We start from the raw sequence: 113,164 nt of genomic DNA, 5'->3' as shown, positions 1-113,164 counted from the left end.
CAGCAGTTCCTCGCGGATCTTCGAGTGGATGCCGTCGGCACCGATGACGATATCGGCCACGGTATGGGTGCCGTCGGCGAAGTCCAGGCGCACCTGGTCACCCTCGTCGACGATCTTTTCCAGGCGCTTGCCGAAATGCACGGTGCCCGGCTTGATCGCTTCGATCTGCAGGGCGTGCAGGTCGCCACGGTGGATGGTGATGTACGAGGCGCCGTACTCGCGGCGAGCGAACTCGCCCAGCGGGATGCGCGACAGGTAGTCGCCGGTCTTGCCGTCGCGGCTGAACCAGAAGTCCGGGTGCGAGCTCATCAGCTCCAGCTTCTGCTCGAGGCCCATGCGACGGAAGATCTTCATCACGTTGGGGCCGATGTGGATGCCCGCACCGAGGCGGGTGAACTCCGGCGCCTGCTCGAACACCTCGACGTCGAACCCGGCCTGCTGCAGCAACGTGGCGGCGGCCGCCCCACCCAGACCCGCACCGACGATTGCGATTTTCTGCCTACCCCGCATGGGTATGTCTCCTCTTGTTCTGATGTGTTGCCAGCGGTTCGGCCGCTCGACGATTTAGAGTGTATACGCTCTATTTTTTTAATTGGAAGAGGCAGCGAAAAATATTTTATCGGCCCCGGATCAATGGCGATAACGCGGCCATTGTTACCGCAAACATTGGAATATGTGTGGATAGGTAACGTTTGATCGCACCGCTTGCGCTTATCGACGGGATGCGCTTTCATCTGAGCAAATATGGCGTACACACTATTTTTTTGCACCGAGATGACGCGCCCGGCACCGCCGTGGTGCAGCCGCTCGACCCTTGAGTCCTGACCAGGAGAACCCCCATGCCGGTGAGCAATGCAGAGCTGACCCAGATGTTCGAACACGTGCTGAAACTGTCCCGGGTAGACGAAACCCAGAGCGTCGCCGTGCTCAAGAGCCACTATTCCGATCCGCGTACGGTCAACGCCGCGATGGAGGCGGCGCAGCGCCTGAAAGCCAAGGTCTATGCGGTGGAGCTGCCGTCGTTCAACCATCCCACCGCCATGGGCAACGACATGACCGCCTACTGCGGCGACACCGCGCTGACCGGCAACATCGCCGCCCAGCGGGCGCTGGAGGCGGCCGACCTGATCGTCGACACCATGATGCTGCTGCACTCCCCCGAGCAGGAGCAGATCCTCAAGACCGGCACGCGCATCCTGCTGGCGGTCGAACCCCCGGAAGTACTGGCGCGCATGCTGCCCACCGAGGACGACAAACGTCGCGTGCTGGCCGCCGAGACCCTGCTCAAGCAAGCGCGCAGCATGCACGTGCGCTCCAAGGCCGGCAGCGACTTCCACGCCCCGCTCGGCCAGTATCCGGCGGTCACCGAATACGGCTACGCCGACGAGCCAGGGCGCTGGGACCACTGGCCCAGTGGCTTCCTGTTCACCTGGCCGAACGAGGACAGCGCCGAAGGCACGCTGGTGCTGGATGTCGGCGATATCATCCTGCCGTTCAAGAACTACTGCCGCGAGCGCATCACCCTGGAGATCGAGAAAGGCTTCATCACCGGTATCCACGGCGGCTTCGAGGCCGAGTACCTGCGCGACTACATGAAGTACTTCAACGACCCCGAGGTGTACGGCATCTCCCACATCGGCTGGGGCCTGCAACCCCGCGCACAGTGGACCGCCATGGGCCTGCACGACCGCAACGACGGCATGTGCATGGACGCCCGCGCCTTCTACGGCAACTTCCTGTTCTCCACCGGCCCCAACACCGAGGTCGGCGGCAAGCGCAAGACTCCGTGCCACCTGGATATACCGCTGCGCAACTGCGATATCTACCTGGACGACCAGCCCGTGGTGCTGGCCGGCGAGGTGGTCGCGCCCGAGGAGTCCAAGGCCCGATAGCGGGTATACTGGCCCGGCGCTCCGCTTTCGGGGGCCGGCCAGCCAACCCACACAGCCCAAGCCATCACATGCCGAAGAAAACCACCCCCGTTGCCACCCCGCTCGACACCACGCCGTATGACGTCACCGAACAGATCGGCCACCTGCTGCGCAAGGCGTACCAGCGGCATACGGCGATCTTCCAGCAGCAAGCGTGCGATCCGCAGCTCACCTCGATCCAGTTCGTCACCCTGTGCGCCCTGCGCGACCACGGGCCCAGCTCCCAGGCCGAGCTGATCAAGGCCACCGCCGTGGACCAGGCGACCATCCGTGGCATCGTCGAGCGCCTCAAGGCGCGCGAACTGGTGCAACTGTCGCCAGACCCGGACGACCGGCGCAAGGTCATCGTCGAGCTCACCGAAAGCGGCTCGGCGCTGCTCGATGCGATGATTCCCTGCGCACGGCAGATCAGCGAGCTGAGCATGGGCAGCCTCAATGCCGGGGAGCGGGTGGCGATCCTGTTCCTGCTGCGCAAGATGATCGACAGCGACGAGGCGGCGGGCTGATCGCGCCCTTCAACAAAACCCTCACCGTCGTTACCGGCCCTATCGCGGGGCAAGCCCGCTCCCACAGGTTAATCACTGCCCTCGAGAACGGTGGGGGACCTGTGGGAGCGGGCTTGCCCCGCGATTGCGTCTGACCTGCCCACCACCGTCGCTGACGCCCCCCTGCAACCCGCCTGGCCTGCTTCTTGCCTACTCATTTCATGTAGTGAGCACTTACCGAAAAAGCGCACCGTTTGAGTCCTTTGGTAGCGCCCCAGAGATGAGCGAGCCATGCAAGAAGACATCGCCCTGCGGATAAACGGCCAGACCGTCACGGTCGCCGCTGAACCCGACACCCCCCTGTTGTTGGTGCTGCGCAACGACCTGTGCCTGAACGGCCCCAAGTACGGCTGCGGCCTGGGCGAGTGCGGCGCCTGTACGGTGATCATCGACGGGGTGGCCGCGCGCTCCTGCGTGATCCCGCTGGCCGGCGCTGAAAACCGCGAGGTCACCACACTCGAAGGCCTCGGCAACAAAGCCGCGCCGCACCCGGTGCAGCAGGCGTTCATCGACGAGCAGGCAGCCCAGTGCGGCTACTGCATGAACGGCATGATCATGACCGCCAAGGCCCTGCTCGACCGCATCCCCAATCCCACCGACGAACAGATCCGCAACGAACTGTCCGGCAACCTCTGCCGCTGCGGCACCCACGTCGAAATCCTGCGCGCGGTGCGCCGCGCCGCCGGCCGCCAGGCCTGAGATCCGGAGAACCCCATGAACCACTCGCAACAGGTGCCTTCACGCGAGCAATTGCTGGCCAGCAACGGTGTGCTGCTGATCGTCGACGAAATCACCCCGCCCTCGGGGCCGGTTGCCAAGGGTGTGACACCCCAGGTCAAGGACCGCGAACTGGCACTGTTCATCGCCGTGAGCGACGACGGCCTGGTGTATGCCTTCAATGGCCACGTCGACCTGGGCACCGGCATCCGCACCTCGCTGGCACAGATCGTCGCCGAGGAACTGGACCTGCGCATGGACCAGGTGCACATGGTGCTCGGCGACACCGAGCGTGCGCCGAACCAGGGCGCGACCATCGCCAGCGCCACACTGCAGATCTCCGCCGTGCCGCTGCGCAAGGCAGCAGCCACCGCGCGACGCTTCCTGCTGCAGCAGGCCGCCCTTGAGCTGGACTGCACAGCCGATGCGTTGCGAATCGAAGAAGGCGCGGTGATCGCCGAAGACGGCCGTCGCCTACCCTTCGCCGACCTGGTGCGCGGGCACAACCAGCAGTTGCGCATCGCCGAAGACGCGCCGCTCAAGGCCGTCGAGGACTACCGCCTGGTCGGACGCAGTACCGCGCGGGTGGACATCCCCGGCAAGGCCACCGGCGAGCTGACCTACGTGCACGACATGCGCCTGCCCGACATGCTCCATGGCCGGGTGATCCGCCCACCTTATGCCGGCCACGATAGCGGCGACTTCGTCGGCAACAGCCTGCTGGCGGTGGATGAAAGCTCCATCGCCCATGTGCCTGGCGTGGTCGCCGTGGTGGTGATACGCGACTTCGTCGGCGTGGTGGCCGAACGTGAGGAACAGGCGATCCGCGCCGCCCACGACCTCAAGCTGAGCTGGAAACCGTTCACCGGCAAGCTGCCCGATCTCAGCGACGTCGCCCAGGCCATCCGCGACAACCCCAGGGTGCAGCGCACCGTGCTGGACAAGGGCGAGGTCGACGCGGGCATCGCCAACGCCAGCCAGCGTCTGAGCCGCAGCTACCTGTGGCCCTACCAGTTGCATGGCTCGATCGGCCCATCCTGCGCCCTGGCCGACTTCACCGAAGGCCAGATCCGCGTCTGGTCCGGCACCCAGAATCCGCACCTGCTGCGCGCCGACCTCGCCTGGTTGCTGGAATGCTCCGAAGCACGCATCGAGATCATCCGCATGGAGGCGGCGGGCTGCTACGGCCGCAACTGCGCCGACGACGTGTGCGCCGATGCGGTGCTGCTGTCGCGCGCGGTCGGACGCCCGGTGCGGGTACAGCTGACCCGCGAGCAGGAGCATGTCTGGGAGCCCAAAGGCACCGCGCAACTGATGGAGATCGACGGCGGCCTGAACGCCGACGGGACGGTCGCCGCCTATGACTTCCAGACCAGCTACCCCTCCAACGGCGCCCCCACCCTCGCCCTGCTGCTGACCGGCGCGGTGGAGCCGGTGCCGGCGCTATTCGAAATGGGCGACCGCACCTCGATTCCGCCCTACGACTACGAACACATGCGCGTCACCATCAATGACATGACGCCGCTGGTGCGTGCGTCGTGGATGCGCGGCGTGTCGGCGATGCCCAACAGCTTTGCCCACGAGTCATATATCGACGAGCTGGCCTTCGCGGCGGGGGTCGACCCGGTCGAGTACCGCCTGCGCCACCTGTCCGATCCGCGCGCCATCGACCTGGTCAAGGCCACCGCCGAGCGCGCCCAGTGGCAGGCGCACACCCAGCCCATGCAGACGCCCGCCGAAGGCGATGTGTTGCGCGGTCGCGGTTTTGCCTATGCGCGCTACATCCACAGCAAGTTCCCGGGTTTCGGCGCGGCCTGGGCGGCCTGGGTCGCCGATGTGGCGGTGGACCGACGTACCGGCGAGGTGGCCGTCACGCGGGTGGTGATCGGCCATGACGCGGGCATGATGGTCAACCCTGAGGGCGTGCGCCACCAGATCCACGGCAACGTGATCCAGTCCACCAGCCGCGTGCTCAAGGAACAGGTGCACTTCGAGGAATCGACGGTGGCCAGCAAGGAATGGGGCGGCTACCCGATCCTCACCTTCCCGGAGCTGCCAGCCATCGACGTGATGATGCTGCCGCGCCAGCACGAACCACCGATGGGCAGCGGCGAATCGGCCTCGGTGCCGAGCGCGGCGGCCATCGCCAACGCGATCTTCGACGCCACCGGCATACGCTTTCGCGAGCTGCCGATCACTGCCGAACGGGTGCGCGCCGCGCTTGGCGGCAACGGCGAGGATTCGTCTGCGCCAGCACAGCCCGCGTCGAAACGCTCGAAGTGGTGGTTCGGCTCGATCGCCGGCGTGTTCGGTGCCGCCCTGGGCATGCTCGCGACCGCCCTGCCCTTTCGCGCGGAAATCGCGCCGGTGACGCCTCCGGCGGCCGGCAGCTGGTCAGCGGCAATGCTCGAACGTGGGCGCCAGGTGGCGGCGGCCGGCGATTGCGCGGTGTGCCACACGGTCAGCGGCGGCAAGGTCAATGCCGGCGGCCTGGCGATGGAAACGCCGTTCGGCACGCTGTACAGCACCAACATCACGCCCGATCCGGAAACCGGCATCGGCCGTTGGTCGTTCGCCGCCTTCGAGCGCGCCATGCGCGAGGGCATCAGCCGCGACGGCCGACATCTGTACCCGGCCTTTCCCTACACCTCGTTTCGCAACATCACCGACGGTGACATGCAGGCGCTGTACGCCTACCTGATGTCGCAGACACCGGTGCGCCAGGAGGCGCCCGCCAACGACATGCGTTTCCCGTTCAACCAGCGCCCGCTGATGGCCGGCTGGAACGCACTGTTCCTCAAGCGCGGCGAGTACCAGCCCGACCCGCAGCGCAGTGCGCAGTGGAACCGCGGCGCCTACCTGGTCGATGGCCTCGGGCACTGCACCGCCTGTCACTCGCCGCGCAACCTGATGGGCGCGGAAAAAGCCGGCAAAAGCTACCTGGCCGGGGGCATGGTCGATGGCTGGGAAGCGCCAGCGCTCAACGCCCTGGGCAAGTCGTCCACGCCCTGGAGCGAGAGCGAGCTGTTCACTTATCTGCGCACCGGCTTCTCCGACAAGCACGGTGTCGCCGCCGGGCCCATGGGGCCGGTGGTCAGCGAGCTGGCCACCTTGCCGGAGAGCGACGTGCGGGCCATTGCCCACTACCTGACTTCACTGGACGGCGCGCCGCAGCCAGTCGCGACCCCGGCTGCGCCCCAGGTCGATACGCAACTGTCCATCAGCAATGGCGAGCGGGTGTTCAAGGGTGCGTGCATGGCCTGCCACAGCGATGGCCTGGGCCCGAAGCTGTTCGGTGTCAGCCCGTCGATGGCGGTCAACAGCAACGTGCACAGCGATGTGCCGGACAACCTGCTGCGCGTGATCCTGCACGGGATTCCGACGCCTGCGACCCGCGACCTGGGCTATATGCCCGGCTTCAGGGATAGCCTCTCGGACCGCCAGGTGGCGGATCTGGCCGCCTACCTGCGCCAGCGTTTCGCCGCAGACAAACCGGCCTGGCAAGGGCTGACGGCGAAGAGCGCGCAAGTGCGTGCCAACCCCGGCAGCCACTGAGGCTAGCGGCGCAGACCGCGCAGGGCGAGATCGCTGATGAAGTCCAGCCAGTCGGCCTTGGCCTGCTTGTCGGCAAGGTCCACGGCGAGGAACGAGCTGAGCGTATGGCGGTTGGAGTTATAGAAATAGCAGAGCGAGGCAATCATCAGGTAGGCGTGGGTGATGTCGATATCGTCGCGGAACAGGCCCTTGGCCTGCCCAGCCTCGATGATCGGCCGCAGCACGCCGACCGCCTCGCCGGACAGCGCCTGCAGGTTCTGCGACTTGCGCGCGTGCTGGCCCTGGTGAAGGTTTTCGGTGGCCAGGATGGTGACGAACTCGGGATGGCGCACGTAGTAATCCCAGATGAACGCCACCAGTTGGCGCAGCGCGAGCTCGGGGTCGGACAGGTCCAGGCGCAGCTTGGCTTCGGCCTGGTTGAAGCTGGCGTAGATATGCTCCAGCACGCTGATGAACAGCTTTTCCTTGTTGCCGAAGTAGTAATAGATCATCCGGTCGTTGGACTTGGCCAGCGTGGAGATCTGCTCGACGCGCCCGCCGGTGAAGCCCTCCTTGCTGAAGACCTTCACCGCGGCCTTGAGGATGTTGTCCTTGGTGCGGTCGGCCTGCTGGGCGCGAACACCGGTTTTGCGAGTCTGCATGTCGGTCCCTGTGGGGCTGGCCAGATAGCCAACACTGCCACAGACATGGGGTGTGGCGCCAACGATTGGAACGGGGTAACCAAACATGCAGCATCTCGACCGGCAAGTGATCGACAAGGCGCTGGCATGGGCTTGTGCCGGCGACACGGTATGGCTGTGCACGGTGCTCTCCACCTACGGCTCGGCACCCCGTGCACCGGGAGCGATGCTGGTCTGCCGTGGCGGGCTGGAGTATGTCGGATCATTGTCGGGAGGCTGCGTGGAGGAGGAGTTTCTCGACAGCCTCGCACAGGGTGCATTCCACTGTGCTGCGCAGGTGGTGCGCTATGGCGATGGACAGGCGCAAAGTCGGCGCTTGCGCCTGCCGTGCGGGGGGGTGTTGGTGGTGCTGGTCGAGCGGCGCGAGGCCAGTGCGGCCTGGCTGGAGCACTTGCAGGCGTTGCGCGGCGCATTGCTTGGCCAGCGCCGGGTGACGCGCAGGGTGGGGCTGATGGATGGCACCTTTGGCCTGGAAAGCGATAGCAGCGTTGCCGTGCGCCTGAGCGAGGATGCCGTACATATCGCCATCGGCCCGGCCCTGCGCCTACTGCTGGCGGGGTTGTCACCGGTGGCTGAAGCCTGCGCCGATATCGCCCGTACGCTGGGCTGCGAAGTGATCGCCTGCGATCCGCGCGAGGAGATGGCCCATGTGCATCTGGAGGGTGCTCAACTGCACCGCGTGCTGCCCTCGGAGTTCATTGCCGAAGGTGGCTGCCATGCCGCCACCGCGGTGGTGGCGCTGACCCACGATCCGAAGATCGATGACCTGGCGCTGATGGAGGCCGTGCACACCCCGGCGTTCTACATCGGCGCCATGGGCTCGGTGACCACCTCCGCACGCCGCGCCGAACGCCTGCAGCGCATCGGCGGCTTGTCAGCCCAGCAGATCGAGCGCCTGCACATGCCGATCGGCCTGGACCTGGGCAGCAAGTCGCCAGCGGAAATCGCCCTGGCGGTGATGGCGGATGTGCTGCGGGTGTATCGCGGCAAGGCGCGGGATGCGTTGTAGCCGCGATGGCCGGTTCAATAGGCGATAGCCAACTCGCGTAGCGCCGCTGAAGCCAGAAAACCGGAGCGCGAGGCATATCGGCTATCGCGCTTCACCTTCTCGTCGATGCGCTGCAACAGGTTCTCTGGCAGCGTCGCATTGAAACGCACCGCCTTGCCCAGGTAGGGCGTTACATCAAAATCCACTACCGCCCAGATACCACCGGCGAAATCCGGATTGACCACGTGCACGTCGATCTCCTGCGCTTGGGGTAAAGGCTCGCCATCAGCGACAAGGCCTTCAAAATGCAGCGCCAGTGCCTCTTGGACATTATCCAGCGCCTGGGCAGCGGTGACGCCGGCGGAAAAACACCCAGGGACATCGGGTACGGTCACGCCGTAGTCGGAATCTTTGTCCTTGTGCAAAACAACTGGAAATTTCATCGACTCACTCCATGGGTCTGCAAGATGTGCAGCGAAGCTGTCTACTCACTTGAGACCTGTCTGTTTCAAAATGCTGCGCACGGTTCCCTTTGGAAGATTGGCATTGGGATGGGGAACGGTGACCCGTCCTCGCTTCCAGGGATGCCGAAACTGATGATGGCTTCCCTTGACTTGCTCTTCATACCAACCATCTGCCTCGAGGATCTGGATTACATCCCGACTGCGCATCCATTCTTCCTGTGGCAGCTGATGTGTATGATACACATCTATTTAACTTCAATCAGTCTGTAATACACACTACCCACACAACCCCTGACGAGCGGTGGCAAGCTCTCTGAGGTGAAGGCTTTATCTGGTTCACATGTAGGACAGATGCACCTTGCCGCCCGCCAATCTCTTTCCCCACAATCCCCTCCACGCCGCACCACGACAGGGAACTCACCGTGCCATCCATCTATCAGCTCAAACCCCGCTTCCAGGCTCTGCTGCGCCCATCGGTTCAGCGTCTCTACGATCGCGGCGTCACTGCCAACCAGGTCACCGTCGCCGCAGCGTTGGTGTCGGTGCTGCTGGGGCTGCTGCTCACCTGGCTGCCCCACGTCACCTGGCTGTTCATCCTCATCCCGGTGTGGATGCTGCTGCGCATGGCGCTCAATGCCGTCGATGGCATGCTGGCCCGCGAGTTCGGCCAGCAATCGACCCTCGGCGCCTACCTCAACGAGCTGTGCGACGTGATCGCCGACGCGGCGCTGTACCTGCCCTTCGCGTTGCTGGTCGGGGTGTCGCCGACACTGGTGGTGCTGGTGGTGTTGCTTGCCGTCATCAGTGAATACGCCGGGGTGATGGGCCCGCTGGCCGGTGCTTCGCGGCGTTACGATGGTCCGATGGGCAAGAGCGACCGGGCTTTTGCCTTCGGCGTACTGGGGACCGGCGTGGCCTTCGGCGTGCTGAATCCGACGTGGATCAACGGCCTGCTGCTGGTCATCCTGCTGCTCTCGCTCTATACCCTCTACAACCGGGTACGCCACGGGCTGGCCGAAACCCGCTGACCCCACCGCCGCAGGACAAGGACTTTCACCATGCGCCAAGCGCAATCGCTGCACTTCTCGACCCACGACGGCGTCGAGCTGCACTACCGGCACTGGCCGGCCACCCGCAACGAGCACCAGCCACGCCGGGCGCTGGTGATGTTCCATCGCGGGCACGAGCACGGCGGGCGCATGGCGCACCTGGCCGACGAACTGGACCTGCCCGGTTACGACATCTTCGCCTGGGACGCCCGAGGCCATGGCCTCTCGCCAGGGGCCCGGGGCGATAGCCCGAGCTTCGCCACCAGCGTGCGCGACGTGCAGACCTTCATCGAACATATCCAGGCCCGGCACGGCATCGCCGAGCCCGATATGGCAGTGCTGGCGCAGAGCGTCGGCGCAGTGCTGATCGCCACCTGGGCCCACGACTACGCGCCCAAGGTGCGCTGCCTGCTGCTGGCCTCGCCGGCGTTCAAGGTCAAGCTCTACGTGCCCTTCGCCCGCCCCGGCCTGAAACTGCTCAAGGCCCTGCGCGGCAACTTCTTCGTCAACAGCTATGTCAAGCCGCGCCTGCTCACCCATGACCCGGAACGGGTGATGTCGTACACCGCAGACCCGCTGATCAGCCGACCGATCTCGGTGACCGTGCTGCTGGGCCTGTACGAGGCTGCCGACCGTGTGGTGGCCGATGCCCAGGCCATCCAGGTGCCGACTCAGTTGCTGGTGTCCGGCGCAGACTTCGTGGTGGAACGCGGCCCGCAGGAGCGCTTCTTCGAGCGCCTGGGCAGCCCGCGCAAGGAGATGCACATCCTGCCCGGTTTCTTCCACGACACCCTCGGCGAACGCGACCGCGCCCACGCCCTGGCGCGGATCGAGCGCTTCATCGCCCACTGTTTCGACGCACCGCTGCCTGCACCGTCGCTGCTCGATGCAGACAAGGTCGGCGCCAGCTGCGCCGAGGCCGAGTGCCTGGCCGCACCGCTGCCACGCAACTCGCCGCGCGACCTCTACTGGCGCAGCTACCGCGCCAGCCTGCGCCTGGGCAAGGGGCTGTCCGAAGGGGTGAAGCTGGGTTTCGACACTGGCTTCGACTCCGGCAGCACCCTGGACTACGTGTACCGCAACCAGGCCACCGGCAAGGGCAAACTGGGCGAGCTGATCGATCGCAACTACCTCGACGCCATTGGCTGGCGTGGCATCCGCCAACGCAAGGTGCATGTCGAGGAACTGCTGCGCCTGGCCATCGCTCGCCTGCGCGAACAGGCACGACCTGTGCACATCGTCGATATCGCCGCCGGCCACGGCCGCTACATCCTCGAAGCGCTGCAGGAGCAATTGCCGGACTCGATCCTGCTGCGCGACTACAGCGAGCTGAACGTGCAACAGGGCAGCGCGCTGATCAACGAAAAGGGCCTGGGCGAGATTGCCCGTTTCGTCCAGGGCGATGCCTTCGACCGCCAGAGCCTGGCCAGCCTCGACCCGCGCCCCACCCTGGCGGTGGTGTCCGGGCTCTATGAACTGTTCGCCAGCAACCAACTGGTGGGCGACTCCCTGGCCGGGCTGGCCGATGCCGTGGAAGACGGCGGCTACCTGGTCTACACCGGCCAGCCCTGGCACCCACAGCTGGAGATGATCGCCCGCGCCCTGACCAGCCACCGCGGCGGCGACGCCTGGGTGATGCGTCGGCGCAGCCAGGCCGAGATGGACCAACTGGTGGAAGCGGCCGGTTTTCGCAAGATCGCCCAGCGCATCGACGAATGGGGCATCTTCAGCGTCAGCCTGGCCCAGCGGGTACGCTGATGACACGCGAAGCCGGGCTGATCCGGCGCGGCGTGCTGTGGCTGTTGCTGCTCGGGCCGTTCTTCTTCCTCAGCTACGGCCTGGCCAACAGCTACACCGCCGGGCGCGACGATGTCGGCAGCCTGGTATTCGGCTGGGAGCAGCATATGCCGCTGTGGCCGTGGACGATCATCCCGTACTGGTCGATCGACCTGCTGTACGGTTTGTCATTCCTGCTGCCGCTCACTCGCCGCGAGATGGACCGCCATGCCCTGGCGCTGCTGACCGCACAGGTGGTCAGCGTGACCTGCTTCCTGCTCTGGCCGCTGCGCTTCACCTTCGAGCGACCGGAACTGGCAGGTGTGTTCGGCTGGCTGTTCGATGTGCTGATGGGCTTCGACAAGCCGTACAACCAGGCCCCGTCGCTGCATATCGCGCTGCTGGTGATCATCTGGACGATGTTCGCCCGGCATACCCACAAGCCGCTCTGGCGCTGGGCTGTGCACGGCTGGATGGCGTTGATCGGGCTGTCGGTGCTGACCACCTGGCAGCACCACTTCATCGACCTGCCCAGCGGCGCGCTGGTGGGGTTGTTGTGCCTGTGGCTATGGCCGCACCAGGGCGCATTGCCGCTGCGCGAGGCGCGCCTGACGCGTGAGCCGAAACGCTGGCGGCTTGGCTTGCGCTATGGCATCGGCGCGCTGTTGTGTGCAGGGCTGGCCTTCAAGCTCGGTGGTGTATGGCTGTGCTTGTTATGGCCGGCAGTGGCGTTGCTGGTGGTAGCGCTGAACTATGTGCTGTTCGGTGCCGGCGGATTCCAGAAGGGAGCGGATGGACGACTGTCGAATGCCGCGGCCTGGCTGCTGGCGCCCTATCTGGTTGGCGCCTGGATCAACTCACGGGCCTGGACCTGGCGACATCCGCAGGCAGATGAAATATGCGACGGGGTGTATCTGGGGCGGATTCCCGGATTGGGAGAGGCAGGTGATTTTGCGGCGGTGGTGGATTTGTGTGCTGAGCTACCTTGCCCATGGCCAGCCACAGCGCCTAATACCCCTGTAGGAGCGGGCTTGCCCGCGAATGGGCCAGAACAGGCAACCTACCTCAGCCTGCCCACCCTGGACCTCATCCCCCCGAGCCCCGCCCTGCTGCTCCAAGCCGCCGAAGCCATCGACCGCCTGCGCCAGCAAGGCCCGCTGCTGGTCTGCTGCGCCCTGGGCTATTCACGCAGCGCCAGCGCCGTAGCCGCCTGGCTGATCCACACCGGCCGCTGCGCCGACATCGACGCCGCCGAAGCCCTCATCCGCCAGGCCCGCCCGGGCGTGGTACTGCACGCCGGCCACCGCCAGGCCCTGCTGCAACTCGGAGTCCAGCCATGAACCTGTACCTGGTCGCGACCCTGCTAGCTCGTGGTCGGCAACTCGAACGCCTGTCCGATGCATTGACCCTGCTGGCCATCGCCTACGGCCTGGCACCGCTGCTCGGCCTGCACCTGCACCCGCTGGCCAGCGTCCTGTGCATCCTGCTGCTGATCCTCGGCCTCGCCCACAAATACTGGGCCATTCGCGTGGCCCTGGACGCCGAGCTCTTCGCACGCCTGGCCGCCAGCCCGCAACGTGCCGACGATACTCGCGCCCTGGACCGCGCCCTGTTCGACCTCAACCTCAAGGCCAAGGCCGACGATCCACGCGACTGGCCAACCCGCAGCCAGGCCGCCCTCGCCCTGCTGCGCCGCCAGAGCCTGTGCCTGGGCCTGCAGCTACTGCTGACCTTGGCTACCCTGCTGACACTGCCCTTCACCGGATGACCCTGCACCATGCTCGCCGCCTTGACCGCCTTCGCCATCACCTCCGCCGCGCGCCTGATCACCGGCGCTCGGGCCCTCTGGCTCGGCTGCACGCCACAACCGGTGCAGCGCCTGTACTTCGCCAACCACAGCAGCCACGGCGATTTCGTCCTGCTCTGGGCCTCGCTGCCCGAACCCTTGCGGCGCCGCACGCGGCCCGTGGCCGGCGCCGACTACTGGAACACGCCAGGCCTGCGCAACTTCGTCATCCACAATGTCTTCAATGGCATCCTGATCAACCGTCAGCGCAGCGAAGGCCAGGACAATCCGCTGCAACCGGTACTCGATGCGCTGGCCCAGGGTGACTCGCTGATCTTCTTCCCCGAAGGCACACGCAATCTTGGCGACGATCCACTGCTGCCCTTCAAGAGCGGCCTGTTCCACCTCGCATCCGCCCAGCCAGACATCGAAGTGGTGCCGGTGTGGATCGCCAACCTCAACCGGGTGATGCCCAAGGGCCGCGCCCTGCCGTTGCCGCTGCTGTGCACGCTGAGTTTCGGCGAGCCATTGCAGGTGCTGCCTGACGAAAGCAAGCAGGCGTTTCTCGAGCGGGCCCGTCAGGCCCTGCTGAACCTGGCCCCGAAGGAAGCCTGAGATGGATCACAACACCCTGTCCCTGTTCGCCGGCATCGGCGCCCTGCTGCTCCTGGCCAGTGTCATCGGCCGCCTGCTCAAGTGGCGCGCAGGTTCCGCGCCGCACGCGGTGATCGACAACCTCAACGCACGCATCAACGCCTGGTGGGTGATGGTGCTGGTGATTGGCCTTGCCTTCGTGTTCGGCAAGTACGGCGTGATCGTGCTGTTCTATTGCGTGTCGTTCTATGCCCTGCGCGAGTTCATGACCCTCACCCCGACCCGGCGCAGCGACTACCCGGCGCTGGTGGCGGCGTTCTACGTAGCGTTGCCGGTGCAGTACCTGCTGATCGCCATGGACTGGTACGGGATGTTCAGCATCTTCATTCCGGTGTACCTGTTTTTGCTGCTGCCGATCCTGGCCAGCTTCGGCGGGGATACGACGCGCTTCCTCGAGCGCGCCTCGAAGGTACAGTGGGGCCTGATGATCGCGGTGTACTGCGTGTCGGCGGTGCCCGCGCTGATGACCCTGGACATCCCCGGCTACGAGGGCCGCAACCTGCTGCTGATCGCCTGGCTGATCCTGGTGGTGCAGATCAGCGACGTGCTGCAGTACGTGTGCGGCAAGCTGTTCGGCAAGCGCAAGGTGGCGCCCAACCTGTCGCCGTCCAAAACCGTCGAAGGCCTGGCCGGCGGGGTGGCGTTGGCCACGCTGGTCGGCGCGCTGCTGTGCTGGATCACCCCGTTCAACTTCTGGCAGGCGGCGCTGATGGCATTGACGGTCAACGCCATGGGGTTCTTTGGCGGGCTGGTGATGTCGGCCATCAAGCGCGATCGCGGGGTGAAGGACTGGGGGCACATGATCGAAGGACATGGCGGCATGCTCGACCGCATGGATTCGGTGTGCTTCGCCGCGCCGGTGTTCTTCCACTTCGTGCGCTATTGGTGGGCGTGACCGCCATAGCGCGACCAGGCAGATAGGCGTCGAATCCAGGCAACTACATGTCACGCCAACGCCCTAAGGTGACGGGTCACTCAGCCCGTCATCAGGAGCCTTGCCATGTCCGACTTCATCACCGTCCTGCGCGAAACCTGTCCGACCCCGGTGGTCGATGCGACCAAGTGGAAACGCATCGGCGGCGACCCGCACACCGTCAACCTCAACGCTTACCTGTCGGCCGATGGCAGCAAGATCATGGGCACCTGGATCTGCACGCCAGGCAAGTTCGAGGTCAACTACGAGAAGTGGGAGTTCTGCCACTTCCTCGAGGGCTACTGCATCATCACCCCCGAAGGCGAAGAGCCCAAGCACCTCAAGGGCGGCGATGTGTTCGTCATCGAGCCCGGCATGAAAGGCACCTGGGAGGTGGTCGAGACCGTACGCAAGTACTTCGTCTTCGCCTGACTGCATCTGATGGAGCGGGCGTGCAGCCGGGCCGGCAGGCTCAGCGCAGCGCCCGGTCCACCAGCACCTGCAGGCGGCCGCGGGAGCACTGTTCGACCCGCGCCTCGACGCCGTACACCTGCGCCAGCAACTGCGGTTCGAGCACCTCGGCCGGGGTGCCGCAGGCCACCACCCGGCCCTTCTCCAGCATCACCAGGCAATCGGCATGGCTGGCCGCCAGGTTGATGTCGTGCAGCACCGCGACCGCCAACAGCCGATGGCGAACCACCCGCTCACGCACTGCATCCATCACCCGCAGTTGGTAGTGCAGGTCCAGGGCGCTGGTTGGCTCGTCGAGCAACAGCACCTGTGGATTGCGCGCCAGCAACTGGGCCAGGGCCACAAGTTGGCGCTGGCCGCCGGACAGGCTGTCCAAGCCTTGCTCGGCCAGGTGCTCGATGCCCAACTGGCGCAGCGCATCGAAGGCCGTCGCCAACAGGTCATCGGCAGCCCCCACGCGCAGCGCAGCGACGATGCTCTCCAGCACCCCGAGCGCCAGCCCCGGCGGCAGTTGCTGTGGCATGTAGGCCAGGCGCCGGGCGCGCTCGGCGAAACTCAGGCGGGTAACGTCCTCATCGCCCAGGTGCACAGCGCCCTGCATCCGCTCCAGTCCGGCCAGGGCGCGCAGCAGGGTGGACTTGCCCGCCCCGTTGGGCCCGACCAGCGCCACCAGGCTGCCCGCCGGCAACGGCGGCAGGCTCAGTTGCTGGATGATCCGACGCGCGCCATAGGTGACCGACAGCCCTTCGATACGCAAGCTCACAACCTTCTCCCCCGCCGGAACACCAGCACCACGAACACCGGGACGCCCACCAGGGCAGTGACGATCCCCACCGGCACGATCACCCCCGGCAGGATCAGCTTGCTGGCGATCGACGACAGCGACAGCAGCAACGCCCCGACCAGTGCACTCGCCGGCAGCAGGAAGCGCTGGTCCTCGCCCACCAGCAGGCGGGCGATGTGCGGGCCGACCAGGCCGATAAACCCGATGGTGCCGACAAAGGCCACGGCGGTCGCCGACAGCAGGCTGATGCGCAGCAGCGAGGCGACGCGCAGGCGCCGGGTGTCCACGCCGAAGCTGCGGGCGCGGTCTTCGCCCATGCGCAGCAGAGTCATGGCCGGGGCGGCGCGCAGCGAGAACGGCAGCACCAGCGCCAGCACCGCAGCAAGAATGCCCAGCTTCTGCCAGTTGGCCCGCGCCAGGCTGCCGAGGGTCCAGAACACCAGTTGCTGCAGCACATCCTCGGTGGCCAGCAACTGCAGCAACGACACCAATGCGTTGCAACTGAACACCAGGGCGATACCGAACAGCACCAGGCTCTCGACCCCGGCACCGCGCAGCCGCGACATGGCCTGCAGCAACAGCACCGACAGGCAGGCGAAGACGAACGCCATCACCGTCACCTGGGCGCTCGGCGCCAGCCAGGCCACCGACAGCGGATAGGCGATGGCCAGCGACGCGCCCAGGGCAGCGGCAGAGGACACCCCCAGGGTGAAAGGGCTGGCCAGCGGGTTGTCGAGGATCGCCTGCATCTCCGCGCCAGCCAGCGCCAACGCGGCCCCGACCAGCACCGCCATCAGCGCGTAGGGCAGGCGCACGTTCCAAATGATCACCCGTTCGGTGGCGCTCAGTGCGTTCGGATCGAACACCCCATGCAGCAGCTGTCCGAGCCCCATGCCAGAGGCGCCGCTGGCCAGGTCGCCGAGCACCGCCAGCGCCAGCAGCACGGCCAGCCCGCCGACCAGCCCGGCACGCCGCCAGAGCAGGCGCCGATACCGCCAGGCCGCCAGCGCGGCGCCGTCCAGAGCCTGGGCGGTCACTTGGCGTCGATCCAGTAGTGGCCGTCCAGGCCGACCTTCAGCAGGTGGTTGATGTCGGCCATGGTCGCTTGCGGATCCAGATCCTTGAAGCGCTCGGGATGAATCCAGCGGGCCATGGCTTCGATGGCGAGGATGTTGAACGGTGAGTTGTAGAAGTCATGCCACAGGCCGTGGGCCTGGCCATCGCGGATCGGGCGCAGCGGCGCGAATTCGGGGCGCGCGATGATCCTGGCCAGGCTCTGGCGCGCGGTATCGGCACTCACGCCGGCGCCGAGCAGCACGCCGGGGGCACGGTTACCGGTGGCGATGTAGACGTCCGGATCGGCCTTGAGCACGTATTCGACGCTGACGTCACCCAGCGCGCCAGGCACCACGTCGGCAGCGATATTGTGCCCACCGACCGCCTCGACCACGCTGCCCAGGCCACTCTTGCCGGTGGTATGCCCCGGCGCCTGCCAGACGCCCGCCAGCAGTTCGAGGAAGACCTTCGGCCGCTCGCTGTCCTTGAGCCCCGCCACCTGATCGGTGACGTGCTTGAGGTGGCTGTCGTAGAGGTCCAGGTATTCCTTCGCCTGCTGCTCGCGCCCCAGCAAGGTGCCCAGGGCTTCGAGGCTGACGCGGGTGTTCTTGATCGGGTGCACACGGAAGTCGATGAACAGTACCGGGATGCCGGCCTGTTCCAGCAGGTCGGCGACCGGGCTGTGCTGGGTTGGGCCTTCGCCGGCGATGCTGAAGATCGCCAGGTCCGGTTTCAGTGCTAGGATCTGCTCGGCGCTGACGCTCTGCTCCGAGGCCTGGCCGATCAGCGGCAGCTTGGCCACCTGGGGATAAAGCTTGGCGTAGACGTCGTAGGTATGCGGGTCGAGCAGGCGCATGTCGTTCTGCCAACCGACCACGCGCTGGAACGGGTTGTCGCGATCCAGCAGGGCCAGGGCGAAGAACAGCCGGCCCTCGCCGAGGACGATGCGCTGGGGCGCGTGATCGACTTCCACCTTGCGCCCGAGCACGTCGGTGACCTGGGCGGCGCTGGCGGTCTGGAGAGTGCCGAGGCCTGCGACCAGCAGCATGAGCAGCGGCAGCAGCCGCCGCGCGGAACGGAGAATGGAGGGCATCGGAGGGCTCCTGGCAACAGCGGATGCGTGACAGAGAATCGGTCTCATTCAAGACCGGGCATTCTAGTCAGGGGGCTGCCCTTGCCAGTGTCCGGGAATGTAGTGGGATGTCAGTGAATCGTCATGGGTTACTGTTCATTACATGGGATAGCGGTGAGTTCTTCGCGGGCAAGCCCGCTCCCACAGTTCAACCAAGCATCGCCCTGAGCACCCGGCAATCCGCCGCATGCCAGTCCGCCAGCTCCGGCCAGGGGTTGTCGGGCAGGTTTACCAGGACCGTCCTGGCCCCCGCCGCACGTCCGCAATCCAGGTCGAAGCGGTAGTCGCCCACCATCACCAGTTCTGACGGATTCACACCCCAGGCCCGGGCGATCTGCAACAGGCCATCCGGGTCGGGCTTGGGCGCCGCCTCGTCACGTCCCAGAATGTGTTCGACCGGGAAGCAGTCGGCCAGACCAATGGCCTCCAGCGTGACATGCGCCAGCTCCCGCGCGTTGCGGGTGAGGATCGCCAGCCGGCAGCCACGCGCCGACAGCTCGCGTACCAGCTCGACTGCACCGGTCGCGGCCTTCGAGGCGATCGCCAAGTCGCGCTCGTGCTCCAGCAGCCAGGCGTGCTTGGCCGTGGCCTCCTCGTGAGGCAGCGCGGCGAGGTGGGTGAGGATGTCATCCTCGGGCGGAATCTCCAGCGCCTCGCGGATCGCGGCAAAGTCGTGCACCGCCACGGTGAGGGTGCCGTCCATGTCGAACACCCAGTTGCGTACTTCGTGCAGGCTCATGCCCAGTCCTTGCGATGGCGGATCAGGCCTTCCTGGGTGGACGAGGCCACCAGTTGCCCGGCGCGGTTGAAGATGCTGCCGCGGGTGAACCCGCGGGCGTTGCCGGCCCACGGGCTGTCGGTGGCGTACAGCAGCCAGTCGTCGGCACGCAGGTCGCGGTGGAACCACAGCGCATGGTCGAGGCTGGCGATCTGCATATCCTTCTGCCACACCGATTTACCGTGGGGCAGCAGCGAGGTGGTCAGCAGGCCGAAATCCGAGGCGTAGGCCAACAGGTACTTGTGCAGCGCCGGGATGTCCGGAAGGTTGCCGTCGGCGCGGAACCAGGCGTACTTCACCGGGTCGCCCGGCTTGGGGTCGAACGGATCACGCTCGGTCACCGGGCGGATCTCGATGGGCTTGGCGCACAGCACCTTGTCGCGGATACGCTCGGGCAGCTTGTCAGCCATCACGCGGGCCAGTTCGACTTCGCTGGGCAGGTTCTCGGGGCCGACCACATCGGGCATCTGCACCTGGTGCTCGAAACCGCCCTCGTCGTACTGGAACGACGCGCTGCAGGTGAAGATCGGGTTGCCCTTCTGGATCGCCGTGACCCGGCGGGTGCTGAAACTGCCGCCGTCGCGCACCCGATCGACCGAATAGACGACTGGCATGCTGGCATCGCCAGGGCGCAGGAAATAGCCGTGCAGGGAATGGACATGGCGCGCGTCCTCGACCGTCTGGCTGGCCGCCGATAACGACTGGCCCAGCACCTGGCCGCCATACAACTGACGAAAGCCCAGGTCCTGGCTACGGCCACGGAACAGGTTCTCTTCGATGGATTCGAGGCTCAACAGGTCGACCAGGTCGTCCAACACATGGCTCATCGGGGGCTACTCCTGACAGGTGTCACGGCAATTCGGGCATTGGCGCAAATCATACAGAATTTGTCATCGCCTCCGTGCATGGCGCCCCATTCAGGCGTGCAGGGTTCGCTCCCAGCGCGGCCGGTCGATGCGATACAGCACGTGCGGACGCAGCGGGTGCCCCTCGGGCAGCCGCGGGTGTTCGAAGCTGCCTGCCTCGTCCTGAACCATGCCGATCGCCTGCATCACCTTCTGCGAGGGTACGTTGTCCTGAGTGGTGAACGACACCACCTCATCCAGGCGCAACTGTGCGAATGCGCAGCGCAGGCAGGTCCAGGCCGCCTCGCTGGCAAAGCCCTGGCCCCAGTGACGACGGGCCAGACGCCAACTGATCTCCACCGCCGGCGCGAAGGGTGCGTCGAAATTGACGTTGAGCAACCCGGTCAATCCAATGAAGGCGCCACTGTCCATGCGCTCCAATGCCCAGAGACCGTAGCCGTATTCGTTGAAATGGCCACGGATGCGTCCGATCAGCGCGGCGGCCTCCAGGCGCGTCAATGGCGCCGGGAAATAGCGCATCACCTGCGGATCGGCGCACATCTCGGCAAACGCCTGCAAATCGTCGTCCCGCCATTGGCGCAACACCAGGCGGGCGCTTTCGAGCTTGAGGATCGGGGTCATCGGGGCGGGCTCCAGGTTTTCAGTCCTGCAGTCTACAGATTAGGCGCCGGGGGCGCTTTTCACCTGCACCCCAGGCCCAATGCAATTTTCACAACGGCTTCACTCGGCGCAGACAGGCCACTTCACAGAATGCCACCACCTGCCGCCGCCCTGCGCGCGGCCCCCTCTTGCCGGAGCCCGAGCATGCTGTCGAGCGACATCCTGGAAAACCTGGCCATCCCAACACGCCGCAAGCGACACCGACGTTTGCGCAAGGCTTGGGCAGTCGGCCTCGCCTTGGTGCTGGTCGCGGCGGGATTGATGCTGTGGTCGTCAACGAGGACGCACATCGTGAACCTTGGCAATGAACGGCAGTTGAACGCCAGCGGCCTGCTGCAGAAGTGGGCCGAAGGCAGCGTGATCGTGATGATTCGCCACGCCGAGCGCTGCGACAGCGCGCCCGGCCCTTGCCTGGACGATCCAACCGGCATCACCGTGTCCGGCAGCCAGGCCGCCCAGCGTGTCGGAGAAGGCTTGCAGCGCCTGGGGCTGAACGGTGCCGACCTGCTCAGCAGCCCGAAGCTGCGCACCCGACAGACCGCGCACTTCATCGTCGGCGACACGGTGACCAGCGAGGACTGGCTCGAAGGCTGCGAGAGCGGCTTCGCAGGCCAGGCCATGGCGCACAAGCGTGCAGGGCACAATCTTGTGCTGGTGACCCACAACGGCTGCGTCGATCACTTCCAGCGCACCCTCAAGGTTGCGCCGGGCGAGCGCGAAAGTGGCTACGCCAGCGCGCTGTTCGTGTCGGTCGATGGCAGCGGCAAGGCCCGTATCCTTGGGCGCATGAACGAGCCGGACTGGCGACGGGTGCTGGCGTCGGCACAACGCTGATGAGTGTTTGAGTTGCGTGGCATTCCGGCCCACTGGCAAGATCAACGCTGCCTCCAGCCGCGATCCTGCCCATGCCCCTGCCGCTGATCTACCACGAAGACTACAGCCCCGAGTTCCCGCCGGAACATCGTTTCCCCATGGACAAGTTCCGCCTGCTGCACGATCACCTGATCGACAGCGGGCTGACCACCGACCAGGCCTTGCTGCGCCCCGAACTCTGCCCCAACGACATCCTCGCCCTGGCCCATGACCGCGCCTACATCGAGCGCTACATGAACGGCGAACTCTCACGCGAAGACCAGCGCCGCCTGGGGCTGCCCTGGAGCGAGGCCCTGGCACGGCGCACCGTGCGCGCCGTCGGCGGTTCGCTGCTGACCGCCGAGATGGCCCTGCGTCACGGTATCGCCTGCCACCTGGCCGGCGGCACCCACCATGCCCACTACGACCACCCCGCCGGGTTCTGCATCTTCAACGACCTGGCGGTGATCAGCCGCTACCTGCTCGCAGCCGGACGCGTGCACCGCGTGCTGATCTTCGACTGCGACGTGCACCAGGGCGACGGCACCGCACGCATCCTTCACGACACACCAGAGGCGATCACCGTGTCCTTGCACTGCGAGCAGAATTTCCCCGCACGCAAGGCCCAGAGCGATTGGGACATCCCCCTGCCGCGCGGCATGGACGACGCGGCGTACCTGAAGGTGGTGAACGATGCACTGAACTACCTGCTGCCGCTCTACCAGCCCGACCTCGTGCTGTACGACGCCGGCGTCGATGTGCACAAGGACGACGCCCTGGGTTATCTGCAACTGACCGATGCAGGCGTCGCCGCCCGTGACGAAGCGGTCCTGCGCCACTGTCTTGGCCGTGATATTCCGGTGGTCGGGGTGATCGGCGGCGGTTACAGCAAGGACCGGGCGGCGCTGGCGCGGCGGCACGGCATCCTTCACCACAGCGCGGCGCGGGTGCTGGGTTACACACAATGACTGTGGAACCGCTTGTGGATAACCTGCGGGAAAGCCCCTGGAGCCCTTTAACTGCCTGACCTGCAAAGATTTGTTCATTTTTTGAACAGTACCTGTACAGGCACCTCTGGGGTAGAATGCCGACTCTTTTCCACAGCCTGCCGCCACCATGACCGATTCCCACCCCACCTCCCCTCCCCTCGTCGCCGTGATCGGCGGTGGCCCCGCCGGCCTGATGGCTGCCGACGCCCTGGCCCAGGCCGGCGTGGCGGTCGAGGTGTTCGATGCGATGCCGTCGGTGGGTCGCAAGTTCCTGCTGGCAGGCGTTGGCGGCATGAACATCACCCACTCCGAGCCCTACCCGGCCTTCATCGGCCGCTATGGCGAACGCCGCGAGGCCATCGACACGCTGCTGCGTGATTTCGATGCCGACGCCCTGCGCCAGTGGATCCACGGCCTGGGCATCGAGACCTTCGTCGGCACCTCGGGGCGGGTCTTCCCCACTGACATGAAAGCGGCACCGCTGCTGCGCGCCTGGCTCAAGCGCCTGCGCGATTCCGGCGTGGTTATCCACACCCGGCACCGCTGGCTCGGCTGGGACACGGAAGGCGCACTGCGGATCGCTTATCCACAGGGCGAACGCCTGGTGCGCGCCACTGCCGTGATCCTGGCCTTGGGTGGCGGTAGTTGGGCGCGCCTGGGCTCGGATGGCAGTTGGGTGCCACTGCTGGCCGAGCGCGCTGTGGATATCTCGCCATTACGCCCGAGCAACTGTGGTTTCGAGGTGCAGGGCTGGAGCGATCTGCTCAAGAACAAGTTCGCCGGCGCGCCGCTGAAGAACATCGCCCTGAGCGTGCCTGGCAGCACCCCGCGCAAGGGCGAGTTCATCCTCACCGCCCAAGGCGTGGAAGGCAGTCTGGTGTACGCCTGGTCGGCGGCGGTACGCGCCAGCATCGAGCGCGACGGACACGCCACCTTGCTGCTCGACCTGCTACCGGATCGTCCTGTGGATAAAATCGCTCAGGCCCTGGCCAAGCCCCGTGGCTCCCGCTCGATGGCCAAGCACCTGCACGGGCAGCTCGGGATCGACGGGGTGAAGGCCGCGCTGCTACGCGAGCTGACCGACCAGGACACCTTCACCGACACCATGCGCTTGGCCCAGGCGATCAAGGCGCTGCCGATCGAACTGATGCGTACGCGGCCGCTGGATGAAGCGATCAGCAGTGCCGGTGGCGTACGTTTCGAGGCACTGGACGAGGGCTTGATGCTCAAGCAACTGCCCGGCGTCTTCTGTGCCGGCGAGATGCTGGACTGGGAAGCGCCGACCGGGGGCTACCTGCTGACGGCGTGCTTTGCCAGCGGCTTGCGCGCCGGGCGGGCGGCGCTGAAGTGGTTGTCCGAGCGCCAGCCCGCGTCCCTGTAGGAACAACTGTCTTGTTCAAAATCTAAAGGCCAGCCCAATCCCTGTGGAAGCGGGCTTGTCCCGCGATCGGGCGCGAAGCGGCCGTAACTCAGGCGACCGTGCTTTTCCTGAGGGACTGCGGTAGCTGGGTTTACGGCCGCTTCGCGCCCGATCGCGGGACAAGCCCGCTCCTACAGGAACCCCCGCACTAGGGTTTGCGCTTGCGTGGCCCGCTGTTGAAACTCGGCACCTTGCGCACCGGCTTGACCGTCGGTGCCGAATCTTCCGAGCTATCCATCCACTTGCCCAGCCCGCGCTTGGCACTGTTCTCTTTGGGTTTCTTGGGCTTTTTCGGTTTCTTCAGCACCTGGCCGCTGGCATCGGTCATCGGCACCCGGTGATCGGGGATGAAGTCCGGCTCTTCATGACGCGGCAACGTCTGGCGGATCAGCACCTCGATCGCCGACAGCAGTTGCACCTCGTCGGCGCACACCAGCGAAATCGCCTCGCCCTTGTTACCCGCTCGCCCGGTACGACCGATGCGGTGCACGTAATCCTCGGCAACGATCGGCAGGTCGAGGTTGACCACCAGCGGCAGGTCGTCGATATCGATGCCGCGAGCAGCGACGTCTGTCGCGACCAGCACCTGGACTTCACGCGCCTTGAAGGTATCCAGCGCCCGCTGGCGGGTCGCCTGTGGACGATCGCCATGGATGCCATCGGCATTGATCCCCTCGGCCAGCAGCCGCTCGACCAGTTGATCGACGCCGTTGCGGGTCTTGGCGAACACCAGCACCTGCTTCCAGCGCTGCTTGCGCATCAGGTGGCAGAACAGGTCGGCCTTGCGCTTTTTGTCTACCGGCACCAGCCATTGCTTGACGGTGGTGGCGGCGGCGTTGCGCGGGCTGACTTCGATACTCAGCGGATCGTTCAGGGCCAGGCCGGCGAGCATGCGGATCTGGTCGGAGAACGTCGCCGAGAACAGCAAGGTCTGGCGCTTGCGTGGCAAGGCGGCGTACACCGCCTGCAGTTCTTCGGCAAAGCCCAGGTCGAGCATGCGGTCGGCTTCGTCGAGCACCAAGGTTTGAACCTGGCCGAACTTCACCGCGTTCTGGCGGAACAGGTCGAGCAGGCGGCCCGGCGTGGCCACCAGCAAGTCGACGCCACGGCGCAGGCGCATCATCTGCGGGTTGAGGCTGACGCCGCCGTACACCGCGTAGGTGCTCAACGGCAGGTGCTCGGCGTATTCACGGATATTGGCGTGCACCTGCTCGGCCAGCTCGCGGGTGGGCACCAGCACCAACGCGCGAATCGAATTGCTGGCCACCTTCTCACCCTCGAGCGCCAGGCGCTGCAACACCGGCAAGGCAAAACCGGCGGTCTTGCCGGTGCCGGTCTGGGCAGCGGCCATCAGGTCGCGCCCTGCCAGCACGGCGGGGATGGCCTGGGCCTGGATCGGGGTCGGGGTGGAATAGTCCCGCTGCTGCAGGGTGCGCAGCAGGGGTTCGATCAGGCCGAGTTTGGCGAAATTCATGGTGATACCGTCAGGGGGTTCAGCGAAGGCGGCAGTTTACCGCAAGCCCCCTGGAGTTGCGCTGGCTTTGCCGCCCACCGCTACCACCGGATGCACCGGCCCCTCAGGCCACCTGCCGGGGCGCACGCCGCCACTGTGGCAGCCCGATCAGCACCACCGCCCCGACGATCACCCCCATGGCCAGGCATTCCTCGGCGCCGATCTGCTCACCGGCAAAGACAATCCCGAGCAATACCGCCACCACCGGGTTGACGTACGCGTAGCTGGTCGCAGCCGCCGGCCGCACGTGCTTGAGCAGGTACATGTACGAGCTGAAGGCCACGATCGAACCGAAGAAGATCAGGTAGGCCAGTGCCCCCCAGCCCGCCGCCGTCGGCATCTGGGTCAGGCGCTCACCGCTCAGGGCGCTGCCGATCAACAACGCAGCGCCGCCCACCAGCATCTCGGCAGCACTGGCCATGGCGCCCTGGGGCAAGGGCAGGTTCTTGCTCCACACCGAGCCGAACGCCCAGGCCGCCGCTGCGAACAGGATCAACACCGCCCCCATGGGGCTGGCCTGCAGGTTCGAACCGAGGTTTAGCAGCCCGATACCGGCAAGTCCGAGGAAAATCCCCGCCCATTCCAGACGCGAATTGCGATGACCGAACAGCAGCCCGAACAGCAAGGTGAACAACGGCACCGTGGCCACCGCCAGCGCTGCAACGCCCGATGCCACGCCAGCATGCTCGGCCAGGGTCACGCCACCGTTGCCGCAACTGAGCAGCAGAAACCCGATCGCCCCCGCCGCCCGCCATTGCGCCCAGGTCGGAGCCGGCACCCCGCGCCAGCGCAGGAAGCCATACAACAGGCTGCCGGCAATGACAAAACGCACCCCGGCCATGAGCAAGGGCGGCCAGGATTCGACACCGATGCGAATGGCCAGGTAGGTAGACCCCCAGACCAGATAGAGGGCGATGAAGGCGCCGATCAGCAGCCAGGGAAAACGACGGGAGGCAGGCATGACAAAAGACTCGAAATCCGTTTACGGGTGACTTAGTTTAGAAAGGCAATCCCGTAAACATAAGTTACAAAACACGTTTAATAGACCCATACACTTTGCAATGAACGGTAATTCACCTGTTTTTCCGTTGATTACATATCCGCACCGAGAAGCCCATGGACAAGTACGATCGCATGCTGCTCGCCGCCCTGCTCGAAGACGGTCGCGCCACCTACGCCCAGCTCGCCCGCCAGGTCAACCTGTCGGCGCCGGCGGTGGCCGAACGAGTCGCCAAACTCGAGGCCAGCGGAGTGATCACCGGCTACACCGCCAAGGTCGACCTGGAAAAGATCGGCCTGCCCATCCAGTGCATCATCGAACTGCGTCTGGCCAGCCACGGCAACCAGCAGGCCTATGACGCCCTGGCGCGCATCCCCCAGCTCACCGAATGCCATCGGGTCACGGGCGACCCGTGCGTGATCATGCAGGCGGCGGTGGGTTCGATGCATGAGCTCGAAGCGCTGATCAACCAGGTGTCGCAACTGGGGTTCAGCAAGACGTCGATCATTCTGTCCAGCGCGGTGGAACGGCGGGTGCCGCTGGATCACTTGCAGGGCAATGGCAGGAAGGGATGAGTGCGCCGGTTCAGTGACGCAGCAGCAAATTACCCTCGATCGGGACATAGCGCGTGGCTGCGCGAATCAACGACAGCGCGGTAAGCCCTGGCGCGCCGTAGACCACCGTCTCGACGCCATGGCGCAGCATCACCCGCTCGAGCAACTGGTCGAAGTCGCCATCACCGGAGGCCAGTACGACCTGGTCGACCCGGCCGGCGGCCTCATACACATCCAGGGTGATGCCCACGTCCCAGTCACCCTTGGCCGAGCCGTCGCTGCGCTGGATGTAAGGTTTGAGGCGCACCTCGAAGCCGAGGTTGCGCAGGATCTGCTGAAATTGCTGCTGCTTGCTGTCACCCCGGTCGATGGCATAGGCCACGGCCTCGACGATGTCGCCATCGCGGCTGACCTGGGACCAGAGGGCACTGTAGTTGAAGTGACAGCCATGGGCCTGGCGCACGGTGTAGTAGAGGTTCTGCACATCCGCGAACAGCGCGATCTTTTTCACCTGGTGGCCCCGGGATAACGGCGAAAGGGGCGCAGTGCGCCCCTGGGAATCCCGCGATTATGCCAGACGCATCAGACGAAGGTGTCGTCATCGTCCGAGAAGAAGCCACCGCCGCCGCTGTCGTAGTCGCTGTCCACGTAGCCGCCCTGATCGTTGCCCCAATCGCCGTTGTCAGCGACCTGGCGCTGGTTGTCCTGGTCATTCCAGCCACCATTGTCGCTGGCTGGGGCCGGTTCTTCGCGGATCACCTCGACCACCTCGTTGGGTTGCGAGTTATGGCTGAACAAACTACTGATGCCTTGCGCCAGCAACACACCACCCGCCACCCCCGCAGCCGTTTGCATGGCCCCCCCGAGGAAGCTGCTCGCACCACTGCGCGCCGGGGCCGCAGCAAAACCTTGTGGTTGCGGTTGCGCCTGAGGCTGCGGGGCATAGGCCTGGGGCGCAGGCTCGCGCCAGCCACCGGAACCGGAGGTTGGGGGCGGCGCGACCGGACGCTGAGCCTCCGGGCTACGCGTACTGCTGCCGAAGATGCTCGACAGGAAGCCACCGCTGGCCTTCGGCGCCTCTTGCTGGGTCTGGGCGCGGGCTTGTCTGAGCTCGGCCTCGAGCTGCTTGTTCTGCTCGTCGAGCTTCTTGATCGCCGCTTCCTGCACCAGGATCGCCTGGGCCATGTAGTACGGGGCCGCCGGCTGCTGGCGCAGATGCTCCTCGATCCGCGCCTGGGCCTGGGCATCGCGCGGCTGCTGTGGATCCTCGGCCTGCTTGATGCGGCCGAACAGGCCGTCGATCAGGGTTTGTTCTTCAGTGTTCATGGGCTACCTCTTGGGCCATGCGGAACATCGGACAAGGTCAAAGATGGGGCGTGCCAGGGCCGGATTCAATTACGGGGCCGATGAAACTTTTTTCAGCATCGCTCGCTCCTGGGCTAAAGTGACGCACTGCTTTTTCCTGCGATATAGACCGATGAACCCGCTGACGATACTGCGCGACTCCCTCTACTTCTTCCGCCGCCACTTCACCAGCATCCTGCAGCTGTGCCTGCCGCTGGTGGTGCTGGAAGCCCTGTTCAGCCAATTGCTGTACCGCCAGCTGGGTGACGACGCCTCGCCAGCCTACGGCATGCTGGTCAGCCTGCTGTTCTACCCGTTGTACAGCGCCGCGCTGATCCTCTACCTGGACACCCGCAGCAACGGCCAGCAGATCAGCAAGCGCAACCTGTTCGCGCGCGCCGTACAGTTGTGGCCGGCGCTGGCCCTGCTGATCCTGATCAGTTCGCTGCTGATCATGGCGGGCCTGGCGCTGTTCATCTTCCCGGGCGTATGGATCATGATCAACCTGGTGTTCGCCGAGTACCTGCTGGTGCTGCGCGGCCTGCCTGCCGTGCAGTCGATGCGCGAGAGCGCACGCATGACCACCGGGCACTTCATGCGCATCCTGATCTGCGTGCTGTCGGTGCTCGCGCCGCTATGGCTGCTCGATGGCCTGCTGCTGATGGCCTTCCCAGAGCCACAGCCGGGCGCGCAACTGGCGCTGGACAGCCTGAGCGGCTTCCTGCAACTGTTCAGCAGCGTGGTGCTGTACCGCCTGTTCATGCTGTTGGAGAGCGAGGCCGGCGCCGCTGCGGGAAACTGAAAGCTGCACGGGATGACGGCTACGCTCTGGAAAGCGTTCGCGGTGCCCTGCCCAACGTATTGCATCGACACTCCTGAACGACGCCCGACAGTCGCGGGCCCCCTCAGGAGATGCATGCAATGGGTATGACAACAGATTCCGCAACCGAGCTACAGCGTGACTTCAAAGCCACGATCTACTGGATGAAGGGGGACGTGCTCGTCCCGATCAGGCGGAGCAAAACGACGGATAAATTCAGCTGGGGATTAGTCCCGGGGGACGACTGGCTGCAGGCAGGAGGTGACCAACCTTCTCTGATTCTGGACTTCGAGCTTCACTCCAAGACCGAAGACCGCCTGCACTACATGATCAGCAGGTCGAGCGGATTGATCAGGCTTGGGCGAAGCGTCGGCGGCTATCTCGGGCTCTATAAGGTCAGCGAGGTGACCGACTACTGGAAGCTGGAACCGTTGCGGCACGCGCCCAATGGCTGGGTCTGCCGTTTGCGTGATCACGAAGGGCATGGCGTCAAGACCTGGCAGGACTCCCCCCATTTCGATAATGTCACCTACCACTTCCTGAACACCTACGAAGGGAACGACGCCGAGTTCCTCGTGGTTCCCACAACCTGAACCCCAGCGCTCACAACAACCCGAGGGTCAGTGCCTTGAGCGTTGCTGCAGCGCGCGTGGTGCATTCGAGCTTGCGGAAGGTGCTCTCGACATGGGTGCGCACAGTACTGGGACTGATGCCCAGCAACCGCGCGACCTCCTTGTTGCTGTGACCCAGGCTGATCTGACGCAGCACCTCGCTTTCGCGTTCACTCAACAGGCCACCGCCCCCTTTGGCTATCGGCAGCTTGCGCTCCCCGCGTTCGGCAGCGAACACGGCTTCACAACACTGCAGGTCGAAGCGCCCCTGTTGCGCCTCCTGCCTGAGCAACTGCTCGGCCTCCTGCTGGCCAAGCGCCGCTCGCCATGGACGCTCGGCCCGCAGCGCCTGCCAGGCGAGCGCCACGGCCAACAAGCGCTGCTCCGGCGCCAGGGCATCACCCTCCACGCCACGAAAATAACCACTGCCATCGAGACGCTCGTAGGCGTGTGCTGCAAGCTTGCCCGCACGCTGCAATGCCGGTATCTGCGCGCAAGCGCGCTGAGTCCAGTAGGGCACCAGGCGAATCTGCTCGCGGTCGCCCTCAAGCAATGCACCTGGCAGGTTCCATACCCGGTTCGGCACCGCGGCGCGGCCGATGCCATGCACCAGGGCCGCCTGTCTTAGCACGCCCTGCAGCGCCTCCGGCATGCCCATCAGCGCGGCGGCGTCATGCACCAGCGCAGCCGCACCACGCGAATAGCCCGAAAGCCAGGTCAACTTGAGGTCGATGACATCGGCAACCAAGGTCAAAGGCACGTCGGAGCAGGCTGTATTCAGGACAGTCGCTTGTTCAGCCTCCTGCAAGTCATGCAACCAGTCCGCCGCCTGACACTGCAGCTCCCTCACCAGGCTGCGCGGGTACCGCTGGTCGGCCTGCCCCTCGATCCAGGCCAGCGCCGCCTCAAGACCCCGCGCCCGCGAAAGAATCTCCAGATCACCTGCCAGCACCACCTGATAGACCACCTCAGGCACCTGCGGATGACGCAGGCCGTATGGTCGGCCGCTACCGTCGAAATGCTCGAACACATGCCGCAGCCCCTGCTCCACTGGCGCGCCCAGCCCAAGAGCCGCGGCCACCTCGCCTGCCACCTCGCAGTGCACGCGCGCCAGCGGCCCGGTCTGCAGCATCGCCCGCTGCCCGGCGGCGTCGAGGGTCTGCGCAAGCATGGCTTGGCGGCCAACCACGTCGTCACCGAGCAGGCGGGTGAAATCTTCGGCGTTGGCAGTGCAGCCGGACCAGCGCAACCGTGCGACATCAGCTGCCACCTGCAGGTGGTCGCCCTCGCCCATGCAGGCGTGCGCGAGCCTGCGCGCCAGCCGCGCCGTGCGGCGCGACTGATCTATAGGCTGACCCATGCTCAGGTCACCCACCATCGACAGGGCAAGGATGGCATCTTCCAGGGGGATGCAGTCGATAGCAGGCATGAGCGGTCCACAGTTGAGTGAATTGGAAGCTCGGTCATTCGACCGATACCCGTACAGGCACATCCTGCCGAGAATACAGCCATCACTCACGGGAGACCACGCCATGTTCCAATTCAAAAAGCTTGCCACCGCAATCGCAATGACTGCCTCGATCTTCACCCTGGGCAGCAGCTTCGCCGACACCGCCAAACCGTCGGTGGTCATCGTCCACGGCGCCTTTGCCGACGGCTCGGACTGGGCCAAGGTCGTACCGCTGCTGCAGGCCCATGGCGTCAAGGTCACCGTGGTGCAGAACCCGCTGACCTCGCTGGCCGAGGATGTCGCCGCCACCCGGCGCGTGCTGAACAACCAGCAAGGGGACGTGGTCCTGGTCGGCCACTCCTGGGGCGGCACGGTGATCAGCCAGGCGGGTACCGACGCCAACGTTCGCGGGCTGGTCTATGTGGCAGCATTCGCACCCGATGCCGGCCAGGCCAGCAAGGACCTGGCCCAGGGTTACCCGACCCCACCCGGCATCAGCCAGATCGCGGCCGACAGCAACGGCTACCTGTACCTGACGCCTCAAGGCATGGCTACCGACTTCGCCCAGGACCTGCCCAAGGCCCAGACTGACATCATGACCGCCACCCAAGGCCCGATCCGCGCCTCGGCCTTCGAGGAGCGCACCAGCGCCGCAGCCTGGAGCACCAAGCCATCCTGGTACGTGGTGGCCGGTCAGGACCGCATGATCGATCCAGGCCTGCAACGCGACTTCGCAAAGAAGCTGGGGGCACAGACCACCGAACTGCAGACCAGCCACGTGCCGCAGCAGTCGCAACCGGCCGAAGTGGCCAAGGTGATCCTGCAGGCCGTGGACAAGGTTGCCAGCAGTCAGTGACCTGCGCGACATGCTTCGCCCTTGCAGGAACGCTTTCACGCTGCTGCCATCGATGAAGCAACTGCAGAGTAGAGGGTGTGTATCCGTTCCGGACACGCCCCCAACTCTGCAGGAGATTAGAGACCAATGATCAATTAAGAAATCAAGGCAGTTCTTGCCGCCCCCACCATCGAAGACTCCAACGCCAGAATCTACCTGTTGCAAAACGAAGAAAAGGTGCCGTTACGCTTCAGTCGCCCCAACGAACACCTTGCTTGGGGTGTGTTCAACGAAGCGAACTGGCTTCAAGCGGGCGGCATGGGTGAATTACCCTTGTTTTCGATGAAGTTCCTTTCCAAAACGCCCGACCGCCTCTGGTTCAAGCTGATGGCCACAGGTTACGGCGACAACCTTGGACACCTGGGCTTCAGCAAAAATGGTTATCTGGGACTTTATGACCACAACAGCACAACCTATCCCTGGAAGATCGAGCTACTGGATTGGGCAGACGGCTAAATGCGTTGCCATCTTAGGGTCTGTATGAAAAGCCTTGAGACGAAGGTCAGGCAAGGCGAAAACAGCCGAGGAAGCGGAGTTTACGGGTTGTAAATGAGCATTCCGAGGCTGTTTTCAACGCAGCATCACCGAGTATCAAGGTTTTTCATACAGAGCCTAGAGACCATCGTGGCATTCGCGTAGGCGTCTGTAGCGAACATACGGAAATCGAGGGGCACAAGATGCACTATCTGAGTATTCAAGATACCCAACCTGCCGAGTTCGTGATCCATAAGGTGGATGTGCCGGGTTCAGTTGAAGGCACGTCCTGGCTACACGTGTATTGAAACGCCTCAACGCACCGTCGCCTAACTCAAGTACCCCTTGGTTTGGCGCGGGCAGTGGCTTGCGCGACCAACGGGTCATCTGGCCAGAAATGCTTGGGGTACCTGCCCTTCAAATCCTTCTTCACCTCGAGGTAGGTCGAGCGCCAGAAGTTCGCCAGGTCCTGGGTCACCTGGACCGGGCGCCGGGCTGGGGACAGCAGGTGCAGCTTGAGCACCTGCCTGCCGTTGGCAATGCGTGGCGTGTCGGCCTGCCCGAACAACTCCTGAAGTCGAACGGCAAGCACGGGTGGGCGCTCGCTGTAGTCGATACGAATACTGGATCCTGAGGGCACCGCCATCGTCTGGGGTGCCTGGACATCCAGTTGCTGCGGCAGCGGCCAGGGCAGGAGATTGCGCAGGATCGAAGACAGATCGAGCAGGGCGAAATGGCTGAGCCGGGCGACCTTGCCGACATAGGGGCCCAACCATTCGTCCAATGATTGCAGCAACGTCTCATCCCGCAGGTCGGGCCATTGGCCGACGACACCCGCCTCCTCATCCAGTACCCGCAACAGCTCCACACGCGCCTGCCACTGACGAAGGTCAGGCGTCCAGGGCAGAAGCTCCAGACCTTTGCGTCGAACATAGTCAAGCAGCGCCTGCACGCGCGCCTCATCGCTCAGAGAGGCCAGGGGCGTGCGCGACAGCACGAGCTCGCCAACCTTGGTTTGTCGCTCGGCGCGCAGGGCGCCCTCTCGCTCATCCCAGTCAAGCTCGTCCACCGTGCGGACCTGCTCTTTCAGGACGGTGTCGAACAGCGCCGCGTCCAGGTCGGCGGCCAGATAGATCCGCTCCTCCCGCTGGCCCTGTCGGCTGCCCAGGTCCGCGATGACCAGCCAGGTATGCTTCATCAAGGCGTCCGGCTCGGTGAACATCGCTGCCCGGCCATTGGCCAGGCGATATTCGGCCCCGCCATCACGTCGCTGCTGGGCGACACGGTCGGGATAAGCCAGTGCGAGCAGGCAGCCCACCCAACGTGGATGATGAGGATCGGCGACGGCTTGCGACACAGGGCCACGCAGGTAGGATCGATATTGCCTGGAAAGTTGCCTGGCGCGCTGGGCGCCCCCCTGCTCACCGCGCTGGGCACGTTGCTCACCGCTGAGAATGGCCAGCCGGCTGTGCAGGTCAGCGCCCGCGCCACGCTGTATATCCCGCTCTCCCAGCAGGGCCGCGATAGTGCACGCGGTTTCGGCCAGCCCCAGCTCGTGACCTCGCAGTAGAAGATGGGCGATTCGAGGATGGCTCGGTAGCTCGGCCATCGCCTGCCCGTGCCGGGTCAGTTGCCCGTCCGCCTGGAGCGCGCCAAGGCGGCGCAGCAAGTCGTTGGCCTGTGCGTACGCAGCCGCAGGGGGGGCATCGAGCCACGCCAGCTCATTCGGCTGGACACCCCACTTGGCCAACTGCAGCGCCAGCCCGGTCAGGTCCGCCTGCTGGATTTCGGCGGTGGCGAAGCCTGCCATCTGATCGTGCTGCGCTTCGGACCACAAGCGATAGCAAACGCCGGTCTCCAGCCGTCCGGCACGCCCTGCCCGCTGGGTAGCGCTGGCCCTGGAGATCCGCTGGGTATCCAGACGAGTCATGCCGCTGCGTGGATCGAAGCGCGGAACACGCTCAAGCCCGGCATCGATGACCACCCGCACGCCATCGATGGTGACGCTGGTCTCGGCAATGTTGGTGGCCAGCACCACTTTGCGCATGCCCGGTGGCGCAGGGTCGATCGCGGCCCGTTGCTGGTTCAGGTCGAGCTCTCCATGCAACGGGCAAAGCAAGGTATTGCGCTTCAGGGACGGGGAGGCATCGAGGCTGTCCTGAAGCCCTGTCAGGACGCGACGGATTTCAGCCTGGCCCGGCAGGAACACCAGCAGACTTCCCGATTGCTCGGCCAGCGCATCGAGACAGGTGCTGATCACTCGCGGCTCGATGTACTCGCCGGCTTGCTGCGGCTTGCCCCAGATCGTCGTGACCGGGAACATCCGCCCCTCGCTGGTGATGATCGGAGCGTCTTCCAGAAGGCGCGACAGCCTTTCTCCTTCGAGAGTCGCAGACATGAGCAGCACTTTTAGCGCCGTATCGTCCCGGAACAGTTCACGACCATTGAGCGTGAGCGCCAAGGCAAGGTCAGCATCGAGGTTTCTCAGGTGGAATTCATCGAAGATCACCAGCCCCACGCCCTCCAACGCCGGATCGGCCTGCAGGCGGCGGGTGAGAATGCCTTCGGTAACCACTTCGATGCGGGTATCCGGCCCGACCTTGCTATCCAGCCGGATGCGATAGCCGACCGTCTCACCGACCTTTTCCCCCAACTCGCTGGCCATGCGCTCGGCGGCAGCCCGGGCCGCGAGACGACGCGGCTCGAGCATGACGATGCGCTGCCCGGCCAGCCATGGCTCGTCGAGCAGGGCCAGTGGCACGCGGGTGGTCTTGCCCGCGCCAGGCGGCGCCTCGAGCACAGCTTCGTGGCGTTGGCCCAAGGCTTGGCGCAGGGCGGGCAAGACAGCATCGATCGGTAAAGAATTCATGGTGGTCCTCAAACGAACGAGCGAGTATAACGGCGAACCGAGGCCGCTTCGTCATGGTCTGAGCATCAGGTGCAGGCGTTTTTTGCCCGACCTCCTGCAGTCATCTTTTCCGGAGATTCAAATGCGCATCCATTCCCGCGTCATCGGCGGCGCCCTCATCGCCGCCCTGCTGACCCAGCTGACGGCCTGCGGCACCCTTTTCTATCCCGATCGCCGTGGCCAGATCGAAGGCAAGATCGACCCGGTGGTCGCCGCCATGGACGCGATCGGCATCCTCTTCTACGTCATCCCTGGCCTGATCGCCTTCGGCGTCGACTTCGCCACGGGCGCCATCTACTACCCTGGCGGCAAGACCGCTCAGGTCGACCCGGCCAAGCTCAAGCCTGCGGTAGGTACCGATGGCAAGATCGACAACCTCAAGCTGCAGGCTATTCTCGAAAGCGAACTGGGCCAGCGCCTGCCGCTGAACGATCCACGGCTGATCCAGCATCGTGGCAGCGTTGAGCAACTGGCCGCCTTCGGCCTGGTCCCGGCCGCCTGACCGACACCGGAACGACACGCCACGCATGACTGCCACCGCCGAACATCTACGCCTGCTGCGCCTGGCCACCCGTGCTTCGCTGACGGTGGCTGGCATTCTCGTGCTGGCCAAGGCCGTGGCCTGGTGGCTGAGCGGCTCGGTGAGCCTGCTCGCAGGCCTGACCGATTCGGCGCTCGACGCCGTCGCCTCCTTCCTCAACCTGCTGGCGGTGCATTACGCCTTGCGCCCGGCCGACGACGATCACCGTTTCGGCCACGGCAAGGCCGAGGCCCTGGCCGGTATGGCCCAGGCGCTTTTCATTGCGGTCAGTGCGGTATTGATCGGATTCCAGGCGGTGGAGCGCCTGCAGACGCCGCAGCCGCTGGGCGACACGGGCGCGGGCATTGCGGTGATGCTGCTGTCGCTGGTGTTGACCGTGGCGCTGCTGGCATTCCAGCGCAAGGTCATCCGCATCACCGGCTCCACTGCGGTACGTGCCGACTCGCTGCATTACCGCTCCGACCTGCTGCTCAACGGCAGCATCCTGCTCGCCCTGCTGCTGGCCGGCTTTGGCTGGCCACAACTGGATGCCCTGTTCGGCTTGGGGATTGCGCTGTACATCCTCTGGAGCGCCCTGCAGATTGCCCGTGAGAGCACCTCGATCCTGATGGACCAGGAGCTGCCCGCCGACATCGGCGCACGCATGCAGGAACTGGCCCTGGCCATTCCCGGCGTCAAGGGCGTGCACGACCTGCGTACCCGGGTGTCAGGCAGCCATTGGTTCGTCCAGTTGCACCTGGAACTGCCCGGCGCACTGCCGCTGCATGACGCCCATGCCCTGTGCGTGAAGGCATCGGAAGCGATCCGCCAGCGTTATCCGCGCGCGGATGTCATGGTCCACGCCGACCCTGTCTAGCGGCAGGAGCAGATTTGCTCTGCTCCCCAAGCCGCGCGCCCCCTCAGTTGACGCTGTACCCCCGACCACTCAGACACGCCGCCAGCGAACGGCGGTAGCCGTTGGCCACATTGGCCGGTGGCGCATAGGTGGCCGTGGCCGGATCGAACCCGGACTGGCTGACGGCCCAGCGATGGCACTGGTAGCGATCCTGCTCCTGCTGCTCGGGGCCCTGTCCGTTCGCCGGGTACGCGACCACGTCATAACCATTGTCCGGTTGGGGCTGGGGTTGCGGTGCATATGCAGGGGCGGACGGATTGACCACCACGTACTCCTGGCTGTCGGGCTGATACTGGTAGTAGGTATCGGCCACCAGGAAGTACAGCAATCCGCTCAACCACACTTCCTGGGCATAGGGAGGCAGGTAGTTGACCCGCACGCCGTAGGGCGGGCGCACCACGATGTAGCCGCCACTGTGCGGGCGGTACCAGTAGCCGCCTGAATAGAAATAGTCCTGCCCGCGGTAAGGCACTTTCCAGTAACGGTCCGGGAAACGGTCGGTGGTGTAGCCAGGGCGGTATTGCGGCCCCGGTCCCCAGCCGTTGCCATGGCCGTCAGGCCGGCCCCGCCAATCACCGCCAGGGCGCTGGCCCGGGCCGCCGGCTTCCCAGTGGCGGTTGTCGCCGTTGCGGCGCGGAATATCCTGATAGTAGCCCTGGCGCGGAGGTTGGGTCTGGCGCACTTCGTCACGGGAGTTGAGCGGCGAACTGCCCTGGCCTGGGCCGTTGGACTCCTGCTGGCCACCCCAGCCACGTCCGTCGTCCGGCCCCTGGGCCAGCGCCCCGAGGCTGATGCCCATGCCCAGCAACCCAACACCCGCCCACTGCCAGATGCGTGACCTCATGCTCGTCCTCTCGATAACCACAGCGCTTGATGGCAGCAGTCTAACCTGAGGCGGGGGCAGGCAGATGAAATCCCCCAGGTACACGGGCAATAAAAAAGGGAGGCCGTTGGGCCTCCCTTTGGGAATTGTCGTCCGTGCTCGACGCTTGTGGCGTCGGCTCACCTCACAGTGTCTTCTGGACGCTGTGCAGCCCGGGGGCCAGGTGATCCGGTTGGATGGCTGGCCGCGACCGCCCGCCTAGGGCGCGTCGCCGTGGACTTGAGTCCGGGCAGTGATTCTGTTGATAAAGATAGAGGAATGGGTGCGACAGAGGATTGCGAAGATTGCTCTGATAAATAGCACTTGCGCAATTTTTCACTCAGGATCGATAATTCGCCGCAATCCGAACAGAAAAGGCCTTCTTGATGAGCAAGCTCGACCGCTATGACCTGAGCATTCTTGCCGAATTGCAGCGCGATGCACGTATCTCCAACCAGGAACTGGCCGAACGCATCGGCCTGTCCCCCTCGCCCTGCTCACGGCGGGTCAAGCAGCTCGAAGACGACGGCTATATCTCGCGCCAGGTGGCCCTGCTGGACCGCAAGAAGCTCGGCCTGAGCCTCACCGCCTACGTGCTGATCGGCATGGACCGCCACACCCCCGAACGTTTCGAAACCTTCGAAGCCGCCATCCGCAACCTGCCCCAGGTGCTCGAGTGCAGCCTGGTAACCGGGATGGACGCCGACTACCAGCTCAAGGTGGTGGTACCGGACATGGACCACTATCAGAAATTACTACTAGGCAGCCTGACCCGCATCGAAGGCGTCACCAGCGTGCGCTCGAGCTTCGTGCTCAACCAGGTACTGGCCAGTACCGAGATGCCATTGACCCACCTCCGTTGAACCCTGCCAGGCCCGGCGTATGATCGGGCCTTCAAACCGCCTGGAGCTTGAAGATGGATCCTGCCGTATTCGAAGAATGGATGATGATCATCCTGGTCACCGTGCTGATCGGGTTCATGGGCTTCATCGTCTGGGACCTGGCGAAAAAGTCCAAGGCCGGGCGCTTCGGCACGCTGATCCTGTTCTTCGTGCTGGGGCTTGGGGTGCTGGCCTTCATCATCAAGAGCGTGGTGGTGGGGTTTCTCGAAGGGGTGTAGCGCAGCCCTACAGCCGTGCCGGCACCTCGCGCCAGCAGCCCTGCTCCAGTCCATCGAGGGTCCAGCTACCGATCCTGACCCGCACCAGACGCAAGGTCGGCAACCCCACTGCCGCCGTCATCCGCCGCACCTGGCGGTTGCGCCCTTCGCGAATCACCAGCTCCAACCACTGCGTGGGAATGCTCTTGCGAAAGCGTACCGGTGGGTTGCGCGGCCACAGTGCAGGCTCATCGAGCAGGCGCGCCTCGGCTGGCAAGGTCTTGCCATCGTTGAGTTCGACGCCCTCACGCAATTGCCGCAACTGCTCCTCGCTCGGCTCACCCTCCACCTGCACCCAATAGGTCTTGGGCAATTTGTGCTTCGGGTCGGCGATGCGCGCCTGCAAACCGCCGTCATTGGTCAGCAGCAACAGGCCCTCGCTGTCGCGGTCCAGACGCCCGGCGGGGTAGATACCCGGGATATCGATGAAGTCCTTGAGCGTGGCGCGCCCCTGGTCGTCGCTGAACTGGGTCAGTACATCGAAGGGTTTGTTGAACAGAATCAGGCGCGGCTCGGCCGGCGGCGCCTTGGGCGGGCGACGCGGGCCGACAGGACGCGCCGCCGGGCGGCGCGGTTTGGAGCGGGGTGGCAGGGGCATGGATCCTCAGCGGAACGGCGGCTCATCGAAGCTGCGCAGTTTACGCGAGTGCAGCGAGTTGAGCTCGGTGCGCAGCAGATCGAGGGCAGCGATGCCGATCTTCAGGTGCTGGCTGACCGCACGGTTGTAGAAGGCGTTCGCCGAGCCCGGCAGCTTGATCTCGCTGTGCAGCGGCTTGTCGGAAACGCACAGCAGGGTGCCGTAGGGCACTCGCAGGCGATAACCCTGTGCGGCGATGGTGCCGCTCTCCATGTCTACCGCGACGGCGCGCGACAGGTTGATCAGCGGGCGCTCCTGGGCCCAGCGCAGCTCCCAGTTGCGGTCGTCGTAGGTGAGCACGGTGCCGGTACGCAGGCGCTTCTTCAGTTGCTCGCCGCGCTCGCCGGTCACCTGCGCCGCCGCTTCCTGCAGCGCCAACTGCACCTCGGCCAGGGCCGGGATCGGGATGTTCGGCGGCACCACGCGATCGAGGATGCCGTCGCGACGCATGTAGGCGTGAGCCAGCACGTAGTCGCCGATGGTCTGCGACTGACGCAGGCCGCCACAGTGGCCGATCATCAGCCAGCAGTGCGGACGCAGCACGGCCAGGTGGTCGGTGATGTTCTTGGCGTTGGACGGGCCGACACCGATGTTGACCAGGGTGATGCCATCACCGTCGGCGGCGATCAGGTGGTAGGCCGGCATCTGGTAGCGATGCCAGACCACGCCAGCCACCAGAGCCTGGGCCTCGCCGTTGTCCATGCCCTTCTCGATCACGACATTGCCCGGCAGCACCATGCGCACGAAACGCGGGTCCTGGCGCAACTGCTCGAGGCCGTGGGCGATGAACTGGTCGACATAACGGTGGTAGTTGGTCAGCAGGATCCACGGCTGCATGTGGCGCCAGTCACTGCCGGTGTAATGCACCAGGCGGCGCAGCGAGAAGTCCACACGGGCGGCGTCGAACAGCGCCAGCGGCAGAGTGTCGGCGCTTTCCCAGTCGTACAGGCCATCGGCAATGTTGTCGGTGGCGGCAGACAGGTCGGTGCTGGGGAACACCCGCGCCAGCTGCGCGGCGGTGATGCCGCTGCCGGCCAGTTCGTCGCCCTGGTCGACCACGTAGGGATACGGGATGCTCTGCTCGCTGACACCCACTTCCACCGTCACGGTGTAGTCGTTCATCAGCGGGCGTAGCTGCTCCAGTAAATAACCGCGGAAGGCGGCCGGCTGGGTAACGGTGACGCTGTAGGTCCCGGCGACCTGCACCTTGGCATAGGCACGCGTGGTAGCGGCGACTTCGCCCTGGCTGAAGTAGGTGAGGCGTAACGCCGGATAGCGGAACTGGGCGCGCTGGCCTTCGTCCGGTTCGGTGCGGTCCTTGAGGTAACGCTTGAGGGCCTGGCTGAGGGCCCCGGTGGCCTGTTCATGCAGGGCCGCCAGACGATCGACGGCCTGTTCGGGGGTATCAACGACTACAAACGCTTGGCTCACGCTGGGCTTCCTGTCTTCGAGGGCATGCAGGGTTTCCATCTTGCCTGCCTTCGGCGCTAAAAACATCCCCGGTGGTCTCTTCGCGGGTAAACCCGCTCCCTGGTTTCAAATACAGCGCAGTACCTGTGGGAGCGGGTTTACCCGCGAAGGGGCCAACGCGATCAAAGCGGCGTGGCCCGCGCCACCAGGGCCTGGGCATCGACGCCACGCGGCAACGCGCCATACACCCGACCACCAGTGCCCAGGCGACTGCCGATAAACGCATCGCTCACTGCGGCGTTGCCCGCCTCGAGCAGCAGCTTGGCCTGAATCGCCACGGCGATGTCCTCGGTCAACTGCCGCGCCCGGTACTGGATGTCGCTGGTGTCGGCAAAGGCGCCCTTGAGATTGCCGATGTGCGCGGCCAGCCGAGGATCGCCATGGCCATCCCCCAGCTCGACGAACAGGGCGTCGAGCACCCCCGGCTCCTTGGACAGCGCGCGCAGCACGTCAAGGCACTGCACATTGCCCGAGCCCTCCCAGGTGGAGTTGACCGGCGCCTCGCGGTACAGCCGCGGGAGGATGCTGTCCTCTACATAACCCGCGCCGCCCATGCATTCAGCGGCTTCGTTGATCATCGCCGGGGCACGTTTGCAGATCCAGTACTTGCCCACCGCCGTGACCAGCCGCGCGAAATGCGCCTGCTGCGGATCGTCGAGCTGATCCAGCGCCTGGCCCATGCGCAGGCTCAGGGCCAGCGCTGCTTCGCTTTCCAGGGCCAGGTCGGCGAGCACGTTCTGCATCAGGGGCTGCTCGCTGAGCAGCTTGCCGCCGACCTTGCGGTGCGCGCAGTGATGGGTGGCCTGGGTCAGGGCCTGACGCATCAAGGCACTGGAGCCGACCATGCAGTCGAAGCGGGTCATGGCCACCATCTCGATGATGGTCGGCACGCCGCGGCCCTCCTCGCCAATCATCCAGGCCAGGGCACCCCGGAACTCGACCTCGCTGGAGGCGTTCGATACGTTGCCCAGTTTGTTCTTCAAGCGCTGGATGTAGAACTGGTTGCGCTGGTCGTCCGGTCGATGACGCGGCAGCAGGAAGCAACTCAGGCCTTTTTCGGTCTGCGCCAAGGTCAGGAAGGCATCGCACATCGGCGCCGAACAGAACCACTTGTGGCCCACCAGCTCGTAGGCCTGCCCCGGCCCGGGCATGCCGACCGGATAAGCACGGGTGGTGTTGGCACGCACGTCGGTGCCGCCCTGCTTCTCGGTCATGGCCATGCCGATGGTCACCCCGGCCTTGTGCCGGTCACCGATGTTGCGTGGGTCGTATTCACGCGCCAGCACCTTGGGCAGCCAGTATTCGGCCAGCTCCGGCTGCAGGCGCAATGCCGGTACGGCGGCAAAGGTCATGGTCAAGGGGCAGCCTGTGCCGGCCTCGGCCTGGCTGTGCAGGTAGGTCATCGAGGCCCGGGCCACATGGGCACCGGCGCGCGGCTCGGACCAGGGCAGCGAGGGCAGGCCATGCTCGACCGCAGTACGCATCAGCTCGTGGTAGGCCGGATGGAAGGTCACCAGGTCGATGCGATGCCCATAGCGGTCGTGGCTGCTGAATTCGGGCTTGTGGGCATTGGCCAGGAACCCTGCTGCCATCAGCGGCCCACCCGCCAATGCACCATAGGCATCGATCCGTGCCTCGGCCCACCCTGCACCGAAACGCTTGGACCACTCCTGCAGCGGTACATCGAGGCGGTACAGGTTGGCACCGTCGAGCGGCGGCGGTTGGTTGGTGACTTCGTGGGTTTCGGCGTACTGGTGCAGGTTCATGGCGGCTCCTGGATCCGAAGTGGCCTGGAAGGTCCAGTGAAGCACTCATTACCCTTGAGTCAAAGTGGCAAAAGCGCCGATTCTGGCGACCCGACCTACAGCGTCCCAGGTCCGGAAGCGATCCGCCCGACAGGGACCTGCACCTGGGCCACGGCCACCGTCATCACCAGTTCGAAGCGACTGCCCAGGCCACGCGTCGACTCATGGGACAGGCGCGCGCCGATGAGCTCGCCCAACTGACGACAGATCGACAAACCGATCCCCAGGCCGCCATAGCGCCGGGTCATGGAGCCATCGACCTGGAAGAAACGCTGGTACAGGATCGCCTGGTCCAGGTCGTCGAAGCCGATGCCGCTGTCGCTGACCGTCACACTCAACGCCAGGCTGTCGGGCGCGATCCAGCGGCCACGAACCTGGATCATCACACCGCCCTGATGGGTGAATTTCAGCCCGTTGTCCACCAGGCAGGCCAGGCAGCGGGCAAGTTTCTGCGCATCGCACACCAGGCTGTCGGGCAGGTCCGCAGGCACGTCCAGGCTCAGGTACAACCCCTTGCCCAGTGCCTGCCCGGCATACCCTGCCCGCAGCTCCTGCAACAGTCGCCGAAGGCTGAACGGTGCGCCGTGGGCGCGCAGACGGCCCGCCTGGAGTTCGGTGAGGATCAGGATGTCGTCGACCATCGCCATCATGTCCTGTGCCGAGCCCACGGCCGTGCGGTGGTATTGCGCCTGCTCGGCGCCCATGGGCAGGGTCTGCATCAGTTCCAGCGAACCGATCACGCCGTTCATCGGTGTGCGCAACTCGTGGGTGACGGTGGCGAGGAATTCATCCTTGAGCCGATTGCTGCGCGCCAGTTGCTGATTGAGCTGCTCCAGTTTTCGGCCGCTGTCACGCAGCGCCCGCGACTGCTCTTCGCGCAGGCTGTTGATGCGATCGGCCAGGGCCAGCGACAGCAACGCCACCTCCAGTGCCGCGCCGAGCTGGCTGGCGTACATGGTCAGGAACACATTTGGCAGGTAACCCAGCACCATTAGCGTGTTGACCAACCCGCCGAGTAGAAACGCCGTCCAGGCGATGACGAACCAGCGCGCAACGCGCACGCCGCGCCGCCAGGCCATCACACCGGCAGCGAACACAGTCACCGTGAAGGCCAGCGCCAGCGCCGTAGCCATGCGCAGCGCCACGCCATAGGACAGGCTGACGGCCAGCAGCATCACCAGCACACCCCCGGCCATCAACAGCAACAACAACCGATCGAACCCCGGGCTGAGGCGACGCACCTGCAGGAAGTGGCGGGTGAACTGGCAACCGAACAGGCCGGCCGCACCGATGAACAACGGCGTGGCGGCGTTGGTCCACCAGGGGTTTTCAGGCCAGAAGTAAGCGACCCCGGCACCGTTGACCGAGATCTGGTACAGCCCGAACGCACCTATATAAAGGATGTAGTAGAGATAGCTGACATCGCGCACGCTCAGATAGATGAACAGGTTGTAGACCAGCATCACCAGCAGTACGCCGTAGATCATGCCCAGTATGTAGAAGCGCCCCGGCTGCGACTCGATGTAGGCCTCGGCCGACCAGAGGGTCAGCGGCGCCTGCACCGATCCCTGGCTGTGCAGGCGCAGGTAGACCGTGGTGGTCTGCTCGCGGGGCAACGGCAGTTCGAACAGGTAGTTGTTCTGCTGGATCTGCCGACTGGCGTAGGGTAAAGCGTCGCCAGTGCTTTGCGCCAGGCGCCACCTGCCCTCGCCGTCAGGCAGATAGAGCTCCAGATGATCCAGCGGCGGGTACGCCAGTTCCAGCAACCATTGGCGGGGCGCCGCTGCCGGCAGACCGACAGGGCGCAGGTCGAGCTTCAGCCAGAACACCGACGTCGAATAACCGGCATTGAGCACGTCGTGGGTATGCGTACGAAAGCGCGATGCGAACGCTGGCGCGCTGACCTGGTCGATGCTGGTGCTGCCATCCACGTCTTCGTAGACCTGCATCAGCTTGCCCAAGGGGAGTTGCCGGGTAGCATCGTCGAAATCGACCGCTCCGGCGAGCAGGGGCAGGCAGCCCAAGAGCACAATCAGCAAATAGCGCATACAGCCCCAGCATGGTCTGCGCGGTTGCGTCGTGATTGCCTCCCATCCCTTTGAGACGACGAAACCCGGCAGCGCCGTTAATCGAGTTATCCGAGCACTCTAGCATAGCCTTCGGAGCCGTCCAGCAGCCACTGCCAATTTCAAAGAAAGCCCTCTAGAACGGACATTTCAGGCAACGCCAAACGTACAACCTGACCATTTGGTCAGCAAAATTGCCGCACTCGCCGATTCGCGCAAAGGGGTTTGGTGGTAAGCTCGCCGACCATGAATACCTACAGCTCCCGCCCCGTTGTCCTCTGTCTCTCCGGCCACGACCCCAGTGGCGGTGCCGGCCTGCAGGCAGATATCGAAGCCCTGATCGCCCAAGGCTGTCACGCCGCCCCTGCCGTGACCGCCCTGACCGTTCAGGATACCGTCAACGTTTCCGACTTCCGCGTACTCGACCGCGAGTGGGTGCTGGCCCAGGCCAATGCCGTGCTGGCCGACTCCACCGTGGCAGCGGTGAAGCTGGGCATGCTCGGCTCGATCGAGATGGTCGACACCGTCGCCGAACTCCTCGCCGCGCATCCGCACCTGCCGCTGGTCTGCGACCCGGTGCTGCGCGCCGGTGGTGGCGGCCGCCTGGGCAAGGACGAGGTCGGCTACGCCCTGCGCGAGCGTCTGCTGCCGCGGGCTACCATCGCCACGCCCAACCTGCCCGAGGCACGCATCCTTGCCGAACTGCCGAACGGCAGTGCCGACGAATGCGCAGAGAAACTTCTGCCGTTCTGCGAGCATCTTCTGATTACCGGCGGCCATGGCGACGAGGTGGAAATCCACAACCGCCTGTACAGCCGCAGCGGCCAGCAACACACCTGGACCTGCCAGCGCCTGCCCGGCAGCTACCATGGTTCAGGCTGCACGCTGGCCAGCGCCCTGGCCGGCCGGCTGGCGCTGGGCGAGCAGCTCGAAAGCGCCGTGCGCAGTGCCCTGGACTACACCTGGCGCACGCTGCGCGACGCCGAGCAACTGGGCAAGGGCCAGTACGTGCCACGCCGCCTGCCCCTGGACTTCTGCTCCTGATACGAGGCCATCACATGAAGCTACGCGGCCTGTACGCGATCACCGACAGCCAGCTGCTCGCCGGCCGTTTCCTCTCCCATGTCGAGGCAGCGCTCGAAGGCGGTGTCTGCCTGCTGCAGTACCGCGACAAGGGTGACGATGCGGCGCGACGCCTGCGCGAGGCCGAAGCGCTGATGCAACTCTGCGAACGCTACGGCACCCAGTTGATCATCAACGATGACGCCGAGCTGGCCGCGCGCCTGGGCGTCGGCGTGCACCTGGGGCAGACCGACGGCCCACTCACGCCGGCCCGTGCCCTGCTCGGGCGCAAAGCCATCATTGGCTCAACCTGCCATGCCAGCCTCGACCTGGCTGCACAGGCCGCCAGCGAAGGCGCAAGCTACGTGGCCTTCGGCCGCTTCTTCAATTCCCTGACCAAGCCCGGCGCCCCGGCCGCCAACCTCGACCTGATCGAGCAGGCCCGCGCCCAGGTCAAGCTGCCGATCGCGGTGATCGGTGGCATCACCCTCGACAACGCCGCCCCGCTGGTCGCCCATGGCGCCGACCTGCTGGCGGTGATCCACGGCCTGTTCGGTGCCGACAGCGCGCAGGAAGTCACCCGCCGCGCCCGCGCCTTCAACGCCCTGTTCGCTTCCTGATTTCGAGAGAAGATCCCATGTCCCGTTCCGAAACCCTGTTCGCCCAAGCCCAGAAGCACATCCCCGGCGGCGTCAACTCGCCCGTGCGCGCCTTCAAGAGCGTCGGCGGCACACCGCTGTTCTTCAAGCATGCCGAAGGCGCCTATGTGGTCGATGAAGACGACAAGCGCTACGTCGACTATGTCGGCTCCTGGGGGCCGATGATCCTCGGCCACGGCCATCCGGACGTGCTGGACGCGGTGCGCCGCCAACTGGAGCACGGCCTGTCGTACGGCGCACCGACCGCCATGGAAACCGAGATGGCCGACCTGGTCTGCTCGATCGTGCCGTCGATGGAGATGGTGCGCATGGTCAGCTCGGGCACCGAAGCCACCATGAGCGCCATTCGCCTGGCCCGTGGCTACACGGGTCGCGACGCGATCATCAAGTTCGAAGGCTGCTACCACGGCCACTCCGACAGCCTGCTGGTCAAGGCCGGTTCCGGTCTGCTCACCCAGGGCGTACCGAGCTCGGCAGGCGTGCCGGCCGACTTCGCCAAGCACACCCTGACCCTGCCGTTCAACGACATCGCAGCCGTCGAGAAGACCCTCGCCGATGTTGGTCAGACAGTGGCCTGCATCATCGTCGAGCCGGTGGCCGGCAACATGAACTGCGTACCGCCGGCGCCCGGCTTCCTCGAAGGCCTGCGCACACTGTGCGACAAGCACGGTGTGGTGCTGATCTTCGATGAAGTGATGACCGGTTTCCGCGTATCGCTGGGCGGCGCCCAGGGCTACTACGGCATCACCCCGGACCTGTCGACCTTCGGCAAGATCGTTGGCGGCGGCATGCCGGTCGGCTGCTTCGGCGGCAAGCGCGAGATCATGGGCTGCATCGCCCCGCTCGGCCCGGTCTACCAGGCCGGCACCCTGTCGGGCAACCCGCTGGCCATGGCCGCCGGCCTGACCACCCTCAAGCTGATCAGCCGCCCGGGCTTCCACGACGAACTGAGCGCCTTCACCAGCCGTATGCTCGACGGCCTGCAGCAGCGCGCCGATGCAGCCGGCGTACCGTTCGTCACCACCCAGGCGGGCGCGATGTTCGGCTTGTATTTCACCGGCGCCGACGACATCGTCACCTTCGACGATGTGATGGCCAGCGACGCGGAGCGCTTCAAGCGTTTCTTCCACCTGATGCTCGAGGGCGGTGTGTACCTGGCACCGAGTGCGTTCGAAGCGGGCTTCACCTCCATCGCCCATGGCGAGAAAGAGCTGCAGATCACCCTGGATGCGGCCGAGCAGGCATTTGCCAAGCTGAAGTGACCACCTGATGGCCTCATCGCGGGACAAGCCCACCCCCACTGCTACCGTCTGTGCGGGCAGGGTTGTACCCCGATGAGGCTGCTTCAGAGCAAAACGTGAGCCCCATCACAAGTCGCACAAATACCCCTCGATGCAGAATTTCGAGTAAAACTTTGTAAGGTTGGCGCTGCTTATCCCATAATGTGCCACCAGAGACATTGGCCGCAGCTTTGCAGAGGTAAGTCGATCCCCATGAACCGCACCGGCCGCGCCCTCATCCTGGGCTGCCTGTTGCTTCTTCAGCCCCTGCTGGCCCTGGCGGAGGGCGGTAACTCGTTGCTGATTCCAGCGACGGGCCGCTGCACTCTCAACGCCCAGCCGCAAGACCTGGAGAACGCACTGAAAGCCTGCGCGCAAATTGCGGAATCCGGCGATGCCCAGGCGCAGTACGAACTGGGCGAGTTCTACTACACCGGCAACCAGGCCCCCAAGGACCTGAACAAGGCACTGAACTGGTTCGAAAAAGCCTCGCTGCAGGGCCACGCCCAGGCCCAGTACCGTCTGGGCGGCATGTTCTTCCACGGCGAAGGGGTCAAGGCCAACAACGTCCAGGCCTACATCCTGCTGAAGATCGCTGCGGTCAACGGCGCCGAAGACGCCCTGGACATGGCCGACGAAGTCACCGAGCAGATGCCCCGCGACGAACTCGAGCATGCCACGCAAGTGCTCGGACAGATCTTCCGCAAGTACCTGCTGGAGCTGCAAAGCGCCGAAGGGCGCACGCCGTTCTCGCCGCTGCCCTGATCCGATCACCCAACCGTCAAATTTTGCTGGCAGACTGTCAGCCTTGCCCTTGATCGTTTCAGATCTTTCGCCACTGTCGCTCAAGGGTTATTCTTGAGTTCACATCTTTCGTCGAGCGCCTTGAACCGACCTTGAACGCACCCATACAACCCCATCGCTTCACCCTCGAACCTTTCGAGGCCCACCGTTTCGCCAACTTGTGTGGCCAGTTCGACGAGCACCTGCGCCTGATCGAACAACGCCTGGCCATCGAGATCCGCAACCGCGGCAATCAGTTCGAACTGATCGGCGAACCCAAGACCACCTCCGCTGCCGAACAGCTGCTGCGCCGTCTCTACCGCGAGACCAAGGCCACCGACCTGTCGCCGGAAACGGTCCACCTCTATCTCCAGGAGTCGGCGGTCGAGAACATCGACAACCCCGCCGTCAACGAAGTCAGCGTCTCGCTGCGCACGCGCAAGGGCAACATCCGCCCGCGCGGGGTCAACCAGCAGCGCTACGTCAAGGAAATCCTGGCCAACGACATCAACTTCGGCATCGGCCCGGCCGGCACCGGCAAGACGTACCTGGCCGTGGCCTGTGCCGTCGATGCGCTGGAGCGCGAACAGGTGCGCCGCATCCTGCTGGTGCGCCCGGCGGTCGAAGCCGGCGAGAAGCTCGGCTTCCTGCCCGGTGACCTGGCCCAGAAGATCGACCCCTACCTGCGCCCGCTGTACGACGCACTCTACGAGATGCTCGGTTTCGAGCACGTGGCCAAGCTGATCGAGCGCCAGGTAATCGAGATCGCCCCGCTGGCCTACATGCGCGGCCGCACGCTGAACAACAGCTTCATCATTCTCGACGAAAGCCAGAACACTACCCTCGAGCAGATGAAGATGTTCCTCACCCGCATCGGCTTCGGCTCGACCGCGGTGATCACCGGCGACATCACCCAGGTCGACCTGCCTCGCGGCACCAAGTCGGGCCTGGCCCACGTGATCGAAGTACTCAGGGACGTCCCGGGCATCAGCTTCACCCACTTCCAGCCCAAGGACGTGGTACGCCATCCGCTGGTGCAGCGCATCGTCGAAGCCTACGATCGCTTCGAAGCCCGTCAGGCCAAGCCCGAGGCGCCCGCCAAAGATGCTTGAACTCGATCTGCAACGGGCCACCGACAGTCCCGCCCCGGACGACGCGGCATTCCGCCGCTGGTGCGAACTGGCATTGCGCCAGCGCAGCGCCGACTCGGAAATGACCATCCGCCTGGTCGACGAGGCCGAGGGCCGCGAGCTGAACAACACCTACCGGCACAAGGACTACGCGACAAACGTGTTGTCCTTCCCTGCTGACGTGCCCGACGATCTGCTGGATATTCCGCTGCTGGGCGACCTGGTCATCTGCGTGCCGGTGGTCGAGCGCGAAGCCAACGAACAAGGCAAGGCGCTGGAAGCACACTGGGCGCACCTGGTCATTCACGGCTGCCTGCACCTGCTGGGCTACGACCACATCGACGACGATGAGGCCGAGGAAATGGAAGCCCTAGAACGCGAATTGCTGGCCGAACTGGGTCACCCCGACCCGTACGCCGATGACGACACCGATTCAATCAACCCTTGATCACTGCAAAGGAACACGAGTAAACCGCCATGAGCGAAGATCGATCGAGCAACGGGCAGAAGTCCTGGCTGGGTAAACTGACCCAGGCTTTTGCCCATGAGCCGAAAAACCGCCAGGAGCTCCTCGAGCTGCTGCGCGAAGCCCATCAGAACAAGCTGCTCGACAGCGAAGCTTTGACCATCGTCGAAGGTGCCATCCAGGTCGCTGACCTGCAGGTGCGCGACATCATGGTCCCGCGCTCGCAGATGATCAGCATCAAGGCCAGCCAGTCGCCACGCGAATTCCTGCCGGCGGTGATCGACGCCGCGCACTCGCGCTACCCGGTGATCGGTGAAAGCCATGACGATGTGCTCGGGATCCTGCTGGCCAAGGACCTGCTGCCGCTGATCCTCAAGGAGAACGGCGACAGCTTCAACATCAAGGACTTGCTGCGCCCGGCCACCTTCGTGCCGGAGTCCAAGCGCCTGAATGTGCTGTTGCGCGAGTTCCGCGCCAACCACAATCACATGGCCGTCGTCATCGACGAATACGGCGGCGTCGCGGGCCTGGTGACCATCGAGGACGTGCTCGAGCAGATCGTCGGCGACATCGAAGACGAGCACGACGTCGAGGAAGACAGCTATATCAAGCCACTGCCCAGCGGCGACTTCCTGGTAAAAGCGCTGACACCGATCGAGAACTTCAACGAGTTCTTCGACAGCGAGTTCTCCGACGATGAGTTCGACACTGTCGGCGGCCTGGTCATGAGCGCCTTTGGCCACCTGCCCAAGCGCAACGAGACCACCGAAATCGGCGCCTATCGCTTCCGCATTCTCAATGCCGACAGCCGCCGGATACACCTGCTGCGCCTGACCCCGATCACTCGCTAAGGACGAACATGCGCTGGATCACCCGCCCCGGCTGGCCCGGTAACCTGCTGGCCATGGTGGCCGGCGCCTCCACCTCCCTGGCCCTGGCGCCCTTCGACATCTGGCCGATCGCCCTGCTGGCGATCATGCTGTTCTACCTCGGCCTGCGCGAGCTCAGCCCGCGCCAGGCATTGGGTCGCGGCTGGTGCTATGGGTTCGGCCTGTATGGCGCCGGCACCAGCTGGATCTACGTCAGCATCAACACCTACGGCGGGGCTTCGCCGTTGCTGGCGACCCTGCTGCTGGTGGCCTTCTTCGCCGCCATCGCCTGGTTCTTCGCCCTGCCCGCCTGGCTTTGGGCACGCTGGCTGCGGCGTAACGAGGCGCCGCTGGCCGATGCCCTGTGCTTCGCTGCCCTGTGGCTGTTGCAGGAGGCCTTCCGCGGCTGGTTCCTGACCGGTTTCCCCTGGCTCTATGCCGGCTACAGCCAGCTCGACGGTCCGCTGGCGGGGCTTGCGCCGCTGGGGGGCGTCTGGCTGATTTCCTTCGCCCTGGCGCTGTCTGCCGCACTGCTGTGCAACCTGCACCGTTTGCGGGCACGCCCGGCCTTCCTCGCCGTGGGCGCACTGCTGCTGGTCGCCCCCTGGGGCATCGGCCTGAGCCTCAAGTACCACGCCTGGACCCAACCGGCCGGCGAGCCACTGAAAGTGGCCGCGGTGCAGGGCAACGTCGAGCAGGATCTGAAATGGGATCCGGCCCACGTCAACGCGCAACTGGCGCTGTACCGCGACATGAGCCTGAGCTCCAAGCCGGTCGACCTGCTGGTCTGGCCCGAGACCGCGGTACCGGTGCTCAAGGACCAGGCCCAGGGCTACATCGACATGATGGGCAGCTTCGCTTCTGACCGTCATTCGGCGCTGATCACCGGGGTGCCGATCCGCGAAGTGGTGCACCACCAGCGCCGCTACTACAACGGCATCACCGTGACCGGCGAAGGCGACGGCACCTACCTCAAGCAGAAGCTGGTGCCATTTGGCGAGTACGTTCCGCTGCAGGACGTGCTGCGCGGGCTGATCGAGTTCTTCAACCTGCCGATGTCGGACTTCGCCCGCGGGCCGGAAGACCAGCCGCTGCTACAGGCCAAGGGCTATCAGATAGCGCCGTACATCTGCTACGAAGTGGTCTACCCGGAATTCGCCGCAGAGCTGGCAGCGCAGAGCGATCTGCTGCTGACCATCAGCAACGACACCTGGTTCGGCACCTCGATCGGCCCGTTGCAGCACCTGCAGATGGCACAGATGCGCGCGCTCGAGGCTGGGCGCTGGATGATCCGCGCCACCAACAATGGCGTAACGGCGCTGATCGACCCGTTCGGCAGGATCACCACCCAGATTCCGCAGTTCCAGAAGGCGATTCTGTATGGTGATGTGGTGCCGATGCAGCAGCTCACGCCCTACCTGCAATGGCGCTCGTGGCCATTGGCGATCGTCTGCGCGCTGCTGATGGGCTGGGCGCTGCTGGCGGGGCGGATCGCCAGGGCCCTGTAGAGGGGCTTTTTCGCGGGCAAGCCCGCTCCTGCAGGGTCTTCAGGACTCAGTGCCTGCGGGGGCGGGCTTGCCCTGGAAGAGGCCGGCACAGCGTTCGCCACATCAATAGAACAGTCGATATCCCAGCAGCCCCACCGCCTCGTTGAGCAACTGCCCGCTCTGCCAGATCGCCCGGCTTTCCGGCAGCAAGCCGGCAAACGGTCGCGCATGATCGCCCCCCAGAAACCCCACTGGCGCCGGCACCACCTCGAAGCCCACCTGCTCGAAGCTCCAGCGTGAGCGCTGCATGTGCCAGGCCTGGGTCACCACCACCACACGGCGCAACCCCAACGGCTGCAGAACATCGGCGCTGAAACGGGCGTTTTCCCAAGTCGTGCGGCTGGCCTCTTCCTTCCAGGCTACCTCCACCCCGAAGTCAGCCTTGAGCCGATCGGCCATCAATTGTGCCTCGCTCGGCGGCGTGCCGTAGTGCAGGCCACCCGTGGTCAGCACCGGCAAGCCCGAAGCCTTGGACAACTGTGCCGCATAGCGCATGCGCTCCAGCGCCGTGCCTGTGGGCTGGTCCTGCCCACCCCAGGCCGGATCGCCGCGCTCCCGGCCTGCACCGAGAATCACGATGGCATCGGCACGCGCGGCCAAACCGGCCCACTCATCCAGCCCCAGGGCCGCCTCTGTTTCCAATGCCCGTGCCGACTCCTGCACCACCAGCGGCAGGCTCATCAGCCACAAGCCACCCAGCCCGATGACAAAGCACAACCCGGCCAGGCGCGGGCGGCGCTTGCGCAGCCACCAGGCCGCCAACAGTAACAGGAACAGCAAGCCCGGAGGCATAAGCCACTGCTTGATGAAAAAACGAATCGGCATGCGCGCACCTCCATGGAAGAGGTGCAGCCTAAGAGGATCGACGCCGGGCAACAAGTGCACGACCGGCGTCGATCAGAGTGGTTAATCGAAGAAGCGTCACGAAACGACGTGGGCCTGGTGTCCTGAACGGCTATCGGGAAGGTTGCGTTCTGGATCTGTCCATTGCAGCGGGGCGCTGCCGGTCCTTGAGCCAGACGATCTTGCCCTTGCCGGACTCCGGCTGAGGGTAGGCGCCGGCACTGGCGAAACGGCTCTCAGGAAGCGTGTCCAGATAAGCCTTGATCACCTGGAACTCCGCGGGGCTCAGGCCGCGCAGCTCCAATTCTGCTGGCATTTCGTCGCGCAATCGCACCGAGGTTCTGGCCACTTCGAGTGCCAGGCCCAGTCGGTCGATCAGGCGTTCGTATAGCTCCGGTTTGATTGCGGTTAGCTGCGACTCTCCCATCCGTTCACCTCATTGAAGGTAAGAATATCCCCCCCACAGATGAGCTTAGCGGCACTGAAAAAAGCAGCCGCCCGCCGCGACAAACGGCCCGCACGGCGCCAATCGCATTCTGGGTTTCCCACGACGCGCGACGCTCATGTATGCTAGGCCGTTCACTCTCATCGACACCGGAGTGCCGGACGCAGCGAGGTTGCGCTGCCTGGAAACAAGGTCTCTTTCACTTTCAGCAAAAGTAGCCATGCACGAACAATACCAGCCCCGTGATTTAGAAGCCGCCGCCCAGAAGTTCTGGGACGAGCAACAATCGTTCGCTGTCACCGAACAGCAAGGCAAGGATACGTACTATTGCCTATCGATGTTCCCGTACCCGAGCGGCAAGCTACACATGGGCCACGTGCGCAACTACACCATCGGCGACGTCATTGCCCGCTACCAGCGCATGCTGGGCAAGAATGTCCTGCAGCCGATGGGTTGGGATGCCTTCGGCATGCCGGCGGAAAACGCGGCGATGAAGAACAACGTCGCCCCGGCCAAGTGGACCTACGAGAACATCGAATACATGAAGACCCAGCTCAAGAGCCTGGGTCTGGCCTTCGACTGGTCGCGGGAAGTCACCACCTGCAAGCCGGACTACTACCGGTGGGAGCAGTGGCTGTTCACCCGCCTGTTCGAAAAAGGCGTGATCTACCGCAAGAACGGGACCGTGAACTGGGACCCGGCCGACCAGACCGTGCTGGCCAACGAGCAGGTCATCGACGGCCGCGGCTGGCGTTCGGGCGCGCTGATCGAGAAGCGCGAAATCCCGATGTACTACTTCCGCATCACCGACTACGCCGACGAACTGCTGGAAAGCCTCGACGAGCTGCCGGGCTGGCCCGAGCAGGTCAAGACCATGCAGCGCAACTGGATCGGCAAGTCGCGCGGCATGGAAGTGCAGTTCCCCTACGACCAGGCGAGCATCGGTCACGAGGGCACGCTGAAGGTCTTCACCACGCGCCCCGACACCCTGATGGGCGCCACCTACGTCGCCGTCGCCGCCGAACACCCGCTGGCCACCCAGGCCGCCCAGGGCAACCCGGCGCTGCAAGCATTCATCGACGAATGCAAGAGCGGCAGCGTGGCCGAGGCCGACATGGCCACGCAAGAGAAGAAAGGCATGGCCACCTCGCTGCTGGTCGAGCATCCGCTCACCGGCGAGAAACTGCCGGTCTGGGTCGCCAACTACGTGCTGATGCACTACGGCGATGGCGCGGTAATGGCTGTTCCGGCCCATGACGAGCGCGATTTCGAGTTCGCCCACAAGTACAACTTGCCGGTCAAGGCTGTGGTGCGCACCAGCGCGGGCGATGAAGTCGGCAGCGAGTGGTTGGCCGCCTATGGCGAGCACGGCCAACTGATCAACTCCGGCGAGTTCGACGGCCTGGACTTCGCCGGCGCCTTCGACGCCATCGAAGCCGCGCTGATCCGCAAGGACCTCGGCAAGTCGCGCACCCAGTTCCGCCTGCGCGACTGGGGTATCAGCCGCCAGCGCTACTGGGGCTGCCCGATCCCGATCATCCATTGTCCGTCCTGCGGCGACGTGCCGGTGCCGGAAGACCAGCTCCCGGTCGTGCTGCCGGAGAACGTGGTGCCGGACGGCGCCGGTTCGCCACTGGCGCGCATGCCCGAGTTCTATGAGTGCACCTGCCCGAAATGCGGCACTGCGGCCAAGCGCGAAACCGACACCATGGACACCTTCGTCGAATCGTCCTGGTACTTCGCCCGCTACGCCTCGCCCAACTACGAGGGTGGTCTGGTCGATCCGAAAGCGGCCAACCACTGGCTGCCGGTCGATCAGTACATCGGCGGTATCGAGCACGCCATCCTGCACCTGTTGTACGCGCGCTTCTTCCACAAGCTGATGCGCGACGAAGGCCTGGTCACCTCGAACGAGCCGTTCAAGAACCTGCTGACCCAAGGCATGGTCGTCGCCGAAACCTACTACCGCGTCGCCAGCAACGGCGGTCGTGACTGGTTCAACCCGGCCGATGTCGAGGTCGAGCGTGATGCCAAGGCCAAGATCATCGGCGCACGCCTGAAGACCGACGGCCTGCCGGTGGAAATCGGCGGCACCGAGAAGATGTCGAAGTCGAAGAACAACGGCGTCGACCCGCAAGCCATGATCGACGCCTACGGCGCCGACACCTGCCGTCTGTTCATGATGTTCGCCTCACCGCCCGACATGAGCCTGGAATGGTCCGACTCCGGTGTCGAAGGCGCGAGCCGCTTCCTGCGCCGTGTCTGGCGCCTGGCCCAGGGCCATGTTGCCCAGGGCCTGCCAGGCAAGCTGGACATCGCCGCCCTGGACGACGCGCAGAAGGTCATCCGCCGAGGCATCCACGCTGCAATCAAGCAAGCCAGCACCGATGTGGGTCAGTTCCACAAGTTCAACACCGCCATCGCCCAGGTGATGACCCTGATGAACGTACTGGAAAAAGCTCCGCAAGCCAGCGAACAGGATCGTGCCCTGCTGCAGGAAGGCCTGGAGGCCGTCACCCTGCTGCTGGCACCGATCACCCCGCACCTCTCTCACGCACTGTGGAAGGAACTGGGCCACACCCAGGCGGTGATCGACGCTGGCTGGCCGGCCGTCGACGAAAGCGCGCTGGTACAAGACACCATCACCCTGGTAGTGCAGGTCAACGGCAAGCTGCGTGGCCAGGTCGAAATGCCTGCCGCCGCCAGCCGCGAGGAAATCGAAGCCGCCGCCCGCAGCAACGACAATGTCCTGCGCTTCATCGATGGCCTGACCATCCGCAAGGTCATCGTGGTACCGGGCAAGCTGGTCAATATCGTCGCCAACTGATGGCAACGCCCGCCCCTTAGACACGGGGCGGGCGGAACAGGCCCACAAGGGAGCAACAACATGATCAAACGCAATCTGCTGGTAATAGGCCTGGCCGTCGTGCTCAGCGCCTGCGGTTTCCAGCTGCGCGGTACCGGCACCAACGAGATCGCCCTCAAGGAACTGGATCTGAGCGCGCGTAATGCCTATGGCGAGACCGTCACCCAACTGCGCCAGACTCTGCAGAACAGTGGCGTCAAGGTTCAGGCCGGCGCGCCCTACAAGCTGGTACTGACCAACGAGCAGGACAGCCAGCGCGCGGCGACCTACTCCGGCGGCAGCCGCTCTGCTGAATACGAGCTGACTACCGTGCTGAACTACGAAGTTCAGGGGCAGAACGATGCGGTACTGCTCACAGACAAGCTGGAAGTACGCAAGATCTACGTATACGACGGCAACAACATCACCGGCTCCACCCAGGAAGCCACTCAGGTTCGCCAGGAAATGCGTCGTGACCTGGTCCAGAGCATGATGGTCCGCCTGCAGCAGCTGACCCCGGAGCACCTGGCGCACCTTCAGCGCAAGGCTGACGAACGCGCCCGCGCCGAAGCCGAAGCCCTGAAAGAGGCCCAGCGCATCCAGGACAACACGCCCCAGCAATCGCCGCTGGAAGTCCCGGCCCATTGAGCCTGAACGGGGCACCGCTGGTGCCCCGCCCATCCCATGAAGCTTTCTCCCGCCCAACTCAACAAGCACCTGCAAGGCACACTGGCCCCGGTCTATGTGGTCAGCGGCGACGACCCTCTGCTGTGCCAGGAAGCCGCCGACGCCATTCGCGCCGCCGCGCGCCAACAGGGCTTCGATGAACGTCAGGTGTTCAGCGCCGATGCCAACTTCGACTGGGGTAGCCTGCTGCTGGCCGGTGCCAGCCTTTCGCTGTTCGCCCAACGACGTCTGCTGGAGCTGCGCCTGCCGTCGGGCAAACCCGGCGACAAGGGCGCTGCTGCGCTCATGGAGTATTGCGCCAATCCCGCCGAGGACACGCTGCTGCTGATCAGCCTGCCCAAGCTTGACGGCAGTGCGCAGAAGACTAAATGGGGCAAGGCCCTCATCGAGGGTGAACACTGCCAATTCATTCAGATCTGGCCGGTGGACGCCCAGCAGTTGCCGCAATGGATCAACCAGCGCCTGTCCCAGGCCGGGCTGTCGGCGCAGCGCGATGCGATCGACCTGATCGCCGCAAGGGTCGAGGGCAACCTGCTGGCGGCCGCCCAGGAGATCGAGAAACTCAAGCTGCTCGCCGAGGGCAACCAGATCACCGTCGAGACCGTCCAGGCCGCGGTCGCCGACAGCGCTCGCTTCGATGTGTTCGGCCTGGTCGATGCCATCCTCAACGGCGAGGCCGGGCATGCCCTGCGCATGCTCGAAGGGCTGCGTGGCGAGGGCGTCGAGCCGCCGGTCATTCTATGGGCGCTGGCCCGCGAGCTGCGCCTGCTGGCGGGGCTGGCCCAGCAGTTCAGCCAGGGTGTACCGCTGGACAAGGCCTTCAGCCAGGCGCGCCCACCAGTGTGGGACAAACGCCGCCCCCTGGTCAGCAAGGCTCTGCAGCGCCTGTCAGCGCTACGTTGGGCGCAACTGCTGCAGGATGCCCAGCGTATCGACGCACAGATCAAAGGCCAGGCCGAGGGCTCGCCGTGGACCGGGTTGTCGCGGCTGTCGCTGTTGATGGCCGGCCAGCGCCTGACGCTTCCTTCGGAATAATTGGGACTACTGTAGGAGCGGCGGTTCGGCGCTCCCACAGGGGTGTCACAGCTCATACACACAATCAATTGGCCCCCCGCTCGCCCAGGCCATAAAGTCCGCCCCAAGTTCATCCAACCCGGGAACCCCGCCATGAGCAAGAAGCCGAAAAAACACGGCCCCAACAAGGCCAAGTCGATCATCGCCCAACCCCTGTTCCGCTGCCGTCAGGAACGACCGGAAAAGGGCAAGGGCAGCTACCGCCGCGAAGCCTTCCAATCGAGAGATTGGGAGGCTTCTTGCTTTCTGGCCGCCTGAAAAAGGCGCAGGCATGATATGGTCGGCACCTGAACTGCAAAACTGGATCTGTGCATGTCCTTCAGTCTTTCCCAGCGCTGGCGCCCCCGCCAGCTGATCGCGGCCTCCAGCTTCATCCTGCTCGTCGCCTGCGCGGAAAAACCCACCGCCGCCGACGCCCTGCCGCTGGCTCCTGCCCAGCCTGCTCCGAACGTTACCCTGCCCGGCACCGCCACTGACACCAGCAGCGAAATCCAGCCGCTGCAGACCTTCGCCCAATGGCAGGCGAGCTTCCGCCAGCAAGCCCTGCAGGCTGGCATCAGCCCCAATACCTTCGACCGTGCATTCCTTGGCGTCACACCCGACATGGACGTGATCAAGGCCGACCGCAGCCAGCCTGAATTCTCCCGCCCGGTCTGGGAGTATCTCGACGGTGCGTTGTCGCCGCTGCGCGTGCGCAACGGCAAGAAACTGCTGGAACAGCACGCCGAGCTGCTCGGTCGTATCGAGCAACGCTATGGCGTCGACCGCCAGGTGCTGGTTGCCGTATGGGGCATGGAGAGCAATTTCGGGCAGTTCCAGGGCAACAAGTCGGTGATCCGCTCGCTGGCTACCCTGGCCTATGAGGGCCGCCGCCCGACCTTCGCCCAGGACCAGTTGATCGCGGCCCTGCAGATCCTGCAGAACGGCGATATCCAGCCCGAGGCCATGCGCGGCTCCTGGGCCGGTGCAATGGGGCAGACCCAGTTCATCCCTACCACCTACAACACCCACGCGGTGGACTTCGACGGCGATGGTCGCCGCGACATCTGGAACAGCACGGCAGACGCGCTGGCCTCCACCGCGCACTACCTGCAAAGCTCGGGCTGGAAGCGTGGCCAACCTTGGGGCTTCGAGGTTCAGGTGCCGGCAGGCTTCGATTACTGGCTGGCAGACGGCGCTCAACGCAAGTCGGTCAGCGAATGGTTGAGCCTCGGTGTGACACTGCCAACCGGCACCCAACTGCCCAGCGGCAGCAGCCAGCTCTCGGCAGCGCTATTGCTTCCAGCAGGCGCACGCGGACCGGCATTCCTGGTACTGGACAACTTCCGTGCAATCCTGAAGTACAACAATTCCTCGTCCTACGCCCTGGCGGTCAGCCTGCTGGGCGATCGCTTCTCGGGCTGGGGCTTCATTGCCGGATCGTGGCCGAAGGACGACCTGCCGCTGAGCCGCAGCGAGCGCATGGAGCTGCAAAACCTGCTCAACGCCAGCGGGCACGAAGCCGGTAACGCCGATGGCATCATCGGCGCCAACACCCGCAAGGCCATTCGCAATGCCCAGCAAGCTCAGGGCTGGCCGGCCGATGGCTATCCAACACACAAGCTGCTCGATAGCCTGCGGCGCTAGAGAATATCGGGGCTGCTTGTGCAGCCCCTATAGCTTCAGGCTGTGAACAACGCCTGCTCCAGCACAAGCTGCTGTGCATCACTGTCCAGCCGCACCTGCGCACCCAACGGCAGGCACACATTCGGATCGCAGTGCCCACTGCGCCATCCTGCCAGCACCGGCACCTGCAGTGGCCCGAAGATATCCCTGAGCAACGGCTCAAGCGCCGTCACCGTGATCCCCGCAAAGTCCCCCACCAGCACCCCCTTGATTCCCTCCAGATTGCCGGCCAAGCGCAACTGGGTCAGCAGACGGTCCACTCGGTACAGGGGCTCGTTGACGTCCTCGATGAACAGGATGCTGTCGTGGGTATCGATCTGCGCCACAGTGCCCTGGGTCGCTCCGAGCATCGACAGGTTGCCACCCACCAAACGTCCGCTGGCAACACCACCGACCACGGTCGTAAGGCCGAACGCCGCAGGATGCCCGATGGCATCGCCTCGCCCGACCTGCCCCTGCAACTGCTGGAATAGCGAACTGACGGTCGGCTCGAGCTTGGCACCGAGCAGGTCGGCATTGAGCATCCCGCCATGGAAGGTGAGCAACCCGGCATGGCGCTGGATTGCCGTGTGCAGGGCGGTGATGTCGCTGTAGCCGATCAAGGGTTTGGGGTGACGACGAATCAGCTCGAAATCCAGCCGATCCAGCAGCCGCATGCTGCCATAGCCACCCCGCATGCACAGGATCGCGTCGATCTGAGGGTCAGCGAAGGCGTCGTGCAAGTCACGCAGGCGTTGCTCGTCGCTGCCTGCCAGATAGCCGTCGGCCTGCAGCGCACCCGGATAGACGCGGCAGCGCAAGCCCCGCTGTTCGAACCATTGCCGCGCCTTGTCCACATCCAGCCGTGCAGGCCCCGCCGGCGCGACAATTGCGAAGCAGGGGTTACCGGGTAATGCCTTGGGCAGGCGGAAGGTTGGGGTTTCAAGACAGTTCATCGGGCGACTCCTTGCGTACAGGGGCTTGCCACTCTAACGGGCGTATTGGAAGGCGCACACAGGGCGCGTTGCCCCAGAAAACAAAAATGCCGATGCCGCCTTTCGGCGCGCATCGGCATGTTCAGCGCAAGCCCGGATCAGAGCTTGATCTTGGCTTCGTGAGCCTGCTGGTCGGCGTGGTACGACGAGCGCACCAGCGGGCCGGAGGCGACGTTCTTGAAGCCCATCTTGTAGCCTTCCTCGGCGAACCAGGCGAAGGTGTCGGGGTGCACGAAACGCTGCACCGGCAAGTGGCTGCGCGAAGGCTGCAGGTACTGGCCGAGGGTCAGCATGTCGATGTCATGCTCGCGCATGCGGTGCATCACTTCGATGACTTCCTCGTCGGTCTCGCCCAGGCCGAGCATCAGGCCCGACTTGGTGGGGACGTGCGGCACCAGTTGCTTGAACTTCTGCAGCAGGTCCAGCGACCAGTCGTAGTCCGAACCCGGACGCGCGGCCTTGTACAGACGCGGCACGGTCTCGAGGTTGTGGTTGAACACATCAGGCGGCGTTTGCGCGGTGATTTCCAGCGCCACGTCCATACGCCCACGGTAGTCCGGCACCAGGGTTTCCAATTGCACGCCCGGGGACAGGGCGCGGATTTCGCGGATGCAATCGGCAAAGTGCTGGGCGCCACCATCACGCAGGTCGTCGCGGTCTACCGAGGTGATCACCACGTACTTCAGGCGCAGGTCGGCAATGGCGACCGCCAGGTTCTTCGGCTCGTCCAGATCCAGAGGCTTCGGACGGCCGTGACCAACGTCGCAGAACGGGCAGCGGCGGGTGCAGATGTCACCCATGATCATGAAGGTCGCGGTGCCACCGGAGAAGCACTCGCCCAGGTTGGGGCAGGATGCCTCTTCGCAGACGCTGTGCAACTTGTGCTTGCGCAGCAGTTGCTTGATGCGATCGACTTCCGGCGAAACCGGGATGCGCACGCGAATCCAGTCGGGCTTCTTCGGCAGTTCTTCGGTGGGGATGATTTTCACCGGGATGCGCGCGACCTTATCGGCGCCACGCAGCTTGACCCCGGCTTCCACTTTCTTGGGGGCGGGGCGCGGGGTGACGTCTTGGGTCGCGATCAGGTTCGGCACGGCTTCTTGCACAGTTGTCATATTCAGTCGATTCCGCCCGTGAGGGTCGTCTGCTCAGCATAGTCGAGGTGCTTGACCAGCTGTCCGCGCAGCCTTGTCCTGACCTCGTCGAGTTCGATCGGACCTGCCAGGTCGCGCAGCTGGGTCATGGCCAGCCCCGCATACCCGCAGGGGTTGATTCGGCGGAATGGCGCGAGGTCCATGTCCACGTTCAGGGCAAGGCCGTGGAACGAACGGCCATTGCGGATTCGAAGGCCAAGTGACGCGATCTTCGCCCCATCGACATAGACGCCAGGGGCGTCGGGCTTGGCCACCGCCTGCACGCCATAGCTGGCGAGCAGTTCGATGAGCGTAGTCTCGATGCGGCTGACCAGTTCGCGCACGCCAATGCTCAGGCGGCGCACGTCCAGCAGCAGGTAGGCGACCAACTGGCCGGGGCCGTGGTAGGTGACCTGGCCGCCGCGGTCGGTCTGCACCACCGGGATATCGCCCGGAATCAGCAGATGCTCGGCCTTGCCGGCCTGGCCCTGGGTGAAGACTGCAGGATGCTCGACCAACCAGACTTCGTCCTGGCTGTCCGGGCTGCGTTGCTCGGTAAAACGACGCATGGCCTCCAGCACCGGTTCATAGGGCTGCAGGCCAAGATCGCGAAAACCGAGACACGCGGGCATCACAGCACCATTTTCACGATGCCGGTGGCACGCAGGGCACTGTTGATATCGTGCAGCTGATTCTCGCTCTCGGCGACGATGTGCAGTTGCACCGTGGTGTACTTGCCTTCCTTGCTCTGGCGCTCGGCCAGGGTGGAAAGGTCGACCTTGGCGTGCTTGCTCAGGACTTCGATGACCATGTCCTTGAAGCCGACAACAGTATCGCCGATGACCTTGATCGGGTAATCGGCGCAGGGGAATTCGATTTTGTGCGACTTAACGTCAGCTTCGCTCATGGCGCATACGCCCTCGTAAGGCGTGGCAACAACAATGCCCCCGCGTGGTTGCACGGGGGCATGGCCGGTCACGTATCAGTTGAACAAACCGTAGAAGAACAGGCGGATGCTATCCCACATACGGCGGAAGAAACCACCTTCCTCGACGCCATCCAGGGCGATCAGGTCGGCGCTGTGCACCACTTTCTCGTCCAGTTTGACTTCCACTTTGCCGATCACGTCACCTTTTGCGATCGGAGCGGTCAGTTGCGGGTTCATGGTCATCGAAGCCTGGAGGCGTTTCAATTGGCCTTTAGGCATGGTCATGGTCAGGTCGTTGGCCAGACCGGCCTTGACTTGACCGGTGGCGCCCTTCCAGACCGGAGCCTGGGTCAGCTCGGTGCCCTTCTGATAGAAGGTCTGGGTTTCGAAGAAGCGGAAACCGTAGGTCAGCAGCTTCTGCGTCTCGGCGGCACGGGCCTGCTCGCTGTTGGTGCCGAACACCACCGCGATCAGACGCTGGCCGTCGCGAACGGCCGACGCCACCATGCAGTAGCCGGCTTCCTCGGTGTGGCCGGTCTTCAGACCGTCGACGGTCTTGTCGCGCCACAGCAGCAGGTTGCGGTTAGGCTGCTTGATGTTGTTCCAGTAGAACTCTTTCTGCGAGTAGATCGCGTAGTGGGCCGGATCTTCGTTGATGATCGCGCGCGCCAGCAGGGCCATGTCGTGGGCCGAGGAATAGTGCTCAGGGTTCGGCAGGCCGGTCGGGTTCATGAAGTGCGAATTGGACATGCCCAGGTCGCCGGCAGTCTTGTTCATCATGTCGGCGAAGGCGTCTTCACTGCCGGCGATGTGCTCGGACAGGGCTACCGAGGCATCGTTGCCCGACTGGATGATGATGCCGTGCAGCAGGTCGCTGACGGTCACCTGGCTGCCGACCTTGATGAACATGCGCGAACCGCCGGTACGCCAGGCGTTCTCGCTGACGGTCACCGGGTCGTTCTCGCCGATCTGGCCACGACGGATGTCGAGAGTGGCGATGTAGGCGGTCATCAGCTTGGTCAGGCTGGCTGGCGGCAGGCGCTCGTCACCGTTGTTCTCGACCAGCACGTTGCCGCTGGACGCATCCATGAGTACATAGGACTTGGCTGCCAACTGCGGAGGTGCTGGCATCATCTGCTCGGCTGCAAAGGCAGCAGGCACGATCATCAGCAGTACGGGCAGGCAAAGTCGTTTGGCAAGGTTGGTGATGTTCATCCGTCTCTCGTAAATCGCTAATGGTCTGATGTTCCGCGGGGATACCACGGCGTTTCAGTCTGCTTCAGGGCTGGCGGACAACCCCATGCCCCAAGGGGCAAAACCGCCATTGTACATGGCCGAACCTGGCAAATCATGAACAAACCGACAGGTCGGCAAGATACTGCGCAGTCAGTCTGCTGTGACCAGCTTGGCCTGCCCCAGGTTCGCCAGGCGAATGCTGTCCTGCGCCTGCTGGATCTCACCCTGGCTGCTGATCGGCCCCAGACGTACCCGGTGCAGCGTTTGCTGGTTGCGCACGATGGAACTGATGAACACCGGAGCACTGACCATGGTGCTCAACTTGGAACGCAACAGCTCGGCCGCGTCCGGGTTGGCGAAGGCGCCCACCTGAAGGAAGCTGCCGCCGCCGTTGCCCGGTACTTTGTTGCCGGCAACCTGCACCGGCACCACGGGTGCCGCGTGCTGCTGCGGCGGCGGGGTCCACTGCTCGATGCGCCCGGTGCTGGCAGGGATCGGCTGCGCCTGGGCGACCTGCGGTTCCTTGAGCATCGATGGCGGCTGCTGGCCCTTCTGCGCCCACCACTGCTGCGGGTCGATACCCTCGACGCGCACATGGGCGGTGCCGATCTCGGCGTAACCGAGCTTCTTCGCCGCGGCATACGACAAGTCGATGATGCGGTCCGAATAGAACGGCCCGCGATCGTTGACCCGCAGGATCACGCTACGGCCGTTGGCCAGGTTGGTTACCCGCACATAGGCCGGCAGCGGCAGGGTCTTGTGCGCCGCGCTCATGCCGTAGAGGTCGTAAAGCTCGCCGTTGGCGGTGTTCTGCCCGTGGAACTTGGTGCCGTACCACGACGCAGTACCCTCGGCGCGATAGTTGCGCGAGTCCTGCATCGGGTAATAAGTCTTGCCAAGCACGGTGTACGGGTTGGCCTTGTAGTTGCCGGTGTGCACGGTCGGGGTGGCGTCGGGAATCTTGTTGACGTCCACGTCCCACCAGGGCGCACCGTCCTTGTGGGCACGGTTGATGTCCAGGCCCGGCTGCGAGCGAACGGTGTTGCCGCCCGCCTGCGAGGTCGGACGGCTGGAAGAACAGCTGACCAGCACCAGGCCGATGGCGGCACAGGTGAGCAGCTTGAAGGTATTGGCTTTGAACAATTCGCGCATTACTTGACGCCCCGTGCCTGGACCAGCTGTTGCGAGAGCTGATGCACCGCCATGGCATACATCACGCTGCGGTTGTAACGCGTGATCGCGTAGAAGTTCTTGAGGCCCATCCAGTATTCGGGGCCATTGTCGCCTTCGAGCCGGAACGCCGTGACCGGCAGATCATCGCGCAGCGCATCATGACTCGACCAGCCCAGCGCTCGCAACTCCCCGACTGTCTTCACAGGCTCGATGCCAGTGGTCAGGCCCTCGTCGACACGCGTACCACTGACCTGCGCCCGGCTGACCACCGGCTGCCCGGCGATCCAGCCGTGGCGCTTGAAATAGCTGGCCACGCTACCGATGGCGTCATCCGGGTTGTTCCAGATGTTGATGTGGCCGTCGCCGTCGAAGTCCACGGCGTAATTGCGGAAACTGCTCGGCATGAACTGCGGCAGGCCCATGGCGCCAGCATAGGAGCCCTTGAGCGTGAGCGGGTCGAGTTGCTCCTCGCGCGCCAGCAGGAGGAACTCACGCAGCTCCTTGCGGAAGAATTCGGCTCGCGGCGGGTAGTCGAAGCCCAGCGTCGACAAGGCATCGATGACACGGTAGTTACCGGTATTGCGGCCAAAGAAGGTTTCCACGCCGATGATCGCGACGATGTACTGGGCCGGCACGCCGTATTCCTGCTCGGCGCGGGCCAGCACGGCTTCGTGCTGGCGCCAGAAGTCCACACCGCGGGCAATGCGCGCATCGGTGATGAACATCGGGCGGTATTCCTTCCACGGCTTGACCCGCTCGGCCGGACGCGAGATCGCGTCGAGGATCGCCTGCTTGCGCTGCACCTCGCGGAACACGGCCATCAGTTGCTCGTCGGCAAAGCCGTAGTCGCGGGTCATTTCGCCAACGAATTCGGCCACCTTGGGCGAGCCGTCATAGTCGCCGGCATTGGCCTGCTGGACAGCGCCGAACAGCCCCATCGCGCCGATCCACGGCATACAACGGGCAGCCCAGCCACGCACTGCTTGCATGAAATTCTTCACCTTTTTCAAACCTGCGCGATCCATTTGCGGTGCGTGTGGATCGACATCAAAACGCCAAACGCTGACAGCAGCGTCACCAACGAAGTTCCGCCATAGCTGATAAAGGGCAACGGCACACCCACCACGGGCAGCAGGCCACTCACCATACCGATGTTGACGAACACATAAACAAAGAAGGTCATCGTCAGGCTGCCGGCCAGCAACTTGCCGAACAGGGTCTGCGCCTGCGCGGTGATGACCAGGCCGCGACCGATCAGCAACAGGTAGATGATCAGCAGCAGGCAGATGCCCACCAGGCCGAATTCCTCACCCAGCACGGCGATGATGAAGTCGGTGTGGCTTTCGGGCAGAAAGTCCAGGTGCGACTGGGTGCCCAGCAGCCAGCCCTTGCCGAACACGCCGCCCGAACCGATCGCGGCCTTGGACTGGATGATGTTCCAGCCAGTACCCAGCGGATCGCTCTCGGGGTCGAGGAAGGTCAGGACCCGCTGCTTCTGATAGTCATGCATCACGAAGAACCACATCGCCACGGCCACCGGTACGGCCGCCGTCACCACGCTGATGATCCAGCGCCAGCGCAGGCCGCCCATGAACAGCACGAACGCACCGGAGGCAAGGATCAACAGCGCCGTGCCAAGGTCGGGTTGTCGGACGATAAGGATGAACGGCACACCGATCAACACCAGGCTGATTGCCACGTGTTTCAGATGGGGCGGCAGGGTGCGCTTGGACAGGTACCAGGCGATGGTCGCCGGCATGATGATCTTCATGAATTCCGAGGGCTGGAAACGAATCACCCCGGGAATGTTGATCCAGCGCGTGGCGCCCATGGCGTTGTGGCCCATCACATCCACCACCACCAGCAACAGCACCCCCGCCACGTAGGCCAGCGGCACCCAGCGCGCCATGAAGCGCGGCTCGAGCTGGGCGATGATGAACATGGACACCAGGCCGATGCCGAAGGAACTGGCCTGCTTCATCAGCAGGTCCCAGTTCTTGCCGCTGGCCGAATAGAGGACGAACAGGCTGCCGGCGGCGAGCGTCAGCAGAATGAGCAGCAGAGGACCGTCGACATGGATGCGCTGCAGGAAGCTGGCGCGCCTGCGCATCACGTCTTCGCTGGAGAGCATGCGATCGAAATTGTTCTTCACGGGGCCGTTTCCTGGGCGACAGTGACAGTGGCAGGGCCAAATTCGGGCTTGAGCCGGCCGTTTTCGTCGAGTAACCAGGCGTCCATGACCTGGCGCACCACGGGGGCGGCGACACCAGAGCCGGACTCGCCGTTCTCGACCATTACCGAGACCACGATCTTCGGATCTTCGGCGGGTGCGAAGGCGACGAACAGCGCGTGGTCGCGGTGACGCTCCTGGAGTTTGTTGCGGTCGTACTTCTCGCCCTGCTTGATCGCCACCACCTGTGCGGTACCGCTCTTGCCGGCGATACGATATTGCGAGCCGAGCGCGGCCTTGCGCGCCGTGCCGCGCGCGCCGTGCATCACCTGCTCCATGCCATGGGTGACCCGGGCCCAGTCGTTCTTGTCGCGCAGCACGATGTCTTCCACCGGGTTCTCATCCACCGGCTGCTTGCCCTCGATGGTCTTGGCCAGGTGCGGACGGTTCCACTTGCCCTTGTTCGCGATCAGTGCGGTGGCCTGGGCCAGTTGCAGGGGCGTTGCCTGCATGTAGCCCTGGCCAATGCCCAGAATCAGCGTTTCACCGGGGAACCAGGCCTGGCGGCGGGTGGCGCGCTTCCATTCACGCGAAGGCATCAGCCCGGGCGACTCTTCGAACATGTCCAGCGAGACTTTCTGGCCGATGCCGAACTTGTTCATGTAGGCCGACAGCCGATCAATCCCCATCTTGTGCGCAAGATCGTAGAAATAGGTGTCGTTAGAACGCATGATCGCCACATCCAGATCCACCCAGCCATCGCCGGTGCGGTTCCAGTTGCGGTACTTGTGGTCATAGTTGGGCAGTTGGTAATAGCCCGGGTCGAACACCCGACTGCTGGCATTGACCACACCGCTGTCCAGGCCGGCGATGGCCACTGCCGGCTTGATGGTCGAGCCCGGAGGATACAGGCCGCGCAGCACGCGGTTGAACAACGGGCGATCGATCGAATCGCGCAGCTCGGCATAGGCCTTGAAGCTGATGCCGGTGACGAACAGGTTGGGATCGAAGCTCGGCTGGCTGACCATCGCCAGCACTTCGCCGGTGCGCGGGTCGAGGGCGACGATCGCCCCACGGCGGCCTGCCAGCGCCTCTTCGGCGGCCTCCTGCAGCTTGATGTCCAGGCTCAGGACAATATCCTTGCCAGGAATCGGATCGGTGCGCTTGAGCACCCGCAAGACACGGCCGCGAGCGTTGGTCTCGACTTCCTCGTAGCCAACCTGGCCATGCAGGTCGTCCTCGTAGAAACGCTCGATGCCGGTCTTGCCGATATGGTGGGTGCCGCTGTAGTTCACCGGATCGAGGGACTTGAGTTCCTTCTCGTTGATCCGCCCGACATAGCCCACCGAATGAGCGAAATGCGCACCTTGTGGGTAATGCCGCACCAGTTGCGCCGCCACCTCCACCCCGGGAAGACGGAACTGGTTCACGGCGACGCGGGCGATCTGCTCCTCGTTCAGTTCGAACAGGATCGGCACCGGCTCGAATGGCCGACGCCCCTGCTTCATGCGGCGCTCGAACAAGGCACGATCATCTTCGCTCAGCTCGAGCACCTCGATGATGGTGTCCAGCACCTCCTGCCACTTACCCGCGCGTTCGCGGGTCATGGTCAGGCTGAAACTGGGGCGGTTGTCGGCGACGATCACACCGTTGCGATCGAAGATCAGACCACGGGTCGGCGGAATCGGCTGCACATGCACCCGGTTGTTCTCCGACAGCGTCGAGTGGTAGTCGTACTGGATGATCTGCAGGTAATACAGGCGCGCGATCAGCACGGACACGAGCAGCATGATCGCCACCGCGCCGACCACGACGCGGTTGCGCACCAGGCGTGCGTCTTTCTCGTGGTCCTTGAGGCGGATCTGCTGCGGCATCGGACAGGCTTACGAAGTCATTTGTGGTAAGGGTGCCCGGACAACACGGTCCAGGCGCGGTAGATCTGTTCACCGATGAGTATCCTCACCAACGGGTGCGGCAGGGTCAGCGGCGACAGCGACCAGCGCTGTTCGGCACGGGCGCAGACTTCCGGCGCCAGCCCTTCCGGGCCGCCCACCATCAGGTTGACCGTACGCGCATCCAGGCGCCAGCGATCCAGCTCGGTCGCCAGTTGCTCGGTGCTCCACGGCTTGCCATGGACTTCGAGCGTGACGATCCGTTCACCGGGCTGGACCTTGGCCAGCATCGCCTCGCCTTCCTGACGGATCAGGCGGGCAACGTCGGCGTTCTTGCCACGGGTGTTCAGCGGGATTTCAACCAGCTCCAGCGACAGCTCGGCGGGGAGGCGCTTGGCGTACTCGTGCCAGCCTTCCTCGACCCACTTCGGCATACGCGAGCCGACCGCGATCAGACGCAGACGCACGGCGGTTCCTTATTCCCGATCCTTGAGCTTGTCGGTGAAGTAGTCACTGGCGTTTTCCGGGCTGTGGTGCTTGGCATCAGCAGCACGGCTCTGCTCGGCGCCCAGCCACAGACGCTCCAGGTCGTAGAACTGACGGGCAGCGGCGGTCATCATGTGCACGATGACGTCGTTCAGGTCCAGCAGCACCCAGTCGCTGTCGCCCTTGCCTTCTTCGCCCAGCGGCTGCGCGCCCTTGGCCTTGACGGCCTCACGGACCTTTTCCAGCATCGCGTTGATCTGGCGGTTGGAGGTACCGGTGGCAATGATCATGTAGTCGGTGAGGCTGTGCTTGTCGCGCACGTCGATGACCTGGATGTCCTGGGCCTTGACGTCTTCCAGCGCGGCCTTGGTCAGTTCGACCAGTTCTTCGCCATTGATTTTCTGCTTGGTCATATAAAACTCGTTCAACTCGTTGTAATGAGGCGCCCTGCAGCGCCCTCAGTTGGACACACGGTACAGACCGTGCGCCTCGATGTAGGCCAGTACTGCGTCCGGCACCAGGAACCGAACCGACTTGCCGCTGGCCAGCAGCTGCCGGATCTGTGTGGCGGACACCGCAAGCGGCGTCTGCCAGACGAACGAAATGTTCCCCGCCGGGCCGGACATGGCGGTGGGATCGCTCTGCGAGCGCGCAGCCAGAAGGTTGCGCAGCTCGTCGGGGGGTTCGACATCGGCATCCGGGCGCTGCAGCACCAGGATGTGACAATGTTGCAGCAGCTCTTCCCAGCGGTGCCAGCCCGGGAGACCACAGAAGGCATCCCAGCCCAGCACCAGGTAGAGCTGGTCGTGCGTGTTCAGTTCGCTGCGGATCGACTCCAGGGTGTCGATGGTGTACGACGGTTTGTCGCGCGCCAGCTCCCGGGCATCCACGCTCAAGCCCTCGACCCCTTGTACCGCGCTACGCACCATGGCCAGCCGGTCGGTGGCGGCCACCTGCGGGGTGTCGCGGTGCGGCGGTCGGGCGTTGGGCAGCAGGCGCAACTCGTCCAACCCCATGAACTCGGCCACTTCCAGCGCGCTGCGCAGGTGGCCGATGTGCACCGGGTCGAATGTGCCGCCAAGAATGCCGATACGCCGGACTGCCGGGGCCTTGCTCAACTCAGCAGGACCCGCGCAACTGACCGTCGCCGATCACCACGTACTTCTCACAAGTCAGCCCTTCCAGGCCGACCGGACCGCGGGCGTGCAGCTTATCGGTGGAAATCCCGATCTCCGCACCCAGGCCATACTCGAAGCCATCGGCAAAGCAGGTCGGGGTGTTGAGCATGACCGACGCCGAATCGACCTCGGCCATGAAGCGCCGGGCGTTACCCTGGTGCTCGGTGGCGATCGAGTCGGTGTGGTGCGAGCCATAGTGATTGATGTGCTCGATGGCCGGATCCAGGCCATCGACGATGCGGATCGACAGGATCGCATCCAGGTACTCGGTGTGCCAGTCGTCCTCGGTGGCCGGCTTGGCGGCGATGATCGCCCGGGTGCGCTCGCAGCCACGCACCTCGACACCCTTCTCTTCGAAGCGGCGGGCCATGTCCGGCAGGAACGCCTGGGCCACGCTGGCGTCGACCAGCAGCGTCTCCATGGCGCCACAGATGCCATAGCGGTAGGTCTTGGCGTTGAAGGCGATGCGCGCGGCCTTTTCCAGGTCGGCGTGGGCATCGACATAAACGTGACAGATGCCGTCCAGGTGCTTGATCACCGGCACGCGCGCATCGCGGCTGATACGTTCGATCAGGCCACGGCCACCACGCGGGACGATGACATCGACGAACTCCGGCATGCTGATCAGCGCACCGACGGCTTCGCGGTCGGTGGTTTCGACCACCTGTACCACGGCTGGTGGCAGCCCGGCTTCGGCCAGGCCGCGCTGGATGCAGGTGGCGATGGCGCGATTGGAGTGGATGGCTTCCGAGCCGCCCCGCAGGATGGTCGCGTTGCCGGACTTCAGGCACAGGCTGGCAGCGTCGATGGTCACGTTCGGGCGAGACTCGTAGATGATGCCGATCACACCGAGCGGTACGCGCATCTTGCCAACCTGGATGCCCGACGGACGGTAGCTCATGTCGCGGATCGCACCGACCGGGTCCGGCAGCGCAGCCACCTGGCGCAGGCCGGTGATCATGCCATCGATGCGCGCCGGGGTGAGGGCCAGACGGTCCAGCAGTGCTGGCTCCAGGCCATTGGCACGGCCTGCGGCGAGGTCCTGTTCGTTGGCTGCGGTCAGCTCGGCGCGGGCAGCGTCGAGCGCGTCGGCAGCGGCCTGCAGGGCGCGATTCTTCTGCGCAGTGCTGGCGCGGCCGATCACCCGCGAGGCCTCACGGGCGGCGCGACCCAGGCGGGTCATGTAGTCAAGAACGGACTCGGTCATGGGTTCGGTGTCTTGGCGAAGGGGAAATCGGCTGATTATAACTGCCGCGCTCGGGTACGCCCAGCGGCGGGTGGCGGATGGTAGAAGATGGCAGCGGAAATATGTAGGAAAGATGTAACTGAGGGTATCGGAATTGACCCACTTCGGCGTCGACCTTTTCGCGGGCAAGCCCGCTCCTACCGGGAGTGGCGTAGCCTGGGGCGACGCGGACTAAACCCTGGGAAGATCAACCCGGTTACAACCTGGTTCAGCCTCGATTAAGCCTTTCATTGCTATCATCCCCGCCTTCGCCACCACGAACCGCCAACATGCCCGTCCCCTGCCCGGCCCGCGCCCTGCCCGACCGCTTTTTCGACCGCGATGCCCAGACCCTCGCCCGCGAGTTGCTCGGCAAGGTCATCCGCCACCGCCACGGCGATCTGTGGCTGGCCGCCCGCATCATCGAGACCGAAGCCTACTACCTCACCGACAAGGGCAGCCACGCCTCGCTCGGCTATACGGAAAAGCGCAAGGCGCTGTTCCTCGACGGCGGGCACATCTACATGTACTACGCCCGCGGCGGCGACTCGTTGAACTTCAGCGCCCACGGGCCGGGCAACGCGGTGTTGATCAAGTCGGCCTACCCCTGGGTCGACGCCCTCTCCGATGACAACAGCCTGGCGCAGATGCAGTTGAACAACCCGGACGCCAACGGCAACCTGCGCCCGGCAGAGCGCCTGTGCGCCGGCCAGACCCTGCTGTGCCGCGCCCTGGGCCTGAAGGTGCCGGACTGGGACGCCCGCCGTTTCGACCCGCAGGGGCTCTATGTCGAAGATTGCGCAATCAATGTGCCACGCGTGATCCAGACCACCCGCCTGGGCATCCCCCACGGCCGCGACGAGCACCTGCCGTACCGCTTCGTGGACGCCGAATTCGCCCGTTTCTGCACCCGGAACCCGCTACGCCGGGGCCAGGTCGAAGGACGGGATTTCTTCATTCTGGAACAAGGAAACTGACACCATGAGCCAATGGCTCGACAGCCTGACCGGCTGGCTCAGCGCCAACCCGCAGTGGCTTGGCCTGGCCATCTTCCTGATTGCCTGCATCGAGTGCCTGGCCATCGCCGGCATCATCGTGCCCGGCACGGTGCTGCTGTTCGCTGTAGCGGTGCTGGCCGGCAGCGGCACCTTCAGCCTGGGCGAGACGCTGCTGCTGGGCTTTCTCGGCGGCATGCTCGGTGACGCCATGTCGTACGCCATCGGCAAGTACTTCCACCAGAACATCCGGCGCCTGCCGCTGCTGCGCCACCACCCCGAATGGATCGGCAGCGCCGAAACCTACTTCCAGCGCTACGGTATCGCCAGCCTGCTGATAGGCCGCTTCATCGGCCCGCTGCGGCCGATGCTGCCGATGGTTGCTGGCATGTTCGACATGCCATTGCCGCGCTTCATCGCCGTCAGCCTGGTGGCCGGTGCTGGCTGGTCGGTGGCCTACCTGCTGCCTGGCTGGGCCACCGGTGCCGCCATGCGCCTGCCGCTGCCGGAAGGCTTCTGGCTGGATGCGGGGATCGTCGCCGGTGGCTTGGCGGTGCTGGTGGCCCTGAGCTTCAACGCCAGCATCCGCGACCAGCGCCACGGCACCCGCCTGATCGCCGGCCTGAGCCTGGTAGCACTGGCGGGCGTATTTCTCGGCTGGCCCTACTTGCACGAGTTCGACCAGGGCGTGATGACCCTCGTCCAGGAGCATCGCAGCAAGGCGTTCGACAGCGCCGTGGTCATCGTCACCCGCCTGGGCGACTTCAAGACCCAGTTCTTCCTCGGCGGCCTGCTGACCGGGCTCCTGCTCCTGGCGCGGCAATGGCGCCATGCACTGTTCGCCGGGGGCGCACTGATCGGCACCGCGCTGTGCAACGGCTCGCTGAAATGGCTGTTCGCCCGGGCGCGCCCGGAAGTGCTGGCCGATCCACTGACCAGCTACAGCATGCCCAGCGGGCATAGCTCGGCATCCTTTGCGTTCTTCCTGGTACTGGCGGTGCTGGCCGGTCGCGGCCAGCCGCCGCGCATGCGCCTGACCTGGGTGCTGCTGGGGGTGCTGCCAGCGCTGTCGATCGCGCTGTCACGGGTGTACCTGGGTGTGCACTGGCCCACCGACATCCTGGCCGGGGCCTTGCTGGCGTGCTGCGTGTGTGCGGCCAGTCTGACGCTGGTGCAGTATCGCGAGCCACTGAGGGCAATGCCGCAGAAGGTATGGTGGCTGATCTTGCCAGCGTGTATCGCGCTGCTGGCGTTCTTCGCCATGCACTCGTTGCCCAAGGCATTGCTGCGCTATCAGTATTGAAGTGATGCGCGGGTTGCCGGCCCTGACGCTGGCAACCCGCAACTTCAGGCGAACAACTCGCCCTGAATCCGCTCCAGCAGCGCCTGGATCGCCTCCAGCCGCTGCGCCGGCGAGTCGATCGCCAGCAGATCGATCTTGTCTTCTTCCATGAACGGCAGCAGGTACGCCAGTTGGTTGGCCAGCGACTGGCGCCCGTCCACCTCGCGCGGCATGTCCAGCGCCTCGACCATCGGGTGCTCGCCCAGCGCGACCAGCAGCGCCAGCAGGTCATCATCCTGCTCGCCCAGCGGGCTGTCGCTCAGCTCGGCCAGCCACTGCACCTCGCCGACCATCAACTGATCCTTGAGCACATCGGTCTGCTCCACCCTGAAGCGCCGCACACCTTCGACGCGGATGCCCAGCAGGCCGTTGTCCTGCTGCACGAAGTCGCGGATCAACGCCTCGCAGCCGAACGCAGCGATGCCTGCCGGCGCCTTGCCGACCTGCTCGCCTTCGAGAATGCACACCACCCCGAAACCTTCGCCCTGCTTCATGCAGCGGCCGATCATGTCCAGGTAACGCGCCTCGAAGATCTGCAAGTCCAGCAGGCAGCCGGGGAACAGCACGGTATTGAGGGGGAACAGCGGTAACGTCATCTCGACTCCTCAAGCCACCAGACTGACTGCCAGCGGCAGGAACACCGCCGTGGCCACGCCCATCAGGCTCATCGCCAGTGCGGCGAAAGCGCCGCATTCATCACTTTCCTGCAAGGCCGCCGAGGTGCCCACCGCGTGTGCGGTGACGCCCAGGGCCATACCCCGCGCCTCGGGGCTGAGCACACCACAGCGCGTCAGCAGGGCCGGGCCGAAGATGGCGCCGATCACCCCGGTGATCAGCACGAATACCGCCGCCAATGCCGCTACGCCACCGATCTGCTCGGCCACCAGCATGGCGATGGGCGAGGTCACCGACTTGGGCGCCATGGTCATCAGGATCATGTGTTCGGCGCCGAACCACCAGCCCAGCGTCACGCAGGCCAAGGTGGCGAACACTCCCCCGATTACCAGCGTAGTAAAGATCGGCCAGAACAGTTGGCGGATACGCCGCAGGTTGAGATAGAGCGGGACCGCCAGGGCCACAGTGGCCGGTCCGAGGAGAATATTGAGGATTTCGGTGCTGCGCTTGTACTCGCTGTAGTCGATGCCACACGCCAGCAGCACACCGATCAGGACCAGCATCGACACCAACACCGGTTGCAGGAAGATCCAACGGGTGCGCTCGTAGCCGGCAAGTACCAGTTGGTAAACCCCAAGCGTGATACCAATCCCGAACAACGGGTGGTGAATGACGGCTTGCAATGCACCCTGCCAGTCGAGGCTCATGGCTGTTCCTCGTGCTTGCCGTGGCGATGGATCAGCTTCTGCATCAGTACGCCGACGAACACCAGGGTGACCAGGCAGGAGATCACCAGCGCACCGGCAATAGCCCAGAAGTCGGCGGCGATGTCGCGGGCATAGACCATCACGCCGACGGCTGGCGGCACCAGCAGCAACGGCAGGTAACGCAGCAGGCTGCTGGCGGCCTCGTTGAGCGGTTTGCCAACTTCGCCGCGGATCATCAGGCAGGCCAGCAGCAACAGCAAGCCGATGATCGGGCCCGGCAACATGGGCAGTACCAGGTGATTGATCGCCGTGCCCAGCAACTGGAACATCACCAGCCAGGTCAATCCACGCAACAGCATAAGCATCTCCTTGGGGCATCGGGCGCCATTATAAGCACGCGTCCTGCCTGTATAAGGCGATATTCGCCGAAAAGGGAAGAACTTGACCGCAACGGTGCGCCGTGGTGATCTTGTACCTTCGTACCAAAAGACAACCTGGAGAGTCGCGATGCCCTATGTACCTGTTGCAGAGCTTTCGCAGTACGTTGGAAAGGAACTGGGACGTTCCGAATGGCTGAAGATCGATCAGCAGCGCATCAACCTGTTCGCCGAGGCCACCGGCGATTTCCAGTTCATCCATGTCGATCAGGAGAAAGCCGCCAAGACCCCCTTCGGCTCCACCATCGCCCACGGCTTCCTCAGCCTGTCGCTGATTCCCAAGCTGATGGAAGACATCCTCGTGCTGCCCGAGGGCTTGAAGATGGTGGTCAACTACGGGCTGGACAGCGTGCGCTTCATCCAGCCGGTGAAAGTCGACAGCCGCGTGCGCCTGAAGGTGGACCTCACCGACGCCACCGAGAAGAAGCCCGGCCAGTGGCTGCTCAAGGCCACCGTGACCCTCGAGATCGAAGGCCAGGAAAAACCGGCCTACATCGCCGAGCCACTGTCGCTCTGCTTCGTCTGAGGCAGCACCGGGGCCGTTCGGCGGCCCCGGCCACGGCTGTCTCACGCTCCGATTCTGCGGCATACTCGGCGCACCTTTGTGCCCGGATTACGCCATGCGCCCGCTGCTGCCCCTGACCCTGATCCTGCTGCTCGCTGCCTGCGGCGAAGGCGAACCGCTGTCGCCGCCGGACGCGCGCCTGCCCGACGGCGGGCGCTACCGGGGCGAAGTGGTCAATGGCCTGCTGCAGGGCGAAGGCCGCATCGACTACCCCAACGGCAGTTGGTATGCGGGCACGTTCAAGGACGGTCAGTGGCACGGCCAGGGCGAGTGGCACGGCAGCAACGGCGAGGTCTATCGCGGCCAATTCGTCGCTGGGCTGTTCGAAGGCCTGGGCGACCTGACCACCCCCGGCAGCCACTACGCCGGCACCTTCAAGCATGGCCGGCGCGACGGCGAAGGCACCCTCAAGCAGCACGACCAGACCTACCGCGGCCAGTTCAAGGACGACCAGTACGACGGCGCCGGTCAGCTCGAGCTGGCTGACGGCAGCCGCTACCAAGGCCTGTTCGCCAAGGGCAAGCCCAATGGCGCCGGAGTGCGCAGCGATGCCAGCGGCAACCAGTTCAGCGGCCATTTCATCGACGGCCAGCTCGAAGGTGCCGGCACCTACGACAGCGTCGAAGGCGAGCAGTACATCGGTGAATTCAAGGAAAACCGCCTCGAAGGCCGCGGCCGCTACGAGAACGCCGACGGCGACGTGTGGATCGGCGACTTCAAGGATGGCGCGCTCAGCGGCCAGGGCGAGCTGCTGGGCAGCGATGGCAGCCGCTACAAGGGCGGCTTCCAGGACTGGCGCTTCTCTGGCCAGGGTCATCTGCACCTGGCCGACGGCAGCCAGTACATTGGCGGTTTCGACAACGATGCCTACCAGGGCAGCGGCCGGCTGATCCAGGCCGATGGCCGTGTCGAGGCCGGCCAGTGGATCAACGGCGTGCGCGTGCGCGACGACAAGGGCACGCTGCTGCCCGACCCGCTGGACCTGGCCCTGCTCAACCAGGGCAAGCTGCTCGACGAGGCCCTGGCCAAGGTGCCACGCTCGGCCCCACCCATCCAGCTGTACAGCCTGGTGCTGGCCGGCGATGGCCAGCAGAGCGTGTTCCTGCGCGAAGCCGACTATGTCAGCAACATGCTCAGAGTGCGCTTCGGCGCCCGTGGCCAGGTGACCCTGGTCAATCACCGCGACCATCTGGCCGACCGGCCAATGGCCACCCGCGAGAACCTCACCCGTGCCGCCCGCACTCTGGCCGAACGCAGCGGCCCGGAAGATATCGTGTTCGTCTACCTGACCAGCCACGGCAGCCATGACCACCAACTGGTGCTCGACCAGCCGCGCCTGCAACTGGCCGACCTGTCTGCCGACGAACTGGCCAACGCCCTCGCCCCGCTGAAAGATCGCGACAAGGTGATTGTCATCTCCGCCTGCTATTCAGGTGGCTACATCGCCCCGCTCAAGGATGATCGCACGCTGATCATGACTGCAGCGCGCCCTGACCGGGTCTCGTTCGGCTGCTCCGAAGAAGCCGACTTCACCTATTTCGGCGATGCCCTGTTCGCCCAGGCACTGAATCAGACCGACGATCTGAAACAAGCGTTTGAACTGGCGCGCAACAGCGTTGCCGAACGGGAACGAAGGGAAGGTTTCGAAGCCTCCGAGCCGCAGATCTGGGCACCACCGCAGGTGCTCGCGCACTGGCAGCGCCTGCGCCGGCAACAAGCCGAGGAGGCCTTGAAAAACAAGGCCCAGCCAGCCGCGCCGGAGCAGGCAAAAAAGCCTGGAACCCGCTAAGCTGAGCTGTAACAAGGGAGAGACATCATGTACTTGACGCCTCAGCATGTCCTGCTTGCCGGAGCCACGGGTCTTACGGGTGAACACCTGCTCGACCGCCTGCTCAACGAACCCACCATCAGCCGTGTGCTGGCGCCTACCCGCAGGCCGCTGGCCAAGCATCCGCACCTGGAAAACCCAGTGGGTGACCCGGCGATGTTTCTCCCGCAACTGGCCGGGCGCGTCGATATCGCCTTCTGCTGCCTGGGCACCACGCTCAAGCAGGCCGGTTCGGAAACCGCCTTCCGTGCAGTGGACCTGGACATGGTCGTGGCCTTCAGCAAGCGCGCCCGCGAGATGGGCGCACGCCATCTGCTGGTGATCAGCGCGCTCGGTGCAGACCCCAAATCATCGATCTTCTACAACCGGGTCAAGGGCGAGATGGAAGAGGCGCTCAAGGCTCAGGACTGGCCGCAACTGACCATCGTGCGACCATCGCTGCTGCTGGGTGAGCGGCTCGAGCCACGGCTGGCCGAGCAACTGGCCGGGCCTTTCGCAAGGCTGATTCCCGGGAAGTACCGCGGCATCGAGGCCTGCACCCTGGCCCGGGCACTGTGGCGGCTGGCGTTGGAGGAAGAGGACGGAATTCGGGTGGTCGAGTCCGACGAGTTGCGCAAGCTGGGCAAGAAATAGCAATACCTTCAGAGGCCTCTTCGCGGGTAAACCCGCTCCCACCAGGACCGCACAGAATTCAAAGACGGTGCGGTCCCTGTGGGAGCGGGTTTACCCGCGAAAGGGCCGTTACAGGCCGCCGCGGGCGTTGAACCCCACCCCGACCGCCGTCAGCAACGACAGCGGCAACAGTACAGTATCCAGCAACATGCTCCCAGGCAGATCCAACCGTGGATATGCCGGCGCATCCGCGCCGAAATGATCCCGCGGGCAGCACCCACCATTGATCACATACAGGTCCAGGCGAGTGCCGGCATACACCACCGGCGCCCCAGGCTGGTTGGCGTCCAGCGTTCGTACTGTCGCGCAACCACCCAGGCTGCCCAGCAGCAGCAAGCCTGCCAGCGCGCGCTTCAATCATCGACCCCGTAATGATGCTCGCCCCAGCGCGGCAACATGTCCTGGGGTATGTTCAGCAGGTTGAGCACCCGTGCGACAACGAAGTCCACCAGGTCATCGATGGTCTGCGGCTGGTGATAGAAGCCCGGCGCTGCCGGCAGGATCACCGCGCCCATCTGCGAAAGCTTGAGCATGTTCTCCAGGTGAATGGTGGAGAACGGCGCTTCACGCGGCACCAGGATCAGCTGGCGGCGCTCCTTGAGCGTGACGTCCGCTGCCCGTTCGATCAAATTGTTGCAGGCACCGGTGGCGATTGCCGACAGCGTGCCAGTCGAACAGGGCACCACCACCATCGCCGCAGGTGCGCCGGAGCCCGAAGCCACCGGCGACATCCAGTCTTCTTTGCCATACACGCGAATCTGCCCGTCGGCAGCGCCGGTGTATTCGGTCAGAAAGGCCTGCATCGCCTGCGGCTTGGGCGGCAGCACCACGTCGGTTTCGGTGGACATCACCAGCTGCGCAGCCTTGGAGATGAGGAAGTGCACCTCGCGGTCCTCGCGCACCAGGCAATCGAGCAGGCGCAGCCCGTACTGCGCCCCGGAAGCACCGGTCATCGCCAGGGTGATGCGCTCCGGGCCGCTCACTTCAGGGCCTCGGCCAGCTTGCCGTGCAGGCCACCGAAGCCGCCATTGCTCATGATCACCACATGGGTGCCCGGACGTGCCTGGCCCTTGATCCGCTCGATGATCGCCTCGAGGCTGTCGGCCACCACGCTCGGCACCGAGCACTGCGCTGCCGTGGCGGCCAGGTCCCAGCCCAGGTTGGCCGGGGCGTACCAGATCACCTGGTCGGCATCGTTGACACTCTCCGGCAGGCCATCGCGGTGTGCGCCCAGTTTCATGGAGTTGGAGCGCGGTTCGATCACCGCAATCACCGGCGCCTCGCCCACACGCTTGCGCAGGCCGTCGAGGGTGGTGGCGATGGCGGTCGGGTGGTGGGCGAAATCGTCGTAGATGGTCACACCCTGCACCTCGGCGACCTTCTCCATGCGCCGCTTGACGCTCTTGAACGCGCTGAGGCCGTCGATGCCCATGGCCGGCACCACGCCGACATGGCGCGCCGCCGCGAGCGTGGCCAGGGCATTGGCGACGTTGTGCTGACCGGTCAGGGCCCAGTCCACCACGCCCTGCACCTCACCGTCGAACAGCACTTCGAAGCGCGAACCGTCCGGACTGAGCAGGCGCGCCTGCCACTGGCCACCTTCGCCGGTGGTTTGCACCGGGGTCCAGCAGCCCATGCCGATGACCCGCTCGAGCGCCTGTTCGGTGGTCGGGTGGATGACCAGGCCTTCGCTCGGAATGGTACGGACCAAATGGTGGAACTGCCGCTCGATGGACGCCAGATCCGGGAAGATATCCGCATGATCGAACTCAAGATTATTGAGGATCGCGGTACGCGGATGGTAATGCACGAACTTCGAACGTTTATCGAAGAAGGCGCTGTCGTATTCGTCGGCCTCGACCACGAAGAACGGCGTGCCGCCCAGGCGCGCCGAGACCGAGAAGTTCTGCGGCACGCCGCCGATCAGGAAGCCCGGGCTCATGCCCGCATGCTCCAGCACCCAGGCCAGCATGCTGCTGGTGGTGGTCTTGCCATGGGTGCCGGCCACTGCCAGCACCCAGCGGCCCTGCAGCACGTGGTCGGCCAGCCACTGCGGGCCGGAGACATAGGGCAGGCCCTTGTTCAGCACGTATTCCACGGCAGGGTTGCCACGCGACATGGCGTTGCCGATGACCACAAGGTCAGGAGCCGGCTCCAGCTGGGCCGGATCGTAGCCTTGGGTGAGCTCGATGCCCTGAGCCTCGAGCTGAGTGCTCATCGGCGGATAGACGTTGGCGTCGGAACCGGTGACGCGATGGCCGAGCTCCTTGGCGAGCACCGCCAGCGAACCCATGAAAGTGCCGCAAATACCGAGAATGTGAATGTGCATGGTCGACCTCGCAAAACATCGAGGCAGGGTAGCCCAGGGCGAGGGAAATCGCACCCGCTGTTTCGCTCAACCGGCCCTGGCGATACCGTGTTTGCGCAGTTTTCGATACAAGGTATTGCGGCTGATGCCCAGGTGTTCGGCGACACGGGTCATGTGCCAGTGTTTTGCCTCCAGCACGTCCAGCAGCGCCTGGCGTTCTGCACCCTGCAATACATCGACGCCCACCGATCTCTCAGGCGTGACACCGGACCTGTGGGAGCGGGCTTGCCCGCGAAGAGGCCCGACCTGACAAGGCAAGGCGAGGGCGTTGCCCTCGTTCGCGGGCAAGCCCGCTCCCACAGAGCTCGCGCGAGTCCTGACAACAGAGGGAAGGTCCGGGAACCGGATCAGGGAGCCCTCGCACAAGGCGACTAGCGTGCGCAGCATATTGCGCATCTGTCGCACGTTCCCCGGCCAGGCGAAGTCCAGCAGCGCCTGGCGCGCCTCGGGAGCCAACTGCACCACCTGCCCTTGCCCCTCCTGGCGCAACAGGAAGTCCAGCAACGCCCCCCTGTCACTGCGCTCGCGCACCGCCGGCAGCGCCACCTCCATGCCATTGAGCCGGTAGTACAGGTCCTCACGGAAACTGCCCTGCTCCACCCGCTCCAGCAAGTCGCGGTGCGTGGCACTAACGATACGCACATCCACCGCCTGCGGCTCACCGCCAATCGGCACCACCTGGCGCTCTTCCAGCACCCGCAGCAGGCGGGTCTGCAAAGCCAGCGGCATGTCGCCGATCTCGTCCAGCAACAAGGTACCGCCATCGGCTTGCAGCAGCTTGCCACGCATCCCTTCCTTGCGCGCCCCGGTGAAGCTGCCACCGCGATAGCCGAACAGCTCGCTCTCGATCAGGCTCTCGGGGATCGACGCACAGTTCACCGCCACGAACGGCTTGCCACGGCGCTGGCTGGCCTGATGCACGGCCAGGGCGAAGGCCTCTTTACCGCAGCCGGTTTCGCCGCGCAGCAGCAGCGGCACATCGCGTTCGAACACGCGCACGGCACGCTGGAAATCGTGTTGCAAGGCCGGGTCCAGCAAGCAGATGCCAGGCTGCGCAGCGGGAATGCCCCGGGGCAGGCTGGCCGGTACGGTCCATTGCGGCGCCCTCGCCTGCCCGCGCAGGCTGGCAAACACCTGGCGGCCATCGCGGGTGCGCAACGGCCAGACCGTACTGCCGACTGGCGTGGCACGGCTGAATAGCTCGTCATGACTGCAGGCGAAGAACATCTCCAGCGGCTTGCCCAGCACAGCGCCACGAATGGTGCTCAACAGGTTCAGAGCACTCTGGTTGGCGGCGCAGATGCGGCCATCGCCATCGAACGCCAGCAACCCTTCGCTGAACTGACCGACCGACTCGGCTTGCACATGAAAGCGCAGCAACCATTGCTGCTCGAAATGACGCAGGAAATAACAGCTCTCGATCATCTTCGCCGAGAGGTTGACCAGCGCCATGGTGTGAAACTGGCTCTGGCGCGACAGGTCCGGCCGCGCCGAGGACACATCGAGCACTGCCAGCAGCTCGCCGTGCGGGTCGAACACCGGGCTCGCCGAGCAGGTCAGGCCGGTGTGCCGACCACGAAAATGCTCGTCCTGGTGAATGGTCAGGGCCTGACGTTCGACCAGGCACGTACCGATGCCATTGGTACCCTCGCGGGCCTCGCTCCAGTCCGCGCCCAGCCACAGCCCGGCACGCTCGAAGCTGCGCCGCTCGGTGGGCGAGGTGACACAATTGAGGATCACGCCGCGGGCATCGGTGAGCAACACCGCATGGCCGGCGCCGGACAGCTGCTGGTGCAGGCTGTTCATTTCATGGTCAGCGATCTTCAGCACCTTGCGCAGGCGCTCGCGACTCTCCAGCAGACGACCGTGCTCGAGCACTACCGGTGCCTCGAGCACAGACGGGTCAAGGTGATAGTCGTCCAGGCAGCGCAGCCAGGAGCGTGCAATGGAAGGGTCGCTGCCAGCTTCGCCACGGGCAACGGTATGCACTTGCTGGGCATGGCGGCTGAATGCGTTGCTCTGCATTTGTTGTTGTTCTCCGCAGATAGAGATTTCAGCCAGCATCCTCCGCAGCGACCGCCCGGTCAAGCACGTACCGCAAACGGTACAAAGTGTCACCCTGGCCGTGCCAGCACTGGCACACACACCCAGCGAAGCCGCCCTGCGCGTGACCCAAGTCATTGATTTGGCTAGGGCCCACCACGCTGGCCCGACCTTTGCTCTACGCTTTTCAACTCCCCAACAAACACAATAGCCAGGAGACACACCATGCGTTACGCACATCCCGGTACCGAGGGCGCCAAGGTCTCGTTCAAGAGCCGCTACGGCAACTACATCGGCGGCGAGTTCGTAGCTCCGGTCAAAGGGCAATACTTCGAGAACACCTCGCCGGTGAATGGCAAGCTGATCGCCGAATTCCCCCGCTCCACTGCCGAAGACATCGACAAGGCCCTGGATGCCGCCCACGCCGCCGCCGACGCCTGGGGCCGCACAAGCGTGCAGGACCGCTCCAACGTCCTGCTGAAGATCGCCGACCGCATCGAGCAGAACCTCGAAGTGCTGGCCATCACCGAAACCTGGGACAACGGCAAGCCAATCCGCGAGACCCTCAACGCCGACATCCCGCTGGCGGTCGACCACTTCCGCTATTTCGCCGGCTGCATCCGCGCCCAGGAAGGCGGCGCCGCCGAAATCAACGAAAACACGGTCGCCTACCACATCCACGAACCGCTGGGCGTGGTCGGCCAGATCATCCCTTGGAACTTCCCGCTGCTGATGGCCGCCTGGAAACTCGCACCGGCCCTGGCCGCCGGCAACTGCGTGGTGCTCAAGCCCGCCGAGCAGACCCCGCTGGGCATCACCGTACTGCTCGAGCTGATCGGCGACCTGCTGCCCAAGGGCGTGCTCAACGTGGTCCAGGGCTACGGCCGCGAGGCCGGTGAAGCGCTGGCCACCAGCAAGCGCATCGCCAAGATCGCCTTCACAGGCTCCACCCCGGTGGGCTCGCACATCATGAAGTGCGCCGCCGAGAACATCATCCCATCCACCGTGGAACTGGGCGGCAAGTCGCCGAACGTCTACTTCGAAGACATCATGCAGGCCGAGCCGACCTTCCTCGAGAAAGCGGCCGAAGGCATGGTGCTGGCCTTCTTCAACCAGGGCGAGGTGTGCACCTGCCCGTCCCGCGCCCTGGTGCAGGAATCGATCTACCCGCAGTTCATGGAAGTGGTGATGAAGAAGGTGCTGCAGATCAAGCGCGGCGACCCGCTGGACACCGACACCATGGTCGGCGCGCAGGCCTCGCAGCAGCAGTTCGAGAAGATCCAGTCCTACCTCAAGATTGCCCAGGAAGAAGGCGCCGAGCTGCTGACCGGCGGCAAAGTGGAGCAGCTCGAAGGCTCGCTGGCCACCGGCTATTACATCCAGCCGACCCTGCTCAAGGGCAACAACAAGATGCGTGTGTTCCAGGAGGAAATCTTCGGCCCGGTGGTCAGCGTCACCACCTTCAAGGATGAGGCCGAAGCCCTGGCGATCGCCAACGACACCGAGTTCGGCCTGGGTGCCGGCGTCTGGACCCGCGACATCAACCGCGCCTACCGCATGGGCCGTGGCATCAAGGCCGGTCGCGTGTGGACCAACTGCTACCACCTGTATCCGGCGCATGCCGCGTTCGGTGGCTACAAGAAGTCCGGCGTCGGTCGTGAAACCCACAAGATGATGCTCGACCACTACCAGCAGACCAAGAACCTGCTGGTGAGCTACGACATCAACCCGCTGGGCTTCTTCTAAAACAGTGCGTTGGGGCTGCTGCGCAGCCCATCGCAGGGCAAGCCCGCTCCTACAGAAATTGCGCAATCTGTGTGTAGGAGCGGGCTTGCCCCGCGATGGGCCGCAAAGCGGCCCCAACCGCTCTGGCTCGCTTCCTGCAACACAAATCACCAAGGCCCGGAATCCCTTCCGGCCACCAAAAAAACAACAGGTGAAACCATGCCAAGCGATCACTCCGCCGGCACGCCGGCAAGTTCCTCCGTAGATTTCGAGAAAGTCGGCTCCGACTATTTCCAGCAACGTGAACTGAAAAAAGGCGCCGCAGGCTGGGTCCTGCTGGTGGGCCTGGGCGTGGCCTACGTGATTTCCGGCGACTACGCCGGCTGGAACTTCGGCCTCGCCCAAGGCGGCTGGGGCGGCATGTTCCTTGCCACGCTGCTGATGGCCACCATGTACCTGTGCATGTGCTTCTCGCTGGCCGAGCTGTCCTCGATGATCCCCACCGCGGGCGGCGGCTACGGCTTCGCGCGCAGCGCGTTCGGGCCCTGGGGCGGCTTTCTCACCGGCACGGCGATCCTCATCGAATATGCCATCGCCCCTGCCGCCATCGCCGTGTTCATCGGCGCCTACTGCCAATCGCTGTTCGGCATCGGCGGCTGGATGATCTACCTGGCGTTCTACATCGTCTTCATCGGCATCCACATCTTCGGCGTCGGCGAGGCGCTGAAGCTAATGTTCATCATCACCGCCATCGCTGCGATTGCACTGGCGGTGTTCCTGATCGGCATGGTGCCCCATTTTGATGCAGCCAACCTGTTCGACATCGCCAAGACCGACGCCGTCGGCGCCAGCAGCTTCCTGCCATTTGGCTATGTCGGCATCTGGGCGGCAATCCCCTATGCGATCTGGTTCTTCCTCGCCGTCGAAGGCGTGCCCCTGGCCGCCGAAGAGACCAAGAACCCCAAGCGCGACCTGCCCCGCGGCCTGATCGGCGCGATGCTGGTGCTGCTGGCCTTCGCCCTGCTGATCCTGGTGGTCGGCCCCGGCGGCGCCGGCTCCGAAGCGCTCAAGGCTTCGGGCAACCCGCTGGTCGAGGCGCTGTCGAAGGCGTACGGCGGCTCGACCTGGATGGGCGGCTTCGTCAACCTGGTGGGTCTGGCCGGGCTGATCGCCAGCTTCTTCTCGATCATCTACGCCTATTCGCGGCAGATTTTCGCACTTTCACGCGCGGGCTACCTGCCGCGCAAGCTCTCGGAAACCAACAAGAGCAAGGCGCCGGTACTGGCCCTGGTGATCCCCGGCATCATCGGTTTTGCCCTGTCGCTGACTGGCCAGGGTGACCTGCTGATCCTGGTCGCGGTGTTCGGTGCCACCCTGTCCTACGTGCTGATGATGGCCGCGCACATCACCCTGCGCATCCGCCGACCGAAGATGGAGCGCCCGTACCGCACGCCCGGCGGCATCTTCACTTCGGGCGTGGCGCTGGTGCTGGCCTGCATCGCCGTGGTCGCCGGCTTCCTGGTCGACCCACGCGTGGTGATTGGCGCTGCCGTGATCTATGCGGTATTAATTGCCTACTTTGCTTTCTACAGTCGCCACCATCTGGTGGCCGGGACGCCGGAAGAGGAATTCGCCGCGATCCAGAAGGCCGAAGAGGCCTTGCACTGATCGCCGACTTACGCCGCAGGCCAGCCCTGCGGCGCCCTGGAGATTCTGTATGGCAAGTTTCGTACACACGGTAGGCAATCTGGTCTACCGCTTCGACAGCCTCAAGGAAGTCATGGCCAAGGCCAGCCCGGCGCGCTCGGGCGACTTCCTGGCCGGTGTTGCCGCCAGCAACGACGGTGAGCGGGTCGCCGCACAAATGGCCCTGGCCAGCATCCCGCTCAGTCACTTTCTCAACGAAGCGCTGATCCCCTACGAACAGGACGAGATCACCCGGCTGATCATCGACACCCATGACGCCGCCGCTTTCGCCCCGGTCAGCCACCTCACCGTCGGCGGCCTGCGTGACTGGCTGCTCAGCGAGGCGGCCGACGAAGCCAGCCTGCGCGCCCTGGCCCCCGGCCTGACGCCGGAAATGGCCGCCGCCGTATCCAAGATCATGCGTGTCCAGGACCTGGTGCTGGTGGCGCAGAAGATCCGCGTGGTCACTACCTTTCGCGGCACCATGGGCCTGCGCGGGCGGCTGTCGACCCGCCTGCAGCCCAACCACCCCACCGACGAGCCGGCTGGCATCGCCGCCAGCATCCTCGACGGCCTGCTGTACGGCAACGGCGACGCCATGATCGGCATCAACCCGGCCACCGACAGCATCGCTTCGATCTGCGCCCTGCTGGAAATGCTCGATGCGATCATCCAGCGCTACGACATTCCCACCCAGGCCTGCGTGCTCACCCACGTCACCACCTCGATCGAGGCGATCAACCGAGGCGTGCCGCTGGACCTGGTGTTCCAGTCCATCGCCGGCACCGAGGCCGCCAACGCCGGCTTCGGCATCAACCTCAACGTGCTTCAGGAAGGCTACGAGGCCGGGCTGTCGCTCAAGCGCGGCACCCTCGGGCAGAACCTCATGTACTTCGAGACCGGCCAGGGCAGCGCGCTGTCGGCCAACGCCCACCACGGCGTCGATCAACAGACCTGCGAGACCCGCGCCTACGCCGTGGCTCGGCATTTCAAGCCATTCCTGGTCAATACCGTGGTCGGTTTCATCGGCCCGGAGTACCTGTACAACGGCAAGCAGATCATCCGCGCCGGCCTGGAAGACCACTTCTGCGGCAAGCTGCTCGGCGTGCCGATGGGCTGCGACATCTGCTACACCAACCACGCCGAAGCCGACCAGGACGACATGGACACCCTGCTGACCCTGCTCGGTGTCGCCGGGATCAACTTCATCATGGGCATCCCTGGCTCCGACGACATCATGCTCAACTACCAGACCACCTCGTTCCACGACGCGCTTTACGCGCGCCAGACCCTCGGCCTGAAACCCGGCCCGGAATTCGAAGCCTGGCTGGAACGCACCGGCATCTTCACCCAGGCCGACGGCCGGGTGCGCTTCGGCGACAACCTGCCTCCGGCCTTCCGCCACGCGCTGGCGCAGCTCGCATAGGGATGAGCATGGACCGACATACCCCCACACATGACAATCCCTGGCTGGCCCTGCGCAACCTGACGCCCGCGCGCATTGCCCTGGGCCGTACCGGCACAAGCCTGCCGACCGGCGCGCAACTGGACTTCCAGTTCGCCCACGCCCAGGCTCGCGATGCGGTACACCTGCCCTTCGACCATGCCGGCCTGCGCCAGCAACTGAGCGACCGTGGCCGTGACAGTCTTTTGCTGCACAGCGCCGCTGCCGATCGTCACCAGTACCTGCAGCGTCCCGATCTGGGCCGTCGTCTGAGCGACGACTCGGCGCTGAAACTGCGCGAACACGCCCAGGCCAATCCGGGCGGCGTCGATCTGGCAATCGTGGTGGCCGACGGCCTCTCGGCATTGGCCGTGCATCGCCACACCTTGCCGTTGCTGAGTCGCTTCGAGGAACAGGCCGCCGCCGATGGCTGGAGCAGCGCCCCGGTGATCCTGGTGGAGCAGGGACGGGTCGCGGTGGCCGACGAGGTCGGCGAGCTGCTCGGTGCGCGGATGACCGTGATGCTGATCGGCGAACGCCCCGGACTGAGCTCACCCGACAGCCTGGGCCTGTACTTCACCTACGCCCCGAAAGTGGGCCTGACCGACGCCTACCGCAACTGCATCTCCAACGTACGCCTGGAAGGCCTGAGCTACGGCATGGCCGCGCATCGCCTGCTGTACCTGATGCGCGAGGCCTGTCGCCGGCAGCTTTCAGGGGTGAACCTGAAGGATGAAGCCGAGGTCCACAGCATCGACAGCGAAAATTCCCCCAAAAAATGCGGAAACTTCCTGCTCGGTGAAGGGTAAAAAACATGTAACCCAAGGCGGATTGCGCTTCTAGGCTGCCTTGGGGCAGCATGCCGGTACGAGGCAGCTTGCATCCCCCCGTTCCCACATGGACTCTGAGGCCTGCTCATGCGCATCATCAAGGCAACCCTGGAACACCTCGACCTGCTCACCCCGCTGTTCGTCACCTATCGCGAGTTCTACGGGCAACTGCCCTACCCCGATACTTCGCGCACCTTCCTCGAGAAGCGACTGAAACGCGGCGAGTCAGTGATCTACCTGGCCCTGCCGGATGACGACGACCACAAGCTGCTGGGCTTCTGCCAGCTCTACCCGAGCTTCTCGTCACTGTCGCTCAAGCGCGTGTGGATCCTCAACGACATCTACGTAGCCGAGGATTCCCGGCGCATGCTGGTGGCCGACCACCTGATGCGCGAAGCCAAGAAGATGGCGAAGGAAACCAACGCCGTACGCATGCGCGTGTCCACCAGCAGCAACAACGAGGTGGCGATGAAAACCTACGAGTCCATGGGCTTTCGCAAGGATACCGAGTTCGAGAACTACGTCCTGCCGATCAGCCAGGATTGACCAGCCGGGCTTCTGGCCTGTGGGGACGGCACCTGCCGTCCCGTAACCCGCCGCTACAAACTCCCCGGGCATCTTCCCGACTTCGCCGTATAATGCCCCATTCGTCATGTGTGAAAAGTTACCCATCCACCGGTGAACATGCCCACGCAAAATGACGTCGTCCGTCATCGCGCGCCCGTGGAAGCGGGTCAAGACAACAGGTGCTGTACATGGAATTCAACCCGCTGGACCTTATCCTGCATCTCGATGCCTACCTCGACCTGCTGGTGACCAACTATGGTCCCTGGATCTACGCCATCCTGTTCGCGGTGATCTTCTGCGAGACCGGCCTGGTGGTCATGCCCTTCCTGCCGGGCGATTCGCTGCTGTTCATCGCCGGCGCCGTGGCCGCGGGCGGTGGCATGGACCCGGTACTGCTCGCCGGCCTGCTGATGGTCGCGGCGATCCTGGGCGACAGCACCAACTACGTGATCGGACGCACGGCCGGGGAGCGCCTGTTCCGCAACCCCAACTCGAAGATTTTCCGCCGCGACTACCTGCAGCGCACCCACGAATTCTACGAACGCCACGGCGGCAAGACCGTCACCCTGGCGCGCTTCCTGCCGATCCTGCGCACCTTCGCGCCATTCGTCGCCGGCATCGCCCACATGCATTACCCGCGCTTCCTCGGCTTCAGCGTCGCCGGCACCCTGCTGTGGGTCGGTGGCCTGGTCACCCTGGGCTACTTCTTCGGCAACGTGCCCTTCATCAAGCAGCACCTGTCGCTGATGGTCGTGGCCATCATCGTCCTGTCGCTGGTGCCGATGATCCTCGGTTTGCTGCGTGGCCGGCTGGGCCGTACCGCCAAGGCCCACTGACCGTCCATGTGGTCGTTCAGCGCCTGGCGGCGCAAGCGCACCCTGGCGCGCTACCAGGTCGATCAAGCGCTGTGGCAGGCGATCCGTGACCGTCTGCCCCTGCTCGACGGCATCAGCGACGAGGAAGACCGCTGGCTGCGCGAGGCCAGCGTGCTGTTTCTCTACGACAAGCACCTCACCACCCTGCCCGGCGTCGAGCTGGACGACGAGCAGCGTCTGTTCCTCGCGGCCCAGGCCCAGCTACCGCTGCTGCACCTGGGCGATCTGAACTGGTACCAGGGCTTTCACGAGATCATTCTCTACCCCGACGACTTCAAGAGCCCGCAGCGCCACCGCGACGCCAGTGGTGTCGAGCACGTGTGGGACGCCGAACACAGCGGCGAGGCCTGGCAGCAGGGCCCGGTGATCATGGCCTGGGCCGGCGTCGAGGCCAGCGGCGGCTGGGAAGCCTACAACCTGGTGATCCACGAGCTGGCGCACAAGCTCGACATGCTCAACGGCGACGCCAATGGCCTGCCGCCCCTGCACCCAGGCATGGACGTCAGTGCCTGGGCCGAGGCCATGCAACAGGCCTACGACGACCTCAACCGCCAGCTCGACGCCAACCCTGACCTGGAAACGGCCATCGACCCCTACGCAGCGGAAAACCCGGCCGAGTTCTTCGCCGTGACCAGTGAATACTTCTTCAGTGCCCCTGACTTGCTGCATGAAAGTTATCCACAGGTGTACCGGCAATTGTCGCTGTTCTACCGCCAGGACCCGCTGGCCCGCCTGACACGCCTGCAAGCCGAGCACCCGCAGTACCGCGACGCCTCCGTCTGATCTGCCAGCACATCAGGCCGACCGTGGCATGCGTTGGCGGAATGTGCCTATAATCGCCGCCACTTTTTTGGTCAATCACGGGGGCAAAGCCCAATGAGCTACAGCAAGATTCCTGCGGGCAAGGACCTGCCGAACGACATCTACGTCGCCATCGAGATCCCGGCCAACCACGCGCCGATCAAATACGAGATCGACAAGGACAGCGATACCCTGTTCGTCGACCGTTTCATGGCAACCCCGATGTTCTACCCAGCCAACTACGGCTTCATCCCCAACACCCTGGCCGACGACGGTGATCCGCTGGACGTGCTGGTCGTCACCCCGTACCCGGTCGCCCCAGGCTCGGTGATTCGCGCCCGTCCGGTCGGCGTGCTGAACATGACCGACGACGGCGGCGGCGACGCCAAGGTCATCGCCGTACCGCACGACAAGCTGTCGCAGCTGTACGTCGACGTGAAAGAGTACACCGACCTGCCGGCCCTGCTGATCCAGCAGATCGAGCACTTCTTCGCCAACTACAAGGATCTGGAGAAGGGCAAGTGGGTCAAGATCGAAGGTTGGGAAGGCGCTGACGCCGCCCGCGCCGCGATCACCAAGTCGGTTGCCGCCTACAAGGGCTGATGACCGCCTTGCCATGAAAAAGCCCGGCCATGTGTGCCGGGTTTTTTTATGCCTGCCAGATACAGACACCGTTTTCTTGCGGGGTCTTCAAATGCCTCATCCATAAATAAGAGAAAAATCCCACATTAGCCTGCAAAAACGGCCGACAAAAACTCCAGATTCCCACCATCAGCATAAACACCCTGTTTATTCCCTCGCCTCGCGCCACAATCTAGACTCGCCGCCATGAACAATTCCGGTGACCGTCTCAAGACCCTTCTGCAGGAATGTGGCCTGACCGCTTCCGACTTCGCCGCCCAGCGCAAGGTCACGCCCCAGCACGTGAACAATTGGTTCAAACGGGGTATTCCCCTGGCGCGCCTGGACGAACTCGCCGACCTGTTCTGCGTCCATCGCCGCTGGCTGCGCAACGGCGAAGGCCCCAAGCACCCGAGCCCGATCCTGCGTCCTGGCCTGCCTCAACCCGAAACCACGCTACCCGGCCATGGCGGCAGGCAGATCTGCGTCGATTTCCACCGCCTGCTCGACGGCCAGCTCATACCGGATCCGGACCGCCACCTGCTGGTGTCGGCCCAGGCCTTGGAGACGCTCGGCATCCTCCCGGAAAATGCCATCTGCCTGGACATGCCGGACGCCAACATGGCCCCGCTGATCCCCATTGGCGCCGCCCTGGCCATCGACCGCAGCCTGACCCGCGTGGTCGACGGGCAGACCTACGCGCTGCTGCACGAGGGCCGGCTGCGGGTGCACAGCCTCAGCGTGGGGCAGAACGGCACGCTGTGCCTGCACAGCCACGACCGACGCAACTACGCCGTCGAGCGCTACACCCCGGCCCAGCGCCACGCCCAGGGCATGCAGGTATTGGGTTGGGTATTCTGGTGGTCGTGGTTCAGCCGTCAGCGGCCCGTATGACACACCCGGTGCCAATTTTCGCTGGGCATCCCTGGCGAGCCCTAGTATGCTACGCGGCACATTTAGCCGAGGGTCGGCACAAGCCGCATCCCAGAGCACCTGACGACGCCCCACACGGCCGTTTGTCATCTTTTTCAGGCCTCGATGGCCAACCTGTTAAGGCGGTTGCGGCTTACCAAAAATTAGCCAAGCCCGTCCCCGAGAGCCGGCCACAAGCCGGCTTTTTATTTGTCCGAAGAAATCCAATAGTACTCATCGGCCTTCCCCTCACAAATACTCCATAACCATCAGCAACTGTGTCTGATACCCCCCAACCGCTGGAGTCTGATCCCCCATCTTGATCGCCTTGGCTCCCAAACTAAGCTGCAGATTTCCACCGGAAACGGTGAACGCCAACACTTCGTTGAGCCGCAAAGCAGATGTCGGCGAGGCCGAAGTCAGGTCACGGAGCCGCAGACGCAAACCCAGTCCATTGAGGGTGGTCTTGAGGGTGGCGTCGTCGTATGCCGCATCAGCCGGCACCAGGCGCAGATTCACCCGAGTATCGTCGGCGCAGCGAAACGCCAGCGGCACGTCGGTCCAAGGAGATGAGCCAGCCGTCAGTTCGTTGCGGCTTATCGCTGGCAACGAAACGCTCTGGCTCTGCGGGAACAGTGTGGTGCACAAAGGCCGTACCAACGCGCCGGTAACTTGCAGCTCACTCGCTGCGTCGGCGCGGACCAGGCTTGCCTGGCACATCAACACAGGCAGGCACAGTGCAATGATCCCCCTCATCCCAGCCCCCGTCGATTTATAGATAAACAATATTCACGACCGCCGAGGCCGAAAAGGCTCCCTCAGTCAGCGCGCCCTGCGCAACCAGCCTGGCCGACATACCAAGATCGACTGCCCCCGATACATTGCTCACCGTCCGCGCCACCCCGCGCACATTGATGGCGGTGTTGTTGTCCTTGCGCAGCAGCTGGTAGCCGAGGTTCGCTCGGCCGGCAGATGCGATGGTGTCGGTCAGCGCGCTCGAAGCCGTAATTGCGATCGTGAACGATGAGTTAGCTGGACAGGTGAGCGCCAGGGGCAGATCGATTGCCGGCGCTGCGGCCACTTTGTCGTATTCGATACTGCCAAAATTGGCGGTGAGGGTTCTGGCGCTGGTCAAGGTGCACGGCGGTCGCGTGAGAGTGCCACTCACGTTGATGGTCACCGACTCGGTAGCGGCGTTAGCTGATGCGCTCATTACAAGGGCAGCCGCAGCACAAAAAAATGGAATTCTCATGGTTCAGCTCCGGAAGATCAGGGGTACGTTAGCGTTAGGGTGTACTGGCTGGAAAAATTGCCTGTTGGCGGAGCGCCCGCATTATTCAACCTCGGCTGAAAGCGCAAACTCAGGTTGTTAGTGCCCGCTGCCAGCGCGATGCTTCGCGCGCTGCCAAGTGCGACCGGGCTGTTCGTGTCAGCCCAGGTGCTGGCCATGGACAAGCCGGACAAGGTGGTCGCGGAAAGTCCTTGTGCCGCGTTCACGACAGCTTGCGTGGGTGTGAGGGTTGCACGAATGGTCGATGCTGACTGGCAGTTGACAGCGATGTTCGCTACCTGACTGGCGCTTGCAGTTTCAGCGTTCGACAGCGTACCGAAGTACACGTTGGAAGGTGCGGTGGAGTTCAACCTGCAGGCCGGGTTTGCCACGGTGTATTGCACCAACCCGGAATAAACCCACTCCGACCAATTCTCGTAGCCGCCAATGGAAGTGATTGCGTAGTTGAACAGCAGAAAGTAGGGCCCAGGCCTGTCCACCGCCCTCGTGTAGATAGTGGTCGAAATCGTGAATCGCGTGCCGACAGGCAGCGCGGTGCAGCCGTTAGGCATGCAAGTCGTACCGGTAGTTCCAAGCCCCCCCCGACTGACTTGCTGACCGTTGGCCATGACCACAAATGTGCCAAGGGGTGTACCGTTCGAATATTGCGCGGTGTAAGTGATGTTGGCACCGACGGGGAAGCGCCGAGTGATGTTGCAATCAAGGCTCACGGGAATCGTGAATATATCGCCCGGAGCCAAGGTGCCTCTGTCCATTTGCAAAGGCGTGCTGGCGCAGGTCAAGTTGTTGCCGACGAACGCTTGCGCAGCGGGGTGAAACAGCACCGCCATGATCATGATGAGTGCTGTCCAGCACGTCTGGGCCATGTTCGGGCGAGGGGTTGAGGTAAGAAGCTTCATATCAAGAATCCTTAGGAGCTCATCGGTGAACGCGCGCAGGTGATCGCTATCTGCTCGATGCCTTCGCCCTTGAGCGCGAAGTGTTCGAGATCCAAAGGCGCTTGACACCAAGGTTTGCCGTCCACCTCGACGATCAATTGCGATACATCCGGCACCCCCGTGAGGTATACCCGGCCGCTGTCGGCAATCATGGCGCTACTGAGCAAATGGCCGGCCTGGTCACTGAGAGTGGCCTGGGCCGCAAACGGCGCTTCCTCACCGTCTGGTGTCACCAGCCTGACCAACAGACGTCGACCGTTACGGGTTTCGAAAGCCGCCTTGATGAAGGCGCCGCGTGTAGGCAAGACTTCTTGGACCAGATCACTGATGTCAGTGGTGTCAGACAAGGTGTCGGTGTTGAGCGACACTTTGTTAGCCCGATAAGGCTGAGCTGACGGCACGATGGTATAGCCGGACTGATTGGTGCGGATGCCGCTGCGCGACTTAACGCCAACGCCAGCGGCGCCCGGCGTAGAGACGATGATGTTGGTCTCGCCCAATGGCTGGGTGAACATGACAGTATCGCTGGTGGCGACCAGGCCACCTTCGACGCCATAGTCGAATTGCGTGCTTTGCCGATCAGAGCTGTAGGCACCGTGCCAAACGGCATTGGCGGCGTTGTAGCGCGCGGCCAGCGAATGTCCCGTCAAGCGGTCACCCTGGGTATCGCGCTGCTCCAGGCCCAGGTTGTAGGTCAATGCGTTGTCGGCAAGCAGCGAGTCGCTCAAATTGAGGTTGCGGTTGGCGTTGCCAGCATTGTCGCGGCTGGCTCCCGCACTTACCCTGCGACTCGACCCTGGACCGCCGAGCGGCAGGCTGACCCCTATCGATACACTGTTCTGGGTTTGCCCTGCCCCGCGCGCTTGGGCCAGGCTCAGGGTATAGGCTGCACTGCCGACGCTGAAGTTATAGCCCAATTGAAGCGAGGTGGTACTGCGTGTCTGGTTCCAGAACTGGGTCTTGCTAAGGTTGGCAAACATTCCGCCATACGCGCCGAACTGCTGCGAAATATTGGCGGTGAACGCACTTTTCATATGCCCGGAAAAGTACTCGGAAGCTAACAACGCGCTGTCGAGCAGGTGTTCGTCATCAATCACTGCGGTCGCAGGCGATTTGGCACGCAAGTTGACCGCCTCGTTGAAACTGTAATAGCCCGCTGTGGAATAACGGTAGCCAACCAGACTGAAATTGGTGTCGGTCGCCTCTACGGACTTCGAGTAGCGAAAGCGATACGACTGGCCAGAACTGCTGCGCGCATCGATACCACGCGTCGCTGCCTGAGTCACGTCAAGAGAAATTGCGCCAAAGCCTGCGATGTCCTGCGCGATGCCGAACAGCGCGGAACGATAATCAGCGCTCAAGATGCTGCCGGCCAGCAGCGTCGTGCCGCTGGCCACGCCGCGGCGGTAGCTAAGCTGGGCGAAGGTCGGTTTTGGCAGGCCGGACGTCGAGTTGGCGGAACGATACTGGCCCACGGTGAATTCATAGCTCTGCTGCCCTTCGCGCAGCATGTAAGGCACCGACGAGAACGATTGAACGTAGACCTGACGATCGCCATTGGGCCCCTCCACGGTCACTTCGATGTCACCATTACCGGGTGTGGAATACAGGTTTTTCAGCGCAAACGGGCCAGACGGCACCCACTGCTCGCTAATGACATAACCACGTTGACGCAGCGTCACCAACGAGCGACCGTTGGCGATCCCGCGGATCACTGGGGCGAAGTTACGCGCATCATCCGGCAGCATGTCCAAGTCCGTCGCGACACTGACGCCGCGATAGGAAATCGCATCGAACAAGTCACTGCTGGTCGCACCCTCGCCAACGGTCGCAATGGCCATGCTGTCGCCGAGCGCATGCTGGACATAGGTATCCACCGACTTCCACTGGCCTGCCGTGCCAGTACTTTTCTGGTACGTAGAGAAATTACGCAGACGCCATGCACCGGCATTGATCCCACTGCGCAGGCTGCCGAATTCTGCTTGCCGGCGGCTGTTGTCGTTGCGGTTATCGCTGCCGGTGAACGTGTAGTTGGCGAACGCCACAGACTCACCGTCCGACCAACGCCGACGCCGCAACTCGAAGGGCACTTCACCAATGAACGCTTGAGGGACTTGCAACTGCAACTGCTGTTTGCCGAAGTTGTAGTCATACGTCACGCCAGCCAAGCTGCCGGAAAACGCTATACACCCATGTTCGTAACTTTCGGCGCTCGCAAGACGGTCAGTATCGACGCCCAACTCCTGCAACGCAGCCAGGGTAAAGCAAGGGTACAACGCGGTGATGCTCGCCGGCTGGTCTGCCGGCGTGCGGATGAACTGCACATCCCGCACATCCAGCGCCTTGCCGTTCAAGCTGAGCGACACCTGGTAGATTCCGGGCAATTGGCCTTGACTGAGCGCACCAACTTGCGCAACCACAGCCTCACCGCCGCGTCCTCCGCCGATTTCCAGAAAGCTGGGATCGAAATCAATGGCAGCCAGCGCACTGGATGGACCAGCGCAAACGAAAACCAAGGATAGACAGGCAGCCGGGGTGTGACGCAGCCGCTGACTCATGCGCCCCGTTGCCATGGCGTATCCCTCATGCAAGCAAATGAATTAATTGACCAGGGTCTTTACCGGTGCTTCGACTGCGCTGCCGTACTCATTGATGTAAGTAAGGTTAATCGTGTCGCCTGCGCGTACAGGGAGGTCAACGATCCTACTTTCGCCTGGCTTGATGAGTTCGAGCAGCCCTTTACGCTCGATGCCATTGACCACCAGCTTGCTGACGACCACGTGGTAGCCAGACGGGTTTTGAATATGCAGACGGCCCTGTCCAGCTGAAGCTTTTAGCCCTGCCACAGCGTCAACTAAATTGCCTTGCAACCCCTCAGGGCGATAAAACAGTTTGATACTGGTTTTAACGGCAATCTGCAGCACGTTCTGATGGGCCGGATCGGTGGACTTTGCGGGAATAGCTTTTACATTGACCGTAAACAAACTTTCTTTATCGCTGGCGAAGACACTTTTATCGATGGCCATAATCCTCAGCATGTTCTGACTACCGGGATCGAGACGGAACAATGGAGGCGTAATCAGAAAGGCATCGCTGCTGCTCTCACTGCCACCGTACTCACTGACCCAGGACTGGATCAGATAAGGAATATTGTCTTCAGCGGAGTTGGTTACTGACAGGCTCGCTTCCTTTTGCTTGGCCTGATAGACGACCCGCGTGGCGCCTACATTGACACCCGCATGCGCCAGCACGCTGCTAAGGCTAAGTACCAGGGCGAACAACCCTGCGAGTTTCGATTTCATCTGATGTCACACCCTTGGCCCAGGATCCACGCTGCACGTGGACCCTGGTGATTCAGCGTAATTAGCGATAAGTGATGTCGAAGCTGGCAATGGCATTGACGCGACCGGTGCCAATACCACGCGCAGTGACGGCACCGTCGGTGTCTACCGTGTCGGCTACCAAGCGCACGTAAGAGGCAGTGAAGTCGAAGGTGTTGCTGGCTGGGCGCAGGCTGTAGGCAGCGCTTTCAGTGTTGAGCGGCAGCTTGGCACCGGTGCGGGCATCGGCGATCTGAATACCCACGCCTGCAACCTGATTGCTGCCGACCATGCCCAATACCGTCGCATCGCTGGCGGCTTGCTGACCGCTGAACTTCACGGTTGCGTTATGCAGTGTCGGCCCGCTGCAGTTCTCCAGCGAAATGCTGAAAGGTGTACCGCCATTGGCAGCCAGGGCACCGACGGTATTTGGGAAGTCTGCGATACGCACTTGACCCATATCGACAGACTGAGTAGCACTTTGAGTATTGATTGTGCACGCGTTGTCATTGACCACGCCTGTGAACTCGATTTGACCATCGGCCGCTTGCGCAGCGGTGAGCATGAAAGAAGTTACCAGGGCAGCGCAGGACAATGCGGAGTATTTGATTGAACGAACAGACATGACAGGCCTCGCTTTATAAGTGATAGGTCCCTGGCAACGCATACTGTCAGCAGGGGATTGAACTATCACTTAGCTCACCCGTGATCAACATAAGACGAATCTCAAAAGCCAATCTGCCCAGCACAGGCCAACTAATAGCGGCAGAGGCGCCATTCAGCAAATAGGTTTCCACGGAAAAATAGTTGGCCTTCAGGCGTTAGGAAACCCCAAGCGAAGTTTCTGACCAACCGGAAATGGGCGGCATGGGCATGCAGAAAAGCCCGATGTTCAGGTGCTGATTTTATTGGAGGACCAATGCAACGCTTTGGTTATCTGCCTCTGGTGCACAGCCCCCCACACCACGAAATGATTGCCAGCGTACCTGCGACGAGCCGCAATCTGCCAGATCGCGGGTCGCCCTTGATGCGCCGGCCGTTTCTCCACGCCGGTATGACCCGCTTCGGCACAGATAACACTTTCCTAGCCATGCAACAGGTGGCGGGCGCCGCTACATCGGCCACATTCGCCGCGGCACCATGCCCGGGCAGTTGATCAGAGTGCTATTTCAGCCCCGCTAAGGGGGTCTGTACTGACTTGATGGAAAAATCCTCGCGGCAGGGAATCGTGCATGCCGGACCATTCGTCTGGTGAAAGGATTCAGCTCTCACCCTATTTGGCCGCCAGCCGATAAGCCGATTAGTCACTCAAAATTGGAATGCAAACATGAAAGGATTTTTCGTTGCTGCGGTGCTCTGCTCTTTGCCCCTATTGAGCCAGGCCGAAGATAGGACGCCGCTGCATGGCACTGTGCGCTTCACTGGAGCGGTGGTGACTGGACTCTGCAATGTCACCACGTACAGCCAAGGCAGGGTGTGGGAATCATGTGCGCAGGATGCGACGTTTTCGACCTTGACGGTTCAAGCCGCTGCGAGCACACCGCCCCAGCACATCAGCATCCAGCCATTGCCGCAGCCCTCAACCAAGATGGATCAGGAGTATGTACTGATCAACGCCACGGGCAGCGCGGTCGAACAAGGCCGCTATGTGATTACCCAGAAAGTGCTTTGAAGCATGCCTAAGCATCCCCCCATGCTCAGCAGCCGCTGACCAAGGCTTGCCGACTAGAGATTGAGATCCGTCCTATTCAGGACACGGCAGCCGCAAACTAGGCTGGCGCCGATGAGACCTGACCACCTGATCCCGACGCTCCACTCCTCGCTCTCGACGCCGCAGGCGGCGCGCAAGCTCCTGTGCCTGTTCGCCTTCAGCCTTGTAGCGGGAGTGTTCATCGGTGCTTACAGCTACCTTCGTGTAACGCTGAATCAGGAGATATCGTCCCGCCGCAGCTACATGAACGAAGCGATCTTTGATGCTCAGGGTTTCTTCGTCAGCCGCCAGACGCTGCTCAAAGGGTTGGGGTTGTCTACGGTCAGGCAACCCACGCTTGCCGCCGCCGAAACCAACAATGTGCCGGAAGAGGAGATTCATATCATCCTCGGCCAGGACCATGAAATCTGGAGCCTATGGCTGACCCGGCGCATGCTCGATTACTTGCGGACCAACGAGGTCAACCTGATCTATGTGCCGCAAACGCCAGGCGCAGAGGTGCAACGCCTGTTCACCGCCGCCACCCATGCTGAGAGCATGCCCTCGCGGGTGCTTGAGCGCGTGCGGTCGGCCAACGATATCCAGGCGTCTCAAGATGAACTCTGGCTGACCGATCCCGGCCGACTGGATTCACCGCTGTATATCTTCATCAGAATGGACGAACGCAAGGCCACCTCAGGCTGGCTGGGGCTCGAGGTCGATGGCCCAAACCTGATCAAAGCCCTGCAGCACGAGCAGGCTGGTGACTTCAAGTTGCTGGATGCCAATGGTCAACTGATTCTGAGCAACGCCCCGCTCCCGCCTGCAAGCACGCGACGGGCTGATAACGTCCCGACGTCCAACAGCTTCGGCTGGGAGGGCGGGTTCTGGTTGCCGGAAAGGCTGACTATCCGCAAACATCTGGACTATTCCAACTGGCAAATCATCTACAGCATACAACTGAAATCCTTGCTTCCCAGCTTGGCAATACCGCTTGCGGCGGCGCTTCTTATTTGCCTTCTGGCCACGGTGTTCATGCTCTGGTGCGTCAAGCGGATCAACCAGCGGTTGATCGTGCCGGCCGCCGCGCGTATTGACGCCCTGATAGAAAGCGAGGCGTTCTGCAGCGCAGTGATTCACGTCGCCCCTGTGGCCTTGTGCGTGCTGCGCCGCAGCGATGGCGCGGTGGTGCTGGAAAATCAACTATCGACACAGTGGCTGGGGATGGGCGATGAGCGAACGCGGCTATGCCATCAATGGATTGACCGCGCTTTTGGCTCCGAAACAGAGCGAAGCAGCACCGATGAACTACAGATGGCGGACGGTCGACATCTGTTCCTGAGCTATGCTCCAACGCGCTATCAGCGCGAAGATGTACTGATCTGTGCATTCAGTGACATCACCGAACGCAAAACCACCGAAATGGCCTTGCAGCAGGCTCGCACCCTGGCCGACGCAGCCAATGAAGCCAAGACGCTGTTCCTGGCAACGATGAGCCACGAAATCCGCACCCCGTTGTATGGCGTGCTGGCAACGCTCGAACTGCTTTCCCGGACTCAGCTGGACACACAGCAGCGCGGCTACCTCACCGCGATCGAAGGCTCCTCGGCATCCTTGCTGCAATTGATCTGCGATGTGTTGGATGTGTCGAAGATCGAAGCCGGCCAGTTGGCACTGGAGCTCACGACTTTTGCGCCGCTGGAGCTGACTCAGGACGTAATCCAGAACTATACCGGCGCGGCCCAGAGCAAAGGCCTGCAGCTGTTCGCCTGTATTGATCCGCGACTGCCCGAGCACGTGCTGGGGGACGTCACCCGGATTCGTCAGATTCTCGGCAACCTGCTGAGCAACGCAGTCAAATTCACCGAGACCGGACGCATTGTGGTGCGCCTGCTGCTGATGTCCCGCGAGGGCGAACGGGCCATGTTGCAGTGGCAGGTAGTCGATACCGGCAAGGGCATTCCTACGCAGGATCAACAACAGCTGTTCGAGCCGTTCTTTCAAAGCAGCCCGACCGCCAATGTGGTCGCTGGCACCGGCCTGGGCCTGTCCATCTGCAAGCGCCTGGTGCACTTGATGAATGGCTCGCTCAGGGTGTTCAGCGAGCCGGGCCTGGGCAGCAGCTTCACGTTCACCCTGCCGCTCGAGCAGGTCTCAGCGCACACGCAGTACGCCTGGGCTCAGCCACTGGTCAGTGAGCGCATCTATGTCCACTCGCAGGTGCAGGAACTGGCTGAGCACACTGCGGGCTGGCTGCGCCGCTGGGGGGCACGGGCACAGCTGACAGGCCAGGATACGAGTCAACTGGATACTGGCGCGACGCTGGTCGAGCTGTGTCCAGGTCAGGCCAGTACCACCCTCAAAGATGACTGGAATGGTAATCGGGTCGTGGTGGCGCAGGATGCACACGGCATTGTCCAGGTCGACGAGCGCACCTGGCGCGTGGGGCTGAACAACCTTCAGGCACTCAATCGTGCCGTCGGCCAAGCGTTGGGCATAGAACTGCAAGACGAGCCGATGAAGCCTGTCACGGTTCAGAAAGGCCGGCTGAATCTGCACCTGCTGGTGGCAGAAGACAACATGATCAATCAGCTCATTCTGCGCGACCAACTCGAGGAACTAGGCTGCACCGTGGTGCTGGCGCGCGACGGTGTCGAGGCCCTGGCGCTGTGGCAAGACGCCGACTTCGACATCGTCCTGACCGATGTCAACATGCCGCGCATGAACGGCTATCAACTCACCGGAGAGCTGCGCGCAAGGGGCTGCAGCGTACCGATCATCGGTGCTACTGCCAACGCCATGCTGGATGAGGCAGAGCGTTGCCTGGGGGCAGGCATGGCACACCTGCTTGTCAAACCCTTCACGCTGCACGCCTTGTACCAGTGCTTGCAGCCTTACCAGAGAAGCGTGTCGTGAACGTGTATCGCGTGCTAATAGTCGAGGACCATCCGTTTCAACACCAGTACCTGACGACTGTCTTCCAGGCGGCAGGCGGCTTTGAGGTGGAACTGGCCTGGGATGGCGCCACTGCACTGCAGCGCCTGGCAAGTAGCCGATATGACTTGCTGCTGACTGACCTGATGATGCCGCATATGGACGGTGTGCAACTGATACAGCAACTGGCGCAACTGCATCGTCCCCCTGCCCTGGCATTGATGACCGCAGCATCGCGACGCATGCTGGTTGGCTCCGGCCAGGTCGCCAAGAATCTTGGGCTGCGCGTCGCCGGCCTGATCTCCAAGCCGGTCCGAGAGGCTGAAGTTGTCGGTTTGCGCGAACGACTCGATGACCTCACCGAACAGGCCCGAGCATTCAGCAGCAGACCGCGAGGCTGCCGTTCGCGCAGCACCTTGGCCAAGGCCCTCGAGAACGGTGAAATCCAAGCGTGGTTCCAGCCGAAGATGTCGCTGCATGACGGAAGCATCGTCGGTGCCGAGGCGCTCGCGCGCTGGGTACATCCTGCCGAAGGTTTGCTTATGCCCGGCGCTTTTCTCGATGAGATCGAAAACGCCGAACTGGAAATCGAGCTGCTCACCTGCATGCTGGGTCAAACCCTTGGCGCCCAGGCACAGTGGGAGCGCATGGGCCATCCGCTGCCTGTATCGATCAATCTGCCGACCCACCTGCTCGATCATGCCGACCTGGTCGACCGCTTGCTGGCCCAGGTACGGATCAACCAGGCCGACCCCCGCCAGATCACCTTCGAGCTCACCGAGACCTCTACCACCCAACTGTCCAGCAGCTACTACGCCGGTGCATGTCGCTTGCGGCTGATGGGGTTCGGCCTCGCTCAGGACGACTTCGGCAGGGGGTACAGCTCGTACTTCAATCTGGTGTCGACGCCGTTCACGGAGCTCAAGATCGACCGCTCGCTGGTATCAGGCTGCGGCGAAAACGACGGCTTGGCGTCAGCCTTGCTCAGCATCACCGAACTGGGACGCAAGCTTGGCCTCATCACGGTCGCCGAGGGTGCAGAAACCCAAGCCGAATTGGCAGTGCTTCGCCGAATCAAGTGTGACCACGTGCAGGGTTTTATCATCTCTCCAGCCGTCGCGCGGGATGACTTGGCCAATTTATTAAGGGAAGATGGCCCACGGCCAGCACTAATTTGAAACCTCACGGTCAAACGATTCAGCTCAGGGAAGTGCTGACTGTTCAAGGACGATAGACGCTATTTGCGCACCTTTAGCGTCGGTCTATTTTCTTCCTTTAGCCGAGCCCTACCCCCATGAAACACGCGAGCCTACACCTGGACGCCCTGGCGCTGAGTTCCCAACGCCTGAACAAAGCTCTGTTGCTGATGACAGGCTTGCTGATACTTCTGTCCAGCACCTGCTACTGGGCGGTGTCGCGGCTGCTGGAGGCCGAACAACAGCGCGTCGAATTTCATTTCGCTCGGGTCGTGGAAATCATCCACGAGCACGAGTCGTTTATGCGAAATGTAGCGACCGGCTACCGTTACAGCAGCTCGCCGCCCCTGCACTCGGTACAGTCCGTTTCAGTGATCCAGACTCAGCCTATTGGTGATCAGGTGTTGCTCAAGGCCAAAGGTTTCGACCTTTCGTTGCCGTTCTCCCTGGCCCATGGCCCAGGCTATAGCAAAGAAGACGAAGGCCGAGCGCTGGCCTTGGGCGTGCAGATGACCGACTACTTTGGCGGGTTCTGGGCCAGTTCATTCTATTCTTCACCACAACTGTTCATTCTCAGCCCGGCCGGCGAAGCCAGCCTGGCAATTCCCGCCGCAGATGCACCTCGCCAGCATCTGCCGCTGCTGCAAGAGCAATACAGCTCTGTCATCAACCGTCTGCAGCAAATCCTGCCCTCACAGACCCTGCTGAACGATCATCGTGTGCGCTGGATGCGCGCGCCCTCGCAGCTGTACCAGAAGCACCGCAGCATTGTCGCGATGATCGGCCTGGACGCTGCCAGTGCCCTGCTTCCTGCCGGCAAAGCGAATGGCCTGCTGGTCCTAGCCGCCACCGTCGATACCGCCCAGGTCGATGAGTTCGAGCGGGTGCTGCAATTGCCGGTGTACAACCAGTTCACCCTGATCTCGCCTGAGGACGACGTAGTGCTCGGCACTCTGGAGCCAGGCACCACTGCTCCTTTGGGGCTGAGCTTCAATCAGCAGGGGCTGCGTTTCAAGTTGATATCGAACTCCGGGGAGCGCTGGACCGGCCTTTATGCAATCAGCTATCAGGACTTTCTGCGCTATGCCAAATGGCCGTTGATGGGGCTGATGCTGACGTTTATTGCGGCGATTCTGGTCGGCCTGTGGATCAACCGCTGGTACCAGACCCGTATCGTCATACCAGCTCAAAAGGCGCAAGAACGCCTGTTCGAGAACGAGTCATTCAACCGCCTGATGCTGCACAACGCACCCGTTGGGTTGTGTGTTCTGCGTCGCAGTGACCGCAAGCTGCTGCTGGAAAACCAGCGCGCTGCGCAGTTGGCTGCCACCCCAGCCGTCCTCCAATTGCTGGAAAGCCATGATGGCGATCAGGCGCCCGGGGAGACCTGCCTGCTGGTCGACGGTCGCTATGTTCAGGTCGTGGTCGTGGCCGCCCGCTACGAGGGCCAGGACGTGTTCCTGTGTGGCTGCAATGACATCACACGGCATGTAGACGAGACCTTGATGCTGAACCAGGCACACCGCCGCGCCACTGCCGCCAACGAAGCCAAGACCGTGTTCCTGGCGACCATGAGTCACGAAATCCGCACGCCGCTTTATGGCGTGCTGGGCAATCTGGAACTGCTCTCGCTGACTGATATGACCGAGCGTCAACGCCACTACCTGGAAGTCATCCAGGGCTCGTCAACAGTGCTGTTCCAACTGATCAGCAACGTACTGGACGTATCCAAGATCGAATCGGGCCAGATGCCGGTTGAGGAGGCGCCGTTTGACCCCGCTCAACTGGTGGAGGATGCAGTGGTTGCCTTCAGCGCAACCGCACGCAACAAAGGCCTGGATATCGAAGCGGAGATAGATCCGCAGATCCCCAAGCAGATCCTGGGTGATGCCGGGCGGCTGCGGCAGATACTGCACAACCTGTTGGGCAACGCCATCAAGTTTACCGACTCGGGCCGTGTTCGCCTGCGTCTGACTGTGCAATCGCGCAACGCCGACTGCGTTTCGCTGCAATGGCAGGTCACCGATACCGGCGTCGGCATCAGGGAGCAAGCGATTGAGCAACTGTTCAAGCCGTTCTATCAGGTCGCGCCCGGCCAGGATGGCAATGGTGCAGGGTTGGGTCTGTCGATCTGCAAAAAGTTGAGCGAACTCATGGGCGGGAGCATGCGGGTTGTGAGCGAGCCCGGGCTGGGCAGCAGCTTCTCTCTGCTGATCACCCTGCCTATCGTTCACACTGCGCCACCGCCACCGCCGACCTCACTGCTGCCTACATGCCTGGATGAGCCCTGCCTGAACGTGCGCGTACTGGTTGCAGAGGACAATCCGGTCAGCCAAGCGGTGCTGCGCGAGCAGCTCGAAGCGCTGGGTGCCCACCCGACGGTTGCCAACGACGGTCAACACGCACTGAAACTGTGGCATACCCAGACATTCGACCTGGTCATCACCGACATCAACATGCCACGTCTCAACGGTTATGAGCTGGCGCAAGCCCTGCGCGTGCAGGGCGTGGATGTACCGATCATCGGCGTTACCGCCAACGCCCTACGTGAAGAAGGCGAGCATTGCCTGGCCATGGGCATGAGCGCCTGGGTGGTCAAGCCGCTGAGCCTGGGCATGCTCCGCCAAGCCCTGATGTCGCACTGCCGTAAAGCCAATAGCCAGCAGTTGCAGCCTTTGGCGCCGTCGGCAAAGGACGATCAGGAAGGCTGGATCGAGCTGTCGCCTGCCATGCGTGAGCTGATGGCTCAGACGCTGGTGGCGGACATTTCTCAGATCGAGCAAGGGCTTCAGGCGTCAGATGCACTTGTCGTGCGTCAACGCCTGCACAGCATGAGTGGAGCTCTGGCCAGTGTGCACGCACAGGCACTCCACCACCTCTGCCAGCAACTGGAAGAAGCGTTGCATGCGGGTCCGCTCGACGCGCCGCTGATCGTACAGATCAGAGCCCTCTGCGCCCGCCTCGCGGCATTGGCGCAATCTTTGGGCGAGCAAACTCAATGATGCCTACCATCTACTGCAAGAGATTCCACCAATGTCTCAATTGAAGATCGTCATCGCCGATGACCATCCCATAGTGCTACTCGGCGTGCGCGAAATCATCCAGCGCGATGGGCGCTACACCGTAGTAGGCGAGGCGGTCAGCTCCAGTGAGTTGATTGAGCAGCTGCGCAAGCACAACCCGCAGCTGCTTATCACTGACTTCAACATGCCCGGCGATGCCACCTATGGCGATGGCCTGAAGTTGATCGAGTACGTGCTGCGCAATTTCCCACAGACGCAGGTCCTGGTGCTGACGATGATTTCCAACAGCCTGATCCTGTCACGCCTGCAGGAACTGGGGGTTGTCGGCGTGATCCAGAAAAACCACCTGCATCAAGAGATCGAGAAGGCGTTGACCGCTCTGAGTTCGCAGCGTCGCTACACCAGCCCTAAACCCGAGGCGCGCTCGGTGCTGGTCCGCCCCGGCCAGATAGAGGATCGCTTTCAAAGTCTCTCGCCTCGTGAAATGGAGGTGCTGCGCCTGTTCGTGACTGGCTTGTCGGTGAGTGACATTGCGCGGCAACTGTGCCGCAGCAACAAGACGGTGAGTGCACAAAAAGTGTCGGCCATGCGCAAGCTGGAGATCGACAGTGATCAAGAGCTGATGGCCTACTGCATAGAAACTCGTCAGTTTTCCTGACAACGCCCAATAAGCGGGCTTCGTACCTGACGGCCGACACATGACACCTAGAACAGCGCAGGCAATGGTCTTTGCGGTACGCCGCAATAACGCAATAGCGCTGAGCGAGAACCTTCAGAGATAATCGATGATCGGCTGCACATGGGGCTGATAGCGTCCAAATGCAGGAGATTGATCACTTACCATGACAACCCGCACTGCCCGAGTTAGCCGCACGCCTGATTCTGCGACAGTGAAGCTCAAGGCGTCATACAGTCGCATATCCAGGACCGCAGGGCCTTGATCGAGATCGTGCAAGCGCAGCCCCAACCCTTAAAAGGATAGCGCTCAAGGTCACGCTGTCGCCTGCCGGGACACGGTCAATGAAACGCAGATTGACTTGCGTATTCTCGACATATCGAACTCCAACTTCAGCCCACAGCGGCGTTGCGGCCTTGAGCACGCTCAAACTGACTGGCGGTAGCGCAGCCGATTAAGTGATCGGGAACAGGGCCGCGCACAGGGAAACAGCCGAATCAGGATCAATAGCAAGATCGTGGGGGCGGGCTTGCCCGCGAGAAGAACACCGCGGTCCAAGCCACTCGGCTAGCAATCAACCAGCACCTGGGCAATCCGCTCCAGCCCCCAGTCCAACTCGTCGCGGCTGATGCACAGCGGCGGCGCGATGCGCAGCACGGTCTCGTGGGTTTCCTTGGCCAGCACGCCCAGCGCCATCAGCGCCTCGCAGTATGGCCGCGCCGGGCGGTCCAGCTCGATCCCGACCCACAGCCCACGGCCACGAATATCACGCACGAACGGCACCGCCATCTCACGCAGGCGCTGTTGCAGGTAGGCGCCGAGCTCGGCACTGTTCTGCGCCAGTTGCTCGTCTTGCAGCACGCGCAGCGCCTCCAGGCCCACCGCTGCCGCCAGCGGGTTGCCGCCAAAGGTCGAACCATGGCTGCCGGCATCGAACAGGTCCATCAGCGCATGGTCGGCGATAAACGCCGAGACCGGCAGGATCCCGCCGCCCAGCGCCTTGCCGACGATCAGGCCATCCGGGCGAATGCCCTCGTGCTCGAAAGCGAAGGTCTTGCCGGTACGCCCAAGGCCGGACTGGATCTCGTCAAGAATCAGCAGGGTGTTGGTGGCGTCGCACAGCTCGCGCAACTGACGCAGGAAGCCCTGTGGCGGCACGCGAATGCCGGCCTCGCCCTGGATCGGCTCGATCAGCACGGCGCAGGTATTCGGGCCGATGGCAGCACGGAAGCTGTCGATATCGCCGAAGGTCGCAGTGTCGAAACCGTCGCTGAACGGGCCGAAGCCATCCTTGTACTGCGGCTCGGTGGAGAACCCGACGATGGTAGTGGTGCGACCATGGAAGTTGTCGGTGGCGGTGACGATACGCGCCTTGTCACGGGCGATGCCCTTGACCCGATAACCCCAGCGACGCGCGGCCTTGATCGCGGTCTCCACCGCCTCGGCGCCGCTGTTCATCGGCAAGGCGGCCTCGAAGCCGGCGATCTCGCACAGGGCTTCGAGGAAGTGACCGAGGGTTTCGGAGTGGAAGGCCCGCGATACCACGCTGACCTTCTGCAACTGGGCGATGGCGGCAGCGACGATCCGCGGGTGGGCGTGGCCATGGCTGACCGCCGAGTAGGCCGACATCATGTCCAGGTAGCGCTTGCCGTCGCAGTCCTCGACCCAGACGCCCTGGGCACGGCTGATGGCCACCGGCAGCGGCGAGTAATTGTTGGCGCCGAAGCGCTGTTCACGGTCGATGATATGGGTGATGTTCATGAAAACTCCTGATCAGGCGCTGAGCAGCTTGCCGGTGCGAATGGGGGTGGTGCCGGTGACGCGTCCCAGCGGATCGCCAGGGCGCACGAAGCGCACGTCGCGGCGCATGTACAACACGCCGGCAGTGGCGCTGCGGACCGTGGTCACCTCGCCGCTGAGCGGGTCGATCAGGTCGAACATCGGTTCGCCCGGCTGCACCCGGGCGCCCAGGGCAACGCGGTGCACCAGCACGCCACCGACCGGGGCGATGAACTGCTCGCTGCCAGCCAGCGGGGTGCCCGGCCACAGCAGTTCCGGCAGGGGCGCCGGCTCGCCGCTGATGAAGCCGGCATGGCACAGGTAGTCGATGATCGCGCTGGCGTCCTGCTGTGCCAGTGCGCTGTCTACATCACGCTGGCCGCGGTGTTCGACGGTGACGCAGGCATTGCCCAGCGGAATCGGGTAGGCGCCTTGCAGACGCTCGCGCAGGCGCCACCAGATCAGGCTCAGCGCCTCGTCGAACGACAACGCCTGGGAATCCACCGACAGCAGCGAAGCTTGCGAGCCGATGTAGCGGGCCAGCGGCTCGACCTGCTCCCAGCTCCATTCGGAGGTGTACAGGTGCATCACCGCCTCACGCGAGCAGTGCAGGTCCAGGACCAGGTCGGCATCGTGTGCCAGCAGCATCAGCCGACGCTGCAGCGACGCCATTTCATCGCGCGGGGCGATCGCCTCCAGGCTTAGCTGCCAGGCGGCGCGCACAGCCTTGAGGTTGTGTTGGGCATCGTCGGTGAGTTCCCCTTCCACCCGCTGCAGGATCGCCTCGAGCGGGAAGGGAAAGTCACGGTTGTAGTTGCGCCCGCTGCCCAGTTCGAAACGTCCGCTCGGCGCGCCCATGACGAACTGGGCGAGCCCTGCCGGGTTGGCCACCGGCACCAGGACGATCTGTGCCGTCAGCCGGCCAGCCGCCTCCAGCGCCAGCAGGCGCTGGCGCAGGTCGGTGGCGACCAGCATCGCCGGCGTTTCGTCGGCGTGCAGGCACGCCTGGATGTACACCTTCCTGGTGTAGACGTCCGGCCCAAAGTGCTCGCTGACGATCTCGCGTTGGGTGCCGTGCGTGGCAGTGAGCAGTGGATGTGCGATTCGTTTCATACAGTATTCCATGGCCGCGGGCGGCGTCGTTCATGAAGCAGAAGGCAGGCCACCTCCCGCGGGAAACCCGGCGCTACCAGAGCGCCCAGGTGTACCCCACGATGAAGCGGTTCTCGTTGATGTCGTTGGCATAGCTGGAGTTGAGCTGGGCGTTGCGCCAGCGCAAGGACAAGCCCTTGACCAGGCCGGACTGCACCACGTAGCTAATATCCAGGTCGCGTTCCCACTCACGACCCTGCTCGCCGACCAGCCTGGTGGTTTCGATCCCCCAGCCCTGGGCGTAGCGCATGCCGAAAGTCAGGCCCGGCACGCCAAGGGCGGCGAAGTCGTACTCGTAGCGGGCATGCCAGGCACGCTCGTTGGTCTGCGAGAAGTTGACCAGCTGATACTCGGTGAACAGGTAGGTGTTGGCGCCATCGACATACGGGAACGGGGTGTCGCCGTACTGCTTCTGGTAGCCCACGCCGAAGTTGTGGCCAGCCCACTCGTAGCTGAAGCGGGTGCTCAGCGCGCGGTTGTCGACCTTGCCGGCCAGGCCTGCGCCGTCCTTGTCGGCATCCCAGTAGCGCAGCTCGCTGCGCACGGTGCCGGGGCCGAACTTGAAGGCGTGCTTGAGGCCGAAGAAATGCTGCTGATAGAGGCGCTCGAGCTCGCCGTAGTAGTAGCTCAGCTGCAGGTCCGGCAGCAGGTTGTAGTCACCGCCCGCGTAGCGGAACTGATTGCTGGTGGCGGCTTTGTAGGCGCCGTTCTGCGCGGTCATGCTCATGGTTTCGCGGTCGGTCGACTCGCGGTCACGCATGCGGTCGAACTGGCCCAGGCCCAAGGTCAGGTTGGAGATGTCCTTGGAGCTGACGGTCGCGCCCTGGAAGGTCTGCGGGAACAGGCGGCTGGTGTTGGGCTGCAACACCGGCAGCTTGGGCACCTGCTCGCCGACACGCAGTTCGGTCTTGCTGATGCGCACCTTGCCGGCCACACCCAGCTTGGAGTACTCGTCGGCGGCACGTCCGTCACTGCCCTTTGGCAGCAGGCCGGTGCCGGAACGGTCGGGGCTGGAGTCCAGCTTCACGCCCAGCATGCCGGTGACATCCAGGCCGAAGCCGACGGTGCCCGGGGTGTAGCCGGAGATGAAGTTGAAGGTGAAGCCCTGCGCCCACTCATCGCGCTTGGACTGCTTGGCCGCTTCGCGGTAGTCGCGGTTGAAGTAGTAGTTCTTGGTATCCAGGTTGGCGCTGGAGTCCTTGAAGAAGTCGGCCATGGCCGCCCCCGGAAGGACCGTGACGACGCTCGCGCCCATCAGGATTTTCTTGAAATCTCGGTTCATGTCTGTGCTCCCCACCTTCTTGCTTTTTTC

General features: G+C 63.9%; 108 protein-coding genes and 1 pseudogene (1 of these 109 only partly in view). 56 read left to right on the top strand and 53 right to left on the bottom strand.

All coding sequences use genetic code 11. From position 1 onward, the window contains the following. Positions 1-510, bottom strand: the 5' end (the start) of a protein-coding gene (gene nicC, locus ACK3BK_RS03490; RefSeq protein ID WP_186669339.1) for a 6-hydroxynicotinate 3-monooxygenase. The gene continues 639 nt to the left of window position 1, outside the view; only the first 510 of its 1,149 coding nucleotides appear in the window; the start codon lies at positions 508-510; the stop codon falls past the left edge of the window. Positions 511-839: 329 nt separating this feature from the next. Here nicC and ACK3BK_RS03485 point away from each other — a divergent pair, with 329 nt between their 5' ends. From ACK3BK_RS03485 to ACK3BK_RS03470, 4 genes are all read left to right on the top strand, one after another. Next, a complete protein-coding gene (locus ACK3BK_RS03485) occupies positions 840-1,892 on the top strand; it encodes a 2,5-dihydroxypyridine 5,6-dioxygenase (protein WP_186669337.1) in 1,053 nt (350 codons plus the stop codon). Between the two features lie 68 nt (positions 1,893-1,960). Next, positions 1,961-2,437 carry a MarR family winged helix-turn-helix transcriptional regulator gene (locus tag ACK3BK_RS03480; RefSeq protein ID WP_186669336.1) on the top strand — a complete coding sequence of 159 codons (477 nt, stop codon included), beginning with the start codon at positions 1,961-1,963 and terminating at the stop codon, positions 2,435-2,437. A 270-nt stretch (positions 2,438-2,707) separates the two neighbouring features. Beyond that, entirely contained in the window at positions 2,708-3,175 is a 468-nt protein-coding gene (locus ACK3BK_RS03475) for a (2Fe-2S)-binding protein (RefSeq protein ID WP_186669335.1), read from the top strand. A 15-nt stretch (positions 3,176-3,190) separates the two neighbouring features. Next, positions 3,191-6,748, top strand: coding sequence for a molybdopterin cofactor-binding domain-containing protein (locus tag ACK3BK_RS03470; protein WP_411383740.1), 3,558 nt, complete (start codon positions 3,191-3,193; stop codon positions 6,746-6,748). 2 nt (positions 6,749-6,750) lie between these two features. On the opposite strand, the gene ACK3BK_RS03465 is transcribed toward ACK3BK_RS03470, so the two are convergent. Next, positions 6,751-7,389 (bottom strand): TetR family transcriptional regulator, encoded by a 639-nt coding sequence (locus tag ACK3BK_RS03465; RefSeq protein ID WP_186669333.1) that lies wholly within the window; start codon positions 7,387-7,389, stop codon positions 6,751-6,753. Between the two features lie 85 nt (positions 7,390-7,474). Between ACK3BK_RS03465 and ACK3BK_RS03460 the strand changes: the two genes are divergently transcribed. After that, positions 7,475-8,437, top strand: a complete 963-nt coding sequence (locus tag ACK3BK_RS03460; protein WP_411383739.1) for an XdhC family protein — start codon at positions 7,475-7,477, stop codon at positions 8,435-8,437. 14 nt (positions 8,438-8,451) lie between these two features. Here the strand turns inward: ACK3BK_RS03460 and ACK3BK_RS03455 are convergent, their stop codons facing one another. Together ACK3BK_RS03455 and ACK3BK_RS03450 are read right to left on the bottom strand one after the other, a co-directional pair. Further along, the gene (locus ACK3BK_RS03455) at positions 8,452-8,859 is read right to left on the bottom strand and encodes a type II toxin-antitoxin system HicB family antitoxin (protein WP_186669330.1); all 408 of its coding nucleotides are present in this window, start codon (positions 8,857-8,859) and stop codon (positions 8,452-8,454) included. A gap of 45 nt (positions 8,860-8,904) precedes the next feature. Next, the gene (locus ACK3BK_RS03450) at positions 8,905-9,087 is read right to left on the bottom strand and encodes a type II toxin-antitoxin system HicA family toxin (protein WP_411383738.1); all 183 of its coding nucleotides are present in this window, start codon (positions 9,085-9,087) and stop codon (positions 8,905-8,907) included. Positions 9,088-9,302: 215 nt separating this feature from the next. On the opposite strand from ACK3BK_RS03450, the gene ACK3BK_RS03445 reads away from it, so the two are divergent. The 7 genes from ACK3BK_RS03445 (at position 9,303) to ACK3BK_RS03415 (ending at position 15,490) form a co-directional block, all read left to right on the top strand. Beyond that, positions 9,303-9,908, top strand: a complete 606-nt coding sequence (locus ACK3BK_RS03445; protein WP_186711322.1) for a CDP-alcohol phosphatidyltransferase family protein — start codon at positions 9,303-9,305, stop codon at positions 9,906-9,908. 30 nt (positions 9,909-9,938) lie between these two features. Continuing rightward, positions 9,939-11,687, top strand: a complete 1,749-nt coding sequence (locus tag ACK3BK_RS03440) for a bifunctional alpha/beta hydrolase/class I SAM-dependent methyltransferase (protein ID WP_411383737.1) — start codon at positions 9,939-9,941, stop codon at positions 11,685-11,687. Continuing rightward, positions 11,687-13,045 carry a phosphatase PAP2/dual specificity phosphatase family protein gene (locus ACK3BK_RS03435; RefSeq protein WP_411383736.1) on the top strand — a complete coding sequence of 453 codons (1,359 nt, stop codon included), beginning with the start codon at positions 11,687-11,689 and terminating at the stop codon, positions 13,043-13,045. Before ACK3BK_RS03440 ends, ACK3BK_RS03435 begins: the two co-directional genes overlap by 1 nt. Then, positions 13,042-13,473, top strand: a complete 432-nt coding sequence (locus tag ACK3BK_RS03430; protein ID WP_411383735.1) for a hypothetical protein — start codon at positions 13,042-13,044, stop codon at positions 13,471-13,473. The genes ACK3BK_RS03435 and ACK3BK_RS03430 overlap by 4 nt, the downstream gene beginning before the upstream one ends. A gap of 9 nt (positions 13,474-13,482) precedes the next feature. Beyond that, positions 13,483-14,106, top strand: a complete 624-nt coding sequence (locus ACK3BK_RS03425; protein ID WP_411383734.1) for a lysophospholipid acyltransferase family protein — start codon at positions 13,483-13,485, stop codon at positions 14,104-14,106. Between the two features lies 1 nt (position 14,107). After that, a complete protein-coding gene (locus tag ACK3BK_RS03420) occupies positions 14,108-15,040 on the top strand; it encodes a phosphatidate cytidylyltransferase (protein WP_186669322.1) in 933 nt (310 codons plus the stop codon). A gap of 105 nt (positions 15,041-15,145) precedes the next feature. Continuing rightward, positions 15,146-15,490, top strand: coding sequence for a cupin domain-containing protein (locus tag ACK3BK_RS03415; RefSeq protein ID WP_063542660.1), 345 nt, complete (start codon positions 15,146-15,148; stop codon positions 15,488-15,490). Between the two features lie 40 nt (positions 15,491-15,530). Here the strand turns inward: ACK3BK_RS03415 and ACK3BK_RS03410 are convergent, their stop codons facing one another. From ACK3BK_RS03410 to ACK3BK_RS03385, 6 genes are all read right to left on the bottom strand, one after another. After that, positions 15,531-16,292, bottom strand: a complete 762-nt coding sequence (locus tag ACK3BK_RS03410) for an ABC transporter ATP-binding protein (protein ID WP_411383733.1) — start codon at positions 16,290-16,292, stop codon at positions 15,531-15,533. Beyond that, positions 16,289-17,350 (bottom strand): FecCD family ABC transporter permease, encoded by a 1,062-nt coding sequence (locus ACK3BK_RS03405; RefSeq protein ID WP_186669318.1) that lies wholly within the window; start codon positions 17,348-17,350, stop codon positions 16,289-16,291. The genes ACK3BK_RS03410 and ACK3BK_RS03405 overlap by 4 nt, the downstream gene beginning before the upstream one ends. Next, entirely contained in the window at positions 17,347-18,462 is a 1,116-nt protein-coding gene (locus ACK3BK_RS03400; protein WP_411383732.1) for an ABC transporter substrate-binding protein, read from the bottom strand. The genes ACK3BK_RS03405 and ACK3BK_RS03400 overlap by 4 nt, the downstream gene beginning before the upstream one ends. Before the next feature lie 187 nt (positions 18,463-18,649). Further along, positions 18,650-19,240, bottom strand: a complete 591-nt coding sequence (locus ACK3BK_RS03395) for an HAD family hydrolase (protein ID WP_411383731.1) — start codon at positions 19,238-19,240, stop codon at positions 18,650-18,652. Further along, on the bottom strand, positions 19,237-20,106 hold the full coding sequence (gene tesB, locus ACK3BK_RS03390; RefSeq protein WP_288375596.1) for an acyl-CoA thioesterase II: 870 nt from the start codon (positions 20,104-20,106) through the stop codon (positions 19,237-19,239). The genes ACK3BK_RS03395 and tesB overlap by 4 nt, the downstream gene beginning before the upstream one ends. A 90-nt stretch (positions 20,107-20,196) precedes the next feature. Next, positions 20,197-20,766 (bottom strand): GNAT family N-acetyltransferase, encoded by a 570-nt coding sequence (locus ACK3BK_RS03385; protein WP_186711329.1) that lies wholly within the window; start codon positions 20,764-20,766, stop codon positions 20,197-20,199. A 183-nt stretch (positions 20,767-20,949) separates the two neighbouring features. Between ACK3BK_RS03385 and ACK3BK_RS03380 the strand changes: the two genes are divergently transcribed. The 3 genes from ACK3BK_RS03380 (at position 20,950) to ACK3BK_RS03370 (ending at position 24,027) form a co-directional block, all read left to right on the top strand. Then, positions 20,950-21,639 (top strand): histidine phosphatase family protein, encoded by a 690-nt coding sequence (locus ACK3BK_RS03380; protein ID WP_411383730.1) that lies wholly within the window; start codon positions 20,950-20,952, stop codon positions 21,637-21,639. 71 nt (positions 21,640-21,710) lie between these two features. After that, positions 21,711-22,625, top strand: a complete 915-nt coding sequence (locus ACK3BK_RS03375; RefSeq protein ID WP_186669306.1) for a histone deacetylase — start codon at positions 21,711-21,713, stop codon at positions 22,623-22,625. A 148-nt stretch (positions 22,626-22,773) separates the two neighbouring features. Further along, positions 22,774-24,027: a TIGR03862 family flavoprotein gene (locus ACK3BK_RS03370; protein WP_411383729.1), complete on the top strand. Its 1,254-nt coding sequence runs from the start codon at positions 22,774-22,776 to the stop codon at positions 24,025-24,027. Between the two features lie 187 nt (positions 24,028-24,214). Here the strand turns inward: ACK3BK_RS03370 and ACK3BK_RS03365 are convergent, their stop codons facing one another. Further along, positions 24,215-25,540 carry a DEAD/DEAH box helicase gene (locus ACK3BK_RS03365; RefSeq protein WP_186710551.1) on the bottom strand — a complete coding sequence of 442 codons (1,326 nt, stop codon included), beginning with the start codon at positions 25,538-25,540 and terminating at the stop codon, positions 24,215-24,217. A gap of 103 nt (positions 25,541-25,643) precedes the next feature. Beyond that, on the bottom strand, positions 25,644-26,540 hold the full coding sequence (gene yedA, locus ACK3BK_RS03360) for a drug/metabolite exporter YedA (protein ID WP_186710550.1): 897 nt from the start codon (positions 26,538-26,540) through the stop codon (positions 25,644-25,646). A 155-nt stretch (positions 26,541-26,695) separates the two neighbouring features. Between yedA and ACK3BK_RS03355 the strand changes: the two genes are divergently transcribed. Next, on the top strand, positions 26,696-27,154 hold the full coding sequence (locus tag ACK3BK_RS03355; RefSeq protein WP_411383728.1) for an Lrp/AsnC family transcriptional regulator: 459 nt from the start codon (positions 26,696-26,698) through the stop codon (positions 27,152-27,154). A gap of 10 nt (positions 27,155-27,164) precedes the next feature. Here ACK3BK_RS03355 and ACK3BK_RS03350 read toward each other — a convergent pair whose 3' ends face one another. After that, entirely contained in the window at positions 27,165-27,644 is a 480-nt protein-coding gene (locus ACK3BK_RS03350) for an NYN domain-containing protein (protein WP_186669296.1), read from the bottom strand. A gap of 71 nt (positions 27,645-27,715) precedes the next feature. Beyond that, positions 27,716-28,459 (bottom strand): DUF2076 domain-containing protein, encoded by a 744-nt coding sequence (locus ACK3BK_RS03345; RefSeq protein ID WP_411383727.1) that lies wholly within the window; start codon positions 28,457-28,459, stop codon positions 27,716-27,718. Positions 28,460-28,610: 151 nt separating this feature from the next. On the opposite strand from ACK3BK_RS03345, the gene ACK3BK_RS03340 reads away from it, so the two are divergent. Then, positions 28,611-29,279, top strand: a complete 669-nt coding sequence (locus ACK3BK_RS03340) for a YciC family protein (protein ID WP_411383726.1) — start codon at positions 28,611-28,613, stop codon at positions 29,277-29,279. A 119-nt stretch (positions 29,280-29,398) separates the two neighbouring features. Next, entirely contained in the window at positions 29,399-29,890 is a 492-nt protein-coding gene (locus ACK3BK_RS03335) for a hypothetical protein (RefSeq protein ID WP_411383725.1), read from the top strand. Between the two features lie 10 nt (positions 29,891-29,900). Here the strand turns inward: ACK3BK_RS03335 and ACK3BK_RS03330 are convergent, their stop codons facing one another. After that, complete coding sequence (locus tag ACK3BK_RS03330) at positions 29,901-31,337, bottom strand: HD domain-containing phosphohydrolase (RefSeq protein ID WP_411383724.1); 1,437 nt, start codon at positions 31,335-31,337, stop codon at positions 29,901-29,903. A gap of 103 nt (positions 31,338-31,440) precedes the next feature. Here ACK3BK_RS03330 and ACK3BK_RS03325 point away from each other — a divergent pair, with 103 nt between their 5' ends. Further along, on the top strand, positions 31,441-32,214 hold the full coding sequence (locus tag ACK3BK_RS03325) for an alpha/beta hydrolase (RefSeq protein ID WP_186669290.1): 774 nt from the start codon (positions 31,441-31,443) through the stop codon (positions 32,212-32,214). A gap of 198 nt (positions 32,215-32,412) precedes the next feature. Then, positions 32,413-32,709 carry a hypothetical protein gene (locus ACK3BK_RS03320; protein ID WP_411383723.1) on the top strand — a complete coding sequence of 99 codons (297 nt, stop codon included), beginning with the start codon at positions 32,413-32,415 and terminating at the stop codon, positions 32,707-32,709. Between the two features lie 352 nt (positions 32,710-33,061). Here ACK3BK_RS03320 and hrpB read toward each other — a convergent pair whose 3' ends face one another. Beyond that, on the bottom strand, positions 33,062-35,596 hold the full coding sequence (gene hrpB / locus ACK3BK_RS03315; RefSeq protein WP_186710544.1) for an ATP-dependent helicase HrpB: 2,535 nt from the start codon (positions 35,594-35,596) through the stop codon (positions 33,062-33,064). A 121-nt stretch (positions 35,597-35,717) separates the two neighbouring features. On the opposite strand from hrpB, the gene ACK3BK_RS03310 reads away from it, so the two are divergent. Continuing rightward, positions 35,718-36,137, top strand: coding sequence for a polyribonucleotide nucleotidyltransferase (locus ACK3BK_RS03310; RefSeq protein WP_186669286.1), 420 nt, complete (start codon positions 35,718-35,720; stop codon positions 36,135-36,137). A 25-nt stretch (positions 36,138-36,162) separates the two neighbouring features. Next, the gene (locus ACK3BK_RS03305) at positions 36,163-37,032 is read left to right on the top strand and encodes a cation diffusion facilitator family transporter (protein WP_186669284.1); all 870 of its coding nucleotides are present in this window, start codon (positions 36,163-36,165) and stop codon (positions 37,030-37,032) included. A gap of 43 nt (positions 37,033-37,075) precedes the next feature. On the opposite strand, the gene ACK3BK_RS03300 is transcribed toward ACK3BK_RS03305, so the two are convergent. Continuing rightward, positions 37,076-37,915 carry a DUF6515 family protein gene (locus tag ACK3BK_RS03300; RefSeq protein ID WP_186669282.1) on the bottom strand — a complete coding sequence of 280 codons (840 nt, stop codon included), beginning with the start codon at positions 37,913-37,915 and terminating at the stop codon, positions 37,076-37,078. Positions 37,916-38,319: 404 nt separating this feature from the next. Here ACK3BK_RS03300 and ACK3BK_RS03295 point away from each other — a divergent pair, with 404 nt between their 5' ends. Then, complete coding sequence (locus ACK3BK_RS03295) at positions 38,320-38,796, top strand: Lrp/AsnC family transcriptional regulator (protein ID WP_016712159.1); 477 nt, start codon at positions 38,320-38,322, stop codon at positions 38,794-38,796. A gap of 53 nt (positions 38,797-38,849) precedes the next feature. Then, complete coding sequence (locus ACK3BK_RS03290) at positions 38,850-39,053, top strand: DUF2788 domain-containing protein (protein WP_013974331.1); 204 nt, start codon at positions 38,850-38,852, stop codon at positions 39,051-39,053. Between the two features lie 7 nt (positions 39,054-39,060). Here ACK3BK_RS03290 and ACK3BK_RS03285 read toward each other — a convergent pair whose 3' ends face one another. From ACK3BK_RS03285 to ACK3BK_RS03270, 4 genes are all read right to left on the bottom strand, one after another. Further along, positions 39,061-39,690: a pseudouridine synthase gene (locus ACK3BK_RS03285; protein ID WP_238348373.1), complete on the bottom strand. Its 630-nt coding sequence runs from the start codon at positions 39,688-39,690 to the stop codon at positions 39,061-39,063. Positions 39,691-39,696: 6 nt separating this feature from the next. Next, a complete protein-coding gene (gene amn, locus ACK3BK_RS03280) occupies positions 39,697-41,199 on the bottom strand; it encodes an AMP nucleosidase (RefSeq protein WP_411383722.1) in 1,503 nt (500 codons plus the stop codon). 122 nt (positions 41,200-41,321) lie between these two features. Continuing rightward, entirely contained in the window at positions 41,322-42,965 is a 1,644-nt protein-coding gene (locus tag ACK3BK_RS03275) for an acyl-CoA dehydrogenase family protein (protein WP_411383721.1), read from the bottom strand. A 95-nt stretch (positions 42,966-43,060) separates the two neighbouring features. Continuing rightward, positions 43,061-45,052 (bottom strand): 7TM diverse intracellular signaling domain-containing protein, encoded by a 1,992-nt coding sequence (locus ACK3BK_RS03270; RefSeq protein ID WP_411383720.1) that lies wholly within the window; start codon positions 45,050-45,052, stop codon positions 43,061-43,063. Positions 45,053-45,316: 264 nt separating this feature from the next. Between ACK3BK_RS03270 and ACK3BK_RS03265 the strand changes: the two genes are divergently transcribed. The 8 genes from ACK3BK_RS03265 to lnt all read left to right on the top strand — a co-directional run bounded on the left by ACK3BK_RS03265 (position 45,317) and on the right by lnt (position 52,827). After that, entirely contained in the window at positions 45,317-46,114 is a 798-nt protein-coding gene (locus ACK3BK_RS03265; RefSeq protein WP_186669278.1) for a hydroxymethylpyrimidine/phosphomethylpyrimidine kinase, read from the top strand. 14 nt (positions 46,115-46,128) lie between these two features. Further along, positions 46,129-46,752: a thiamine phosphate synthase gene (gene thiE / locus ACK3BK_RS03260; protein WP_186669277.1), complete on the top strand. Its 624-nt coding sequence runs from the start codon at positions 46,129-46,131 to the stop codon at positions 46,750-46,752. 17 nt (positions 46,753-46,769) lie between these two features. After that, complete coding sequence (hemL, locus tag ACK3BK_RS03255) at positions 46,770-48,053, top strand: glutamate-1-semialdehyde 2,1-aminomutase (RefSeq protein ID WP_411383719.1); 1,284 nt, start codon at positions 46,770-46,772, stop codon at positions 48,051-48,053. 231 nt (positions 48,054-48,284) lie between these two features. Continuing rightward, positions 48,285-48,836, top strand: coding sequence for a tetratricopeptide repeat protein (locus tag ACK3BK_RS03250; protein WP_186669275.1), 552 nt, complete (start codon positions 48,285-48,287; stop codon positions 48,834-48,836). 131 nt (positions 48,837-48,967) lie between these two features. After that, positions 48,968-49,966 carry a PhoH family protein gene (locus tag ACK3BK_RS03245; protein WP_112897246.1) on the top strand — a complete coding sequence of 333 codons (999 nt, stop codon included), beginning with the start codon at positions 48,968-48,970 and terminating at the stop codon, positions 49,964-49,966. Then, a complete protein-coding gene (gene ybeY / locus ACK3BK_RS03240; protein ID WP_186669273.1) occupies positions 49,959-50,432 on the top strand; it encodes an rRNA maturation RNase YbeY in 474 nt (157 codons plus the stop codon). Before ACK3BK_RS03245 ends, ybeY begins: the two co-directional genes overlap by 8 nt. A gap of 29 nt (positions 50,433-50,461) precedes the next feature. Next, positions 50,462-51,301, top strand: a complete 840-nt coding sequence (locus tag ACK3BK_RS03235) for an HlyC/CorC family transporter (RefSeq protein ID WP_186669271.1) — start codon at positions 50,462-50,464, stop codon at positions 51,299-51,301. 8 nt (positions 51,302-51,309) lie between these two features. Continuing rightward, complete coding sequence (lnt, locus tag ACK3BK_RS03230; protein WP_411383718.1) at positions 51,310-52,827, top strand: apolipoprotein N-acyltransferase; 1,518 nt, start codon at positions 51,310-51,312, stop codon at positions 52,825-52,827. A 102-nt stretch (positions 52,828-52,929) separates the two neighbouring features. Here the strand turns inward: lnt and ACK3BK_RS03225 are convergent, their stop codons facing one another. Both ACK3BK_RS03225 and ACK3BK_RS03220 read right to left on the bottom strand, forming a co-directional pair. Continuing rightward, positions 52,930-53,691 (bottom strand): YdcF family protein, encoded by a 762-nt coding sequence (locus ACK3BK_RS03225; protein WP_411383717.1) that lies wholly within the window; start codon positions 53,689-53,691, stop codon positions 52,930-52,932. Positions 53,692-53,821: 130 nt separating this feature from the next. Continuing rightward, positions 53,822-54,136 carry a hypothetical protein gene (locus ACK3BK_RS03220; RefSeq protein ID WP_054892821.1) on the bottom strand — a complete coding sequence of 105 codons (315 nt, stop codon included), beginning with the start codon at positions 54,134-54,136 and terminating at the stop codon, positions 53,822-53,824. Between the two features lie 238 nt (positions 54,137-54,374). Between ACK3BK_RS03220 and leuS the strand changes: the two genes are divergently transcribed. The 5 genes from leuS (at position 54,375) to ACK3BK_RS03195 (ending at position 60,386) form a co-directional block, all read left to right on the top strand. Then, entirely contained in the window at positions 54,375-56,981 is a 2,607-nt protein-coding gene (gene leuS / locus ACK3BK_RS03215) for a leucine--tRNA ligase (RefSeq protein ID WP_186669267.1), read from the top strand. Positions 56,982-57,041: 60 nt separating this feature from the next. Further along, positions 57,042-57,647, top strand: a complete 606-nt coding sequence (gene lptE, locus ACK3BK_RS03210; protein WP_411383716.1) for an LPS assembly lipoprotein LptE — start codon at positions 57,042-57,044, stop codon at positions 57,645-57,647. Between the two features lie 36 nt (positions 57,648-57,683). Next, complete coding sequence (gene holA / locus ACK3BK_RS03205) at positions 57,684-58,721, top strand: DNA polymerase III subunit delta (protein WP_411383715.1); 1,038 nt, start codon at positions 57,684-57,686, stop codon at positions 58,719-58,721. A gap of 132 nt (positions 58,722-58,853) precedes the next feature. Beyond that, a complete protein-coding gene (gene arfA, locus ACK3BK_RS03200) occupies positions 58,854-59,018 on the top strand; it encodes an alternative ribosome rescue factor ArfA (protein WP_039580593.1) in 165 nt (54 codons plus the stop codon). 54 nt (positions 59,019-59,072) lie between these two features. Then, positions 59,073-60,386 (top strand): lytic murein transglycosylase, encoded by a 1,314-nt coding sequence (locus tag ACK3BK_RS03195; protein ID WP_411383714.1) that lies wholly within the window; start codon positions 59,073-59,075, stop codon positions 60,384-60,386. 35 nt (positions 60,387-60,421) lie between these two features. Here the strand turns inward: ACK3BK_RS03195 and ACK3BK_RS03190 are convergent, their stop codons facing one another. The 13 genes from ACK3BK_RS03190 to ACK3BK_RS03130 all read right to left on the bottom strand — a co-directional run bounded on the left by ACK3BK_RS03190 (position 60,422) and on the right by ACK3BK_RS03130 (position 72,802). Next, a complete protein-coding gene (locus ACK3BK_RS03190; protein ID WP_411383713.1) occupies positions 60,422-61,360 on the bottom strand; it encodes a S66 peptidase family protein in 939 nt (312 codons plus the stop codon). Between the two features lie 137 nt (positions 61,361-61,497). Beyond that, positions 61,498-62,514: a lipoyl synthase gene (lipA, locus tag ACK3BK_RS03185; protein WP_238343328.1), complete on the bottom strand. Its 1,017-nt coding sequence runs from the start codon at positions 62,512-62,514 to the stop codon at positions 61,498-61,500. A 2-nt stretch (positions 62,515-62,516) separates the two neighbouring features. After that, on the bottom strand, positions 62,517-63,164 hold the full coding sequence (gene lipB / locus ACK3BK_RS03180) for a lipoyl(octanoyl) transferase LipB (RefSeq protein WP_186669262.1): 648 nt from the start codon (positions 63,162-63,164) through the stop codon (positions 62,517-62,519). Further along, positions 63,164-63,439: a DUF493 domain-containing protein gene (locus tag ACK3BK_RS03175; protein WP_054892813.1), complete on the bottom strand. Its 276-nt coding sequence runs from the start codon at positions 63,437-63,439 to the stop codon at positions 63,164-63,166. The genes lipB and ACK3BK_RS03175 overlap by 1 nt, the downstream gene beginning before the upstream one ends. Positions 63,440-63,514: 75 nt before the next feature. Next, complete coding sequence (locus tag ACK3BK_RS03170; RefSeq protein WP_186669260.1) at positions 63,515-64,675, bottom strand: D-alanyl-D-alanine carboxypeptidase family protein; 1,161 nt, start codon at positions 64,673-64,675, stop codon at positions 63,515-63,517. Positions 64,676-64,846: 171 nt separating this feature from the next. Continuing rightward, on the bottom strand, positions 64,847-65,848 hold the full coding sequence (locus ACK3BK_RS03165) for a septal ring lytic transglycosylase RlpA family protein (protein ID WP_411383712.1): 1,002 nt from the start codon (positions 65,846-65,848) through the stop codon (positions 64,847-64,849). Next, a complete protein-coding gene (gene mltB / locus ACK3BK_RS03160) occupies positions 65,848-66,858 on the bottom strand; it encodes a lytic murein transglycosylase B (RefSeq protein WP_186669258.1) in 1,011 nt (336 codons plus the stop codon). The genes ACK3BK_RS03165 and mltB overlap by 1 nt, the downstream gene beginning before the upstream one ends. A gap of 17 nt (positions 66,859-66,875) precedes the next feature. Next, on the bottom strand, positions 66,876-67,979 hold the full coding sequence (gene rodA, locus ACK3BK_RS03155) for a rod shape-determining protein RodA (protein WP_054892858.1): 1,104 nt from the start codon (positions 67,977-67,979) through the stop codon (positions 66,876-66,878). A gap of 38 nt (positions 67,980-68,017) precedes the next feature. Beyond that, the gene (mrdA, locus tag ACK3BK_RS03150; protein WP_186669257.1) at positions 68,018-69,913 is read right to left on the bottom strand and encodes a penicillin-binding protein 2; all 1,896 of its coding nucleotides are present in this window, start codon (positions 69,911-69,913) and stop codon (positions 68,018-68,020) included. 17 nt (positions 69,914-69,930) lie between these two features. Next, positions 69,931-70,398 carry a 23S rRNA (pseudouridine(1915)-N(3))-methyltransferase RlmH gene (rlmH, locus tag ACK3BK_RS03145; RefSeq protein WP_054892809.1) on the bottom strand — a complete coding sequence of 156 codons (468 nt, stop codon included), beginning with the start codon at positions 70,396-70,398 and terminating at the stop codon, positions 69,931-69,933. A gap of 9 nt (positions 70,399-70,407) precedes the next feature. Further along, complete coding sequence (gene rsfS / locus ACK3BK_RS03140; protein ID WP_054892808.1) at positions 70,408-70,830, bottom strand: ribosome silencing factor; 423 nt, start codon at positions 70,828-70,830, stop codon at positions 70,408-70,410. Between the two features lie 45 nt (positions 70,831-70,875). Further along, positions 70,876-71,535, bottom strand: coding sequence for a nicotinate-nucleotide adenylyltransferase (gene nadD / locus ACK3BK_RS03135; RefSeq protein WP_186669256.1), 660 nt, complete (start codon positions 71,533-71,535; stop codon positions 70,876-70,878). 1 nt (position 71,536) lies between these two features. Further along, on the bottom strand, positions 71,537-72,802 hold the full coding sequence (locus ACK3BK_RS03130) for a glutamate-5-semialdehyde dehydrogenase (protein WP_411383711.1): 1,266 nt from the start codon (positions 72,800-72,802) through the stop codon (positions 71,537-71,539). A gap of 308 nt (positions 72,803-73,110) precedes the next feature. Here ACK3BK_RS03130 and ACK3BK_RS03125 point away from each other — a divergent pair, with 308 nt between their 5' ends. Together ACK3BK_RS03125 and ACK3BK_RS03120 are read left to right on the top strand one after the other, a co-directional pair. After that, positions 73,111-73,797 (top strand): DNA-3-methyladenine glycosylase, encoded by a 687-nt coding sequence (locus ACK3BK_RS03125; RefSeq protein WP_186669253.1) that lies wholly within the window; start codon positions 73,111-73,113, stop codon positions 73,795-73,797. A 4-nt stretch (positions 73,798-73,801) separates the two neighbouring features. Then, on the top strand, positions 73,802-75,118 hold the full coding sequence (locus ACK3BK_RS03120) for a bifunctional DedA family/phosphatase PAP2 family protein (protein WP_186669251.1): 1,317 nt from the start codon (positions 73,802-73,804) through the stop codon (positions 75,116-75,118). 44 nt (positions 75,119-75,162) lie between these two features. On the opposite strand, the gene ACK3BK_RS03115 is transcribed toward ACK3BK_RS03120, so the two are convergent. The 3 genes from ACK3BK_RS03115 to ACK3BK_RS03105 are packed head-to-tail and all read right to left on the bottom strand — an operon-like array spanning position 75,163 to position 76,838. Continuing rightward, positions 75,163-75,753, bottom strand: a complete 591-nt coding sequence (locus ACK3BK_RS03115; protein WP_186710341.1) for an LON peptidase substrate-binding domain-containing protein — start codon at positions 75,751-75,753, stop codon at positions 75,163-75,165. A gap of 9 nt (positions 75,754-75,762) precedes the next feature. After that, entirely contained in the window at positions 75,763-76,479 is a 717-nt protein-coding gene (locus tag ACK3BK_RS03110; protein WP_063542592.1) for an LrgB family protein, read from the bottom strand. Continuing rightward, entirely contained in the window at positions 76,476-76,838 is a 363-nt protein-coding gene (locus ACK3BK_RS03105) for a CidA/LrgA family protein (protein ID WP_186669247.1), read from the bottom strand. The genes ACK3BK_RS03110 and ACK3BK_RS03105 overlap by 4 nt, the downstream gene beginning before the upstream one ends. A 148-nt stretch (positions 76,839-76,986) precedes the next feature. On the opposite strand from ACK3BK_RS03105, the gene ACK3BK_RS03100 reads away from it, so the two are divergent. The 3 genes from ACK3BK_RS03100 to ACK3BK_RS03090 all read left to right on the top strand — a co-directional run bounded on the left by ACK3BK_RS03100 (position 76,987) and on the right by ACK3BK_RS03090 (position 79,942). Next, positions 76,987-77,442 (top strand): MaoC family dehydratase, encoded by a 456-nt coding sequence (locus ACK3BK_RS03100; RefSeq protein ID WP_186669245.1) that lies wholly within the window; start codon positions 76,987-76,989, stop codon positions 77,440-77,442. Positions 77,443-77,536: 94 nt separating this feature from the next. Beyond that, the gene (locus ACK3BK_RS03095) at positions 77,537-79,270 is read left to right on the top strand and encodes a C13 family peptidase (RefSeq protein ID WP_186669242.1); all 1,734 of its coding nucleotides are present in this window, start codon (positions 77,537-77,539) and stop codon (positions 79,268-79,270) included. Between the two features lie 27 nt (positions 79,271-79,297). Then, positions 79,298-79,942 carry an oxidoreductase gene (locus ACK3BK_RS03090; RefSeq protein WP_186669240.1) on the top strand — a complete coding sequence of 215 codons (645 nt, stop codon included), beginning with the start codon at positions 79,298-79,300 and terminating at the stop codon, positions 79,940-79,942. 108 nt (positions 79,943-80,050) lie between these two features. Here the strand turns inward: ACK3BK_RS03090 and ACK3BK_RS03085 are convergent, their stop codons facing one another. The 4 genes from ACK3BK_RS03085 to ACK3BK_RS03070 form a co-directional block, all read right to left on the bottom strand. Continuing rightward, positions 80,051-80,338: a YceK/YidQ family lipoprotein gene (locus ACK3BK_RS03085; protein WP_186669238.1), complete on the bottom strand. Its 288-nt coding sequence runs from the start codon at positions 80,336-80,338 to the stop codon at positions 80,051-80,053. Beyond that, entirely contained in the window at positions 80,335-80,964 is a 630-nt protein-coding gene (gene ubiX / locus ACK3BK_RS03080; protein WP_054892796.1) for a flavin prenyltransferase UbiX, read from the bottom strand. The genes ACK3BK_RS03085 and ubiX overlap by 4 nt, the downstream gene beginning before the upstream one ends. Then, positions 80,961-82,310 (bottom strand): UDP-N-acetylmuramate:L-alanyl-gamma-D-glutamyl-meso-diaminopimelate ligase, encoded by a 1,350-nt coding sequence (gene mpl / locus ACK3BK_RS03075; RefSeq protein WP_186710329.1) that lies wholly within the window; start codon positions 82,308-82,310, stop codon positions 80,961-80,963. The genes ubiX and mpl overlap by 4 nt, the downstream gene beginning before the upstream one ends. Positions 82,311-82,376: 66 nt before the next feature. Then, the gene (locus ACK3BK_RS03070) at positions 82,377-84,374 is read right to left on the bottom strand and encodes a sigma-54-dependent Fis family transcriptional regulator (RefSeq protein ID WP_411383710.1); all 1,998 of its coding nucleotides are present in this window, start codon (positions 84,372-84,374) and stop codon (positions 82,377-82,379) included. A 243-nt stretch (positions 84,375-84,617) separates the two neighbouring features. On the opposite strand from ACK3BK_RS03070, the gene ACK3BK_RS03065 reads away from it, so the two are divergent. The 9 genes from ACK3BK_RS03065 (at position 84,618) to ACK3BK_RS03025 (ending at position 93,835) form a co-directional block, all read left to right on the top strand. Further along, positions 84,618-86,138, top strand: coding sequence for an aldehyde dehydrogenase family protein (locus ACK3BK_RS03065; RefSeq protein WP_411383709.1), 1,521 nt, complete (start codon positions 84,618-84,620; stop codon positions 86,136-86,138). A 198-nt stretch (positions 86,139-86,336) separates the two neighbouring features. After that, complete coding sequence (gene eat, locus ACK3BK_RS03060) at positions 86,337-87,785, top strand: ethanolamine permease (RefSeq protein WP_186669232.1); 1,449 nt, start codon at positions 86,337-86,339, stop codon at positions 87,783-87,785. Between the two features lie 49 nt (positions 87,786-87,834). Further along, a complete protein-coding gene (locus ACK3BK_RS03055; protein WP_186669230.1) occupies positions 87,835-89,229 on the top strand; it encodes an ethanolamine ammonia-lyase subunit EutB in 1,395 nt (464 codons plus the stop codon). An 8-nt stretch (positions 89,230-89,237) separates the two neighbouring features. Further along, entirely contained in the window at positions 89,238-90,056 is an 819-nt protein-coding gene (gene eutC, locus ACK3BK_RS03050; RefSeq protein WP_186720316.1) for an ethanolamine ammonia-lyase subunit EutC, read from the top strand. A gap of 108 nt (positions 90,057-90,164) precedes the next feature. After that, positions 90,165-90,623, top strand: a complete 459-nt coding sequence (locus tag ACK3BK_RS03045; protein ID WP_186669225.1) for a GNAT family N-acetyltransferase — start codon at positions 90,165-90,167, stop codon at positions 90,621-90,623. Positions 90,624-90,832: 209 nt separating this feature from the next. Beyond that, complete coding sequence (locus ACK3BK_RS03040) at positions 90,833-91,480, top strand: DedA family protein (RefSeq protein WP_054892787.1); 648 nt, start codon at positions 90,833-90,835, stop codon at positions 91,478-91,480. Positions 91,481-91,486: 6 nt separating this feature from the next. Beyond that, on the top strand, positions 91,487-92,302 hold the full coding sequence (locus tag ACK3BK_RS03035) for a zinc-dependent peptidase (protein ID WP_186669220.1): 816 nt from the start codon (positions 91,487-91,489) through the stop codon (positions 92,300-92,302). Positions 92,303-92,395: 93 nt separating this feature from the next. Then, complete coding sequence (gene ppa / locus ACK3BK_RS03030; protein ID WP_003255365.1) at positions 92,396-92,923, top strand: inorganic diphosphatase; 528 nt, start codon at positions 92,396-92,398, stop codon at positions 92,921-92,923. Positions 92,924-93,148: 225 nt separating this feature from the next. Next, positions 93,149-93,835, top strand: a complete 687-nt coding sequence (locus ACK3BK_RS03025; protein WP_411383708.1) for a helix-turn-helix transcriptional regulator — start codon at positions 93,149-93,151, stop codon at positions 93,833-93,835. Between the two features lie 267 nt (positions 93,836-94,102). Here ACK3BK_RS03025 and ACK3BK_RS03020 read toward each other — a convergent pair whose 3' ends face one another. The 7 genes and pseudogenes from ACK3BK_RS03020 to ACK3BK_RS02990 form a co-directional block, all read right to left on the bottom strand. Beyond that, positions 94,103-94,609, bottom strand: coding sequence for a fimbrial protein (locus tag ACK3BK_RS03020; RefSeq protein ID WP_186669216.1), 507 nt, complete (start codon positions 94,607-94,609; stop codon positions 94,103-94,105). Positions 94,610-94,625: 16 nt separating this feature from the next. Continuing rightward, positions 94,626-95,105: a fimbrial protein gene (locus ACK3BK_RS03015; RefSeq protein WP_186710326.1), complete on the bottom strand. Its 480-nt coding sequence runs from the start codon at positions 95,103-95,105 to the stop codon at positions 94,626-94,628. A 17-nt stretch (positions 95,106-95,122) separates the two neighbouring features. Beyond that, positions 95,123-96,043, bottom strand: a complete 921-nt coding sequence (locus ACK3BK_RS03010; RefSeq protein WP_411383707.1) for a fimbrial protein — start codon at positions 96,041-96,043, stop codon at positions 95,123-95,125. Positions 96,044-96,054: 11 nt separating this feature from the next. Beyond that, entirely contained in the window at positions 96,055-98,640 is a 2,586-nt protein-coding gene (locus tag ACK3BK_RS03005; RefSeq protein ID WP_411383706.1) for a fimbria/pilus outer membrane usher protein, read from the bottom strand. Positions 98,641-98,682: 42 nt separating this feature from the next. Then, entirely contained in the window at positions 98,683-99,384 is a 702-nt protein-coding gene (locus tag ACK3BK_RS03000) for a molecular chaperone (protein ID WP_186669211.1), read from the bottom strand. Between the two features lie 61 nt (positions 99,385-99,445). Further along, positions 99,446-100,027 (bottom strand): fimbrial protein, encoded by a 582-nt coding sequence (locus ACK3BK_RS02995; RefSeq protein WP_411383705.1) that lies wholly within the window; start codon positions 100,025-100,027, stop codon positions 99,446-99,448. A gap of 363 nt (positions 100,028-100,390) precedes the next feature. After that, positions 100,391-100,542, bottom strand: a pseudogene (locus ACK3BK_RS02990) (IS5/IS1182 family transposase); the annotation flags it as partial. Positions 100,543-100,729: 187 nt separating this feature from the next. Here ACK3BK_RS02990 and ACK3BK_RS02985 point away from each other — a divergent pair. The 5 genes from ACK3BK_RS02985 (at position 100,730) to ACK3BK_RS02965 (ending at position 108,903) form a co-directional block, all read left to right on the top strand. Beyond that, positions 100,730-101,074: a hypothetical protein gene (locus tag ACK3BK_RS02985; RefSeq protein ID WP_411383704.1), complete on the top strand. Its 345-nt coding sequence runs from the start codon at positions 100,730-100,732 to the stop codon at positions 101,072-101,074. A 111-nt stretch (positions 101,075-101,185) separates the two neighbouring features. Next, positions 101,186-104,008: an ATP-binding protein gene (locus tag ACK3BK_RS02980; RefSeq protein ID WP_411383703.1), complete on the top strand. Its 2,823-nt coding sequence runs from the start codon at positions 101,186-101,188 to the stop codon at positions 104,006-104,008. Next, positions 104,005-105,204: an EAL domain-containing protein gene (locus ACK3BK_RS02975; protein ID WP_186669205.1), complete on the top strand. Its 1,200-nt coding sequence runs from the start codon at positions 104,005-104,007 to the stop codon at positions 105,202-105,204. The genes ACK3BK_RS02980 and ACK3BK_RS02975 overlap by 4 nt, the downstream gene beginning before the upstream one ends. Positions 105,205-105,320: 116 nt before the next feature. Then, complete coding sequence (locus ACK3BK_RS02970; protein WP_411383702.1) at positions 105,321-108,224, top strand: ATP-binding protein; 2,904 nt, start codon at positions 105,321-105,323, stop codon at positions 108,222-108,224. A 31-nt stretch (positions 108,225-108,255) separates the two neighbouring features. Next, complete coding sequence (locus ACK3BK_RS02965) at positions 108,256-108,903, top strand: response regulator (RefSeq protein WP_411383701.1); 648 nt, start codon at positions 108,256-108,258, stop codon at positions 108,901-108,903. A gap of 585 nt (positions 108,904-109,488) precedes the next feature. On the opposite strand, the gene rocD is transcribed toward ACK3BK_RS02965, so the two are convergent. The 3 genes from rocD to ACK3BK_RS02950 all read right to left on the bottom strand — a co-directional run bounded on the left by rocD (position 109,489) and on the right by ACK3BK_RS02950 (position 113,134). Next, positions 109,489-110,682 (bottom strand): ornithine--oxo-acid transaminase, encoded by a 1,194-nt coding sequence (gene rocD, locus ACK3BK_RS02960; protein WP_411383700.1) that lies wholly within the window; start codon positions 110,680-110,682, stop codon positions 109,489-109,491. A 12-nt stretch (positions 110,683-110,694) separates the two neighbouring features. Further along, on the bottom strand, positions 110,695-111,813 hold the full coding sequence (locus ACK3BK_RS02955; protein ID WP_411383699.1) for a succinylglutamate desuccinylase/aspartoacylase family protein: 1,119 nt from the start codon (positions 111,811-111,813) through the stop codon (positions 110,695-110,697). 73 nt (positions 111,814-111,886) lie between these two features. Beyond that, positions 111,887-113,134, bottom strand: coding sequence for an OprD family porin (locus tag ACK3BK_RS02950; RefSeq protein WP_411383698.1), 1,248 nt, complete (start codon positions 113,132-113,134; stop codon positions 111,887-111,889). Between the last annotated feature and the right edge of the window lie 30 nt (positions 113,135-113,164).

The organism is Pseudomonas sp. L7 (assembly GCF_046605565.1).
GTDB classification, from domain to species: Bacteria; Pseudomonadota; Gammaproteobacteria; order Pseudomonadales; family Pseudomonadaceae; genus Aquipseudomonas; species Aquipseudomonas wayambapalatensis.
This window is presented reverse-complemented; position numbering and strand designations above follow the sequence as displayed.

Bases quoted from the DNA above. Each gene is read 5' to 3' on its own strand.
- ACK3BK_RS03485 (WP_186669337.1), top strand. From the start codon at position 840: ATGCCGGTGAGCAATGCAGAGCTGACCCAGATGTTCGAACACGTGCTG.
- ACK3BK_RS03480 (WP_186669336.1), top strand. From the start codon at position 1,961: ATGCCGAAGAAAACCACCCCCGTTGCCACCCCGCTCGACACCACGCCG.
- ACK3BK_RS03475 (WP_186669335.1), top strand. From the start codon at position 2,708: ATGCAAGAAGACATCGCCCTGCGGATAAACGGCCAGACCGTCACGGTC.
- ACK3BK_RS03470 (WP_411383740.1), top strand. From the start codon at position 3,191: ATGAACCACTCGCAACAGGTGCCTTCACGCGAGCAATTGCTGGCCAGC.
- ACK3BK_RS03465 (WP_186669333.1), bottom strand. From the start codon at position 7,389: ATGCAGACTCGCAAAACCGGTGTTCGCGCCCAGCAGGCCGACCGCACC.
- ACK3BK_RS03460 (WP_411383739.1), top strand. From the start codon at position 7,475: ATGCAGCATCTCGACCGGCAAGTGATCGACAAGGCGCTGGCATGGGCT.
- ACK3BK_RS03455 (WP_186669330.1), bottom strand. From the start codon at position 8,859: ATGAAATTTCCAGTTGTTTTGCACAAGGACAAAGATTCCGACTACGGC.
- ACK3BK_RS03450 (WP_411383738.1), bottom strand. From the start codon at position 9,087: ATGCGCAGTCGGGATGTAATCCAGATCCTCGAGGCAGATGGTTGGTAT.
- ACK3BK_RS03440 (WP_411383737.1), top strand. From the start codon at position 9,939: ATGCGCCAAGCGCAATCGCTGCACTTCTCGACCCACGACGGCGTCGAG.
- ACK3BK_RS03435 (WP_411383736.1), top strand. From the start codon at position 11,687: ATGACACGCGAAGCCGGGCTGATCCGGCGCGGCGTGCTGTGGCTGTTG.
- ACK3BK_RS03430 (WP_411383735.1), top strand. From the start codon at position 13,042: ATGAACCTGTACCTGGTCGCGACCCTGCTAGCTCGTGGTCGGCAACTC.
- ACK3BK_RS03425 (WP_411383734.1), top strand. From the start codon at position 13,483: ATGCTCGCCGCCTTGACCGCCTTCGCCATCACCTCCGCCGCGCGCCTG.
- ACK3BK_RS03420 (WP_186669322.1), top strand. From the start codon at position 14,108: ATGGATCACAACACCCTGTCCCTGTTCGCCGGCATCGGCGCCCTGCTG.
- ACK3BK_RS03415 (WP_063542660.1), top strand. From the start codon at position 15,146: ATGTCCGACTTCATCACCGTCCTGCGCGAAACCTGTCCGACCCCGGTG.
- ACK3BK_RS03400 (WP_411383732.1), bottom strand. From the start codon at position 18,462: ATGCCCTCCATTCTCCGTTCCGCGCGGCGGCTGCTGCCGCTGCTCATG.
- ACK3BK_RS03395 (WP_411383731.1), bottom strand. From the start codon at position 19,240: ATGAGCCTGCACGAAGTACGCAACTGGGTGTTCGACATGGACGGCACC.
- tesB (WP_288375596.1), bottom strand. From the start codon at position 20,106: ATGAGCCATGTGTTGGACGACCTGGTCGACCTGTTGAGCCTCGAATCC.
- ACK3BK_RS03385 (WP_186711329.1), bottom strand. From the start codon at position 20,766: ATGACCCCGATCCTCAAGCTCGAAAGCGCCCGCCTGGTGTTGCGCCAA.
- ACK3BK_RS03380 (WP_411383730.1), top strand. From the start codon at position 20,950: ATGCTGTCGAGCGACATCCTGGAAAACCTGGCCATCCCAACACGCCGC.
- ACK3BK_RS03375 (WP_186669306.1), top strand. From the start codon at position 21,711: ATGCCCCTGCCGCTGATCTACCACGAAGACTACAGCCCCGAGTTCCCG.
- ACK3BK_RS03370 (WP_411383729.1), top strand. From the start codon at position 22,774: ATGACCGATTCCCACCCCACCTCCCCTCCCCTCGTCGCCGTGATCGGC.
- ACK3BK_RS03365 (WP_186710551.1), bottom strand. From the start codon at position 25,540: ATGAATTTCGCCAAACTCGGCCTGATCGAACCCCTGCTGCGCACCCTG.
- yedA (WP_186710550.1), bottom strand. From the start codon at position 26,540: ATGCCTGCCTCCCGTCGTTTTCCCTGGCTGCTGATCGGCGCCTTCATC.
- ACK3BK_RS03355 (WP_411383728.1), top strand. From the start codon at position 26,696: ATGGACAAGTACGATCGCATGCTGCTCGCCGCCCTGCTCGAAGACGGT.
- ACK3BK_RS03345 (WP_411383727.1), bottom strand. From the start codon at position 28,459: ATGAACACTGAAGAACAAACCCTGATCGACGGCCTGTTCGGCCGCATC.
- ACK3BK_RS03340 (WP_411383726.1), top strand. From the start codon at position 28,611: ATGAACCCGCTGACGATACTGCGCGACTCCCTCTACTTCTTCCGCCGC.
- ACK3BK_RS03335 (WP_411383725.1), top strand. From the start codon at position 29,399: ATGGGTATGACAACAGATTCCGCAACCGAGCTACAGCGTGACTTCAAA.
- ACK3BK_RS03330 (WP_411383724.1), bottom strand. From the start codon at position 31,337: ATGCCTGCTATCGACTGCATCCCCCTGGAAGATGCCATCCTTGCCCTG.
- ACK3BK_RS03325 (WP_186669290.1), top strand. From the start codon at position 31,441: ATGTTCCAATTCAAAAAGCTTGCCACCGCAATCGCAATGACTGCCTCG.
- hrpB (WP_186710544.1), bottom strand. From the start codon at position 35,596: ATGAATTCTTTACCGATCGATGCTGTCTTGCCCGCCCTGCGCCAAGCC.
- ACK3BK_RS03310 (WP_186669286.1), top strand. From the start codon at position 35,718: ATGCGCATCCATTCCCGCGTCATCGGCGGCGCCCTCATCGCCGCCCTG.
- ACK3BK_RS03305 (WP_186669284.1), top strand. From the start codon at position 36,163: ATGACTGCCACCGCCGAACATCTACGCCTGCTGCGCCTGGCCACCCGT.
- ACK3BK_RS03300 (WP_186669282.1), bottom strand. From the start codon at position 37,915: ATGAGGTCACGCATCTGGCAGTGGGCGGGTGTTGGGTTGCTGGGCATG.
- ACK3BK_RS03295 (WP_016712159.1), top strand. From the start codon at position 38,320: ATGAGCAAGCTCGACCGCTATGACCTGAGCATTCTTGCCGAATTGCAG.
- ACK3BK_RS03290 (WP_013974331.1), top strand. From the start codon at position 38,850: ATGGATCCTGCCGTATTCGAAGAATGGATGATGATCATCCTGGTCACC.
- ACK3BK_RS03285 (WP_238348373.1), bottom strand. From the start codon at position 39,690: ATGCCCCTGCCACCCCGCTCCAAACCGCGCCGCCCGGCGGCGCGTCCT.
- amn (WP_411383722.1), bottom strand. From the start codon at position 41,199: ATGGAAACCCTGCATGCCCTCGAAGACAGGAAGCCCAGCGTGAGCCAA.
- ACK3BK_RS03275 (WP_411383721.1), bottom strand. From the start codon at position 42,965: ATGAACCTGCACCAGTACGCCGAAACCCACGAAGTCACCAACCAACCG.
- ACK3BK_RS03270 (WP_411383720.1), bottom strand. From the start codon at position 45,052: ATGCGCTATTTGCTGATTGTGCTCTTGGGCTGCCTGCCCCTGCTCGCC.
- ACK3BK_RS03265 (WP_186669278.1), top strand. From the start codon at position 45,317: ATGAATACCTACAGCTCCCGCCCCGTTGTCCTCTGTCTCTCCGGCCAC.
- thiE (WP_186669277.1), top strand. From the start codon at position 46,129: ATGAAGCTACGCGGCCTGTACGCGATCACCGACAGCCAGCTGCTCGCC.
- hemL (WP_411383719.1), top strand. From the start codon at position 46,770: ATGTCCCGTTCCGAAACCCTGTTCGCCCAAGCCCAGAAGCACATCCCC.
- ACK3BK_RS03250 (WP_186669275.1), top strand. From the start codon at position 48,285: ATGAACCGCACCGGCCGCGCCCTCATCCTGGGCTGCCTGTTGCTTCTT.
- ybeY (WP_186669273.1), top strand. From the start codon at position 49,959: ATGCTTGAACTCGATCTGCAACGGGCCACCGACAGTCCCGCCCCGGAC.
- ACK3BK_RS03235 (WP_186669271.1), top strand. From the start codon at position 50,462: ATGAGCGAAGATCGATCGAGCAACGGGCAGAAGTCCTGGCTGGGTAAA.
- lnt (WP_411383718.1), top strand. From the start codon at position 51,310: ATGCGCTGGATCACCCGCCCCGGCTGGCCCGGTAACCTGCTGGCCATG.
- ACK3BK_RS03225 (WP_411383717.1), bottom strand. From the start codon at position 53,691: ATGCCGATTCGTTTTTTCATCAAGCAGTGGCTTATGCCTCCGGGCTTG.
- ACK3BK_RS03220 (WP_054892821.1), bottom strand. From the start codon at position 54,136: ATGGGAGAGTCGCAGCTAACCGCAATCAAACCGGAGCTATACGAACGC.
- leuS (WP_186669267.1), top strand. From the start codon at position 54,375: ATGCACGAACAATACCAGCCCCGTGATTTAGAAGCCGCCGCCCAGAAG.
- lptE (WP_411383716.1), top strand. From the start codon at position 57,042: ATGATCAAACGCAATCTGCTGGTAATAGGCCTGGCCGTCGTGCTCAGC.
- holA (WP_411383715.1), top strand. From the start codon at position 57,684: ATGAAGCTTTCTCCCGCCCAACTCAACAAGCACCTGCAAGGCACACTG.
- arfA (WP_039580593.1), top strand. From the start codon at position 58,854: ATGAGCAAGAAGCCGAAAAAACACGGCCCCAACAAGGCCAAGTCGATC.
- ACK3BK_RS03195 (WP_411383714.1), top strand. From the start codon at position 59,073: ATGTCCTTCAGTCTTTCCCAGCGCTGGCGCCCCCGCCAGCTGATCGCG.
- ACK3BK_RS03190 (WP_411383713.1), bottom strand. From the start codon at position 61,360: ATGAACTGTCTTGAAACCCCAACCTTCCGCCTGCCCAAGGCATTACCC.
- lipA (WP_238343328.1), bottom strand. From the start codon at position 62,514: ATGACAACTGTGCAAGAAGCCGTGCCGAACCTGATCGCGACCCAAGAC.
- lipB (WP_186669262.1), bottom strand. From the start codon at position 63,164: ATGCCCGCGTGTCTCGGTTTTCGCGATCTTGGCCTGCAGCCCTATGAA.
- ACK3BK_RS03175 (WP_054892813.1), bottom strand. From the start codon at position 63,439: ATGAGCGAAGCTGACGTTAAGTCGCACAAAATCGAATTCCCCTGCGCC.
- ACK3BK_RS03170 (WP_186669260.1), bottom strand. From the start codon at position 64,675: ATGAACATCACCAACCTTGCCAAACGACTTTGCCTGCCCGTACTGCTG.
- ACK3BK_RS03165 (WP_411383712.1), bottom strand. From the start codon at position 65,848: ATGCGCGAATTGTTCAAAGCCAATACCTTCAAGCTGCTCACCTGTGCC.
- mltB (WP_186669258.1), bottom strand. From the start codon at position 66,858: ATGCAAGCAGTGCGTGGCTGGGCTGCCCGTTGTATGCCGTGGATCGGC.
- rodA (WP_054892858.1), bottom strand. From the start codon at position 67,979: ATGCGCAGGCGCGCCAGCTTCCTGCAGCGCATCCATGTCGACGGTCCT.
- mrdA (WP_186669257.1), bottom strand. From the start codon at position 69,913: ATGCCGCAGCAGATCCGCCTCAAGGACCACGAGAAAGACGCACGCCTG.
- rsfS (WP_054892808.1), bottom strand. From the start codon at position 70,830: ATGACCAAGCAGAAAATCAATGGCGAAGAACTGGTCGAACTGACCAAG.
- ACK3BK_RS03130 (WP_411383711.1), bottom strand. From the start codon at position 72,802: ATGACCGAGTCCGTTCTTGACTACATGACCCGCCTGGGTCGCGCCGCC.
- ACK3BK_RS03125 (WP_186669253.1), top strand. From the start codon at position 73,111: ATGCCCGTCCCCTGCCCGGCCCGCGCCCTGCCCGACCGCTTTTTCGAC.
- ACK3BK_RS03120 (WP_186669251.1), top strand. From the start codon at position 73,802: ATGAGCCAATGGCTCGACAGCCTGACCGGCTGGCTCAGCGCCAACCCG.
- ACK3BK_RS03115 (WP_186710341.1), bottom strand. From the start codon at position 75,753: ATGACGTTACCGCTGTTCCCCCTCAATACCGTGCTGTTCCCCGGCTGC.
- ACK3BK_RS03110 (WP_063542592.1), bottom strand. From the start codon at position 76,479: ATGAGCCTCGACTGGCAGGGTGCATTGCAAGCCGTCATTCACCACCCG.
- ACK3BK_RS03105 (WP_186669247.1), bottom strand. From the start codon at position 76,838: ATGCTGTTGCGTGGATTGACCTGGCTGGTGATGTTCCAGTTGCTGGGC.
- ACK3BK_RS03100 (WP_186669245.1), top strand. From the start codon at position 76,987: ATGCCCTATGTACCTGTTGCAGAGCTTTCGCAGTACGTTGGAAAGGAA.
- ACK3BK_RS03095 (WP_186669242.1), top strand. From the start codon at position 77,537: ATGCGCCCGCTGCTGCCCCTGACCCTGATCCTGCTGCTCGCTGCCTGC.
- ACK3BK_RS03090 (WP_186669240.1), top strand. From the start codon at position 79,298: ATGTACTTGACGCCTCAGCATGTCCTGCTTGCCGGAGCCACGGGTCTT.
- mpl (WP_186710329.1), bottom strand. From the start codon at position 82,310: ATGCACATTCACATTCTCGGTATTTGCGGCACTTTCATGGGTTCGCTG.
- ACK3BK_RS03070 (WP_411383710.1), bottom strand. From the start codon at position 84,374: ATGCAGAGCAACGCATTCAGCCGCCATGCCCAGCAAGTGCATACCGTT.
- ACK3BK_RS03065 (WP_411383709.1), top strand. From the start codon at position 84,618: ATGCGTTACGCACATCCCGGTACCGAGGGCGCCAAGGTCTCGTTCAAG.
- eat (WP_186669232.1), top strand. From the start codon at position 86,337: ATGCCAAGCGATCACTCCGCCGGCACGCCGGCAAGTTCCTCCGTAGAT.
- ACK3BK_RS03055 (WP_186669230.1), top strand. From the start codon at position 87,835: ATGGCAAGTTTCGTACACACGGTAGGCAATCTGGTCTACCGCTTCGAC.
- eutC (WP_186720316.1), top strand. From the start codon at position 89,238: ATGGACCGACATACCCCCACACATGACAATCCCTGGCTGGCCCTGCGC.
- ACK3BK_RS03045 (WP_186669225.1), top strand. From the start codon at position 90,165: ATGCGCATCATCAAGGCAACCCTGGAACACCTCGACCTGCTCACCCCG.
- ACK3BK_RS03040 (WP_054892787.1), top strand. From the start codon at position 90,833: ATGGAATTCAACCCGCTGGACCTTATCCTGCATCTCGATGCCTACCTC.
- ACK3BK_RS03035 (WP_186669220.1), top strand. From the start codon at position 91,487: ATGTGGTCGTTCAGCGCCTGGCGGCGCAAGCGCACCCTGGCGCGCTAC.
- ppa (WP_003255365.1), top strand. From the start codon at position 92,396: ATGAGCTACAGCAAGATTCCTGCGGGCAAGGACCTGCCGAACGACATC.
- ACK3BK_RS03025 (WP_411383708.1), top strand. From the start codon at position 93,149: ATGAACAATTCCGGTGACCGTCTCAAGACCCTTCTGCAGGAATGTGGC.
- ACK3BK_RS03020 (WP_186669216.1), bottom strand. From the start codon at position 94,609: ATGAGGGGGATCATTGCACTGTGCCTGCCTGTGTTGATGTGCCAGGCA.
- ACK3BK_RS03015 (WP_186710326.1), bottom strand. From the start codon at position 95,105: ATGAGAATTCCATTTTTTTGTGCTGCGGCTGCCCTTGTAATGAGCGCA.
- ACK3BK_RS03010 (WP_411383707.1), bottom strand. From the start codon at position 96,043: ATGAAGCTTCTTACCTCAACCCCTCGCCCGAACATGGCCCAGACGTGC.
- ACK3BK_RS03005 (WP_411383706.1), bottom strand. From the start codon at position 98,640: ATGAGTCAGCGGCTGCGTCACACCCCGGCTGCCTGTCTATCCTTGGTT.
- ACK3BK_RS03000 (WP_186669211.1), bottom strand. From the start codon at position 99,384: ATGAAATCGAAACTCGCAGGGTTGTTCGCCCTGGTACTTAGCCTTAGC.
- ACK3BK_RS02995 (WP_411383705.1), bottom strand. From the start codon at position 100,027: ATGTCTGTTCGTTCAATCAAATACTCCGCATTGTCCTGCGCTGCCCTG.
- ACK3BK_RS02985 (WP_411383704.1), top strand. From the start codon at position 100,730: ATGAAAGGATTTTTCGTTGCTGCGGTGCTCTGCTCTTTGCCCCTATTG.
- ACK3BK_RS02980 (WP_411383703.1), top strand. From the start codon at position 101,186: ATGAGACCTGACCACCTGATCCCGACGCTCCACTCCTCGCTCTCGACG.
- ACK3BK_RS02970 (WP_411383702.1), top strand. From the start codon at position 105,321: ATGAAACACGCGAGCCTACACCTGGACGCCCTGGCGCTGAGTTCCCAA.
- ACK3BK_RS02965 (WP_411383701.1), top strand. From the start codon at position 108,256: ATGTCTCAATTGAAGATCGTCATCGCCGATGACCATCCCATAGTGCTA.
- rocD (WP_411383700.1), bottom strand. From the start codon at position 110,682: ATGAACATCACCCATATCATCGACCGTGAACAGCGCTTCGGCGCCAAC.
- ACK3BK_RS02955 (WP_411383699.1), bottom strand. From the start codon at position 111,813: ATGAAACGAATCGCACATCCACTGCTCACTGCCACGCACGGCACCCAA.
- ACK3BK_RS02950 (WP_411383698.1), bottom strand. From the start codon at position 113,134: ATGAACCGAGATTTCAAGAAAATCCTGATGGGCGCGAGCGTCGTCACG.